The 115,343-nt window shown below is 40.8% G+C and carries 101 protein-coding genes (2 of these 101 only partly in view); 12 read left to right on the forward strand and 89 right to left on the reverse strand.

Annotated elements, in window-relative coordinates; genetic code table 11:
• The 32 genes from E7274_RS02855 to E7274_RS03010 form a co-directional block, all read right to left on the reverse strand.
• Window positions 1–559, reverse strand: the 5' portion of a protein-coding gene (locus tag E7274_RS02855) for an acylneuraminate cytidylyltransferase family protein (RefSeq protein ID WP_304173568.1). Its footprint begins 203 nt before the window's first position; 559 of the gene's 762 nt are visible here — the first part of the coding sequence; it begins with the start codon at window positions 557–559; the stop codon falls past the left edge of the window.
• Window positions 560–658: 99 nt separating this feature from the next.
• A complete protein-coding gene (locus E7274_RS02860) occupies window positions 659–1,708 on the reverse strand; it encodes an N-acetylneuraminate synthase family protein (protein WP_049960424.1) in 1,050 nt (349 codons plus the stop codon).
• Window positions 1,698–2,561: a hypothetical protein gene (locus tag E7274_RS02865; RefSeq protein WP_304173570.1), complete on the reverse strand. Its 864-nt coding sequence runs from the start codon at window positions 2,559–2,561 to the stop codon at window positions 1,698–1,700. Before E7274_RS02865 ends, E7274_RS02860 begins: the two co-directional genes overlap by 11 nt.
• A 1,330-nt stretch (window positions 2,562–3,891) precedes the next feature.
• A complete protein-coding gene (locus E7274_RS02870) occupies window positions 3,892–5,088 on the reverse strand; it encodes a glycosyltransferase family 4 protein (RefSeq protein ID WP_304173572.1) in 1,197 nt (398 codons plus the stop codon).
• Between the two features lie 213 nt (window positions 5,089–5,301).
• Window positions 5,302–5,925, reverse strand: a complete 624-nt coding sequence (locus E7274_RS02875; protein ID WP_304173574.1) for a NeuD/PglB/VioB family sugar acetyltransferase — start codon at window positions 5,923–5,925, stop codon at window positions 5,302–5,304.
• 33 nt (window positions 5,926–5,958) lie between these two features.
• The gene (locus E7274_RS02880) at window positions 5,959–6,693 is read right to left on the reverse strand and encodes an SDR family NAD(P)-dependent oxidoreductase (protein WP_044938812.1); all 735 of its coding nucleotides are present in this window, start codon (window positions 6,691–6,693) and stop codon (window positions 5,959–5,961) included.
• 11 nt (window positions 6,694–6,704) lie between these two features.
• Entirely contained in the window at window positions 6,705–7,118 is a 414-nt protein-coding gene (locus E7274_RS02885) for a MaoC family dehydratase (RefSeq protein ID WP_304173577.1), read from the reverse strand.
• Entirely contained in the window at window positions 7,118–7,357 is a 240-nt protein-coding gene (locus E7274_RS02890; RefSeq protein WP_044938818.1) for an acyl carrier protein, read from the reverse strand. Before E7274_RS02890 ends, E7274_RS02885 begins: the two co-directional genes overlap by 1 nt.
• Before the next feature lie 25 nt (window positions 7,358–7,382).
• The gene (locus E7274_RS02895) at window positions 7,383–9,068 is read right to left on the reverse strand and encodes a DUF2142 domain-containing protein (protein ID WP_304173578.1); all 1,686 of its coding nucleotides are present in this window, start codon (window positions 9,066–9,068) and stop codon (window positions 7,383–7,385) included.
• A 19-nt stretch (window positions 9,069–9,087) separates the two neighbouring features.
• Window positions 9,088–10,134: a sugar phosphate nucleotidyltransferase gene (locus tag E7274_RS02900; protein ID WP_304173580.1), complete on the reverse strand. Its 1,047-nt coding sequence runs from the start codon at window positions 10,132–10,134 to the stop codon at window positions 9,088–9,090.
• Window positions 10,135–10,139: 5 nt separating this feature from the next.
• Entirely contained in the window at window positions 10,140–11,306 is a 1,167-nt protein-coding gene (locus tag E7274_RS02905) for a LegC family aminotransferase (protein WP_304173582.1), read from the reverse strand.
• Window positions 11,307–11,317: 11 nt separating this feature from the next.
• Window positions 11,318–12,298 carry an NAD-dependent 4,6-dehydratase LegB gene (locus tag E7274_RS02910; RefSeq protein ID WP_044938831.1) on the reverse strand — a complete coding sequence of 327 codons (981 nt, stop codon included), beginning with the start codon at window positions 12,296–12,298 and terminating at the stop codon, window positions 11,318–11,320.
• Window positions 12,291–13,718, reverse strand: coding sequence for a capsular polysaccharide export protein, LipB/KpsS family (locus tag E7274_RS02915; RefSeq protein WP_304173584.1), 1,428 nt, complete (start codon window positions 13,716–13,718; stop codon window positions 12,291–12,293). Before E7274_RS02915 ends, E7274_RS02910 begins: the two co-directional genes overlap by 8 nt.
• A gap of 2 nt (window positions 13,719–13,720) precedes the next feature.
• Complete coding sequence (locus E7274_RS02920) at window positions 13,721–15,163, reverse strand: oligosaccharide flippase family protein (protein WP_304173586.1); 1,443 nt, start codon at window positions 15,161–15,163, stop codon at window positions 13,721–13,723.
• Window positions 15,135–16,229, reverse strand: a complete 1,095-nt coding sequence (locus E7274_RS02925; RefSeq protein ID WP_304173588.1) for a glycosyltransferase family 4 protein — start codon at window positions 16,227–16,229, stop codon at window positions 15,135–15,137. The genes E7274_RS02920 and E7274_RS02925 overlap by 29 nt, the downstream gene beginning before the upstream one ends.
• A gap of 29 nt (window positions 16,230–16,258) precedes the next feature.
• Window positions 16,259–17,434, reverse strand: a complete 1,176-nt coding sequence (locus E7274_RS02930) for a glycosyltransferase family 4 protein (protein WP_304173590.1) — start codon at window positions 17,432–17,434, stop codon at window positions 16,259–16,261.
• Window positions 17,421–18,803: an exopolysaccharide biosynthesis polyprenyl glycosylphosphotransferase gene (locus tag E7274_RS02935; protein WP_044938841.1), complete on the reverse strand. Its 1,383-nt coding sequence runs from the start codon at window positions 18,801–18,803 to the stop codon at window positions 17,421–17,423. The genes E7274_RS02930 and E7274_RS02935 overlap by 14 nt, the downstream gene beginning before the upstream one ends.
• Window positions 18,804–18,813: 10 nt before the next feature.
• Window positions 18,814–21,687, reverse strand: a complete 2,874-nt coding sequence (locus E7274_RS02940; protein ID WP_304173592.1) for a GH25 family lysozyme — start codon at window positions 21,685–21,687, stop codon at window positions 18,814–18,816.
• 24 nt (window positions 21,688–21,711) lie between these two features.
• The gene (gene rfbC / locus E7274_RS02945) at window positions 21,712–22,293 is read right to left on the reverse strand and encodes a dTDP-4-dehydrorhamnose 3,5-epimerase (RefSeq protein WP_304173594.1); all 582 of its coding nucleotides are present in this window, start codon (window positions 22,291–22,293) and stop codon (window positions 21,712–21,714) included.
• A gap of 29 nt (window positions 22,294–22,322) precedes the next feature.
• Window positions 22,323–23,201 (reverse strand): glucose-1-phosphate thymidylyltransferase RfbA, encoded by an 879-nt coding sequence (rfbA, locus tag E7274_RS02950; protein WP_044938848.1) that lies wholly within the window; start codon window positions 23,199–23,201, stop codon window positions 22,323–22,325.
• A complete protein-coding gene (gene glf / locus E7274_RS02955; protein ID WP_304173596.1) occupies window positions 23,202–24,347 on the reverse strand; it encodes a UDP-galactopyranose mutase in 1,146 nt (381 codons plus the stop codon).
• A 94-nt stretch (window positions 24,348–24,441) separates the two neighbouring features.
• On the reverse strand, window positions 24,442–25,521 hold the full coding sequence (rfbB, locus tag E7274_RS02960) for a dTDP-glucose 4,6-dehydratase (protein WP_304173598.1): 1,080 nt from the start codon (window positions 25,519–25,521) through the stop codon (window positions 24,442–24,444).
• Between the two features lie 152 nt (window positions 25,522–25,673).
• Window positions 25,674–26,534 carry a dTDP-4-dehydrorhamnose reductase gene (rfbD, locus tag E7274_RS02965; RefSeq protein WP_044938858.1) on the reverse strand — a complete coding sequence of 287 codons (861 nt, stop codon included), beginning with the start codon at window positions 26,532–26,534 and terminating at the stop codon, window positions 25,674–25,676.
• Between the two features lie 39 nt (window positions 26,535–26,573).
• Window positions 26,574–28,259, reverse strand: a complete 1,686-nt coding sequence (gene leuA / locus E7274_RS02970) for a 2-isopropylmalate synthase (RefSeq protein ID WP_304173600.1) — start codon at window positions 28,257–28,259, stop codon at window positions 26,574–26,576.
• A 237-nt stretch (window positions 28,260–28,496) separates the two neighbouring features.
• The gene (locus E7274_RS02975) at window positions 28,497–28,763 is read right to left on the reverse strand and encodes an HPr family phosphocarrier protein (RefSeq protein ID WP_044938863.1); all 267 of its coding nucleotides are present in this window, start codon (window positions 28,761–28,763) and stop codon (window positions 28,497–28,499) included.
• 20 nt (window positions 28,764–28,783) lie between these two features.
• A complete protein-coding gene (glmM, locus tag E7274_RS02980; RefSeq protein ID WP_044938866.1) occupies window positions 28,784–30,133 on the reverse strand; it encodes a phosphoglucosamine mutase in 1,350 nt (449 codons plus the stop codon).
• 1 nt (window position 30,134) lies between these two features.
• Window positions 30,135–31,403: a CdaR family protein gene (locus E7274_RS02985; protein ID WP_304173602.1), complete on the reverse strand. Its 1,269-nt coding sequence runs from the start codon at window positions 31,401–31,403 to the stop codon at window positions 30,135–30,137.
• On the reverse strand, window positions 31,400–32,269 hold the full coding sequence (gene cdaA / locus E7274_RS02990) for a diadenylate cyclase CdaA (RefSeq protein ID WP_143063545.1): 870 nt from the start codon (window positions 32,267–32,269) through the stop codon (window positions 31,400–31,402). The genes E7274_RS02985 and cdaA overlap by 4 nt, the downstream gene beginning before the upstream one ends.
• Window positions 32,270–32,299: 30 nt before the next feature.
• Entirely contained in the window at window positions 32,300–33,211 is a 912-nt protein-coding gene (locus E7274_RS02995; RefSeq protein WP_090395170.1) for a hypothetical protein, read from the reverse strand.
• A 14-nt stretch (window positions 33,212–33,225) separates the two neighbouring features.
• On the reverse strand, window positions 33,226–33,663 hold the full coding sequence (locus E7274_RS03000; protein WP_304173604.1) for a hypothetical protein: 438 nt from the start codon (window positions 33,661–33,663) through the stop codon (window positions 33,226–33,228).
• 108 nt (window positions 33,664–33,771) lie between these two features.
• A complete protein-coding gene (locus tag E7274_RS03005) occupies window positions 33,772–34,182 on the reverse strand; it encodes a FeoC-like transcriptional regulator (RefSeq protein WP_044938876.1) in 411 nt (136 codons plus the stop codon).
• 17 nt (window positions 34,183–34,199) lie between these two features.
• Window positions 34,200–34,937, reverse strand: a complete 738-nt coding sequence (locus tag E7274_RS03010) for a ComF family protein (RefSeq protein WP_304173606.1) — start codon at window positions 34,935–34,937, stop codon at window positions 34,200–34,202.
• A gap of 69 nt (window positions 34,938–35,006) precedes the next feature.
• Here E7274_RS03010 and E7274_RS03015 point away from each other — a divergent pair, with 69 nt between their 5' ends.
• From E7274_RS03015 to E7274_RS03025, 3 genes are read left to right on the forward strand one after another with little or no spacing between them, the layout of a single operon-like run.
• Entirely contained in the window at window positions 35,007–36,404 is a 1,398-nt protein-coding gene (locus tag E7274_RS03015) for an ABC transporter substrate-binding protein (protein WP_304173607.1), read from the forward strand.
• Between the two features lie 4 nt (window positions 36,405–36,408).
• Window positions 36,409–37,482, forward strand: coding sequence for a glycosyltransferase (locus E7274_RS03020; RefSeq protein ID WP_304173609.1), 1,074 nt, complete (start codon window positions 36,409–36,411; stop codon window positions 37,480–37,482).
• 53 nt (window positions 37,483–37,535) lie between these two features.
• Complete coding sequence (locus tag E7274_RS03025) at window positions 37,536–38,063, forward strand: serine O-acetyltransferase (protein ID WP_304173611.1); 528 nt, start codon at window positions 37,536–37,538, stop codon at window positions 38,061–38,063.
• A gap of 415 nt (window positions 38,064–38,478) precedes the next feature.
• Here E7274_RS03025 and E7274_RS03030 read toward each other — a convergent pair whose 3' ends face one another.
• Entirely contained in the window at window positions 38,479–40,494 is a 2,016-nt protein-coding gene (locus E7274_RS03030) for a right-handed parallel beta-helix repeat-containing protein (protein ID WP_304173614.1), read from the reverse strand.
• 481 nt (window positions 40,495–40,975) lie between these two features.
• On the opposite strand from E7274_RS03030, the gene E7274_RS03035 reads away from it, so the two are divergent.
• Window positions 40,976–42,253, forward strand: a complete 1,278-nt coding sequence (locus E7274_RS03035) for a hypothetical protein (RefSeq protein WP_090481920.1) — start codon at window positions 40,976–40,978, stop codon at window positions 42,251–42,253.
• Window positions 42,254–42,394: 141 nt separating this feature from the next.
• Here E7274_RS03035 and E7274_RS03040 read toward each other — a convergent pair whose 3' ends face one another.
• From E7274_RS03040 to E7274_RS03190, 31 genes are all read right to left on the reverse strand, one after another.
• A complete protein-coding gene (locus tag E7274_RS03040) occupies window positions 42,395–44,446 on the reverse strand; it encodes a methyl-accepting chemotaxis protein (protein ID WP_304173615.1) in 2,052 nt (683 codons plus the stop codon).
• 160 nt (window positions 44,447–44,606) lie between these two features.
• Complete coding sequence (locus tag E7274_RS03045) at window positions 44,607–45,761, reverse strand: CgeB family protein (protein ID WP_304173617.1); 1,155 nt, start codon at window positions 45,759–45,761, stop codon at window positions 44,607–44,609.
• Between the two features lie 90 nt (window positions 45,762–45,851).
• Window positions 45,852–47,717 carry a glycosyltransferase gene (locus E7274_RS03050; RefSeq protein ID WP_304173619.1) on the reverse strand — a complete coding sequence of 622 codons (1,866 nt, stop codon included), beginning with the start codon at window positions 47,715–47,717 and terminating at the stop codon, window positions 45,852–45,854.
• Window positions 47,718–47,778: 61 nt separating this feature from the next.
• Window positions 47,779–48,276 carry a hypothetical protein gene (locus E7274_RS03055; RefSeq protein WP_044938905.1) on the reverse strand — a complete coding sequence of 166 codons (498 nt, stop codon included), beginning with the start codon at window positions 48,274–48,276 and terminating at the stop codon, window positions 47,779–47,781.
• Window positions 48,277–48,418: 142 nt separating this feature from the next.
• Window positions 48,419–49,900, reverse strand: coding sequence for a flagellin N-terminal helical domain-containing protein (locus tag E7274_RS03060; RefSeq protein WP_304173620.1), 1,482 nt, complete (start codon window positions 49,898–49,900; stop codon window positions 48,419–48,421).
• A gap of 419 nt (window positions 49,901–50,319) precedes the next feature.
• Entirely contained in the window at window positions 50,320–50,802 is a 483-nt protein-coding gene (locus tag E7274_RS03065) for a hypothetical protein (RefSeq protein ID WP_304173622.1), read from the reverse strand.
• 84 nt (window positions 50,803–50,886) lie between these two features.
• On the reverse strand, window positions 50,887–51,300 hold the full coding sequence (gene fliS, locus E7274_RS03070) for a flagellar export chaperone FliS (RefSeq protein ID WP_044938909.1): 414 nt from the start codon (window positions 51,298–51,300) through the stop codon (window positions 50,887–50,889).
• Window positions 51,301–51,339: 39 nt separating this feature from the next.
• Window positions 51,340–53,811, reverse strand: coding sequence for a flagellar filament capping protein FliD (gene fliD, locus E7274_RS03075; RefSeq protein WP_304173624.1), 2,472 nt, complete (start codon window positions 53,809–53,811; stop codon window positions 51,340–51,342).
• Between the two features lie 11 nt (window positions 53,812–53,822).
• Window positions 53,823–54,248, reverse strand: a complete 426-nt coding sequence (locus tag E7274_RS03080) for a flagellar protein FlaG (protein WP_304173626.1) — start codon at window positions 54,246–54,248, stop codon at window positions 53,823–53,825.
• Window positions 54,249–55,067: 819 nt separating this feature from the next.
• Entirely contained in the window at window positions 55,068–55,289 is a 222-nt protein-coding gene (csrA, locus tag E7274_RS03085) for a carbon storage regulator CsrA (protein WP_033152215.1), read from the reverse strand.
• A 2-nt stretch (window positions 55,290–55,291) separates the two neighbouring features.
• Window positions 55,292–55,744: a flagellar assembly protein FliW gene (locus tag E7274_RS03090; RefSeq protein ID WP_044938915.1), complete on the reverse strand. Its 453-nt coding sequence runs from the start codon at window positions 55,742–55,744 to the stop codon at window positions 55,292–55,294.
• A gap of 15 nt (window positions 55,745–55,759) precedes the next feature.
• Window positions 55,760–57,373: a flagellin N-terminal helical domain-containing protein gene (locus tag E7274_RS03095; protein WP_304173628.1), complete on the reverse strand. Its 1,614-nt coding sequence runs from the start codon at window positions 57,371–57,373 to the stop codon at window positions 55,760–55,762.
• Window positions 57,374–57,511: 138 nt separating this feature from the next.
• A complete protein-coding gene (flgK, locus tag E7274_RS03100; RefSeq protein WP_304173630.1) occupies window positions 57,512–59,398 on the reverse strand; it encodes a flagellar hook-associated protein FlgK in 1,887 nt (628 codons plus the stop codon).
• A gap of 20 nt (window positions 59,399–59,418) precedes the next feature.
• Window positions 59,419–61,236 carry a flagellar hook-associated protein FlgK gene (locus E7274_RS03105; RefSeq protein ID WP_304173632.1) on the reverse strand — a complete coding sequence of 606 codons (1,818 nt, stop codon included), beginning with the start codon at window positions 61,234–61,236 and terminating at the stop codon, window positions 59,419–59,421.
• Between the two features lie 46 nt (window positions 61,237–61,282).
• Window positions 61,283–61,795 (reverse strand): flagellar protein FlgN, encoded by a 513-nt coding sequence (locus E7274_RS03110; protein ID WP_304173634.1) that lies wholly within the window; start codon window positions 61,793–61,795, stop codon window positions 61,283–61,285.
• Window positions 61,796–61,812: 17 nt separating this feature from the next.
• Complete coding sequence (flgM, locus tag E7274_RS03115) at window positions 61,813–62,094, reverse strand: flagellar biosynthesis anti-sigma factor FlgM (RefSeq protein ID WP_033152224.1); 282 nt, start codon at window positions 62,092–62,094, stop codon at window positions 61,813–61,815.
• Window positions 62,095–62,313: 219 nt separating this feature from the next.
• Complete coding sequence (locus E7274_RS03120; protein ID WP_304173636.1) at window positions 62,314–64,281, reverse strand: hypothetical protein; 1,968 nt, start codon at window positions 64,279–64,281, stop codon at window positions 62,314–62,316.
• Window positions 64,256–65,155, reverse strand: a complete 900-nt coding sequence (locus E7274_RS03125; protein WP_304173638.1) for an ABC transporter ATP-binding protein — start codon at window positions 65,153–65,155, stop codon at window positions 64,256–64,258. Before E7274_RS03125 ends, E7274_RS03120 begins: the two co-directional genes overlap by 26 nt.
• Window positions 65,139–65,525, reverse strand: a complete 387-nt coding sequence (locus E7274_RS03130; RefSeq protein ID WP_033152230.1) for a GntR family transcriptional regulator — start codon at window positions 65,523–65,525, stop codon at window positions 65,139–65,141. Before E7274_RS03130 ends, E7274_RS03125 begins: the two co-directional genes overlap by 17 nt.
• A gap of 148 nt (window positions 65,526–65,673) precedes the next feature.
• Window positions 65,674–66,351 carry a hypothetical protein gene (locus tag E7274_RS03135; protein WP_304173640.1) on the reverse strand — a complete coding sequence of 226 codons (678 nt, stop codon included), beginning with the start codon at window positions 66,349–66,351 and terminating at the stop codon, window positions 65,674–65,676.
• A 10-nt stretch (window positions 66,352–66,361) separates the two neighbouring features.
• On the reverse strand, window positions 66,362–66,811 hold the full coding sequence (locus tag E7274_RS03140) for a hypothetical protein (RefSeq protein WP_304173642.1): 450 nt from the start codon (window positions 66,809–66,811) through the stop codon (window positions 66,362–66,364).
• Between the two features lie 49 nt (window positions 66,812–66,860).
• The gene (locus E7274_RS03145) at window positions 66,861–67,784 is read right to left on the reverse strand and encodes a hypothetical protein (protein WP_304173644.1); all 924 of its coding nucleotides are present in this window, start codon (window positions 67,782–67,784) and stop codon (window positions 66,861–66,863) included.
• A 90-nt stretch (window positions 67,785–67,874) separates the two neighbouring features.
• A complete protein-coding gene (locus tag E7274_RS03150) occupies window positions 67,875–69,923 on the reverse strand; it encodes a sigma-70 family RNA polymerase sigma factor (RefSeq protein WP_304173645.1) in 2,049 nt (682 codons plus the stop codon).
• 28 nt (window positions 69,924–69,951) lie between these two features.
• Complete coding sequence (locus E7274_RS03155) at window positions 69,952–70,296, reverse strand: hypothetical protein (protein ID WP_304173647.1); 345 nt, start codon at window positions 70,294–70,296, stop codon at window positions 69,952–69,954.
• Between the two features lie 400 nt (window positions 70,297–70,696).
• A complete protein-coding gene (locus E7274_RS03160; protein ID WP_304173649.1) occupies window positions 70,697–72,061 on the reverse strand; it encodes an AAA family ATPase in 1,365 nt (454 codons plus the stop codon).
• Window positions 72,062–72,290: 229 nt separating this feature from the next.
• Window positions 72,291–73,220 carry a hypothetical protein gene (locus E7274_RS03165; RefSeq protein WP_304173652.1) on the reverse strand — a complete coding sequence of 310 codons (930 nt, stop codon included), beginning with the start codon at window positions 73,218–73,220 and terminating at the stop codon, window positions 72,291–72,293.
• Window positions 73,221–73,340: 120 nt separating this feature from the next.
• On the reverse strand, window positions 73,341–75,203 hold the full coding sequence (locus E7274_RS03170) for a hypothetical protein (protein WP_304173653.1): 1,863 nt from the start codon (window positions 75,201–75,203) through the stop codon (window positions 73,341–73,343).
• Window positions 75,204–75,287: 84 nt separating this feature from the next.
• Window positions 75,288–76,307 (reverse strand): SPFH domain-containing protein, encoded by a 1,020-nt coding sequence (locus E7274_RS03175; RefSeq protein WP_033152236.1) that lies wholly within the window; start codon window positions 76,305–76,307, stop codon window positions 75,288–75,290.
• 151 nt (window positions 76,308–76,458) lie between these two features.
• A complete protein-coding gene (gene coaBC / locus E7274_RS03180; protein WP_304173655.1) occupies window positions 76,459–77,649 on the reverse strand; it encodes a bifunctional phosphopantothenoylcysteine decarboxylase/phosphopantothenate--cysteine ligase CoaBC in 1,191 nt (396 codons plus the stop codon).
• A 72-nt stretch (window positions 77,650–77,721) separates the two neighbouring features.
• Entirely contained in the window at window positions 77,722–78,639 is a 918-nt protein-coding gene (locus E7274_RS03185) for an ECF transporter S component (RefSeq protein WP_304173657.1), read from the reverse strand.
• A gap of 179 nt (window positions 78,640–78,818) precedes the next feature.
• On the reverse strand, window positions 78,819–80,309 hold the full coding sequence (locus E7274_RS03190) for a methyl-accepting chemotaxis protein (RefSeq protein WP_304173659.1): 1,491 nt from the start codon (window positions 80,307–80,309) through the stop codon (window positions 78,819–78,821).
• A 166-nt stretch (window positions 80,310–80,475) separates the two neighbouring features.
• Here E7274_RS03190 and ybaK point away from each other — a divergent pair, with 166 nt between their 5' ends.
• Window positions 80,476–80,955 (forward strand): Cys-tRNA(Pro) deacylase, encoded by a 480-nt coding sequence (gene ybaK, locus E7274_RS03195; protein WP_304173662.1) that lies wholly within the window; start codon window positions 80,476–80,478, stop codon window positions 80,953–80,955.
• A gap of 56 nt (window positions 80,956–81,011) precedes the next feature.
• Here ybaK and E7274_RS03200 read toward each other — a convergent pair whose 3' ends face one another.
• Together E7274_RS03200 and E7274_RS03205 are read right to left on the reverse strand one after the other, a co-directional pair.
• Window positions 81,012–83,063, reverse strand: a complete 2,052-nt coding sequence (locus E7274_RS03200) for a methyl-accepting chemotaxis protein (RefSeq protein ID WP_304173664.1) — start codon at window positions 83,061–83,063, stop codon at window positions 81,012–81,014.
• Window positions 83,064–83,171: 108 nt separating this feature from the next.
• Entirely contained in the window at window positions 83,172–83,411 is a 240-nt protein-coding gene (locus tag E7274_RS03205) for a cysteine-rich small domain-containing protein (RefSeq protein ID WP_304173666.1), read from the reverse strand.
• A 165-nt stretch (window positions 83,412–83,576) separates the two neighbouring features.
• On the opposite strand from E7274_RS03205, the gene E7274_RS03210 reads away from it, so the two are divergent.
• Both E7274_RS03210 and E7274_RS03215 read left to right on the forward strand, forming a co-directional pair.
• Window positions 83,577–83,738, forward strand: a complete 162-nt coding sequence (locus E7274_RS03210; RefSeq protein WP_177175671.1) for a hypothetical protein — start codon at window positions 83,577–83,579, stop codon at window positions 83,736–83,738.
• Between the two features lie 8 nt (window positions 83,739–83,746).
• Window positions 83,747–84,475 (forward strand): ion transporter, encoded by a 729-nt coding sequence (locus tag E7274_RS03215; RefSeq protein WP_304173668.1) that lies wholly within the window; start codon window positions 83,747–83,749, stop codon window positions 84,473–84,475.
• A gap of 47 nt (window positions 84,476–84,522) precedes the next feature.
• Here E7274_RS03215 and E7274_RS03220 read toward each other — a convergent pair whose 3' ends face one another.
• From E7274_RS03220 to E7274_RS03235, 4 genes are read right to left on the reverse strand one after another with little or no spacing between them, the layout of a single operon-like run.
• Window positions 84,523–85,818, reverse strand: coding sequence for a UDP-N-acetylglucosamine 1-carboxyvinyltransferase (locus tag E7274_RS03220; RefSeq protein WP_044938972.1), 1,296 nt, complete (start codon window positions 85,816–85,818; stop codon window positions 84,523–84,525).
• Window positions 85,819–85,826: 8 nt separating this feature from the next.
• Entirely contained in the window at window positions 85,827–87,569 is a 1,743-nt protein-coding gene (locus E7274_RS03225) for an ABC transporter ATP-binding protein (RefSeq protein WP_304173670.1), read from the reverse strand.
• The gene (locus tag E7274_RS03230) at window positions 87,562–89,301 is read right to left on the reverse strand and encodes an ABC transporter ATP-binding protein (protein WP_304173672.1); all 1,740 of its coding nucleotides are present in this window, start codon (window positions 89,299–89,301) and stop codon (window positions 87,562–87,564) included. Before E7274_RS03230 ends, E7274_RS03225 begins: the two co-directional genes overlap by 8 nt.
• 1 nt (window position 89,302) lies before the next feature.
• Window positions 89,303–90,493 (reverse strand): peptidylprolyl isomerase, encoded by a 1,191-nt coding sequence (locus E7274_RS03235; protein ID WP_304173673.1) that lies wholly within the window; start codon window positions 90,491–90,493, stop codon window positions 89,303–89,305.
• 706 nt (window positions 90,494–91,199) lie between these two features.
• Here E7274_RS03235 and E7274_RS03240 point away from each other — a divergent pair.
• A complete protein-coding gene (locus tag E7274_RS03240; RefSeq protein ID WP_304173675.1) occupies window positions 91,200–91,787 on the forward strand; it encodes an ECF transporter S component in 588 nt (195 codons plus the stop codon).
• 7 nt (window positions 91,788–91,794) lie between these two features.
• Here the strand turns inward: E7274_RS03240 and E7274_RS03245 are convergent, their stop codons facing one another.
• The 16 genes from E7274_RS03245 to E7274_RS03320 form a co-directional block, all read right to left on the reverse strand.
• Window positions 91,795–92,214, reverse strand: coding sequence for an acyl-CoA thioesterase (locus tag E7274_RS03245; RefSeq protein WP_304173677.1), 420 nt, complete (start codon window positions 92,212–92,214; stop codon window positions 91,795–91,797).
• 624 nt (window positions 92,215–92,838) lie between these two features.
• Complete coding sequence (gene mfd, locus E7274_RS03250; protein ID WP_304173679.1) at window positions 92,839–96,366, reverse strand: transcription-repair coupling factor; 3,528 nt, start codon at window positions 96,364–96,366, stop codon at window positions 92,839–92,841.
• Between the two features lie 2 nt (window positions 96,367–96,368).
• Complete coding sequence (locus E7274_RS03255; RefSeq protein WP_044938993.1) at window positions 96,369–98,015, reverse strand: SulP family inorganic anion transporter; 1,647 nt, start codon at window positions 98,013–98,015, stop codon at window positions 96,369–96,371.
• Window positions 98,016–98,021: 6 nt separating this feature from the next.
• Window positions 98,022–99,128, reverse strand: coding sequence for a type IV pilus twitching motility protein PilT (locus tag E7274_RS03260; RefSeq protein ID WP_304173681.1), 1,107 nt, complete (start codon window positions 99,126–99,128; stop codon window positions 98,022–98,024).
• A 10-nt stretch (window positions 99,129–99,138) separates the two neighbouring features.
• A complete protein-coding gene (locus E7274_RS03265) occupies window positions 99,139–99,501 on the reverse strand; it encodes a hypothetical protein (RefSeq protein ID WP_044939000.1) in 363 nt (120 codons plus the stop codon).
• Between the two features lie 8 nt (window positions 99,502–99,509).
• Window positions 99,510–99,893 (reverse strand): hypothetical protein, encoded by a 384-nt coding sequence (locus E7274_RS03270; protein ID WP_304173683.1) that lies wholly within the window; start codon window positions 99,891–99,893, stop codon window positions 99,510–99,512.
• On the reverse strand, window positions 99,883–100,377 hold the full coding sequence (locus E7274_RS03275; RefSeq protein ID WP_304173685.1) for a DUF4860 domain-containing protein: 495 nt from the start codon (window positions 100,375–100,377) through the stop codon (window positions 99,883–99,885). The genes E7274_RS03270 and E7274_RS03275 overlap by 11 nt, the downstream gene beginning before the upstream one ends.
• A gap of 2 nt (window positions 100,378–100,379) precedes the next feature.
• Entirely contained in the window at window positions 100,380–100,733 is a 354-nt protein-coding gene (locus E7274_RS03280; RefSeq protein ID WP_081822054.1) for a hypothetical protein, read from the reverse strand.
• Between the two features lies 1 nt (window position 100,734).
• Window positions 100,735–101,787 carry a type II secretion system F family protein gene (locus E7274_RS03285; protein WP_304173687.1) on the reverse strand — a complete coding sequence of 351 codons (1,053 nt, stop codon included), beginning with the start codon at window positions 101,785–101,787 and terminating at the stop codon, window positions 100,735–100,737.
• A 10-nt stretch (window positions 101,788–101,797) separates the two neighbouring features.
• Window positions 101,798–102,757, reverse strand: a complete 960-nt coding sequence (locus E7274_RS03290; protein WP_304173689.1) for a transglutaminase-like domain-containing protein — start codon at window positions 102,755–102,757, stop codon at window positions 101,798–101,800.
• Window positions 102,758–102,776: 19 nt separating this feature from the next.
• On the reverse strand, window positions 102,777–103,199 hold the full coding sequence (locus tag E7274_RS03295) for a hypothetical protein (protein ID WP_304173691.1): 423 nt from the start codon (window positions 103,197–103,199) through the stop codon (window positions 102,777–102,779).
• A gap of 2 nt (window positions 103,200–103,201) precedes the next feature.
• Window positions 103,202–104,446, reverse strand: coding sequence for a BTAD domain-containing putative transcriptional regulator (locus tag E7274_RS03300; RefSeq protein WP_304173694.1), 1,245 nt, complete (start codon window positions 104,444–104,446; stop codon window positions 103,202–103,204).
• A 107-nt stretch (window positions 104,447–104,553) separates the two neighbouring features.
• A complete protein-coding gene (gene pth, locus E7274_RS03305; RefSeq protein WP_033152292.1) occupies window positions 104,554–105,129 on the reverse strand; it encodes an aminoacyl-tRNA hydrolase in 576 nt (191 codons plus the stop codon).
• A gap of 5 nt (window positions 105,130–105,134) precedes the next feature.
• Window positions 105,135–105,395 (reverse strand): septation regulator SpoVG, encoded by a 261-nt coding sequence (spoVG, locus tag E7274_RS03310; RefSeq protein WP_028235339.1) that lies wholly within the window; start codon window positions 105,393–105,395, stop codon window positions 105,135–105,137.
• A 2-nt stretch (window positions 105,396–105,397) separates the two neighbouring features.
• The gene (gene glgD, locus E7274_RS03315) at window positions 105,398–106,531 is read right to left on the reverse strand and encodes a glucose-1-phosphate adenylyltransferase subunit GlgD (protein ID WP_044939015.1); all 1,134 of its coding nucleotides are present in this window, start codon (window positions 106,529–106,531) and stop codon (window positions 105,398–105,400) included.
• Window positions 106,528–107,802 (reverse strand): glucose-1-phosphate adenylyltransferase, encoded by a 1,275-nt coding sequence (locus tag E7274_RS03320; protein WP_044939391.1) that lies wholly within the window; start codon window positions 107,800–107,802, stop codon window positions 106,528–106,530. The genes glgD and E7274_RS03320 overlap by 4 nt, the downstream gene beginning before the upstream one ends.
• A 269-nt stretch (window positions 107,803–108,071) precedes the next feature.
• Here E7274_RS03320 and murC point away from each other — a divergent pair, with 269 nt between their 5' ends.
• From murC to E7274_RS03340, 4 genes are all read left to right on the forward strand, one after another.
• Window positions 108,072–109,451 (forward strand): UDP-N-acetylmuramate--L-alanine ligase, encoded by a 1,380-nt coding sequence (gene murC, locus E7274_RS03325; RefSeq protein WP_304173696.1) that lies wholly within the window; start codon window positions 108,072–108,074, stop codon window positions 109,449–109,451.
• 211 nt (window positions 109,452–109,662) lie between these two features.
• On the forward strand, window positions 109,663–110,790 hold the full coding sequence (locus tag E7274_RS03330) for a DnaD domain protein (RefSeq protein WP_304173698.1): 1,128 nt from the start codon (window positions 109,663–109,665) through the stop codon (window positions 110,788–110,790).
• A 14-nt stretch (window positions 110,791–110,804) separates the two neighbouring features.
• The gene (locus tag E7274_RS03335) at window positions 110,805–111,794 is read left to right on the forward strand and encodes an ATP-binding protein (protein ID WP_304173701.1); all 990 of its coding nucleotides are present in this window, start codon (window positions 110,805–110,807) and stop codon (window positions 111,792–111,794) included.
• A gap of 28 nt (window positions 111,795–111,822) precedes the next feature.
• Window positions 111,823–113,001, forward strand: coding sequence for a ribose-phosphate pyrophosphokinase (locus tag E7274_RS03340; protein WP_304173703.1), 1,179 nt, complete (start codon window positions 111,823–111,825; stop codon window positions 112,999–113,001).
• Between the two features lie 57 nt (window positions 113,002–113,058).
• Here E7274_RS03340 and E7274_RS03345 read toward each other — a convergent pair whose 3' ends face one another.
• The 3 genes in view from E7274_RS03345 to E7274_RS03355 are tightly spaced (at most 1 nt apart) and all read right to left on the reverse strand, a layout consistent with a single transcriptional unit that may run on beyond the window.
• Entirely contained in the window at window positions 113,059–114,264 is a 1,206-nt protein-coding gene (locus E7274_RS03345) for an MFS transporter (protein WP_304173705.1), read from the reverse strand.
• On the reverse strand, window positions 114,261–114,842 hold the full coding sequence (locus E7274_RS03350; RefSeq protein WP_304173706.1) for an HD domain-containing protein: 582 nt from the start codon (window positions 114,840–114,842) through the stop codon (window positions 114,261–114,263). Before E7274_RS03350 ends, E7274_RS03345 begins: the two co-directional genes overlap by 4 nt.
• Window position 114,843: 1 nt before the next feature.
• A protein-coding gene (locus E7274_RS03355) for a hypothetical protein (protein ID WP_304173708.1) crosses the window boundary here: on the reverse strand, window positions 114,844–115,343 show its 3' portion. It continues 721 nt past the right edge of the window; the window shows 500 of its 1,221 coding nt (coding positions 722–1,221); its start codon lies beyond the right edge, outside the window — the gene reads right to left on this strand; its stop codon occupies window positions 114,844–114,846.

The following is a 115,343-nucleotide window of genomic DNA, read 5'->3' on the forward strand; positions in this document are numbered from 1 at the left end:
GGTTTGTCATAGTGATGCCCTGGCCAAAACCTGCGTTTTCAACACGGCCCTGCTCGTTGAGCTTGTGATACCAGCTTGCTGGAACCTCTGCCTCTGCAAAGGAAATAAGTGTAGTGGCACCATCATTTTTGAACTGCTCCAATGCTTCATCGATGTGCTGCTCTGTACGAAGAGGCACTGTTGGAAGAAGCACCATGAACTTTTCAATCTGCTCGCCTGTTTCATTCATGACAAACTCTGTTGCATGAAGATAAACATCGATGGCAGATGCTGTATCGCTTGAGAGCTCTGCTGGACGCATGAATGGAACCTCGGCTCCGTACTCACGTGCAACTGCAGCGATTGCTTCATCATCTGTGGTAACGATGACGCGATCTACGCCTTTAGCTTTCTTGGCTGCTTCTATCGTATATGCGATAAGAGGCTTGCCACAAATCTCTTTAATGTTTTTTCCTGGGACTCCCTTAGAACCCCCACGTGCTGGAATAAATGCAATCATCACTTCACTCTTTCTATAACCTACGCTAGTTACACTCTCAAGCCTGAGATATTGCTTCATTCGACAACACGTCTCATTCAGCAACACTCAGAGCTTGATAGTTACTAGCTTACTCTTTCAAAAAACCTAATAAGAGATTCTACGAAGTAGAATCCACCATTAGAAGTCACCCCACTGGAATAATTCGTCGGCTTCGATGTCGCGCTTGAGTTCTTTGCCGATGAGCATCTCGTAGAACTTAGGTGAGATGGCTGTACCTGGGCGCTTGTAATCGAGGTCTTCCTCTGTGAGGATGTGGCCCTTCTTGAGGTCGCAAGCTGCTACGATTGAGCGCTTGTACTCCTCACGCTGGTGCTTGCTTTCGTTTACAACCTTGCGGAAGCTTCCCATCATCTTGTAGCCCTGCTCTGCAGCGTCGCAGATGATCTTCATTTCCTCTGGGTTTGCTGATATTTTGTGATCCCATCCCTTCATGTTCTTGTCCATTGTGAAGTGCTTCTCGATGATGCAAACATTCTTTGCAATAGACATGATAGGTGCAACCACACCAAATGTATGATCAGAGTATCCTGTTGGATATCCAAATGCCATGCGGTACATATCGATGTTGTTGAGGTTAACCTGCTCATCTGCTGGTGGGTAGATTGATACGCAGTGAAGTACGCAGATTTCGTGGCATCCGCCTGCTTCGATAGCTGCGATAGCGTTAACAACATCATCCATGCCTGTAAGTCCTGTAGAGATAACTACTGGCACGCCCTTGCTTCCGATGTACTTAAGAAATGGTACGTTTTCAACGTCCATAGAAGCAACCTTGATGAATGGAACGTGAAGCTCATCAACAAGAAGATCAACGCCTGCCTTGTCGAAAGGTGTTGATGTGAAGTCGATGTCGAGCTCGTCGCAGTATGCCTTAAGCTCGTGATGCTGCTCCTTTGAAAGAGCGTAAGCTTCTACGATTGACTCAAGTGTATAGTCTGTTCTGTTGCGATAGTCATCGCCTAAGAAATAGTTGTCGTCGTAATTCTTCTTTGAGAATACATTGCTCTTTGTGAAAGACTGAAGCTTGATGCAGTCAGCACCGCACTCCTTTGCTGTCTTAATCATTGTCTTTGCAAGCTCCATATCACCGTTGTGATTTGCTCCAAGCTCTGCAATTACGTATGGCTTTTTGCCACCTGTTACCATATCCTGATAATTAAATCTCATAGGAATCCTCCATTAAAATATTGCTCCACCAATAACCGTTGCGGTCATGGCTTGTATCTATTGAATCAATATCCAGCTTCTGCAAATCCTGATACAGGTGCTCGAAGTATGGATATCTCTTTGCCAAGTTTTTATAGTGTGTCAGCTTTACCTGGTACTCCTGCTCCACATTGTGAGTGGTGCCAACCTGGTTGCTATCGTGAATACGATAGATGGTGTCGGCATTGTCAACAAGCTTGCCTGGGCCAATGTCCATGAGAAGCCTTGTGAAGAAATACCAGTCAAACACTGGGCAATCTCCCTCTGAAAGTGTGGCGATGAAATCGTCGGTCAGCATGTGGAGATTGATTGCTGTGGTGCCCATTCCGATGAAGTTGGACTGGGAAATAAGCCTTGCACTATCAACTGTTTTAGGCATGTTTTCAAGGACGGTTTTGCCATCCTCTGTAACTAATCCATTATAGTAGAAAGCATATGATTTGTCTAATTGGTAGGCCTCCTTGAAAGCCCCGATTCTGGTTGGCACGAATGTGTCATCTGCATCGCAAACTACCAGCAAATCATAGCCTAAGGCCTTGGCTTTCTTTATCATCTCAATGCGAGTCTGGGCTATAGTGCAGCCCAGCGGACGCAGGTTGAGAAAATTAACTTTGCCATTAATCTGGACAAGATTTTGATTTGCATCCTGCTGGTCATTAATCACATTAATCCTAATCAAATCCTCATCTGTGTAATTGTCATTAGTTATCAACAAGTCGAAGTCTTTATCCTGCTGGTTATCCACGGATGTGAGTAAATCCTTGAGGAAAACTTCCGCCTGCTTGTATATAACTGTCCCTAAAACAGTTTTCATACTGCTTACCTCTTTTAAATGCAATAATCAGGGTGACAGAGTAACTATTTTACAATCTATCTATGCCTAATTTTTTTATAAAAGTATTAGATTTCTAATACTTATTTTTAATACTTGAAAGTCTCTATTTTTTCTTTTGGGAGGCTTTCTAAAGTATTAAATGTTTTCATTTTTGTTTTTTTAATACTCTGAAATCTAGAGTTTCACTTTTTGAAAGCTCTCAAAAGTATTAAATACTTTTATTTTCATTTTTTAATACTCTGAAATCTAGATTTTCACTTTTAGACAGCTCTCAAAAGTATTAAATCTTTTGTTTTTTATTTTTTAATACCTGAGTTTCAGAGTAAATAAACACAACTCTATCTATGCCTATTATTTTCTTAGAATAAAAGTATTAATTATGTTTAAATTCATTTATTAATACTTGTTGACTGGATATTAAATTTAAAATTCCTGTTTCCAAGTATTAAATTATTGTTTTCTTTAAAATCAATACTTTCACTTTTATGTATCACCACATCTACATGTGATTGAGGTGATATTGATTAAACATTTTTAAATATGCGACTTTCAGATTAATAAAATATGACTTCTTGCTGACCCAATAAGGAAATTGTCAGCAAGAATCCTGCTTTGCAGGACATGAAAATAGACAAATCTATTTTCATGGTATTTACGGTTCCTGTTTTTCTGAGGAAAATCAAAAACCTATACATTCTTATAGATTTTACTATCTATACAATCATTCGTTTATTAGATAGTAGTAATTTCCTTTAAATTTACTACCTAAATTTGTTTTCCAATCATAGATAGTAATAATTTTCCGATTTACTACTATCCAATACCATATATTTCACTCAGATAGTATTTTTTTCCTATATCTCTACTATCTCTAATAAATTTCTTTCTCTAGATAGTAGTATTTGTCAGATTCTCTACTATCTAGATTGAAAACTAATCCACAGATAGTAGCACCTATCCAAATCTCTACTGCCTAAATCTAAAATCTCTTTCCAGATAGTATTATCTCCCAAAATCCCTACTACCTAAATCTAAACACACTCTCTAGGCAGTAGTTTTTCTCCAAATCCTTACTACCCAAATCAAAAATCTCACTCCAGGCAGTAGTAAGCACTGGTGGCTGTGCCACAGTCCCAGTTTCAGACCTGCTTGACTACTCCATATCTGCCGAAGGGCTAGGGTCAAGAGGCGTAGCGCCGCAGGCCTTGCTCTTGACACTTGTCCGCAGGCTGATATGCTGTAGCCAGCAGGTTGAAACCAACTCTTTAGGCTAGCCGTAAAACTATATACTGTTTACTCTTAATCTAAATCACCCTACAAATTGGTCCATTTGATCCATGAGGGTCTTCTTGTCGAAGTGGGCTTTGTTGTAGTTGCGAGAGTTCTCGCCAAGCTGCGCAAGGCGCTCTGGTGAAAGCTTGCTCATGGCGATAATACTTACCGCAAGCTCCTCGGCGTCACCGATGTCTGAACACATACCGCAATCAGCCTCGTTGATGATGCGGGCTGTTTCGCCTCGGGCTGAAGCAATGATTGGCATTGCGCAGGCCATGTATGACTGAAGCTTTGCTGGGATTGTCTTTGCGAAAAGCTCATCATCTGCAAATGAGATGAAGGCTGCATCCCCTGTTGCAAGAAGTGCTGGCACTTCCTCTGGCTTTACTCTGCCTGCAAATTCAAACATATCCCACACACCATGCTGAGTGATGGAATGCTCAAATGACTTTCTGGCTCTACCATCGCCAACGATAGTGAATCTGATATTTTTGATTCCTTCGTCGCGGATTTTTTTTGCTGCAAATGGAAGGATTTCCAAGCCCTGAGCCTGGCCAATGTTTCCTGTGAAGATTACATTGAAGCCTTTGTGCTCCTTCTTTGGCTGAGGCTGATAAAATTTCTCGGCGTACTGTGGCCAGAAGGAAACCTTATCCTGCTCATCCTCATCTACAAGCTTGCGAATCTCTGTTACGAAGCTTGGGCTGGTACCCCAGATGTGAGTGCAGCCTTTATAGATTTTTCTAACCATTCGCTCAATTGGCTTAAGCACAAGTGGGGAATGGATTCCTGTAATCATTTCCACATTGTCAGGCCACAAATCCTGAACATACAAATAACATGGGATGTGATGCATTCTTGCATATCTCACTCCCACCTTACATTGATTCATAGGAGATGTTTCAAACATGAACACCTCGTCAGCCTTTATCTTTGTGAACAAGCTCCACCAAAAGCCAAAGAATGGAAAACTAAAGTAATTCATTACCAATCCAAACTTGCCTTTTCCTCTTGCGATGAGAGGAATGCGGTGGACTTCCACGCCATTAATTGTTTCTTTTGTATTTTTGAACCAGCCATAGCCTGGGTAGAATTTACCCTCTGGGTAATTTGGAATGCCTGTAACTACAGTTACTTTGTAGCCGCGCTTCACCCACTCGAAGGCCATGTCGTTTATCCTAAATTGCTCAGGATAAAAATACTGGCAAATTATCAAAATATGTTTACTCACATTTATCTCCCGGCTTCCCTATACTCTGTGTATGCTTCTGCTCATATGTTACGATTACAAGCCTTAGTGTTTCTCCACTCGACTACATGTCTCGCTTGAGAAACCTAAGAGCTTGTCATCTACATATTTCACATAAGCATTCTATAATATATAGAAAACCTACTTATAATCTAATAATATTTTTATAATTTGCTGCCACCATAGGTGCAGCAATTAGTCAAACTTTCTTACCGTTTTGGCTGGGACGCCGACGACTTCGCATCTTCCCTTCGTGTTTTTGATGACGCAAGAGCCGGCCCAGATGTGGGTCTCGTCTCCGATTGTCTTGCCCTGTACGATTTGGGCGCCGGTGCCAACTTCGATGAGGTTGCCAAGTGTGCAAGCTCCGGAAATGTTGGCGTTAGGGTTGAGGGTGTTGAAATCACCAAGTTTGCTGTCGTGAGCCACGGTACAGTTGAAGTTGATAAGGTTCTGGTTACCGATTTTTACATCAACTGTGAGAATGGCGCCTGCACAGATAACATTCCCCTCTCCCATTTCAACACTATCTGACAAAGTGGCAGATGGGTCGATAAGATTAGGGAAGTGCACATGAGGATTTTTCTTGTAAAGCTCGTACAAAAACTTTCTGCGCTCCATTGAACCCATGGCGATGACTACGTCTAAATCCTCGGTAGCTTCAGTAACGAAGCTATCATCGCCAACTACGCCTTCGCCTGGTTCAATATCTATGTAACCTAATATGTTCCATGTTGGATTTACTGCATTAATGCGCTCTGCCAGCCACTTTGTCTCTTTGCCGGCACCGCCTGTTCCTGCAATAACTAAGTTTCTCATATTTTCTCCAATTCAATTCTCTACTAAAGTTAATTAGTGCTTGCTGTCTGTGATAGCAATGTTCTGGCCGCTGATCATATCTGCGCCGTCAGAAAGAAGGAATGCAAGTGTTGGCACAACCTGGTCTACTGTGAGGTTCTTGCCCATTGGCATATCTGCTGCATTCATTTCCTTGATAAGGTCTGGAAGATTGTCAAGGAAGCGTGTCTCTATCATCTCTGGGCTAACACCGTTGACTGTGATTCCCTTGTCTGCGTACTCAACAGCAAGTGACTTCATAAGGCCAAGAAGGGCGTATTTTGTAGTAGTGTAGACGCTCTTGTACTTTGGTGGCATGCCAACTGTGCATGATGTGAGCATGAAGATAACCTTGCCATATTTTTGCTTTGTCATAAAGGGCAAAAAATCGCCCAGTATATCAACTATTGGACGAAGGTCAGTCTCGGTTGCTGCTGCAAAATCACACCAGCCGAGCTTTTTGAATTTTTCATTTTCCATTGGTGCTGCTGCAAGATGTACCACGTGATCAGGCTTGAGTTCTCTTTCAGCCATAAAATCAAGCATCTTTCTCACCGACATAGCATCAGCAAAATCAGCCTGTACCATAACAAGCTTTTCCCCAAGCTTCTCCTCCAATGGAAGAAGACGTGAGGCGCTGCTGCGATAGTGAGCCACGATGGTATCGTAATTGTCAGCCACCAATTCAATAAGTGCAGTTCCTAGTTCAGAGGACGCACCGGTCACGAATAATGTCTTGTTTTCTCTCATCTAATCTCCCTCTATACCACGAGGATACCCATGGTTCCTCGGAGTACCTTTTTTCCATCCTGATTTGTGATGGTTACTTTTAATTCAAGACGCTGGACGCTTTCCACAAGCTCTGTGATTTCGCCTGTGACTGTGAGCTCGTCGCCGATGTAGACTGGCTTTGCGAACTTTGTCTCTACCTGCTGGATGAGGCTGCGCTCACCAGGGATGTAGACACCAGCTAATGTAGAGAGGAAGCTTGCTGTGAGCATGCCATAAGCCACGCGGCCTGGATGGCCCTTTGCCTTTGCAAACTCCTCGTCATTATGTAGTGGGTTGACGTCTCCTGTAATGCCTTTGAAGGCTTCAAGCATCTCCTCAGTTATCAAAACCTTGAAGCTTTCTGTCATCCCCACATTTAATTCATCAAAAGTATAGTTATTCATTAAAGCTTACCTACAATAGTATCAACCATTTCGCCTACGTTCTTGAGGGCCTGGATTTCCTTCATATCGAACTTTACGTTGAACTTCTTTTCGCAAGCTACAACGAGGTTAATCTGCTCAAGTGAGTCCCAATCCTCGATGTCATCAGCTGTTGTTGCATCTGTGAGTTCGATATCATCATCGTCAAATACATCTCTAAAAATATCTGTTAATGTTGCGAATACTTCTTCTCTTGTCATTATTAATTCCTCCAAAATCAGTTAATTAGTATATTCCAATTGCGTTCAAAATCTCTGGTGCAGCCATGCCATCTCTCAAGTGAAGTAAGAAGTAGATGGTGCCGCACAAGCCAACCATAAGGGCTACGTTTTGAATCAAAATCAAAGCTAGTGCTTTTTTGTCTTCCTTTGCATCTGTTCCAAGGGCAATGCACATGCACATGTAAACTGGAATCAGATAGCGGTAAGAAATCTGGATACGCTCACTGCCCTCTGCAGGTGTGAAACGTACAAGGCAGCCTGCGAAGATTGCAACTACGCAAATCAAAAGGCCTATGCCGATGATTACGTACTGCCATTTCTTGAGGCGTTTTCCTTTGTTTATTATCAATCCCAAAATGAGAACGATAAGCATTGTAACTACGCAAGCCATTGGTACTGTTGCGTTGAGCTTGATGTGGCCAAGCTCGGAGCCGATTACGTGATGAATGTTGTACCAGAAATCGACCTTGATTCCTTCCCATGCAAACTGAAGTGTGCCAAGTGGATCATCCAAAACATCGTACATGCTGTATGCTGCACGGCTGGCGTCCTGCTCGATGGTTGCGTGATTGTGAGCAAGCACGAACATATCGTAAAGGATGTACATGTATTTGCCGGCGAATTTCTTTACCACAAGAAGTGCTCCTGCGATGAATGCGCCTGCCAATGTGTACTCGTACCATTTCTTGCTCTTGCCAACATCGGTCCACCATTTCTTAAGTGGGATGGCGAAGAACCATACTGCAAACAGGGTGTAAACCATTTTGTTTGGTATGAGAATCACCACGATGATGGCGATTAAATATATGTGCCAAGCATGAAGCTTCACATTTTCCTGACTGAGATATAGGCAAGTAGTCAGCAAAATGAATGAAAACAGGATGCTCATGTTGTCGTATGAATATGATGAGCAAAGCTGCAAGGTGGTTGGGAAGAGTGAGAACATCAGCAGCTGCAGCTTACCAACAGGAAGCAGCTTGATGCAAATCCAACCAGCCAGCACGAGGGTCAAGCTGTTCATGATTCGACCCATGAAAACTACACCGGAGAAACCGAATCCAAGGAGACGGGCGATTGCAATTCCAAGGCCGGAAAGCAAATAGCGCCTTGCCTGGGTAGGCTTAGTGTAGCACTGAACCAATTCCTTCATATCGTCATCTGTGTGGAACCAGTTGCCATCGGCCAAAATCTGGTACTGATATGGGAATGTGACATCGATGTAAGGCAGCTTGTAGTAGTCTTCTGCACGCATGTAGAAGTAAGATGTGCCTTCAATCCAGTTGCCGTAGCTACCTGGAGTAGTGTCGAAGTCGTGGTCTTTTATTCCTAGATAAATGTTGGAGCAATGATATGCACTGTAGAAGTGCTGCACCTCATCGGCTCCGGAAATAGGAGGCATAACGAACTGCATGCAGATGCTCCAGCCGATTGCCAAAACCAAATAGATTTTTGAGTAACTCCACTCTTTATCTAGAAGCAAAAATCTTGCAAGGTAGATAGTGAGAGCTATCATCACAATCAATATAAGGGCGAAATAACCGTTGTAAAATTTTGTCTTTGTAGTGTCGAATGCGTTGAGGCAGAAGAACACAATTGAAAAGATGATTCCAAATGCGCTGACTAAAACTGTCCCCAGTTTGAACGCCTTATCCATTGTCATTGGATAAAAGAAACTCTTTATTTTTTCCAAGGATAATCCTCTCTATCTATTATTTGTTAATTCCACGTAAGCGATTTTCCATCTTGCCAAGCTCATCAAGCTGGCCCATGTCCATCCAAGTGTTTTCGTTGATTGGGTAGACACCAACCTTCTTACCATCGTCCTTTAAGCGGTTGATGATATCAGGGAAGCCGATGAATTCGTCATCGTTGATGTAGTCCAAAACCTCTGGCTCTACGATGTAGATGCCTGTGTTTGTGAAAAAGCTGAACTCTGGCTTTTCCTTCATATCAATGATGTTGCCGTGCTCGCCAAATTCAACAACGCCGTAGGCAACCTGGAAGTTGCGAAGTGAGCAAACCATAGTAATCATGTTGCCCTCAGCCTTGTGGTGAGCGTAAATCTTGGAATAATCCTCCTCGATAAGAATGTCGCAGTTTGTAAGGATGAAAGTCTCATTAACCTTGCCACGGAGAAGTGAAAGGCCACCGCCTGTACCAAGTGGCTTGTCCTCATCCACGTACTCGATTGTGTATGGCTTTTCAACCTCACCGAAGTATGACTTAATCATATTTTTCTTGTGGTTAACTACAAGAATCATTCTGTCGATGCCATATTCTGCGAAGCTATCCATGATGAGCTCTGCAATTGGCTTCTCCCCAACTGGGATAAGTGGCTTTGGCAAAATGCGTGTGTATGGGTAAAGACGAGTGCCCTTGCCGCCTGCCATCATGACAACTGGGCAAGATAACTCGCTCTGCTTTTTATAATGATTTTCACTCCAGAAGACTGTGTCGATAACAACACCATTTTCGTCTACGATTGGCAAGCCTTCGATGTTGTGGCGGCGCAAGAAATCTCTTGCCTCCTCCTTTTCATCGGCCTTAAGACTACGAGGCTTGTAGTTTGCGATTGTGCGCACTTCATCATTTAAATCTCCGCCAGAGAGAATGAATCTTCTTACATCTCCTTCGGATAGTGCGGCTATCAGCTTATTGTTTTCATCGACAATGAAGGCAGTGCGGCGGCCACTAGCGTCAAAAGTACGCATAGCCTGAAGCACTGAATCTTCCTCATGTATAAATACATTTTCCATAGAATTTACTCCGCAAAAGTCTTTACCACGTCGAGGACACGATTAACGCCGGCCTCGTCGAGGTTTGTTGAACATGGTACGTTTACAACGCGTTTCCAGTACCATGGTGCTTTTTCAAGTTCGAATGTGCGAGCTCCCTGATATGGAAGCTGATCTGAGATAAGTCCCCAGATTGGACGAGACTGGATGTGGGCTTCCTTTAACGCTTCGATGAGCTGGTCGCGACCCTTCTCGTCATTTTCAAATACTACTGAGTAGAACCAGTAGTTGCTGCGGATGCCTTCTCTGAAGTCCTGAACGTGAAGTCCTGGCATCTTGTCGACTGCATCCTTGTATAAATGATAGTTTGTTGTCTTTGTCTTGATGAAATCTTCAAGCTGCTCTAACTGGGCTATTCCGAGGGCTGCCTGAAGGTTTGTCATTCTGTAGTTGAAGCCGATTTCATCGTGGATGAAGTTGGCCTGGTCTGCTTTGGCCTGAGTTGTCAAATGCTTTGCATGAGCAAGAAGCTTTTCATCATTTGAAACAATCATTCCGCCACCACCTGTGGTGATGATTTTGTTTCCGTTGAATGAATAGCAACCCATATCACCGATTGTTCCGGCAAACTTTCCAGCGTATTTGCCCTCAGTGTAGTATGTTCCAAGTGCCTCTGTTGCATCCTCTACAACCTTGATGTTGTACTTTTCAGCGATTGGCATGATGGCTTCCATGTCGGCCATGTTTCCGAAGACATGTACTACTACCATTGCCTTGATATGGCGGCCTGTCTGCTTGTCGATAAGCTTGCCATCTGTGAAGTCGCACTCTGTCTCGCAGAACTTCTGAAGCTTCACTGGGTCCATGCAAAGGCTATCGTCGCAATCCATGAATACTGGCTCGGCGCCGATGTACTTTGTAGGGTTTACTGCTGCAATGAATGTAAGAGTTGGAACGATGACTGCATCTTCACGTGTAACCCCACTGAGGAGTAAGCTGATGTGAAGGGCTGATGTACCATTCTGGGTGCTGACTGCACCTGGAGCCTTTACATACTCTGCAATCTTCTTCTCAAAATCTGAAACATATGGGCCCGCTGTAGATACCCACTCAGTCTCTACAGCGTCCGTAACATATTTAAGTTCGTTACCCTTCAAATTTGGAACAGATAACGCAATAAATTCATCTGACATTTCTAATACCTCTAAATGTTATATATATCGACTTTATATTTATCCATATTCTCACGTAAGAACGCGATGGTCTCCGCGAGACCCTGCTCGAATGTGTACTGTGGCTTCCAGTCTGTGAGCTCAAGGATCTTCTTGTTGCTTCCAAGGAGACGGTTTACCTCAGACTTCTCTGGGCGAAGGCGATCTTCGTCGCAAATGATTTTTGCATTAGGGTTGATCTGGCGGATGAGCTCCTCAGCGAGCTGTCCGATAGAGATTTCCTTCTGTGTTGCGATGTTGATTTCCTGGCCGATTGTCTTGTCGCTTTCATACATAGCGATGAAGCCGTGGGCTGTATCCTTTACGTAGTTGAAATCACGTGTAGGAGTGAGTGAACCAAGCTTGATCTCCTCCTTGCCAGCAAGTAGCTGTGTGATGATTGTAGGGATAACGGCACGTGCTGACTGACGTGGTCCGAATGTGTTGAATGGACGCACGATTGTAACAGGCAAATCGAATGAACGATAGAATGACTCTGCAAGTCTATCTGCACCGATTTTTGTAGCTGAGTATGGAGACTGGCCCTGGTATGGGTGCTTCTCGTCGATTGGAACGTACTGTGCTGTTCCGTAAACTTCTGATGTAGAAGTTACCAAAACTCTGGCTGTGCCTAGATCTCTGGCTGCCTGTAAAATATTAAGAGTTCCCTTGATGTTTGTGTCAACGTAAGCATCAGGGCTGTGATAACTAAATGGAATTGCAATAAGGGCTGCAAGGTGGAATACTGCATCGCATCCCTTCATAGCCTCGCGAACACCGTTAGGGTCGCGAACATCACCAGCGAATACCTCAACGTGATCCATAATATCCTTTGGAAGTGTGTCGAGCCATCCCCAGTTATTGAATGAATTGTAGTAAACGAATGCACGAACTTCGTAGCCCTTCTTTACTAGCTCTTCTACTAAGTGTGAACCGATGAATCCATCTGAACCTGTAACTAAAACTTTACTCATTTTCTTTTACCTCTAAAAAATAATCATACATAGACTTTGCTATAAGTGAAATGTTGTCTGGCTTTAAGCGGTCGGCGCTGAGCACATATGTGTTGCCGACGCGGGCGCAGCTCATATAGGCTGCCAAATATTTGATAACATCCTCACGAGATGGCTGCTTCCAGTTTGCCATGGCATCAAGATAGTTGTCATAAATATCTTCAATGCGCATGATGCCTGGTGCATTCTTGTAGAGAATGTCGCCACCCATGATAACTGGTCTGCGAAGAAGCATGGCTTCCTGACCAGCGGTACCAGTAAGTGTTGCAACGCACTGGCAGTTTTTGATGAGGGCGAATGAATCCTCCCATGGGTCGATAAGGACGATGTTTGGATATTTCTTCAGCTCCTCGTAGAAGCTGTTGTCCCTGCTACCAAGAAATGAATAGTGCTCCTTTGCATAAATCAATGTGTCAGCTGGAACTGACTTTGCCAAATTATCCAGGAAGAAAAGCTGCTTTTCATATTTCTGAGCGCAGACAATTGTGGATGCCTCTGGCTGAAGATGCAAAGGATAGTAAACAAACTTCTTTGATAAATCTGCCTTGTTGTAATACTTCTTGCTCTTTTTATATCTTCTATAAAATTTCCATGGATCAAAGGCTGTCTCGTAGTCCTTGTAGTACATGTAGTTGCCCTTGTCCAATGTGTGCGGATTGAAAAATCTCTGACGAATCCAAAACAGTGGCAAAATCAAAAAGCTTGGCTTGAACTTTGGCACCTTGCCGGAGAAGTTCATGAATGCTGGCTTTGAATGCTTTTCCTCGAAGGAGTTGAGATAATCCTCAGCCTGCTTTAGCTGCTCGTCAGTGTAGCTTCTGTCCAGATAATCATCTGGCATGTTGTAAATCATCTCGAATGGGTCGTTCAAGATGTAATGATGAGTCAGATCCATTCCAACGGAGCGCATCAAAAGCAGTGAATAGAACTTTGCTCCTGTCTTCTTTCCAACTAAGTATGCTGCATAGGTGAAAAGTGTGGCGATAACCTCATCAAAGTAAAAATCTATTTTGTATGTGGTGAACACATACTCCCAAAATGCAAACAAGCCTGCGGCTGTGTGCACGCAATAATCGTAATCGCGATTGATTAAAAATCTATCTGTGTAGATGTATTTCCACATTGGGGCTGCATCGTACTTTTTCTCGTACTCGCAAAGCTTTTCCAAAGTGAATTCGTCCCAATGGGCGTTCATGAATTCTGAAAGAACAACAACGGTAACGTCATCGCCATATTTGCTTTCAACGTACTGCTTCTCCTTGGAATCCAGCACAACAATTACGCCATTGGCCTCGCTATCGTGTTTTTCTTTTATATCCTTAAATATCAATGGAGTGTAGTCGAGGAAGGCCTCGCGCCCCATAAAACATAAGTTAAGCATTTTTATCTCCTAAAGAAAATTAACTTAGTAAGTATACCACAGACAATAAGTATGGTAAACAAAGCCAAAGCTGCGGCAACATAGATGTTTTCTATGAGCATGTAATAAAGTATGCCAGGGATGACGATGGCTAAAAGTGGTAGCCAGCTGTTGGCGAATAATTTCAAGAATGAGTAGTTGAACTTTCTTGAAAGCTTAATCATCAAAAGCAATGAGTAAAGGGCGTAGCTCATACCGGTGCCGATGGCAACCATGTTGATGCTTCGCTCTACAAAAACAACCAAGCCGGTTGAGAAAATCACATTGAAAATGCAAAGGGCAACTGAGTTTGCAATCAGTGATTTGTTTAGCTTAAGCACGCTGAAAATGTTTCCGAAAAGCATGGTTGTGGAATAGATTGCAACGCCGATGATAAGAATCTGAGTTGCAGGAGTTCCATCTGTGTACATTGGCATAAACATCTGCACGAAGATTGGCATGATGAAGAATACGCAAACACATGCTGCTCCGGAAATAACTGATGTGATGTTGGTGAAATAGCTGGCCTTTTCAAGGAGCTGCTTTTCATCTTTATTGGCCCCATACAAATGAGAAACCTTTATGTAAAACACCTGGGAAATCGTCTGTGGGACAAGCACCATAGTGGTGAATCCCATCAAAGGAACTGAGTAAACTCCCAAGTCGTCAGTAGTCAAAAATCCAAGGATAACGAATTTATCCACGCTTTGAACCAAAGTCCAAATCAAGCTGTTGATTAAAAGTGGAAGGCCGCCGATAATCATGACTTTCATATATGAAAAGTCGAAGCTGAGGCGCACTCCCTTAAGTGCATTCTTGCGGAACATGATAATTCCGAGTAACGCTGATGACATTGTCATGGCGTAAAGGCCGTAGTAGCCAACCAGGTTAAGTGCAGCGACGCCGATTCCAAAGGCAATGATTGTACGAAGCAATCCGATAGCTGCGGAATAATTGTATTTACCATTCATTCTGACTGTGGCGTTTGACATATCGTCAAAGCTTTTCAGCAGAATCATGATTGGGCACATGGCATATCCAAAGGCATAATATGCCTGGTACTGGTCCATGCCGATGCGGCCACGATAATAAAAGAAAACCCAGGCTTCAAATACCACAAAGATGATAAGGTAAACCATCAGCATGAATGTTGCTGCTGTGTTTTTCAGTTTATTTGCTGTTTCATAATCCTTTCGGCCGAGGGCCTGAGGATAATCCCTGTTGTAGGCGTTGAGCACACCGAACTGGGCATAGTTCATATAGGTCTGGGCCAACAGGCAAGTGCTGTAGATACCCAGTGGTGTTACAGGAACAAGAGACTTTGAGTATACGCTGAAAATAAATGATATTCCCGAGCAGATGACTGTGGACATAGTCACTAATATGAAATCTGCGCTTTTAATTTTTTCTAGCAGTTTGGTAAGCATCCTCATAAATCTTCTTTACTTCTTCCATGTATGTTTCATAATTATTTAAGTCCTTGGCGTGTCTTCTGGCGCCATCAGACTTCATTCTGTAAATCTCCTGGTTATCCAGAAGCTCATTGATGTTGGAAACAAATGCGTCTCTATCCACAGGCTTCTTGTCTGTGCCGCATACTTTTCCACAATCATCATTGACGGTGGTGATAAGTCCACCAACCTTGCTGACAAGCACAGGCTTGCCAAAGGCCATAGCTTCCACAGCTGCCATACCGAAGCCTTCGAACTTGGAAGGGGCCACAAGAATCTTCGTCTGATTCATGTAGATATATGGATTGTGCTGAAGGCCGACCATCGTTATATTGTCGGAAAGATTGTATTTTCCAATTAATTCAAGGCACTCGCTTCCTAAATCTCCACCACCAACAATGATGGCCTTGATATCAGGATGAGTTTCCTTGACCTCTTTAACAATTCTTACGAACTCGTAAGGGTTCTTGTCATCTGTAAGATATCCTACGAAAAGCAGGTCAGATTTGTACTTTTCCAGCTTTTCTTTTGACATCTCTGTGCCTGGTAAATATCCCTTTTCAAAAATCTTTACAGCATTGAAAGGTGTGCCAAGGACCACAGTTTTACCTGCCATCTTATCCTTGAACCATGCCTTCTCTTCCACGATTTTGTTTGGAATAATTATCTTTGTAAAGTTCTTACATGCTCCGCCGTAAATTACGGATTTAGGGCCAATTTTCTGAACCCATTTTGGCACAGAATAGATGTGGCTGATGATTGGAATAGTGTCCGTCACCTTTGTGCACATGAGGCTGCAGTCATATTCATAGGCATGAATGATATCTGGCTTTACCTCATCAATTGCCTCTTTAATAGCGTTTTCATCAACCTTTTCAACACCGATGTATTCGATGTCATGCTCCAATAGCTTTGTTTCTACGGAACCTGTGGCTGTGAGATACACGCTGTGAATATCTTCTGGCATGGCGTTGATAATATTAATCGCAACATTTTCCATGCCACTGTAAGTTGATGACTTTGAAACATGTAAAACTTTCATAGTACTTCTACCCCCGCAAATAGTTACGTTTATAGGTTACTATATATTTCTTTCATTCTTGTGTTCACGTGAACTTTGTCGAAATTTTCCATCACGGCAACGTTATGTGAGCCCATTGCTCGGCGGTCGATTTCAGCTTTGGCCATCATGCGATCAAGGGCTGTCACAAGTGTGGAAGCATCCTTGGAATCGAAAAGATATCCACCAACACCTTCTTCAATCAAATCCACATTGCCGCGGATACGGCTGCAAACAACTGGCATGCCAACTGACATAGCCTCCATCAGTGCAACTGGAAGGCCCTCCTGATGAGATGGGAACACGTAAATATCGCTGGCTGCAAATACATCAGCTACGTCGCTTCTAAAGCCAAGCATCTGAACCTGCTCCTGAAGACCAAGTTCGTTAATCTTGTTCTGAAGCTCCTCAGCGATTTTGCCTCTTCCGGCGATAAGATATTTAATCTTGTAATCTTTGCCGGCATCCTTCATCTGTTTCAAGGCTTCAAAAACTTCCATGTGGTTCTTACGAGGAATCAACTCGCCTACTGACAATAAAACGGTTGTTTCATCATCGATACCAAGCTCTTTTCTGATTCTTTCGCGACCGTCTGCGCTAGCTACAAATTTGTTTGTATCAACGCCGGCGCCTGGTACGTAAACCACTTCCTTGGCCTTGAACTTCTGAGCGTTTTTGTAATCTTCCTGATTGATGGTTATCAACAGGTCGGTAAATTTACTACAGTACTTTTCCACATTGTAGAACACCAACCAGTTCTTAAGTGGTGCTCCCTTGAAGAAGTGGAAACCGTGTGCTGCGTAAATAACCTTTGTGCCGTAAAGCTTTCTAGCCTTTCTGCAGGCCAGGCGGCAGATAACTCCGCCGATTGGCGACTGGGTGTGGACAATTTCATACCTGTTTGTCTCCACCTCGTGCTTTAGTTGCTTATATGCCTTGGAAAGCTCTGAAATGTTGAAAATCTTTCTAAGACTGGCTGTCTCAATCACGCGACAGCCAAGGTCATCAAGCATCTTTCTGCGAGCCTTCATAGCCTCGGGAGAAAGAGCGCTATCATCATCTGCCCAGCAACAAGCCACATCTACTGTGTAGCCAAGGTCCTGCAAAATCTTAATATTATCTATATTAAACTGTGTCACCATGTACGCTGTATGCGCATGCATTAAAGCTTTTTTACTTGCGGACATTTGCATTAACCTCGCCTTCAGCAACACCTTCTGTGGCATCCTTTGTAAAGATAACACGAAGGGTCATAAGGATTAGCTGGATGTCCAAGAATACTGAACATTTCTCAACGTAAATCATATCCAGCTTGAGCTTGTCATAGGATGTGGTGTTGTATTTGCCGTAAACCTGAGCATAGCCTGTAAGGCCAGCTTTTACGTGAGTACGGAATGCAAACTCTGGCACATCCTTTATGTATTCTGCAATGATTTCTGGACGCTCAGGACGAGGGCCAACAACTGACATCTCACCCTTAAGGATGTTGAAGAACTGTGGAAGCTCATCAATACGAGTCGCTCTGATAAAATGTCCAATTGGAGTGATTCTATCGTCGTTCTCGCTGGCAAGACGTGCCTTTCCATCCTTCTCCGCATCTGTAATCATTGAACGGAACTTCATGATTTTGTATTCTTTTCCACCGATAGTGCAGCGAGTCTGTTTATAAAAGACTGGGCCGCCGTCGTAATTGTGGATAAGTATAGCTGTCACAAGCATAACTGGTGAAGAAATGATGATTCCGATAAGTGAAATCACGATATCACCAAGACGCTTGAGTGTAGCTGAAATGCCATCCATTCCAACATTCTTGCAAAGGTAAAGAGGTGTATCGAAAAGGTTAACCTCCTCTGCACCCTTGATAAGGATGTCTGAAATCTTTGGTGTAAAATATACACGCTTATCTGTTGCGAAGCAGGCCTTTACAATGTCGTTTCGGATTTCCGATGGAACGTCATTTACTAGAACTGCGTCGTAGTTTTCAAGCTCACGGATAATCTTATCAAGTGGCTCCATGCAGCTCATTTCGCCAGTGATTCGATACTTGTCTGCACGACGATTCATCTTGCGAACAAGGTCGTTTTCGTATTCTCCGTAGATATTTAAAATTGTGAAAGGTGGGAACACTGCGCGATAAAGCTTTGTGCTGACATATGTGATTACAAGCACTGCAATAGCATCTGCAATAGTAAGCACAATGATGTAAGCCAATGTCATCCACATCAACTGCTTGATACGTGTCATCAAAATTACGATTACAAATTCAAGCATATTTACAAGTCCCATGGCGATAGCCTGAGACATTGTGAGGATTGATATTCTTCCACTTCCGATGTTGAAGCCTTTGAATGTGTTGATCATGAGAACTGTCAAAACCACATAAAGGCCGATCATTAAATAGTTACCGATACTCAAGAATCGCTGTGACATAAGCATCTGTAAACGCATATACCACATAACGCCAAAGAGCGTGGCTAGTACTGCGACTAAAACCACGCTACTTACGAAGCGAAACATTCTTTTGCCAGTTTCTATATTTCTTACGTTTTGATTCATAATACTCCTACTAGAAACTCTTATTCATGTCTACATATCCCTTGATTCCTGGAACTGAACCCTTGCTAGAGTACTGCCACATGTTCTTTCTTCCTGAATATGTACATGATGTATTGTATTGTGCAATCCATACGCTACATGAGCTTGGTACTGAATTTGCATCCATCAAGCTTGTCATCCAGTTCTTGCTACAGTAAACACCTGCCTTATAGCCAGATGATTGAACTGTTGAAACGAATGCGTTAAGGATTGCCATTCGCTGAGCTGTTGAAAGTGAGCCCTGTCCACGAACCTTATCTTCCATATCAATGAAGATTGGATATGAACATCCGCCTGCTTTCTGAGCCATAGCTACTGCCATTGATGCTTCCTGAACAGCCTCTGCCTCGTTGAGGGCAGTTGAGTAAATGTAAACACCTACGCTTACTCCGTTGGCCTTGGCTCCGGACATATTCTTGTAGAAATATGGATCCTCGTGGAGCTGTCCATCATACATACCTCTGTAACCGCAACGAATGATTGCAAATGAAACTGCTGACTTAGCCTGTGACCAGTCGATGTTTGCCTGATACTTAGAAACATCGATACCTGTTCCCTTGTTTGCCAAAACGCCATCTGTTCCAAAATCGTAGCTAACACCCTGGATTACCTGAGTGCCTGTTACCTTGTTGCCGTTCTTGTCGAAGTAGTATGTATTGCCATCAATTGACTGCCAACCATAGTATGTATAGCTAGCTTCTTTGTAATAATACTTTTTGCCTTTTTCATAATCAGCAGCAGTTGCTTCCTTTGTGCACTGCTCATCAAGATAAAGCTGGTTGCCAGCTGCGTCCTTAAGCTTTTCTGTAGAATCGCCTGAGCCGTATCCTGATACCGTATATGTAACAGCAAGTGTGTTATCTGTTGCCTTGTCTGAGAATGTTGCTACACCCTTAAGTGTGTAATCGCCATCCTTTGTAACTTTGAAAGTACCGCTACCGTTTGACATTGTAACAGCTGTACCATTTACTGTGACGCTACCAACATTTGCTGAAGCCTTGATTGTGAATGTGCCAGCTGAGTAGCTCATGTCGAGGGTAGCTTCTTCTGTTGTTTTGGTAGTTGTTATCTTTTTGTATGTGAATGTAACTGTTACATCACTAGTTCCAACTGTACCTGTTACTGGTGTAGTTGATGTCAATGTATAGCCATTGATTGTTGCTGCATCATATTTGTATGTTGCACCTTCTTCTTTTGTCTCAGTGAATGCTTTGTAACCAGAAATTTCATTTCCTGATTCGTCTACATACTTAACAGTGATTGTATGCTTTGCTTTTTCAGCTGGAGCTGGAGTCTGACTTCCAGAGCCTGAATTTGATCCTGAGTTATCTGTGCTTCCACTTGTTGAACCTGAATTAGATCCTGAGTTATCTGTACTTCCACCTGTAGAGCCTGAATTTGATCCTGAATTATCTGTACTTCCACCTGTTGAACCTGACTCCGAACTTGAGCCTGAACCTGATTCGCTACTAGATGAACCTGAAGATGAACTATCTGTACTTCCAGAACCTGCATTACTGTTGCTAGAAGTATCTTCTCCAGTCTTAGTAGTATCCTCTGATGAACCATCATTTGTGGTAGCCACCTTTGTAGCCTTCATCATAAGGGCATCGATATAATCAAGCTTGCTAGCTGCAGCTACATAGCCCTTTGTTCTTAAGTAACGTGAAGCTGTCTTAACAACATCGTGTGTTACCTTTGTGATACCACCACTCTTTACTGTTGCCTTGCTCTTGCTTGCTGTAGCTGTGCTCTTTGGAGCAACTGCCTCGGCCTGCTTAACCTCACCTGAGCCGTTTTCAACCTTCTTAGATTCAACGAACTCAACTGTATCTGTAAGCTTGTTCTCTACAGGAACCTCTGCAGCGGCAGCCTTCTGTCCATCCTCGGAAGCCACATCCTTCTTAATCTGCTTTGTGATTTCCTTCTGAACCTTGTACTCTACCTTGTCCTTTACATTGGCTGCAGTAGTGTATGTTACAGGCTCGTAGCTAACTTCTGTGTCCAAGTCGTTTACTAAGCAAAGTACATAGTCGCCGGCTTCCATGTCTGTCTGAGTGATTACACCGTCCATATCATCATCTGTATAAACGGTACCTTCTGCCTCATTAACAGCTACTGTATAAGCCTGAACTGCTGTCTCTTTATCAAGATATAAAAGATACAATGGATCTGAGCTGATATCTCCAGTCTGAGTCTCAACTACATCACCGTTTTCATCTGTAACAGTGACTGCTGCGTTTCTATCCTGGAGGATCTGCATAATCTGGAATGAGTTAGTTGGTATTGTAACTGTTGCCTCATTGCTTGCAGTCTCTGTTGTGTCCTCTGAAGTATCTTCTGATTCTTCTGAATCATCCTTAGAGAAATCAATCTCTTCTCCATCGACTGGGAGGGCATCGCTTTCTTCCTCAGAACCTGTTTCCTCTGTGTCTGTTGAGAAGTCGTAATCCTTTGTGTACTCAGCAATCTGAGCATCGATATCCTTGATTGCATCAACATATGACTGAAGGCTTTCCGCATTATCCTCAGTCAAAAGCTTTACTTCAAAAGGAATTCCTGTGATAGGATTGTCGTTCTCGTCTGAGATGTAGATTGTCAAATCCTTCTCTAATGATTCACTTGTTATTTTTACATTAACAAATTCTGGGATATAGACATCATTATTAGCAGCCTGCTCTGTGACCTCTACAACCTCAACTGGCTCTTCTTTGTCAGTTACAAGATTGTAAACACCATAGCCGCCTGCACCTGCCGCTGTAACACCAACAGCACTGGCAACGGCGATACTGGCCGCCTTATGCGATGCTATAAAGAATTTCAAACTCTCCCATAATTCTTCCATTTTATAATTCTCCCAAATTAAATCTTAAGCGTTGATATTTCTCTCTGCGCAGTAATCCTTGAAAGATGCGTTTACCTTATCTTTGTCTGAAAGGATTAAATCTGCCTCAGTCATACCCTCTGGGATTGGCCACTGAACAGCGATATCTGGATCGTTGTACATAAGACCGCCCTCATCGTTTGGATGATAGAAATCAGTAACCTTGTAGCAGAACTCTGCATAATCGCTGACTACTAAGAATCCATGAGCGAATCCCTTTGGAATCATGAACTGCTTTTTATTCTCCTCTGAAAGAAGAATTCCATAGTGCTGTCCAAATGTAGCTGATCCCTGGCGGAGGTCAACTGCTACATCATAAACTTCACCTTTGATTACACGAACAAGCTTGTCCTGTGGGAAGTTCTTCTGGAAGTGAAGGCCACGAAGTACACCCTTCTTGCTTGCAGACTGATTGTCCTGTACAAAGACATAATCAAGTCCTTCTGCCTTCATATCATTTTCGTTGTATGTCTCCATGAAGTAACCACGCTCATCACCAAATACCTTAGGAGTGATAACACAGAGGCCTTCAATACCATTTACATTTTTCTCAACTGTAATTGCCATTTTCTTTATCTATACTCTTTCTAATTTTTTTATAAACCGTTTGAAACGTCTACTAAATATTTACCGTATTCTGTCTTCATGAGTGGCTCGGCGAGCTTGAGGAGCTGCTCCTTGTTGATGAAGCCACGCTTGAATGCGATTTCCTCGATGCATGATACATACATACCCTGGCGCTTCTGGAATGTGCTGACGAACTCAGCAGCTGCAAGAAGCATGTCGTGGTTTCCTGTATCAAGCCATGCAAATCCACGGCCAAGTGTCTCAACGTGAAGGTTTCCACGGTTTAAGTATTCGTTGTTAACAGCTGTAATTTCAAGCTCACCACGTGCTGATGGCTTGATTGTCTTTGCGATTTCTACAACTGAGTTGTCGTAGAAGTAAAGACCTGGAACTGCGTAGTTGCTCTTTGGCTGAGCTGGCTTTTCCTCGATAGAAATAGCTACGCCGTTCTCATCGAACTCAACAACACCGTACTCTCTTGGGTCACGAACATAGTAACCAAAGATTGTAGCGCCTGGCTCTGTCTCTGTACGATGTGCTGCTGTCTGAAGCACCTTTGAGAATGACTGGCCATAGAAGATGTTATCGCCAAGTACAAGTGCTACAGCGTCTTTGCCGATGAAATCTGCGCCGATGATAAATGCCTCAGCGAGTCCATTTGGCTGCTCCTGAACGGCATACTGAATATCCATGCCAAGCTGGCTACCATCACCGAGAAGCTCCTTGAATACAGGAAGATCTCTTGGTGTAGAGATGATAAGAACCTCGCGGATGCCTGCAAGCATAAGTGTAGACAATGGATAGTAAATCATTGGCTTATCATAAATTGGCATAATCTGCTTAGAGATAGCTTTAGTTAATGGGTATAATCTTGTGCCGGAACCTCCAGCCAATATAATTCCTTTCACTTAAAATTCCTCCTTTACGCAATCCAATGCAGCCATTACCACCTTGTCCATGTCATAGTATTTGTACTGACCAAGACGGCCTCCGAAGATAACTCCTGACTCGCTTGATGCAAGCTTTGCGTAATCTTCGTAAACTGCATTATTTTTATCGTTGTTTACTGGGTAGTAAGGCTCAACGCCTGGCTGCCACTCGCTTGAGTATTCCTTTGAAATGATTGTGGTTGGCTGCGTGCCGAACTCAAAGTGCTTGTGCTCGATGATACGAGTGTAAGGCACATCGGCTGCAGTGTAGTTTACAACTGCGTTGCCCTGGTAGTTGTCACAATCGATTTTCTCTGTCTCAAATCGAACTGAGCGATATTCCAAATCGCCATAGCAGCTATTGTAATACTCATCAATCTGGCCTGTGAAAACAAGCTTATTCCATGAAACCTGAGTGCCGTCGTTGAGAGTTCCCTCTGTAGACTTTGGTGCGTTTTCTACGCCGCCAACCATATCGAAGAAATCCTGCTCAAGAACAACGTCTGCGCCCTGAAGCATCTTTTCAACGATCTGAGTGTAACCGCCCATTGGGATTCCCTGGAATCTATCGTTAAAGTAGTTGTTGTCGTATGTAAATCTAAGTGGCAATCTCTTGATGATGAAAGCTGGAAGCTCGTCGCATGGACGTCCCCACTGCTTCTGTGTGTAGCCCTTAATGAGCTTTTCGTATACATCTGTTCCAACAAGAGAAAGTGCCTGCTCTTCCAAATTCTTTGGCTCTGTGATGTTTAGCTCCTTGATCTGATCTGCAATCTTGGCCTTAGCCTCTGCAGGAGTCTTGATGCCCCACATCTTTGAGAATGTGTTCATGTTGAATGGAAGATTGTAAAGCTCGTCGCCATAAACGGCAACTGGGGAATTGATGTAGTTGTTGAACTCAGCGAACTGGTTCATGTATTCCCAAATCTTTTTGTCGCTAGTGTGGAAGATGTGTGCGCCATAAACATGCACATTGATTCCATCTTCTTCTTTTGTATAAATATTTCCGGCTATGTGAGGTCTCTTATCAATTACAAGAACTGATTTACCTCTCTTCATAGCTTCGTAGGCGAAGGTTGCACCAAACAACCCTGCGCCTACTACTAAATAATCATAATTATTCATCTGTATCTCCCGCCAGTTACACACACAATCCTGAGTAATACTCCGCTCAACTACATGTTTCGCTTGAGTATTCTCAGAGATTGTTTGCTACTGGCTATTTGTACATTTCGTTATAGTATTTCTGATAGTCGCCGCTCGTTACGTTCTTCATCCACTCTTCGTGCTCGAAGAACCACTTGATTGTCTTCTTGATGCCCTCTTCGAAGCATGTCTCTGGATACCAGCCTACTGCAGCCTTAATCTTGTCTGGAGCGATAGCGTAACGACGATCATGTCCCTTACGGTCTGTAACGTACTTGATAAGTTTCTCAGATACGAGCTCCTTACGTGGATCTCCCTCTGGAAGCATCTCCTGAAGTGTATCAAGGATGATGTGGATGATCTCGATGTTCTGCTTCTCGTTGTGTCCACCGATGTTGTATGTCTCAAAAAGCTTACCCTGCTCCTGAACCATATCGATTCCCTTAGCGTGATCCTCTACGTATAACCAGTCACGAACATTCTTTCCATCACCGTATACTGGAAGGTCCTTGCCCTGAAGCGCATTGTTGATGATAAGTGGAATGAGCTTCTCTGGGAACTGGTAAGGGCCATAGTTGTTAGAGCAGTTTGTAATGTTTGCAGGGAACTTGTATGTATCCATGTAAGCCTTTACAAGCATGTCTGATGAAGCCTTTGAAGCTGAGTATGGTGAATGTGGATCGTATGGGCTTGTCTCATAGAAGAAAGCGTTGTCATCATCTGGAAGTGATCCATAAACTTCGTCTGTTGAAACGTGAAGGAACTTCTTACCTTCCTTGAATGTGCCATCAGGAAGCTCCCAAGCTTCCTTTGCACAGTTAAGCATTACAGCTGTACCAAGTACGTTTGTCTGTACGAAAACTTCTGGATTCTTGATTGAACGGTCAACGTGTGACTCAGCTGCAAAATGAACAACTCTATCGATGTCATTCTCAGCAAAGATCTTGCGGATAGCTTCCTTATCGCAGATATCAGCCTTTACGAATGTATAGTTATCGCGGTTTTCAACGTCCTTGAGGTTCTCAAGGTTACCTGCGTATGTAAGCTTATCTACGTTGATGATACGGATTTCATTATCATATTTCTTAAACATGTAATGAATGTAATTTGAGCCGATGAAACCAGCTCCACCTGTCACTAAATATGTTCTCATTTTAAATTCCTTTCTCGGATTTTTTTAATCTACATAGAAAATCCTACTTAAAAATCTAATTAAATTCTATTTAATAATTGTTCATTCGAACAACGATTAACGTAATATATTTATTAAACGCGTGAAAAAGGTTTCATGCGTCCATTAACGGTTTATGCGAGGTACTCGCGGAGGGCGTCCTTCCAGTCGGCCATCTTGTAGCCGCTTGTAAGACGAAGCATGTAGTTGTCGAGGATGCTGTAGTGAGGTCTGTCGGCACTAGCTGGGTTCATCTTTTTGTACTCTTCGCTAGTAACGTGGTTGACCTTTACATTGATACCCTTGAGCTTGAAGATTTCTTCTGTGAAATCTGCCCAGTTTGTGTCACCTTCGCATGTGCCATGGAAAATACCATAGTTTTCTGTAGGCTCAAGGTGATGAATCATGCGGGCAAGCTCAACTGCAGATGTTGGCGAACCAAGCTGGTCGCAAACAACTGAAAGCTCATCATGTGTCTCTGCAAGAGAAAGCATAGTTTTAACGAAGTTCTTGCCATCGCCGTAAAGCCATGCTGTACGTACGATAAACCACTTGTCTGCAAACTGCTGAACAAACTTTTCACCTTCGTATTTTGTCTTGCCGTATGCACTGATTGGTGCTGGCTGATCAAACTCTGTGATAGGCTTTGTTGCATTGCCAGGGAAAACATAGTCTGTGCTGACATGCACAAGCTTTGCTCCTACCTTTGAAGCTGCAATTGCCAAGTTTCTAGGACCAAGTGCATTAAGCTTGTAAGCAAAATCCCAATCCTTTTCACAGCCGTCTACATTTGTAGCTGCTGCGCAGTTGATGATGACATCTGGCTTCTTATCTTCTACGAAGCTAAGAACTTCTTCCAGATCCATGATGTTGAGTGGAGAGATTTTTTCTCCTTCAACTACGTCTGTAAGTATGAATTCAACTTCATTTCCATACTCTTTCTGAATGGCACGACCAAGCTGGCCGTTGCATCCTGTTACTAAAATCTTTCTCATTTTATTTCCTCTTTAACTTTATGCAAATTATTTGCTATTTTAAATGTCTTTAGCTTTCGCTATAAGACGATTATAAGCACTAAACATACTGCGAATTGAGGCACGAGTAATATTTGAGCTTACGCCAACGCCAAATGTGGTGTTGCCATGACGCTCGTCGCGCATCTCGATGTATGCTGCAGCCTTTGCTCCAGAACCCTGTGCTTGAGCAAGTGTATGCTCGGTGTAGTCAATAAGTGAGAAGTCAAGCTCTGGTACGCACTGCTTAATTGCAAGCTTAACAGCATCGATAGGACCGTTTCCTTCAGCCTCTGAGTGGAATTTCTCTCCGTGGTAGCTGAAGTCAAGAATAGCAACTGTATCGTCGGTATCCTTGTCGTCCTTGATAACAACATATTCCAGTGTAAGTGGCTCCTTGTTTTCCAAGTACTGAGACTTGAATGCCTCCATAATGCGCTGAGGTGTAACCTCGCCGCCCTGCTTTTCTGAAATGTACTGAACAACATCAGCAAATTCACGCTGCATCTTCTTTGGAAGCTTGAAGCCGTAAACTGTATCCATAACGAAAGCAACGCCGCCCTTTCCAGACTGGCTGTTGATACGAACCACTGGCTCGTACTTTCTTCCGATATCGGCTGGGTCGATTGGAAGATATGGCACCTCCCAATACATATTCTGGCGACTGCGCATTGCAGAAACGCCCTTGTTGATTGCATCCTGATGTGAACCAGAGAAAGCTGTAAATACAAGCTCGCCTGCATAAGGATGTCTTGCATCGGTAGGCATCTTTGTGACTCTCTCACATACCTCCACGATTTCTTTTATATCATCAAGCTCAAGCTCAGGATCAACACCCTGAGAGAACATGTTGTAAGCAATTGTAAGAATATCTACATTACCTGTACGCTCACCATTTCCGAGAAGTGTACCTTCCACGCGGTCCGCACCTGCAAGAAGTCCAAGCTCTGTGATAGCAACGCCTGTACCTCTATCGTTGTGAGGATGAATTGAAAGGATGATGTTTTCTCTGTCTTTAAAGTGAGTGCTCATCCATTCAATCTGATCAGCATAAACGTTTGGTGTGTTCATCTCTACTGTGGCTGGCAGGTTGAAGATGATAGGTGCATCTGTTGCATGATTCCATGTATCCTGAACAGCTGTACAAATATCAAGGGCGAACTCAACCTCTGTGCCTGTGAATGATTCTGGTGAATACTCAAGCTGAAGGTTGCCGTTGTAACGGTCAAGTCTGTCCTTTACCATCTGTGTGCCTGCTTTGGCAATTTCGATAATCTCGTCTTTGTCTGCATTGAAAACCACATCTCTTTGAAGAGTTGATGTGGAATTGTAAATGTGGAAAATAACATTTGGTATTCCCTGAATAGCCTCAAATGTGCGGTCGATCAGTTCCTCGCGGCACTGAGAAAGTACCTGAACCTTAACGTCTGAAGGGATTTTATTTTCCTTAACAAGTTGTCTTAAAAAGTCAAATTCTATTTGGCTTGCTGCAGGGAAGCCAATCTCGATTTCTTTGAAGCCAAGTTTTAGTAGGAGGTCGAATAGTTCCATTTTTTCGTCGACGTTCATTGGTTCGACGAGGGCTTGGTTGCCGTCACGTAGGTCTACTGAGCACCAAATTGGAGCTTTGGTAATCTGCTTGTTAGGCCATGTACGCTGTGGAAACTCTAACACTGGGTTTGCTTTGTAACGCTTGTAGTTCAACATTATTCTTCCTCCTAGTCTTATGCTCGCATGCCCTAAGTCTATTTCTCGCTTGTTACGCTCTCAAGCCTGAGTATTGCTTTCGTCGACTAACACGTCTCCTGCAGCAACACTCAGAGCTTTATAGCTACAAGCTATTTATACTCTTTGTGCATGCTACCTTTTGTCTATGTATGAATTTGTTGAACAAGACCATTTGATGGGCTTGCAACAAAAACATTAACTTGATTAAATAAGTAACTATTCTCCGAGTCCTCCCTCGATAGAATTGACGATATCCTCCAAGGCTGCGGCTTCGTCCTCGCCATCGCAGATGATAGTGATTTCTTCGCCGGCTTTGACGCATGCCCCCAGCACTCCTAGTACTGATTTTGCATTCGCCTCGTAATGATTATCAGTTGTGAATGTAACCTTAGAAGTATATTTCATGGCAGTCTCGCATAAGACCCCTGCCGGTCTTAGGTGCAAGCCTGTTGCATTAACAATCTTTACTTTTCTTGAAACCATCTCAATATTCCTAGTTTAGTCTACAACATTGTGTTAGTAATCAATTCAGCCAATGCGTGTGCATCTGCGTCGATTTCTTCCTGATTCTTGCCTTCAATCATAACACGAACGAGTGGCTCTGTGCCTGATGGGCGGATGAGTACACGTCCTTCGCCAGCGAACTTAGCCTCAAGCTCGCCGATTGCCTTTGCAATTTCAGGATACTCCATGTAGCTTTCTTTCTTGTGGTTTGGTACCTTGGCATTGACAAGTGCCTGAGGTAATACTTCCATAATAGAAGCAAGCTCAGAAAGTGACTTGCCTGTCTCCACAAGAACTCTGAGTAAGTGAAGGGCTGAAAGGAGTCCATCACCTGTAGTGTTGTCATCTAAGAAGATAACGTGACCACTCTGCTCGCCGCCGATATTATAACCGTTTGCAAGCATGTTTTCCAAAACATATCTATCGCCAACCTTTGTTGACTCAACATTGATGCCCTGTTCCTTCGCCATCAAAGTGAATCCAAGGTTTGTCATTACTGTAACTACACATGTGTTTTTCTTAAGTGTGCCCTTATCCTTCATGTGCTTTGCGCAGATAGCCATTACCTGGTCGCCATCAACAAGACGTCCCTTTTCATCTACAGCAAGCATTCTGTCGGCATCGCCATCAAATGCAAGACCGATGTTAGCATTCTCTGCAACAACACGTGCTTTAAGCTCATCCATGTGTGTACTTCCGCAGTTTGAGTTGATGTTTGTGCCGTCTGGATTGTTGTGGATTGTGATAAGCTCTGCGCCCATCTCTGAAAGGCAAGCAACGCTAGTTCTGTAAGAAGCGCCCTCTGCACAGTCGATAACAATCTTTAATCCTGACAAGTCCATAGGTACTGTCTGCTTTAAGAAATCAACATACTCACGGCCGAGGTCAAATCTGAAATCTACCTTTCCGATTTCTGCGCCAGTTGGAAGGCTGATGCCCTTCATATCGCTCTCGATGAGCTCCTGAATTTCATCCTCAAGTGCATCTGAAAGCTTGAAGCCTTCGCCATTGAAGAACTTGATTCCGTTGAATTCCATTGGATTGTGGCTGGCAGAAATAACAACTCCAGCGTCTACCTTGTGCTTACGTGTCAAGTAAGCGATTGCTGGTGTAGGAAGAACTCCTACATAAACTGCATTAGCACCAACTGAGCAGATACCACTCATAAGTGCTGAAGCAAGCATTGTTCCTGAGATTCGTGTATCGCATCCTACGATGATTGTAGGCTGATGTGATGCTTCTTTTGTAAGTACATAAGCGCCTGCCTGGCCTAAAGCCTTTGCAAGCTCAATAGTAAGTTCTGAGCCAGCAACTCCTCTGACTCCATCTGTTCCAAATAATCTTCCCATATTACTCCTCTGAATCTTCTGTTGCCGCTGATGTATCTTCAATAACGGTAACTGTCACCGATGTATTTTGAATGGTGACCCCTTCAATATTTTCAAACTGAACCACAACTGTCTGTGATTCCCCAACTGTAAGGTTGGTGCAGTCAATTGTGCCTTTGATGCTGCTTGCATCCAAAGCTGAAAGTGCATCGGATGTGCCGAATACATTGACTGTCACTGAAGAAACATCCAGCGAAACTGCAAGCCCTTCAGGAATGTTTGTAAGTGAAATGTTGTCTGCACTGACTTCTGCTGTGGAAGCTGTTTCGCCAGACATCAACACATATATTGTAACCTTTGATGACGAGCCATCTGCCAAAGTGATGCCTTCAGGCAGGTAAGATGAAATATCTACCGTGGTGGTAAATGAACCAGTCAAATCTGAAAGGTTGATAACTGTATCAGGTATTGTGATTGAAGTGACATCATTAAGGGCTGTCGCCTCTCCCTTTATACCGACTGATGAAGGATCAGTTTTAATGGAATCAAGAGTCAGGCTGCTATCCAGCGTGCCGCTTGTCTTGACTACTAAATCCACAGTTTTGATATTAGAGAAGGTAACACTAACACTAACTGTAGACACCGAAAGCGTAAGTTCCTTTGAATCCACTTCTTCGCCTTCTGAATCGTAGAACTTCGGAATAACACTTTCTGTAAAGTTGCTTGTAACACCTGTGATGTTGGCTGAAGCAACTACTTTATCAATTGTAGAAACCACATCCTCAGGACCAGTAACTGTGATAACAGTAGGGCTGCTTGTGACAGAATCCACCGTCAGGCCAGTTTCAATTGTACCTGTAGTCTGTGCCTCGATAACGAATCGTTCTGTCTGCTCATCCTCAAGAACTACATATAGGTAGTTTTGCTTGCTTGAGATGGTGATGTAGTTTGCGTAGGATTTGGCCGCAATTGTGACAGGGATACGCTCCTCATTTTCCAGACTGTTCATATCTGCTGTAGCAGAGAAATCTGAAGGAGAAAGCTTTTCAATGATGGAACGCTTTGCAGTAACTCGGAAGCTGACTGTGTTGACGCCATCCTTTATTTCATAAAGCTTTCCTGCCTCCTTTAGGACATCTGCATTGGTGACTGTAACAACAGCCGTGAATGTCCTGGTCTGGGTTGGGTCGTCGATATTTACAACAACCAACCAAAGCAGGAAGGAAAATACAACTGCTAAAATCTTAAGTCCTACGTCCTTTGTAAGGGCATTAATAATCTTTTGCTTCATGCCATACCTCCTTCCGAAGTATGGGCTGTGCCGTCCTCTTCTACGTCTGGATTCTGAATGCGCTTAAGCTCTGCAATAAGCTCATCCTCCTTGACGTCACGGACGATGCGTCCCTCTCTTGCGTATGATACTGTTCCAGTTTCTTCTGAAACAACAATTGTAAGGGAATCGGAAACCTCACTGATACCAACAGCTGCTCTGTGGCGAGTTCCCAAATCCTTTGACAAAGCCATGTTGTCTGAAAGAGGAAGATAACATGTTGCAGAAACAACTCTGTCTCCTCTGACGATAACAGCACCATCATGAAGTGGTGTGTTTTTCTCGAATATATTGATAAGAAGCTGTCTGGTTACAAGAGCGTCCAGACTGATTCCTGTTCTTTCGAATTCTGTAAGCTGCATATCGTTTTCAACAACAATAAGAGCTCCAGTTTTAACTGCGCCCATTTCGTAGCATGCAGAAACCATACCGGTGATGGTTGAGTCGTCGAATTTCTTAGCGCCTGGCTTAAGCAAGTTCCAAGTGAAAAGTGATGTGATTTTGCGTCGACCAATTTGCTCCAATGCTCGACGAAGCTCTGGCTGGAAAACTACAATCAGCACTGTAACAGCGACTGATACAAATCGTTCGCCCAACCAAAGGATAGTGTTCATCTGAAAGATTGCTGCAAGCACAAAAAACAGCATGATAAAAATGACGCCTCTGATAAGCATCCAAACCCTGCTGTTTTTCACCCATACCAATAAGTGATATACGAAGTATGCAATTATGAAAATTTCAATTACATCTGTAATGGAAACATCTGGAATATTTACATTGAAATAATCATCGATGAAGGCATCTACAGCATTGACAAAATCAACCAATGATCCACTTCCTTACTACCCTGTCGGGGATTATATTTTCTTTACTTCTTTTTCTTCTTCTACAATTCTGATCTTTGGTACTGCAGTTACATAGTAATAATAATCATCATCCTCAAACTGAACCTTTTCAATTCGTGAGTAGTCCAAATCAAGAATGAAGTAATTCAAAATGAAACCTACAACTAAGACGATAATGTTGCCAAGGATGAGCCCTGGAATTTCGCCCTTTTGGCTAGTGAGCAAAAATCCTGCAATCATGATAATGAACTCTACGGCAACGCCTGCAAAGTTTGCAACTATCCATGACATATTGATGCTAGCCTGACGAAGTAAATAAACAACTAAAAACATTGCAACCATGGCAGCCAAGAAGAAGTAGAACATCTTGCTCTTAAGAAGCTGCTCATTTAATAAAGAAAAGACTGAAACATCGCTAGTCTCATCAAGGATTGCAGCTGCATTGTTTTTGATTACGTGTAAGTAGTATGCGGTAACTGTTCCGCAGATAACTGAGCAAAGCTCGTTGATATTTGACATAAGGCCAGTGCCAAGTGCCATAACATATGGTGAATGGAATGAATAGCACACTGGAACCATGACCATATTGTAAGTATTTTTGCTTCTAAAATATGCACAAACGAGATAGCCAATGACCACCAATGCTAGTGCAACAAGAGCAACCTGAGCACCAAGCTCCGCTAAATCAATCAATAAAACTAACAATAAAATTAGGGAAACACCCTGAATAGGGAAAAATGCGCTTATTATGGTAATGATAATAGAAACCCAAAGCTGGCTAACTGTATCATTGTAGCCAAAGTTGGATTTGATGCACATAAGACCTACGAAGGCAATAAGTGCGCTCCATATTTTCAAAAAAATCATTTCTCTGGAGAGAATGAATCTTCTAATGTCATCTCGTAATCTGATAAATGCGTTCATTTTATATTGATCCTTTAGTATATTTCTTCTTTGTTTCTAGCAAGTAATGGTTTGGTCTGTTGAGCTTCATCCTCGTACATGAGGTTGAGCTTTGAGTATTTAGCTGCCAATTCTTTGATGAGACGTTTGCCCATTCTGTACTGCTTTGCAGCCCTGCGACGGGTATTGTGAACATGTACGATGATGTACAAAGCGTACACAAGTAGCCCAATTAAAATCATAAGTAAAATATACATTGTGGTGATATTCTCAAGGATATTGCCTGTAATATACAAAACAATTCCTACATAAATAACCGCAAAAAATACTGTGCCGGCGAGGAAGCCTCCCCAGCCATGTAGAGCTATGTATTCTTTTTTGGAGTAGCGAAGCATAGGCTGATATTCAGGGCCTAATTCTTTTTCAAAAATGGCCATGGATGTCATGTGCTTTACGCGCTCTTCATTTATCATAACAATCCTCTCATCTTTTTACCTAGTAATACAGAATGAGTATAGCATAAAATTGGCTGAAAAAGAAATACCCACTAGCTTTTGCTAGCAGGTATTTGAATTAATGCACTATTTTTCAAGGAAACGCATCTTATTTTTATTATCTGGTTTTTTCTTTGGCTCCTCAATTGGCTTTGGTTTTTCAATAGATTGAGCCAGAGAATTTGCCATAGTATTTTTACAATTTTCGCAGAATCTACCGGTTTTGATACTAGCGCCACAGTTTTCGCACTCGATACCGATTGGTGAATCGTCAGTAAACTGTAATCTTTCCTCACGAATCCACTGACGAAGCTGATTTGTGCTAACTTCATTGTCTTCTGAAATCTGCTGAATGCTAGCACGTGGATTATCCTGGATATAACTCTTTACCTCCTGGAACTTCTTCTCCAAATCGTCGCGACATGCAGGGCACATGTTAGGATTGCCTCCTATATAATTGAACAATCTGCCACAAGTTCTACAATTACGTACCTCCATAGATGATTCCTCCTACTTTAGTCGCTGCACTCGCCAATGCAGACGCACATACCAAATACCTCTTTTACTCCCCCGCTCTTCAACACCCTGGCCACTTCGTCCATCGTTGTGCCAGTTGTGTAAATATCATCAACTATAAGTACTTTTCTAAATTGTACAACATTTTCCGTTAGTATAAAAGCTTTTAACAGATTTTTCTTTCTTTTTGTACTATTTAGTTCTTTCATTGCAACAGTATCTCTTTCTCGTCTGACAATTTTATTAGCGATGGGTATGCCTGTTGCCTTACTTAGCGCCTTTGCAAACACCTCTGCCTGGTTGTATCCGCGCTTCTTTTCTTTGGGGCCGTACATAGGCACCGGCACAATTGCATCTACATTAATGGCCTTTAGCCAACTGCCATAGTTTCTCAATGCGTGAGTTGCAAAAACTTTGCCGTAACATCTCCTATTAGAATACTTGAAGCGGTACATGGCTTCCTTCATGCCACCTGTGTATCTGAACACTGCTTTTGCCTGATCAAAATGATGCTTGTTTTCCTTGCAATTATTACAGAATTCTTCAGACGGATTATTGATAGGGCCGCCGCATTTTATGCAATAGGTACCTCCCACCAGTTTCACTTTTGGGGCGCATTCCTTGCAGATTCCCATATCTTTTTCTATTTTTAATAAAACTTTATCGCAAGCCACACATCGTTTTGGATATAATAACTCTAGGCAAAAGTCTATAATACCTTTGTCGAATTGTTTCATAAGACTCCTATTTGACTAATTTGGGATTTCTAATTATTATTTAGTAACTGAATCTTTGAAAGGAACAATATGAAAAAAAGATTTTTAAGCATAGCATTAGCTGCTACTCTCGGTCTTTCAACAGTTGCCTGTGGAAGCAACAACGAATCCGAGTCTGAAAAAGAAGTTAATGAAGAATCCACTGAGGATTCATATCAATATAATATATCAGCACTCTTATCCGAAGACAATACCTACAATGAAAATCTACTAAAGGGCTTTTCTGATGCCCTTTCGGATTATCTAGGTGAGGAACATTTTGTAATCACTACATCTTCTGTATCAGAGGATGCAGACAGTGATACCATTGCAAAAGATGCAGTAAAAAACGGTTCGGATATGATTTTCACTGCTGGAAAGCAGACACTTTCATCAGCAACATCTGCTACAGATACCATTCCAATCATCGCCACTGGCATTATCGATTTCAAGGGCACACTTAGAATCGCCAGCCTTGATGGAAAATCCTGGGACAAGACTACAGGCAAAAATGTTACTGGTATCAGCAGCAAGCCAAGCATCGTTGATCAGGTATCTCTTATGATAGAAGCAACTGACGATTTACAGACTGTCGGCATTTTCTTCTCACCAGAGGACACCGATGCCATCTATCAGAACGAAATTTTCGAAGCATATCTAGATCAGGCAGGAATCCCTTGGAAGGAATATTTGATTCCAGCTTCTGATACAGCAACAGATTATTCAGCGGAGGAAGAAGCACAAAATTCCACAGCTTTGACTCCTAGTAAATTCGTTGCATTCTCTGCAAAAGAGGGAATGGACAATAACGTAGTTGCTCTTAACGAGGACTCTGTTTTAGGTTTGAATTCACCATCATCTACACGAGTTGCTCTTCAGTCAGATTTCTGGACTGGCGGCAAGGTTGTAAGGGCATCTAGCAAGGTAGATGATGAAACTTCAGAGGACGAGGAAGAATCTGCTGAGTCGACTGAATCTGCTAGCGTAAAGTCTTCGAACGGTGATTCATCTGAGGAATCGGAAGAAGAAATCACTCTTGAGTCTCGCATCCAGGAAGCATGCGATGAGTGTTCAGCAATCTACATTCCATTTGGCAGCATGCTTACAGACCAAATGGATGTTATCGGAGAAATCGCTACCGAATCAAAAGTTACTGTTGTTGCCGGAGACACAACAATCGGTGAAAATGCACTTGTAACACTTTTCTCTGACCCATATTCACTTGGATATGCAGCCGGCAAAAAGGCAGTGCGCGTATTCAACGGCGACGATATTACAACAATCAAAATCGGCTACGGAAGCGCAGATGATTCAGTTAAGCTTTACAACGGAAAAATTGCTGAGGAATTTGGAATGGAATTCCCTAAGTCATTCAGCGAAATTGACGAATTTTTAAGCACATATGTGTACGGCAGCAATACCGCCCGCTATTCTATTGCAGGAGAATAAATTCATGATTTTACATGTAATCAAATCCAAAATATATTCAGGGGCAGAGAACGTTGTCTGTCAAATTATTAAAGGTCTTTCTGATCGTGAGGAGTTCATTTATATGGCTCCTCATGGTCCTATAGAGGACAAGCTCAAATCTATCGGTCTTTACGACAATTACTACGGCATCGACAAGCTCGATGTTGCTTCAATAAAGGCAGCTGTTGAAAAGTTTCATCCAACAGTGGTTCATGCCCACGATTTCACAGCTAGCGTTCTTTGCGCTTTTGCGCTTAAGGGCAGCGTGCCAATCATTTCCCATCTACACAACAATCCACCATGGATTCAAAAATTTCATTACAAGACCATTTCTTATTTGATGGCTTGCAAGTATATCGACCATATTTTGATGGTTTCTGATGCTGTTAGAGATGAGTATCGCTACACCAGCAAGATTAAGTGCCCTATCACTATCGTGGGAAATCCTTTTTCTGTGGATGGAGTTAAGGCTCAGGTGAAGCAGGAGCTTTTTGGGGCTGATGGCGCTGGAGTTTCGGAGTTTCAGAGCTACGACAGTGATTTACTTTTTGTGGGGCGTCTTACAGAGCAAAAGAATCCTATGCTTGTGCTTGAGGTTGCTAAAGAGTTAGCTGAGGCCGGACTAGTGAAGCGAGTTCGAATTGTAGGTGATGGTGAGTTAATGCCAGAGCTTCAGCAATTTGTCGTTGATAATGGACTTTCTGATGTGGTTGTATTGGAAGGATTCAAGAAAAATTCTTATGACTATATGGCATGCACAGAAGTTTTGATGATGCCTTCTAAGTGGGAAGGATTTGGGTTAGTTGCACTTGAGGCAATGTCTCTTGGAGTTCCAGTTGTCAGCACAAACAGCGGCGGACTAGTGAAAATCATGGATGACAGCTGTGGCTTCGTCTGTGAAGGCAAAGATGAATTTGTGGCTGCTATCACATCTCTTCTGACTGATGCCGATTTATATGCCAGCAAATCTTCTGGTGCAACCAAGCGTGCCATGGAATATAATAATATCAATGAGTATTGCGGAAAGCTGCTAGACATTTACAGATCATTTCAATAGAAGGTATGATGGCAGTCGCAATGCTGTTTAACAATCATTATTGGAGATAATTTATGACAAAAAAAGAATACAAGGAATTACTCAGAAGTGATTTTTTAAGGTATTCAAATGATGATACTTTTATAGGTCGTTTCAAAGCCTATAAAATGAAGCCTGGCTATGCTTGGAGCTACTGGTACAGAAAGCTCTGCTACCAGAATTCACATAGCTGGATGAAGCCTATGGCCTTCATCACCAGGCTTCGCTTTCATAGTGTTGCTGTTAAATATGGTATCGATATTCCAAGCCACATCAAGCCAATCGGGGCTGGGTTCATGATTGATCATTTTTCATGCATCGTAATTCACGTGGATGCTGTCATCGGAAGTGGCGTTACAATCCGCCAGGGCTGTGTTGTTGGCACAAACGGCCGCGGCGTGCCAGTAATTGAGGATGGCGTAGACATCGGCGCCGGGGCTGCAATCATCGGGCCTATCACTGTTGGCAAGGGTGCCCGCATCGGCGCCAACGCGGTAGTTGTTCACGATGTTCCTGCCGGAGCCACAGTTGTAGGCAATCCTGGGCATGTAGTGAGCAAATAGTGGCGCCTCGGACGATTGTTATTCGTCGTGCTTCGATAGGATGACTATATATTTTCATATCTTTTGGATTTTATAGTCTCCTTTTTTGTTCTGACTATATATTATTCATGTTATTGAATTTTATAGTGCATTTAGTAGTGATATGACTATGACTTCTTGTTTTTCTGATGAAAAACAAGAACCTATATATTTCTGTGATGAGCAGGAATATATAGTCATATTTGTTGTAATCTGACTGTTTCTGACTATATCTTTTCATCTTCTTTTGATTTATATAGTCATGAAGGCTGATTTTGACTATATATCTTCAGCTGTTCTTGTTTTATATAGTCATAAGCTGCTGTGTGATATAACAAAAGGCCAGTCCGTAAGCTGGCCGAAGCACAAGAGAATTCAAATGTGCTTATAGGGTATGTTAGTCTGCGTACTCAGATACTGTAATTGTGTATGAGCTTGTGCCCTCTACGTATACAGTTCCGTCTGTACCAACGATTGAAACTGTGTTGCCGTCTTCATCAACGATTGTTCCGTTGTTTGTGAGTGATGTGAGAACTGAGTCGCCTGTAACAATCCACTTAGATGAAGAATCGATTGTGAGGTTTGCGTAGCCGTCGCCACCGTTGCCTGCTGCTGACTCATCATCGATGAATGCACCTGTAAGAACTGAACCATCTGTCATTTCCATATCAAGTGTTGAGATTGTATCCCAGATGATGTCACCTTCCATTTCCTGGTTGATTGCTGTGAATGAGCACTGTGCTCCGTTCTCTCCGCTTGTTCCCCAACCTCTCTGGTTAGCGTTTCCTGTAACCTTAAGGAAGAAATCATTTTCATCAGCGTATGTGATGTCAACGTTTTCAAGAACGAATGTTGACTCTGTATTTGTTGTGTAGAACATACCGCCATTCTTTGCAGTGATGCTACCACCTGTCATAGAGAATGTAGAGTTACCTACTTCTGAGTCACCTGACATTGACTGGTAAAGGATGATGTTCCAATCGCAGTCATTCTGCTCGCTTGTTGGAATGTTACCTGTTAAGTCGCAATCTGTAAGTGTAAGTGAGTTGAGACCTTCAATACATACGGCCTCAGCGCCTGTTGCTGTAAGTGTGGCGTTTGAGATTGTGATATCTGCTGTACAGTAAACTGCTGGTGAGCCTGTACCGTTTGATGTGTATGTACCACCATCAACTACCATTGTTCCGCCGCCTCTGTCTGAACGGATAGCAGCTGAAGATTCGCCGTTTGTTTCAACTGTGTTGTCGTTAGCGTAAAGTGTACCGCCACCTGCTACGTGGATACCACCTGAAGTGTTCTGCTGTGTTGTGATTGTTGAATTAGATACATAAGCCACACCATCGCCATATGCGAATACGCCAGCACCACCTGCTGCATCTGAGTCAATAGTCACATTGTCAACTGTAAGTGTTCCACCTGTAGTTAAAAGAGTAGCGCCAACTCCGTAAAAACTAGAATTGTCGCCACCTGTGCTGTCATCTGAAGTTCTTGTAATTGTTGAATCCTTAACTGTAACTTCACCATCTGTTACAAGGATTGCATTTTCATCAGTGCCTGTAGAGGCGATTGACTCGCCCTCTACAGTCTCATCTGCATTGTACTCATATAACGCTGAGTATGTAATATCTGCAGCTGATGTCATATTTCCACCTGGCTGACCCATGGCTGACTGAGTGCCACCAAGAATTTCTACTGATTCTACATTTCCGTCTGCGTCGAATGTAACTGCAACCTGTGTACCTACTTCAATATCAGAAAGTGTAAGTTCTGTCTGAGCATCGCCCATATCTGCTGGTGCTTCCCCGTCACCTGATGGAGCTTCGCCTTCTGCTGCTTCGCCATCGCCTGATGGAGCTTCGCCCTCTGCTGCTTCACCATCACCTGATGGTGCTTCGCCCTCTGGCTTGTCACCTGAAGGAGCTTCACCGTCTGGTTTGTCTCCTGAAGGAGCCTCGCCATCTGCTGGTGCCTCAGCGCCTGCTTCTACAGTAGCTTCTGTCATTGCTGTATCATCTGAAGAATCTTCTGTATCTTCTGTTGTCTCTTCATCTGTAGTTTCTTCTGTTGTTTCCTCTGTTGTCTCATCTGTAGACTCTTCTGTAGACTCTTCTGTTGCCGCATCATCTGGCTTTGTAGGAGCTTCGCCATCACCTGATGGAGCTTCACCGCCGCCCATTGCCATAGAGTAAGTTGTGTCATCATTTACTGTGATGTCTGCTGTTTCCTCACCCAATGTAAGTTCGTTGTTTTCATAAGTTCCTACGGTGATTGTAAATCCCGTATCACTGACTGCTGTTACCTCGCCGTAGATAGTTTCACTGGCATAAGCTGTTGTGGAATCTGATCCGCAAGCTATCAATGAGCCACAAGCAAGTGCCGCAGTCATCATTAATGCAGTAAGTCTTTTCCTCATTTTATGTCCTCCGTTATCTGCATCGGGTTTCCCCAATGGTCAATATTTATCTGCGCTCCAACCTCAGCGCGTTACGAGTTATAGTTAACCACCGGATTGTGAAAATTAACGGTACTGAAAAGTGTTGATTATGTGATTGGTTTCTAAATGTTTAAATTATCCTATGAGTCTGTAGGCATCAAGCTCTGAGGTTACTTATAAGATTATTCTATAAGCCTGTAGTTCACAAACTCTGATAATTCTTAAGCGAGACATGTCGTCGAGCGAAGAATTCATCAGGTTTGTGAACGTAACAGGCGTACTTGGCTAGCCAACATCTACATATTGTGAATAATCTGAAAATATTTCTAAATCTATGGGGTTTTCAAATAGTTTGACTTGTGGTATTATGATAGTAACTATAAATATCGAAATCTTTGCCCTGGCGTAGACAAAGGATTGTCGATGACTCAATTTTCAAGGAAGAAAGGAGGGGCGTCTTATGGCACGCATTGATGCTGCGTATAATTATTTCATGACGACCTATGGTAATAACATAGGATCTCGTTACGAATCTCATAAGAAAAGCGAACTACGCGACACATACAACAAAATAGTTAAGGCGAACAAAGAAGCTCCTCTGTACAAGATAAATGATTCTGAGGACATCGGTCAGTTTGCAATTGATATTAAAGAGCACGCCAATGCTATGACTCTTTCAGTATCCAATTTGACTTCTACCGGCGAGGATATTTCTTCTGTTTTAGAGAAACGAATTGCATCTTCATCAGATCCAAATTCTGTTGATGTGCTTTACGTTGGCGATAGTGCGGATGGCGCTGAGGATTTCACAATCCAGGTTGATGCACTGGCAAAGCCTCAGGTGAACACCGGTAATTTCCTTCTTTCAGATGGACATGATTTTGAAGAGGGCCAGTACTCATTTGATTTGGATATTCGAAATCACTCATATGAGTTCCAGTTCAATGTAAATAAGAACGAAACTAATCTTACAGTTCAGAATAAGATTGTTCGTTTGCTTAATACTTCAGATGTAGGCTTAAGCGCAAAGTTACTTTCAAATGACAGAGCCGGAAGCAAGGCTATACAGATTGTTTCCAAGTCTACTGGTGTTGCGGATGATGAAAACACATTGTTTAATATTTCATCATCAATCTCATGGAGAGAGCTGAACATCCTTGGAATTGACAATGTGACACAGCAGCCTTCCAATTCAGATTTCAAACTGAATGGAGTTTCGCATCAGTCATTGTCCAATACATTTACTGTAAACAAGACCTATGAGCTTATTTTAAAGAGACCATCCAATGGCGAAGTTAGTATCGGTCTTATGAACGATACCGAAGCTCTTTCAAATGGTATCTCCCAGCTGTTGGATAGCTACAATGGAATGCTTGATATCGGATTGAAGTACAACGAAGCTCATCAGAATCGTACACTTTTCAATGAGATATCTTCCATTGCAAAGAATGATGCAAGCGAGCTTGCTGCAGTAGGAATTCAGAGCGATTCTATGAATCACCTGTACTTAGACAAAGATGTTTTATCCGATGTGATAAACAGTGAAAACAAAGAAAGCGCTTTTGAAACTCTTAACAATTTAAAGAACTCTATTTCAAAAGCTGCATCAAAGGCCTCTATCAATCCGATGAATTACGTAGATAAATCGATTGTAGAGTACAAGAATCCTGGAAAGACACTTAGCGCACCATATGCGTCAAGCGCTTACTCAGGTATGATGATGAATTACGGATTATAAAAAGCACTGGTTTCCCAGTGCTTTTTGTGTTATCCCCTGTAATTCACAAGCTCTTAGGTTTCTCAAATGAGACGTGTTGTCGAATTGAGAAACACTAAGGCTTGTGAATGTAACAGGGGATTTTCCATTATTGATTATCCATTATTCTGCATCGTCCTTAAAGAATTCCATCTCCTGGTTCAGCTTGATTGCGATGTCTTTCAAATCGTCAGCTGAATTAGCAAGGCTTGCAACTGTAGCGGAAAGCTCCTGTACAGATGCGCCTGTAGTTTCAGATGAAGCTGCATTCTCTTCTGAGATTGCTGAAAGTGATGACATAGCATCTGATACAACGTCGTTGGAGGTTACGCATGTAGATGCACCGCCTGCGATATCTCTAATACCATCAACTGTTCCATCAATATCTTCAAGCATTCCATTTACAGATTCAAGTGTGCCGCCGATAGCCTCCTGCTGCTCGAGGTTGCCTTGCTTAACAAGATTTGCTGCCTCTACGGCTGCTTCTGCCTGCTTCAAAAGCTCATCCATCTCTGTACGAATATCCTGAGCCATACTATCTGAATCGTCAGCAAGCTTTCTGATTTCCTCTGCAACGACTGCGAATCCCTTACCTGCTTCACCAGCACGGGCTGCCTCGATTGAAGCGTTTAGTGAAAGGAGGTTTGTTTGGGCTGCAATGCCGGAAATGCCTTCAACGCGCTCATTGATATTTGCAACAGCATTCTGTGTAGCAGAAATTGTTCTGGCAATCTCCTCGATTTTAGCTGTCATATCGCTACTAGAATCCTGAAGACTGACAAGTGATTTGCTGGATGTCTGTGATGCCTCCTTCATTCTGCCTGCCAAGCTTTCAACATTATCTGTGGATGACTGAACACCGCCAACTGCATCTGTAATCTTGCCAACATTTTCTGCTGCTTCCTGAATCTCCTCAGCCTGCTGTACAGCACCTGTAGCAATTTCCTGGACTGCATTTGCAACTGTATCTGTTGTGGCTGCAATCTGGTTTGCCATGTCTGCCAAATCCTCAGAAGAAACTGTAACTGTAGAAGCCGATTGCTTAATAGCGGCAACTATGCTTCCCAACTTTTCGATAACGGAATTGGTGCTTCGAACAATTTCACCGAATTCGTCTTTACGTTTTGCATATCCATCAATCTTCTTGAATCGACCATCGGCAAGCTTTGTGATGGTATCTGTAACTGCCATAATTGGTTTTGTGAAGCTTGTTGCAACTACAAGGGAAATAACTATACCAAGAATCAGCATAATAGTTCCAATCAATACATTAATAAGTGCCGATCTTATTGCTGACGCCATAATTTCATTTCTGGTTTTTGAAACTACAACGTAGTATCCGCTGATAGGTTCTTGTTCCCAGGACATATATGTGATTTTACCATCAAATGTTGATGTAATCAGGCCACTAGTATCTGTTGATTCTACGAAACCGAAAGAGCTTAAATCATATTCATCCTCTGGGCTGATTTCGAACTGAGCATGAGCAACCATCATACCTTTTGTATCAGCGATGTAACCGTCGCTAACATTTTCAGCAAGGAATTCATGAAGCACATTTAAGTCAAAGCTTCGCTGAACTGTACCGATTACCTGAGTGTGGTCTTCATTGTAAATTGGTACGCAAATGATTGTTATTCTATTTCCAACACTCTTGCTGACAACAACATCCGATATAGCTGGTTCTCCGGTGGTAACGGCCTGAACAAAGTAATCTCTGTCTGATATATTTGTAAGTTCTGCTCTATCTGTTCGTACAAGCTGATCACCCGAGACTTTACTGATGATGATACTGTCGTTACCATCGTTCATGTAAGCATTCAACTCGTCAAGCTGGGCCAACATCGCAGAATCCGGAACTGCCTGTCCTTCTGTGCCATAGGATTCAACAAAAACTATCGCACTAGGAGAAGTTGCAATTGCCTCCAACATGGATGTATTTTTCTCAACAATTTCAGCAAATTTTGCCTCAACAACTCGTGCATTAGAATTTAAAAGTTCCAACGCATCTGCCTCTGCTTTTGAGGTAGAGCTGTTGTAGCTGATAATGATAGAAATTAATAATGGCACAGCCACCAAAGCAGCCATCAAAAGAATTAGTTTCGTTTTAATGCTGTCCTTTGGGCTAATGCCACCAGCTAGATTTTTATTAGACTTTTTTTGCACCTTACTCATAGAAACCTCCTTAGTCAGTCATTAAAATAAAGAAAAATTTCTATATTGATTTTATTATGTGCATAATTAAATTGTGTGTAATAATTATAAATTTTTTGTGAAAATACGTTTTTATAAAAATTGAGTGTAAAAAAGCACATCTTATCGATGTGCTCTTAGTCTATATTTGTTCTAGCATTTCCTTGATTCTGGCTTCGTAGGTGCAGGCTTCCCTGACGTACTCCTGTCCAGCAGCTGCAATGCGCTCTCGCTCGCTATCATGCTTTAGATAGAAATCCACTTTGTCGTATAAATCCTCATTATTGTAATACCAAACCAGATGCTTTTCATTTTCAAAAAACATTGGCAACTCAGCCTGGAAGTTTGTCAGGCAAAATCCACCTGCTCCTAAAATATCGTATACACGAAGTGGAACTCCACTTTTTATATTTGGAATGGTCATGTTCAGGTTGATTTTGGACTTGTTAAATACCTTTGGCATCTCGCTCCAATAATCAACGCTTCCCTTGTAGTTTACCCGGAGCAAATCCCTAGTGAAGGAATTGGTGTAGATGCTGACGTCATGGTGTTTTGACAGGTCGATAAGGATTCGTCTGCGCTGCTTTTGAGCTATTTTGAAGCCCAAAGTTGTAACTGAAAAGATTAGGTTTAGATCCGAAAGTGAGTCTTCCGATTTCTCCAGTTCAAAGTAGTTTTCAAGCTCCATGAGGATTTCCGGAGTAAGCATCCTGTCAATAATGTTGACACCCATCAAATCACGCTGGGCTTCCATGGTTGCCTCGAAATATCCACGGAGATACTCTGGCAAAGTGTATTCCATTTTGTCGTAGGAATTCTTTTCATAAAGAGAGCCAACGAAGCTGATTTCGTTTTTGTAGGCCCCCAAATCTGTTGAGTTGCCGAACAGGTAATCAAGTCTGTTGCAATCCACCGCCAGGGGAAGATGGTAGACATGCTCCACTCCCATGCCACGGAATTCCTCTACATTTGTCAGATCAAACAGGAAAATGCGATTCACATCGTTGAAAACTGACTTGTGATACATAGAAATCAGCGGGTTATCGCAGCTCCAGCATACGTAGCGGAGGCCCTGCTCCTGGCACACATTTGAAATCAGAGGGAAATAATTCACTGTGAAGAAAAAGTCATAATTTCCAGCCTTAATCATGCCTCGAAGCTTTTCTGCGAACTCTTCATCCACATCATAATTGAGGAGGTCCTGATAAACCTCCTCAACTTCATATCCTAGTGTCTCGAATGTGTGCTTTATATCTTTGTAATTGTACGCCTTCCAGCGATACATCAAAATCTTCATGTTGTTCTCAAACCTTTAATCCGCTAGTCACGCCTACTAGCCTACTAGCTCATCTAAATATGTAAACTCTCAATACCCTACGAGCCCGTCCTATATATGTAGCGTATCCACCCCATATGAGCCCTGCAGGATACCTACCAGCTGTTTATAGGTAGCCACGGCTTCGTCGCTACGGCCGGCTGCGTCAAGCTCGGCGATTTGAGCCAGGATGGTCTCCTCTAGCTTATACATTTCGTTGAATTTATCTGGGTCGTTGCGCTTTGCATCGCGAATCTTTATACGCATAGTGTACAGGCGGGACAATTCTCCAAGGGCACCAGTCATGGCTGGCCTAAAGCCAAAGAGATTTTTGAGAATCTTTAGGCTGGCAGTCACATCCACATCAGCCTCACCAATGAACTGCTGCAAGCCCTGGCCAAGCTTTGTTGAATGATTCAATGGCTTGTCATCATCCTCATCAAGAAGCCAGCTGTCATGCATCTGCTGCCATGTCAAAGTCATGTTGCCGTAGTTTGCAAGGGCTTCAATGAGCTCATCATAGCTATCCCAATATTCGATGCCTGCAAACTGCTTTTCCAGCAAACGAATGTCAATATATAAGCGAATTTCCTTTTCGCCGTCAGTGGTCTTAAATGCGGCTGCTACATTTTCAAGCTCCTGCTCGCTAAGATCTGGCGCCACCTTATCAATGTGGAACTCAATCATGTCGCGGAAGCCTGAGGATGTAAAGAACTTGTTCAATACATCGCGAAGTTCCTTCTTATAACCAAGTTCCGAACACTTCTTAAGAAGCATGACGATGAAGCCACGGTTCAAACGAACGATTGGGGAATCCCAGGCGATGCGTCTGTAATAATGAACCAGCGGGCCAAAGTCATCGTTTTCCATTCCGATGGTCATGATGAAGCAGTATACCATATTGACCTTTGTGGTATCGAAAGTGTCAGCTGAAAACAGGCCGCCCTGGATGAACATCTCGGCCTTGTTGTTGGCAAGCTTATCGCATATCTTTAAATAATAATTGCAGGCTGACAGGCACTCATCATTTTTCTGTTCATTAAAATATGCAGTGGAAACATAAAATGCCAGGCAGGCAAGTGGGAGCTCCATGATTGTTGGATTCTTTGCTTGTGTTTCGTAAAGCTCCTCCAGCTCCTTATTCTTATCAGTCTGATGAAGGGCGATTGCCATACCGCAGATAAAGCTTCCGCGATAGCGCATATCGTCACTATCATTTTTAATCAGGGATTTTTCAGCTGCAGCCTTGCAAACATCGTACATTTCATCAAACTGCTTGATGGCTTTCAGCTCCTGCGCCAGCTGATATGGCCAGCGAAGATTGTCCGGGTCCTCCTCCATCATCTCCCGCAGGAGAGGCACATTTCGCATGGAATGCTTGATATTTTCCTCTTCTGTGGCGTACACATATCCGAAGTGGGCAGCCTTGGCATCCATAAACATTGCCCTGCCGTAGGATGGCTCGATGTACTCATGAATCTTGCCCACAAAATGGGTCTCTGGAGTAACAGAGCACATACGGCAAACCTCAATATCCTGGTATTCCTTGCCGTCAAAATCAAGATAATTGTGCTGAAAATAGCCGCCGATATTGTAGGTTGTGCAGTCTGGCTGCTGGAAAAATTCGATGATATATTTGCAGTCAAGGAACCACTCATCATCGTCTATATACAAGAACATCTTGCCGTTGGCCTGATCCAACTGGAAGTTTCTTGCCTTGGCAAAATCGTTGCACCATTCAAATTCAAAAACTTCATCTGCATATTTTTCAATAACCGCTCTGGTCTCTGGGCTGCAGCCTGTATCTACAACCTGAATTTCAGAATCGATTGCCTCTCTGATTGGCATCAAGGACTGGAGGCAACGCTCGGTTGTCTCTGGTCTGCCGCAGCAAAGAAGTGAAATTGTAAGCAATTTAGTTTTAGGTTTGTTGTTCATATTGTTCCCACCCTTTAATCACTAAAAGGCTCGTCATCTGACGAGCCTTACTTTATTTATATTAATATGTTCCAATTACAAGTGGTCTGTACATTTCCTCTCCTTCCACGAGGCCCTCCACCTTGCCGAGGCAGCTATCAATCAAGCGATTAATTTCCTTGCTAACGATTAGCTTTTCGCCAGGTGCTTCAACCAAGCCTCTGAAGTCATATACATCGATACTTCTAATTTCGATTATTCTGTTTTCGATTTCACTTAAGATATCGCTGAGAACCATGTCGATTCTGGCTTTGTGATCCATAATCAATGCTGTGTCTCTTAAGTTCTCACTTATATCGTATATCATATTGCAGTACTTTTCAAACTTTTCAACGATGTCCGAGTAATCCATTCCCATGGATTCCAGGTACTCTCCCAATACTAAGGCTTTTTGCTGACATCCGATGAGCACCTGTAAATCTGCTGCGTCATCGCCTGTACTTCCCTGTGCAAATCTATGGTTTGCTGTGTAAAGCTCTAATACCATTGTTAACATCTTGTTTCTTGTGAAATATGCCATACGCCTTACCTCTATTCTATAAATCCCTCTTTCGAAGGAGTTGCAGTCGATTTTAAAGTTACTATTCAATTTTCTTTTTAAAATCATCCCCACCCCTGTGAAAGAGGTGGGGACATTTTATTTATGGTTTTCAAACCTTAGGTTACTGAAGAAGATTCATAACACCCTGTGTAGCCTGGTTAGCCTGAGCAAGCATTGACTGTCCTGCCTGCTGGAGGATGTTGTTCTTGCTGTACTCAACCATTGTGTCAGCCATATCTGTATCACGAATACGAGATTCTGCTGCTTCTGTGTTCTCAACTACGTTGTCGAGGTTCTTGATTGAGTGCTCTAATCTGTTCTGGATAGCACCAAGTTCTGCACGCTGTGCTGAAACTCTCTGGATTGCATCTGCGATAGCGTCGATTGCGTATGTAGCTGCCTTACCAGTTGCATCGGAAACGTTAAGTCCGTTGATACCGATTGACTTAGAGTTCATAGCTTCGATGTTAACGTTAATCTTGTTTGACATTGCAGCGTCAGCACCAACATGAAGGTTAAGTGTAAGTGAGTTCTGTACGTTTACGAAGCCCTTTGTAATTGAGAAGCTAATTGTCGTAGTTGTATTTGTATCAACACCATTTGTCTGCTCTACTTCTCTTCTCTTCCATGTATAAGCATCGCCAGCTTTATCAACGTCAGCTGCGCCATCTGTTGCACCTACTGAAGAAGCTGCCTTAAGCTCGATAGCTACCATGTTATAAGCTGCTGATGCTGTGATAAGTGTTGCATTAGCCTTATCAATACCTGAGCCATCTGTTGCAAGCTGTGCAAACATTGTTACTTCGTTACCATTATATTTAAGAGTAGAACCTGCAACGATAAGGTTGTTAAGGTATCCGTTTGTTACTTTTGAGTTAGCTACATCTGATGTTTTTCCATCAACGATTGTATATGTCTTTCCGTCGATTGAAATTGTATCACCAGCTGTTAAACTCCACTCATCTTCTGTATTTTCTTTGGTTTCATCATGCTTATCTTCGAGGTGAAGCGCCTTTGCTGCCTCTTCCTTTGTCTTAGCACCGATTGTGTACTGTACGCCACCAATTGTATATTTCTCACCAGCTTCAAGAGATTCCATTGTAAATGTAGCTCTTGTTGTATTCTGTACTAATGTACCTTCAAGACCTGCATCATGAGCTGAAATGTACATCTTCTTAAGTCCGATATCACCCTTTAATAAGAATGTCTCATTGAACTTTGTTGTAGATGCAATTCTATCGATTTCCTGTGTAAGCTGTGAAATTTCGTTTTGGATATCATCACGATCTGACTCTGAGTTTGTTCCGTTAGCTGCCTGTACTGCTAACTCGTTCATTCTCTGGAGCATGTCGTGAACTTCTGTGAGGGCACCTTCAGCTGTCTGTACTGATGAAACACCGTCAGATGCGTTTGTAGAAGCCTGGGTCAAACCACGAATCTGTTTTCTCATTTTCTCAGAAATTGAAAGTCCAGCTGCATCATCTGCTGCTCTGTTGATTTTATATCCAGATGAAAGCTTCTCTGTACTCTTTGACTGAGAATCAGTTGTAATGTTCAATGTTCTTGAAGCATTAGCTGCCTGCATGTTGTGTTGTACTACCATAATAAATTCCTCCATGAGATTCTGCTAAATCCTTTTAGCATTTAAATCCGTTTTTTGTGATAGCCCAACATCCGTGTCTGGCCTGGTTATTAAATTTGATTTTTAAAAAGATTCGAATTCGATTTGTAAGGTAAAGTTTTTGTGTTCAATTGTTCCTTACACCTTATTTATCGTTCTGGGGCAAAAAAACTTTACCCCTTTAAGCAAAAAATTTTAATTTTGTTCCAATTTTCTTATTTTTTGTGCAATAGAAAAAAGTCCCTGAGCCCTTGATTTTACTGGGTTCTTGAGACTTTTATTTTTGTTAAAATTTATAACAAAATTTTTGTAAAATTTGCTATAAATTCTATTATATTCTCATAATTTGTAGGTAAATTGGCGGGATTTGGAAGGGGAATTTGAGGGTGTTTCACCCTTATTTATTTTTTCTTATCCAAAAAAGCTGGGTCGGCGGTGGTTCGTGGGCTCATCATGTGCTTGTAGTATGATGAAACAACATCGCCGGATCTTTTGATTTCGCGGGCTTCTTTTTTTACATTGGCGAAGCGAGTTTTGGCGTACTCTTTGTTGCGATATTCTGTAGCCTCCACATCTGCTGTAAGGTCTGTGACCTTTTTGATGAGCTCCTGCATAAGCTTGATTTCATCTGCATATGAAGCGCGGTCCTCGTCCAGGATTGCCTTCACTCTGTTGAACAGCTGCTGGAAGCCATCGTCAAGCATCACGATTCTATCGATGAGCTCAGCCTTCATGTTCATGTTTTTCTCTAAATCGTCTGGAGTGGAATTAGGATCCTTAAGAATGGCTTCCTGTTCCTTGTTTCTAATAAGAAGAACTCTAAGAATATCTGCCTTCTTTTCCAGCGACTCTCTAAGCATTATTACGTAATCTCTGTTATCCATGGTTCCCTCCTAGACTTTATCTTGAGCGCAAGTGTATAGCTTACCCTCCACATAAAGACAGCCCCTCGTGTGAGGGGCCATCCTTTAACCTGCTATATTTGTTGAAGTACCGTCTAGCTTCTTGCCGTTGGCGGTGAGCTTCATTACATCCTTCCAAGTATCTCGCATTGTTCGAAGGTGCTTAAGCACTTCCTCGAGCTGTGCTGGGTCCTTGGTGATCATGGCATGTCTCAAGCAGCTCCTAAGATAAGTATACACTGCATGGAAATCCTTTGCCACAGGATATTTCTCATCGAGAGTCAATTCAAACTCTTCGATAATTCTATCTGTCTTTCTGATATTGATGTGTGCTTTCTCAATATCGTGATTCTCGCAAGCTACGATTGCTATGTTACAAAACTTGATTGCTCCTTCATATAGCATCAATGTTAACTCAGCAGGGCTAGCTGTAAGTATTCTGTTTTTTGCGTATGCATCATAACCATTTGTTGGTGTCATAGTACCGCCTCCAAAAATCTAATATTGTATTACTTACTATCAACCACCTAATAGTGATGATATTGAAGAAGAATTGCTTTGTAATGTAGCCAACGCAGACTCCATTGCGGCAAATTTCTTATAATAAGCGTCTTCCATGTCCTGAACACGATCAGTCCATGTCTTAATCAATGAGCTGTAGTTCGAGTACTCAGATGCCATTTCCTTGTCATTGTAAACAGTGTAAACAGATTTAACTGCTGTAGATTTCATCTTTTCATCCAGCGACTTGTAAAGGCCAGATGTTACCTGCTTAAGGAATTCTATAACTCTATCTGGGTCTGATGCTAAGGCTGCGCGGAGCTTTTCTTCATTACCAGATGTCTTGCTATCCTCTGAGTCACCATCGATATGGTATGCATAGCCTTCGTTCTTTTCTGCATTTAATGTACCAAGTGTATGGATGCCGAATGTAGACCATGATAATTTCTCACCATTTACCTCATACACTGACATCATCGACATTGTCATTGCAGAAATGATACCGCTCAAACTTGTATCTCTACGAAGAAGCGAATCCTTAATCTTCTGCTCCCACTTCTCGATTTCTGTCTCAGACATCTCTGCCTTTTCATCATCTGTAAGTGGTTCGTAGTCCTTTGCAGAATCTGCATTGTAAAGCTTCTGCATCTCGTTCATCAAGTTGTTATATGATGTAAGGAAATCCTTTACCTTGTCATAGAGAGCATCTGTATCATTTGCAACTGTAACAGATATTGCATCTGGAGTCGTCGCCATCGCCTCAATTGTAAGACCATTTACAGTGATTGAATTTGTATTGGATGTATAAGTAACGCCGTTTAATTCGATACTTGCATCCTGCCCTTTAACTTTTGTTGCAGTATTTGAGTTATCAAGCTCCATATTTCCTGCTGTAACATTAGCAGCCAAATCTACTCTGTAGAATACACTCTGGACTAACTCAAGGTTATCGCTCTGAATCCAGAAGTCGCTGTAGCTACTATCATAAGCTGAATTCTTTACACCAAAATTAGTTTCTACATATTCCTTCCACTTTTGGTTTGTTGGGTCAGCTAATGCAGCATCAAGTTGCTCCTGAGCAGCCTGCATTTTAGCAGATCTGATTGCGATTTCTTCTGATGTAGTAGCCGGAAGAGCTTTTGCCTCAGCTACTGCCACATACCCATCTCTGATTTCATTGATAGACTTTGAAATCTCCTGATATGTTGCATCATTAGAAATATCATATGTTGATTTAGAATAAATCTGCTTTGCCAATGCTTCTAATTTATCAGAGTCACCAGCAATCTCAGACCAATCTATTTCGCCATCAGTACCAAACTTCAATACTTGAATTCCAGCATCTGTGGTCTCTGTCTTGTACACTTCCCCTGCAAATGTCTTGTTCAGATAATCTCTGAGGGCAACAACATCTTCATCTGTACTGTCACCTATTTCTGCAAGCAACTCTTTCCAGCCCTCAAGATTCTTCTGGAATGAGTACTCTTTTTTATCGTCCCCTTCGCCAACCGAGAACTTAAGAGTTCTTGTAATAGCCGTACTCTTTGTTCCTGTTGTGTCGTATGTTGCAGAGTTATAAAGCTTTGTAGCTAATGTAGATAAATCGTCCTCTGAAATAGTCGACCAATCTACTGCGCCAAATTTATCAGTATCGCTTGCGATATATGAAACAATTTCATCATACTCAGTGTTTGCTGTAGCTGATGAATCATTTTTATATTCCTTGATTTTTGCTAACAGACTCTTTGTATCTGACAGGTCATAGTAATTTTTTGCAGTTGTAAAATCAAAGAGCTTCTTAGCCAAAGTGCTGCTGGTGCTTTTAGTGATATCCTCAATTTCAGTGTTAGACATCAATCCCAGCTTATTTAACACGCTAAGTCCCTGTGAACTATTTGCAGAAATAGAGAAATCACCTTCCTTACCAGACGTTTTGGAACTGATAAAGAAACGCTGATTCTTCTCATCGAAATTGGCAATAACTCCAGCTTCATTAAGCTTATTTACAAACTGATTGATAGTCATAGAGCTATCGATCTCGATGTTTGTAGTCTTAGTACCTGTTCTTACAGCGATACTTGCTTTATCTAATGCATTGCTGTTCTTTATTCCAAGTGAAACCATAGTTGATGAGCCAGTAACTGATCCATCAAGCTCTCCACCTGTGATAAAAGCAGTCTTTGCAAGCTCTGTAATTTTAAGTGTCTGCGTACCATTAATAGCGCTACCACTGGCTGTTGCTGTAGCCTTAGAAGTATCGCTAACTGTAGTCTTTTTTGCTGTATAGTTTGAAGAATAGCGCATAGTACCAACGCTAGTGTACAAACTATATACTTTACTATTAAGGGTGCTCCAAGCTTCCTGTTTCCATGAGAGCTTTGTCTGTGCCTTTACATATTTGTCCTTCTTGTAACTGTATGCAGATACGAGGGCACCTACAATCGCCTCGGTGTCTAAGCCCGAAGCCAAACCAGATAATCTAATAGGCATAACCCTACCTCCTATCTCTTTTCATCGACCATGATTCCTGCAAGCTCCCATGCCTTTGCAATAAGGTCAAGTGTCTGCTCTGCTGGGAATTCCTTAATGACTTCCTTTGTCCTTTTGTCGACCATCTTAATCATTACGCGATTTGTTCCCTCATGGATACCAAATACAGCCTCTGCATTTCCTTGTGCAGAATTAATTTTTTCTACAGCTTCTTTCAAAGAAGAAGATGCCTGCTTAGAAGAATTTTCCTCATCTTCGATTTCAGGGTTTATAGAATAGTTTCTATTCTCAAATTCAGCAGCTTTGCTTTCTTTTACAGCAGCTGAAAAATCAACTATAGCATTATCTTTTTGCACTGCTTGTGCTGGCGCCGCTTTTGCTGAACTTCCCTGTCCCTGGTAGTTGCTAACTGCACTACTTACTTCGCCTATTTTCATTGTTTTCCTCCTTACGCCCAAGGGAATTTAGTCCCATTCTAAACTCCGTTTGGACAATATACATCCTTGTACTATGGGAAATTATTAGTTTTCTAATTGCTATATCGACCGGTGGGATATTAAAGTTTATAGAGATTTTAAAAAATTTTCTTTTTTCTTAGAAAAGAATGATGATGTTCTGATGTGTGCTTTCAATTGATGGGCTTTTTGATAGCCTTTGGGGTAGCTCTTTGATGAGGTTTTTAATGATTTGCTGGCGACATAGGGCGTGAGTTAAGTGAATTTCATCATTTTCAAATTTCACTTATATAATTCTCGGGTGAAAGTTAAGTGGTTTTTCTATTTGGATTATTTCCACTTAAAAGTCCAACTTGCCGTTAAGTGTATTTATAATTATTTTTAAATTTACTTAACTTTTCAGTCCCAATTCTTAGGCTACTTAAGTTTATTCTGAAGAATGTCAGATTCACTTAACTCAATCCCATGATTATTTAAGTGAAAATATACTTGCCAAAAATAAACTTAACTTTAATTCAAATTATTTAACCTATTTTAAGTTTATTTATATTTTTCTAGAATAAACTTAACCGCACTACGACTTTTTAAGTGAAAAACATCCATAATAATTTTTCACTTAACAATTCCAAGCACTATTCAAAAATCTATGCCCTTATAATGCACCAAGTTTTCATTTTTGTCACTCTACTTTTGGTAGAATGCTATATTTAGGCCTTTTTAAATAAAGACTTCTCCGCAGGAGAAATTTCCTACTAAAATAAAAAAATCCAGCAACCGCAGTTGCTGGATTTATCCTTATTACTAAAGTAAATTCTTGAGTGCTTCCAGGTCGTCCATGCTGATTGCCTGTGCTTCCTCGTTTTCTTTTTGAATTTCTAAGTATACTTCTTTTCTGTAGATAGATACTTCCTTTGGAGCTGAAATACCGATCTTTACCTGATCACCGCGAACCTCAAGGACTGTAATCTCGATGTTGTTGTTGATCATGATAGCGTCGCCTGTTTTTCTTGTTAATGCCAACATCGTTACTCACCATCCTTTCCATGTATTGCGTCATGAATAAGGTAGCGTACTGGCTCATTGCCCTCGATGATAATCTGGTCACCGATGTTTGTGTCTGTATTGATGATGATAGGTGCCTTAAGATTAATCGATGCTTCCTTAGGGTTCTTTGGTACTCTGACTGTGACAAGCATGTAAGTATTGTCTGCTGTGAGCTCGCCAAGCTGCTCAAGTGCATCAACGTTGAGCTCAGGTGCATAGTCTGGCTTAACCACGTGAGGCAGCATTACTGGCATAGCAAAGTCTGTCTCATCAAGTGACTGAAGCCACATGATATTACCTTTGTCTTTCTTCTCTTCGTCGAAAATGAGTGTGTATCTCTTCATGTCTGGGAAACCAATAAGACCATGGATGAGATTGATGATTTTTTCTTCTGCAATTTCAATTTCGCCGAACAGTCTAGTTTTTACCTGCATTATCCCTTCTCCTTTTTAGATGTAATTTAGTAATGTCGAATCACCCAGCTTTCCTGCTGCGGTGAGCGAAGCCTGATATGCGGTGTAAGCTGCTGTGTAGTCGATGATGATTTGGGATAGATCTACATCATCATTCTCTGTCTGTAACTGCTGAACAGTCTCTCTTTGATCACCTACTCGAACCTTTGTGAGGTCTAAAGACTGCTCCTTACAACCCAAATCAGTTAAAGCTAATGTTATTTTATCACAATATGACTGAATATTGCCTATTTCTGAGTCAAAAAGTTTTCTCATATTGTTATTATAGTAATCATATTCCTTCTGAGCTGCATCCTGCCACTTGTCGAGCCATTCCTGATCCTCGTCAGAAGCATACTGAGTTTCACTCTTCATTCCCTTGATTGTATCAAGTTTGTCGTATGCAGCGATAACTCTTTGTACCGCATTCATCATTTCATCAATGTCGCGCTGAAGCGAGCTGTCGAAAACATCTGAAGCCTCGGTGTTGATTGCGATAGTCTGATTTGCAGCTATTGTATATTCGATATCAAAGTGGATAACGTTTCCATTTGCATCGAATTTTGTGTATTCATTGTTGGATGTAAGTGTTGCACCTGTGCTATCAATCATCTTGGTGCAGTTGTAGTAATACTCTGGACGAAGCTGACCCTCGTTGAATCCAGTCTTGTCGTACTGCACTGAAACCTCTGCCTTGTTTGTTTTGATTGTAGAAGCAACTTTATCGCCGAAAATGATTTCACCAGTTTCCTTGATTACAACAATGCTTGTGTCGTCAACACGCTTTATATTTTCAGCATCTGCTTCAGCCCAGTCTGTCTCGTTGTCATACACTGTAAGTGTAAATCCGCTAGCGGCATCTGTCTGAGCAGTAGTGTTATCAAACACACCATTTGTCTCTGTAAATGTGAAAGGTATTTCGGTTCCATCTTCATACTTGATGTTGATGCTGCCGATTGAATCTAAATCCTTGTAGTTTATACGAAGTCTGTAATAGTCTGTCTCTGTGATGTCAGAAATCAATGCAGCATTATTCTGTGGTGCAATAACCTCTGCCTCTGTTGTAGGAACAACTACATTTCCAGAATAATATCTGTGCTCTTCCATTAAATCCTCTACGCTGAGAGTTTGGTTGATTCGATATTTTGTCTGTGTCTCATCTTCTGTAAATGTAAGATTTGAGTTTGTTCTGTATCCTGTGAAAACAGTACGGTTTGCATAGTCGGCGTTGCCCTCTGCAAAAAGCGCCTTCTGAAGGGACTCAAGCTGAGTAAGCATTGTCTTTCTATCGCTCTGGCTGTTGTAAGAGTCAGTAGAACCGCCTACGCAGATTGTCTTGCAGTCTGTAGCAACATCGTTGATATTAATGAGAGCAGTCTCAGTAATATCAAGCCACTGATTTGCATCAGGGATGTTCTTTGAATAATACTGTGATACCTGTGATAATGTTGTTGCAAGTCTCAGCGAACGAACGGCAATTACAGGATCATCCGATGGTTTGTCAATTCTCTTCTGAGATGTCATCTGCTTGTTTCTAGTATTAACAACCTCTTTAGCACTGTTAATATTCGAAGCTGAATTGTTCATTATCATCTTATTAGTTACTCTCATAATTAATACCTCTAACCCGTTAGTTACGTTCTCAAGCATCATATTACTCAGTTCAACACATGTTTCACTTGAGTAACATGATAGCTTGATAACTACTAACTCATTGAAAAACTTAAATTGTTCTATTTATTCGGATTGCTAAACACCCGTGTTAAGTATCAACCTATCATATATTTCGGAAAATACGGAAATACATTTAGATGCTAGGTTGTATGCGTTTTGGAACTTGATTAAGTCCAAAGCCTCTTCATCTTCATCAACACCAGCTACTGACATTCTCTGCTGAGAAATTGAAGACTGGATGTTGGTAAAGTTTGTTGTGAAAATCTGGCATTCCTGTGTGTCGATGGTTACATCTGCGTAGATACACTGAAGAAATGCATCACCACCGCCGCCTCTGAACATTGTTGTTTTACTCTGAAGCTTCTGAAGCTCAACTACCAGATCTGCTGCATCAACACCTGATGTGAAGTTTTCCTGTGTTGTTGTGGCAAACTTTCTTGCATCCTTATCAGTTTCCTTGATGATAGATACGTTGCCGGCGGTCATTAAATAATATGTTTCAGCAGAATTTGAAAATGTTTTTCCTGTGACAGATACTACATTTCCATCTGTATCTTTTACTGTATCTACAAGCTCGGCTCTCATCTGGTGCTCGATGATGGAATCCAAATCATCCTTTGCGATAAAGAATGCTGTCATTGCTTCTCCATCTAAATCAACACCACTCTGCTCAATTTGATTAAACTTCTGGCAGAAGTTTCTCAGGAACATGTTCATCTGGTTCTGATAATATGGGATACCCATGTAGTCCACATCATCACCAACCTGAAGTGAACGGCCTACAAGTTTGCTAGCCACATCGCTTGTGATGGCATCTGCATCATCCAAATTGAATGTGACAGATACTACATTGCCTTTTGAATCAGTTGTGAAGTCAAAGCTCTGATAGCTAAACAACATGTTGTTTGTGCTAATCTGTCCACACTTTGGCATGTTGAGCTCGTTTAAATCTGTAATGCTAAGGTTTGTAACTGTGATGGAAGTTGCTGTTGCAGATGAAACTGTTGCATGTAAGTTTTCGTTGTTGTTTCCATCACGAACCTCAAACATGGCCTTCAGCTCACCACCGCTTGAGCTTGGAGTAGCATTAAATGCATTTCCATCCTCTTCCCAAACAATGTCGTAAAGACCATCGATATCTGACTGATTGTACATCTGGTCAGTTTCTCTTGATACAACCTTGAGTCTGTTGTACTCGTATGTGTCTACAAGCTGCTGGCCGTTGATGTATACCTGGAAGTAGGTTGCGCCTGTGTACATATCAGGGTTGTTTGAATTTGTAACTGGTGTCTCAACTGCCTTAACATCAACAATCTTTGAAAGCTTATCAATCAAAAGTGAACGCTGATCTCGAAGCTCGTTTGCTCGGCCACCGCCCTGCTCGATAACGTTAATCTGCTTTGTAAGGATGGCTACCTTTTCTGAAACAGCGTTGATATCATCAACAGCAGTCTTGATTTCATCGTTGATAGAGTTCTGTAAATCCTGCAGCTTTGTGGATAACTGATTGAAGTATTCTGTAAGCTGCTTTGCAGTAGAAATAAACTGCTTTCTAACTGTATCGTCACCAGGGCTTCCCTGAAGGGTGCTCATGGCGTTAAACATTTTTGTGTAGATAGTGGTGAATCCAGATTCCTTGTTAGTCTCATTGAAATAATCCTGAATCTGATTCATGTAGTACTGCTTTTTCTCGTAGAAGCCCAAAGCTGTGCTGTTGTTCCAGTATTTCTCATCGTAATATAAATCACGGCTCTGAGTTACAGACTCAACCTCAACACCTGTACCGGTTGTACCATATGCCTGGTAAACTCGTAGTGCAGATGATGCAACTGTGTTTACAACCTGCTTGCTATATCCAGTAGTATTTACATTGGAGATATTGTTTGCAGTTGTATTGATCTGAGCCTGCGCTGTGTTCAGTCCAGAAGATGCAATTGTCAATCCAAAGAATGTTGATGACATAAGCTATTTCCTTTCCTGCTTTACAAAGATGTAAGCAGATGTTCTATCATTTCATTTACTACGTTTATATATCGGCTAGCTGCATTGTAAGCTGACTGATATTTAATCATTATTGTAAGCTCTTCGTCTGAAGATACTCCGATAACACCCTGACGGCTGAATTCGATTTCTTCCTTTGTGCCTTCAAGAGATTGCTCTGTGCTAGAGTAAACGCTACCTGTGTTTGCAATTTCGCCAATCCACTTTACGTAGAATCCGTTGTATCCACATGGTGTTGTATCGCTTGGGTTCAAGTTGAAATCTGTCTTGTTCCAAATAGCACTAAGATTCTGACCAAGTGCCATATCCACCTGTGTCTGGTCCTTGTAAACATTGTGTGGAATGTAGGATTCCTGCTTAATCAAATCTTCGTTAACTGTCAAAGATTTGAGAGTGTAGCACTTTGATGTGTCTGTAATATCCTCTTCGTTGTAAAGATATATCGTCTTTGTTTGAGTTTCATTATTTGCGTCTGTGTAAGTGATTGTCGCTGTTGTATAGCGACTGCAACCATTTCTTACAAACAACTCACGTGGTGGAAGCTCTCCATCAGATCCAACTGAACAGTTTGCCTCATCCATAACCTGGATGTTCTTCATCTGGGCATCTGTAGGGTTGACTGTAACCTGATATCCATCTTCGTTGATATATGTGTAGGAAACGTTTGAAACATCTCCTAATGCAGATGACATTGATGTAAGTGGGCTGTAGATATTGTTGATATCAACTACCAATTTATGAATCAATGTATCAAGCTCTGCCTCTGAATTCATCATGATTGAGTTTGCAATTCCATCCTCGTAAACATCTGCAGAAATAGCATTGCCATTCTCATCACAGTAGCCAAGGTAATTGCTCCAGCTATCTCCTCTTGCAAGAAGGAGCGCTTTGATTTCACCTTTATCTGTATCTCTTTCAGCACTTACATTTCCTAAGTTGAAAATAGGGTAATATGTGTTAAGAGACTCATCATCCTCGCTTACAATGTCTGAAAGCTGAGGCCAGTAAGGTGTGATGAAGCCTGTCTTCTTATCTTTTAAAATACCAACTTCGTAGTAGTTATTTTCATCGATAAACTCAACACCTTCGATTTCAACATGAACGATACCGTTGTAATCCTCACGGTAGCTCATCTTTGTAAGGCCTGAAAGTTGATCCAAAAGCAAATCTCTGGTATCGCGAAGGTCCATGGCCTTTTCAACACCAGCTGCTTCAATCGCCTGTATTCTTTTATTTAAATCGACTATCTTCTTTCCGATATCGTTGATTGTTTCCAAATCTTCCTGAATCTTTGAGTTGATGATAGTCTGATAATCTTCAAATCCATCCTCTACAGCCTGAGCTCTAGACAAAAAAAGACTAGCCTTCTGCAATACAAGATTCTGATTAACTGTATCAGAAGGATCCTTGGCGAACTCCTCAAATGCCTCTTCAAAATCGGCAATTGCCTGCTTGAAAGCCTCGCCCTGGGTCTCCTGAAGCTGTGTCTGAACCTCCTGCACTGCTTCTGAACTAGCGCTATAAAAAGAATATCGTCCATTCTCTGAGCGATAAGCTTTATCTAAAAAGATATCGCGAGCGTGGACGATTGTTCCTACCTGCACACCAAGGCCAGCGTACTGTGTGCTGACCGATGCGTTTCCTATTTTTCTATAATCTCTGTCTTCGTAAACAACCTGCTCACGTACATACCCTTCAGTATTTACGTTAGAAAGGTTGTTTGCAGTTGTATTTAATCCATGTGATGCTGACTGTAGGCCTGATGCCCCAACATATAAGCTTCCAAAACTATTAGCCATAGTCTATCCTCCAAAGTCTTACTAAAACTTTAAGGACATCCTTTTCCTACTGTTTAGCATCAAATCGTATATTACCTAATATTTCGCCTGTAGTTGTAGCATCTTTTCCATAATTTGCTGTCTGTGGTGCCTGCTTTACACTCTTAATGAGAGTAATGTCAAACTCCACCATTTCAATTGCCTGCTTCAGCAAGTTCTGAGTCTGAAAATTCAGCACCTGAACTTCATCTGCAACCTTTACCAATTGATCTCGTGCTACAGTAAGCTTTTCCTGCTCTACAGGTTGGTTAGCCAGATTATTTATCATCCATGAAACAGTAACCTGCTCACCATCATGTCCCATTACCGAAGCAATACTCCTCAATAAATGGGCGCGTTTATCCTCCAGCTTAAGCAGGGAGTCTGCAATGGCCTGCTCCTGAATGGTAATAGCTTCAAGTACGTCAAGCTTCTTATGGATAATAGAATCCTTCTTTTCTCCATTAAGATTAATTAACTTTTCATATTTCGACCTTTCACCATCCATAGTTAGGATCAATTCATCCAGTAAACTAGCCACGCTTTTCCCTCACAAAACTAAAGAATAGAACCAAACTGAGACATAAGCTTATCAGCAAAGTCCTCTGTGCTAACTTCATAAGTGCCAGCCTTAATTCTAGCCTTAATATCAGCTACAAGATCCTCTCTGATATCTGAAGCCTCAGATACTGCTGCCTTTGCAACATTAAAATCACGACCAGTAGATGAAATCTGAACCTCATCGCGACCCATGCTGTTTGTTTTTGCAGCCTGTGATGTGTTTTTAGTGTTTGATGTCTGATAGAGCTGAGCTACCTGGTTGTAAGCCTCTATACGCATATCGCCACACTCCTTTCCTCCCTGTGTTTACGTCGTTTTATGTCACATTAATTCTAGATACACTTTTCTTTACAACTCATTTATCGGTACTCCCAACCAAAACTTTAGAGCATTTTTAAATTTTTTTCAAATTTTCTGAAAAAAAAAGTGCCCCAGGGGTGAGAGGTCCCTGGGGCTGTTAGAGAATTGTATCGGATAGAGAATTAAGATGTAAGCAATTTAATAGTAGTCATAACCCATACGCTGGTTATACTCGCCGTATGTGAGGATTTCCTCATCATCGGTGTAGAAGCCTTCTTCTTTGAGGGCCTGCAATGTGTTTGTGCAGTCTCGTGTGAGCTGTACGTAGATGCTTTGCTCATATCTGACATACGAGCTTGAGTATTCGTAGCCCCAGAAGAAATCTGTGTCTGAGAAGTATGGAGTCTTCTTGTTCTGGATTGTGAAGCTGAAGTCGTTGTATAGTTTGTCTTCGGTATCGTAGTAGTCAGTGCCAAAGCTTGTAGTGAGTACTTTGCCGGCATCTACGTCCTTCAATACTGCTTCGTAAACTCTTGCGAATTTTTCATGCTTCTCACGGTCTGTAAGATAATCAAAATCTACGTATGTAGAGTAATAATCGTCAATGCCTTCATCATAGAGGTAGCCGCTAAAGCTCATCTCTGTGATTGTGCAATCATCGTAAGTGTTGCCTATAACGTGCTCTTTGATTATGGTTGGTGAATTTACAAAATCAAGGATTGGCTCTGTAGCTGCAACATACTGTGCGCTAACCTTTTCTGATTCTGTGTCTACAACTGAGTAGTCACGGACAATAGTCTTACCATTCTTAAGCTTGTATTTGATTGTAAATGAGTTGCCTGGTACATCTGAGTAAAGCACGTTTACATCACGAAGCTCCTTTTTATCATCAAGGAATCCCTTGTGAAGCTCAATCATTGTTCCGATTTCGTCTTCATCAGTAAATACCATAGCATAATCACAGTTGAAACCTACCCACTCAACGTCGTTTGCATTTGGCACTTTGTTCTCAACCTTGAATACATCAAGTCTGAGACAAAGAAGAACTACCAAAGCTGCTGCAGAATAACCTGCGCAGTATATAAACTTCTTTGCTGAGAATACTCGTACAGTCTTCTCTATCATCATCTGTGTTGCGTAGAAAAGTATGCATCCGATGATAATGGCCGATACGATAGCGATAGCAAACTTTGTGCTGTATGTAAGTGTTTTTGCCGCATTAATCATTTCTGCAACAAATCCACCTGCAACCATTGAAATGAAGAATGACATTCCAACAGTAAATACTGGCTTAAGGAATGGTACGGCAATGAAATCGTGTACTGTTTCAAGCTTCTTATATTTGTAAAGCATGTAAGCGATGAATGTAATCACTACTGCTGCTACTGCGTAAATAGCAAGATATTTGGCTCCAGTCAATTCATATGAGAAGCCTATAAGTTTGCCATAATCATCTGTATCGACTACTGCGTTTACTCCACAGTTTGCGCTGATGAAGAAAGCTGGAGTAAGCATTGTTGTGTCTAAATCTGACAATGCTGATGACATACCAAACATCAGGAATGATGCTGTGATTCTAAATGCAACCTCCATCAGTGTATATAAATAACAGAAGATGAAGTAGAATACTACGCTTGTAATAATCTGGCCTGATGTCATCATTGAGAAAACTGCTATTGAAATAAACAGTTCTGTTGCAACTGCAACTATCAATGTCCAATACCAAATAGCATCTATAGCTGGTGCCTTTTCAACAAAGGCAACGATTGTCATGATGATGCTGTTTACTACAAGTGGCACAAGGCTCACAATGGATGCTGTTGTAAATCCTGTAAAGAACAAGCTCTTTCTGCTAACAGGAAATGCGTGCATCATGTAGTTGTCGCGCTTGTTAAATAAGAACCAGAATGTGATACCCGTGACTACAATGGCTACTGTAAGCGCAAGTCCTGCCTTTGGCACATACTGCATATGCTGATATAGCATGATTTCACGTGTGTATCCTGATTCTACATACCATGAATTATCAAAATCAGCCATGGTAAGCACGAATGATATAGGAATCATGAGTAATAAGGCGATGAAGTATAACAGTCCTACTATCCAAGTCCTACTAAGATTTTTCTTAAACAAAGCCATGTTAAAAAATGATGTCTTTGACTGCATAGTTCTCACCTCCCAACTCATAAATAAAGATTTCTTCCAATGTAAGTGGAAGTACATCCATCAAAAGTGGATTGAGTGCACCGATTGCTTGCTCTGCTGCTCTAGGCTCGCCCTTAACAATAAGTGTGTGTACTCGTCCATTTGTAATCTTCTTAAGCACTTCTATTTCTGGTGGGAGGGCAGGCATATCACCATCAAAAGCAATTTGAATCTTTGTGATGGATGTCTGCAACTCATCAAGTGAACGCTCGATGAGAATCTTTCCATTATTCATGATTCCCACATGGTCACATACATCCTCCAACTCTCGAAGGTTGTGTGAGCTGACCAAAACTGTAAGTCCATTCTCGGAAACATCAGACATGATAAGGCTCCAAATCTGACGTCTCATTACAGGATCAAGACCGTCAACAGGCTCATCCAATATCATAAGCTCTGGACGAGCTGCAATTGAAAGCATGAATGCAACCTGCTTTTGCATACCCTTTGAAAGTGTACGAACCATTTTCTTTGGGTTGATAGCTGGGAAGCAATCCATGATTTTCTTGAATAGTACTTCGTCAAACTTTGGATACATGTCCTTGTAAAATTTCATCATATCCATGGTGTTAGCCTGAGTGAAATAGAAAATGTCATCTGGAATTACAGTGAACATCTTTTTCAACTCAGTGTTTTCATATACTGGCTTGCCATCGATTGTGATTTCACCAGCATCCTGTTTATATACACCGCAAAGATGGCGAATGATTGTTGATTTACCAGCGCCGTTTGGACCTACAAGACCGTAGATGGCGCCGCGCTCAACATGCATGTTTAACCCATCAAGGGCTGCAAAATCGCCAAACTTTTTAGTAACGTTATTTACCTGTATCATGCTCAGTCCCTCCCTTCGCAAGCTCTTCAATACGTTTGATAAGGATGTCCTTATCTTCGCACAGATACAGAAGTTCTTTTACAATCTCATCGAATTCTTTCATCAATTCTTCATTCCTCCCTGATGCAACGTCAGCTCGCTGTGCAGCGAAGCTTCCCTTGCCCGCAATCGTGTAGATGTAACCTTCTTGCTCTAGCTCTCGATACGCCTTCTGAATAGTATTTGGATTTATTGACAGGTTGGTGGCTAGCTCCCTTACACTAGGCAACTTTTCATCCTGCTTTACCGCACCAGATACTACAAGGCGCCGAAGCCCGTCTTTTATCTGCTCATATATAGGCTTCGAATCTCGGTAGTTTAACTGAATCATCTAATACCTCCCCTACTAGGTATGTGTGTATGACACTGTATTACGTGTTCTAATACACTTATAGCACGATTGAATTTTTTCGTCAAGAGTTAAGTAAAAAATTGTAACAAAAAAAGAAGTCATATTGACTTCTTTTTTCCTAATATTATTAAAGTGACACCGGACCATAAAAATAATCATAAAGACCATTTTTTCCTATTGTAAGCATATAACATATTCCAAACAAAGCTACAATTCCTACAATCATGATGACTACATGAATGATACTTTTTGAAATATATCTATTTCTATCTGCTTCATAAGCTGCCACCGCATTTGCATTTATTTTAGCAAATATATCATTAAAGAACTTTTCAATCTCATTCCAATCAATTAGATATGAATATTCTGTAAATTTTTCTTTTTCAATTTCTGTTCCTGCCATATTCATAAAAACTGAATATACATATTCTCCTACTAGCATTGGAATAGCTAAATATGCACAAGCATAAAAAATCAGAACTGCAATATAATTAATAATAAAAACTAATGGAGTTGCATCAACTGCTATTTCAAGCATCTCACAGGCTAATGCTCTATTTGGTGTTGCCATGAAAAACTCTAGTGGTGCTGGAGCAATTGTAATTATCCCAGCCATAAACCTATATCCTATTACCACTGCAATTATCTTTATTATTATTTTAGCCTTTGTAACAGTTTTGAAGATATACTTAAAAACTTCCATTATTATAAATATCACATATAGAGGCAAAAGTGTCAGTATGTTGAACATCGTAACTATAGGATATTTTTTCTGATCTATAATTCCAGATTCTATTGTTTCCATCTTTCCTCCTCTATGAACTGTAGATATTTTCTATTCTATTTTTAATCACATCAAACATTTTTAAATAAATACTTTCCTGCCAAATAGCAAATATAAGTATTGCGCTCATTAAGAAGGAAAATAATCCTACCATTATTCCGGCAAACAATCCTCCAGCCATTACAACAATCCAACCACCAAACACATAAGCAAGAGCAATCAGTGCAATCAAAAGGGCAAGTGCGAAGCAAAATCCGAAGATATTCTCTATTAATTGTTTCCCGCCTACATTTGCAGCTTCATCAGCAATATATAAAACGACCAATGACACAAATCCTATTATCAAACAAATAATTTCGGTACTCACTGTTGCTTCAATAAACCCTAATAGTAATGAAATGATAAATTTAGCAACTATACTAAGTAAAAATGCAATTCCTGCAAGTATAGAAGCAAAGAATATAATTAATACAGCAATCATTCAGACCTCCAATTAAATCTATCTTAGTTCTACCACTAATACTGTTGTATTAATTCTTGATGTAACTATGAAGTAATTCATATGCTGCATTAATCTTCTGCGAATAAGCCTCATTTGAAGTATTGTTATCTGGATGAAATGCCTTAATCATTGTATTACGCTGTTGTTTTAGTGCTTCTTCTGTTACCTCATTGATGTCATCAAACATAAATAATGCAAGAGCTTTTTGTAACTCACCAATATTCTGCATATTGCTTTCGCTAGTTTGATCATTATTATTCTTGTTCTCTGCCAAGTATGCACAAATTGAGAAAACTCTAATTATGTTGTAGAACTCATCAGAAAACTCATATCCATATTTTGGATTTAAAATTCCCTGAACTTTAGCTTTGTACTTTACATCTGAATGCAATGTATTTGTCAATAATAACGATGGTACCTTTGTTGTGATTTTTATATATTCATCGCCAATAATTTTGTCATTCAAAAAGCCCTCTTTAAGTTCCTTAGGCTCATAATTAACATCATATTCAATCAAATCTTCGAATCTTAATACAAGACCACCGCTCTTTCCAGAGCCAATACTGAAAAGACCTCTCTCTTGATCTATTTTAAGTTCACTTCTAAACTCACCATACTCAATATCTGGCTTGAATGCAGAACGCTCTTCCTTAGTTTGCTCCTCCCACTCAAGATAGTTTGTATAATCCGAATATTTCCAAGATGATTGTGCAAACATTACCAACTGGGGATGTATTTTATTAAAACAGTCTTGGCATAATACAAAGCTTTCTGGCATAGCTGTTTCAGTTTCTCCATATAAAGCTCCCATCAATGATACACCTGTAAAACGTTTCTGCTCTGTTCCTTTAAGCTCCTTGCCACAGTGCTTACATGGTTGAGGCTTTGAAAAAACTCCTTTTGATGCACATACTATTAATACTATAATTGCAATAACAATAACTAAAAACATATATTTACTCCTTTAAGTATATTCAACCCAATAGTCATTTCTTTGAAATGACCATAACTAACTAATCCAATCATATCTAGCCTAATGCTGTTATTTTTCTCTTACTAGAGTATAAAAATGGAAAGATTTTACATCTGTACTTTCAATCCCATAGCGTTGTAAATCAGTATAATGATATGTTATGACTACATCGTCTGTTGGTGATATATTTGCATCAAAACTTTCACCGTTATCAAATGTAAAAGAATATAATTCATCATCTTCCGATTTTAGTGTAAAGTTTCCATGATTTCCATTTTCGTATATCTCGCCAGATGTTTCTGTGCTAAATATTATTTTTATATCATCCTTTTCTGTATTATATACTGAGCCTGTAGAATACGTACCAACCGTCGGTGTAATCGTGTAATCATAATCATCCCACGAAAAAGTATTTACATTCTTAAGGATAAACGTATCTAAGTCTGTTTTAGCTTCTAATGTTCCGTCAGTATTTTCAGAAATATAAATTATACCTTCGTCTATGTTCGTGGTAGTACCATCTGAATAACCTTTAAGCGTTGCCCTATATTGATTATCTCCAATGTATGAAATAACTCCATAAGCATCTCCAGATGTATATTCATTATTATCAAAATCTAAATCAAAAACATAACCTGCATTAGCACCAGGATAATCTGTAGTCCAACTACCACTGAATGGAGAATCTGTACTGTCAACTTCTTCCGTATCTGGTAATACATCACTGTCTGTTGTTACTTCATCATCCTCGGTATCATATTCAGAAATACTTTCATTTGTACCAGCAATCAGTTCAAGCCACTCATCTTGATGTTTCACAGAATATTTATATGCTTTATGAGATGACATATCCTTTGTTCCAAGTTCAGTTATATCTACCCATGATGTATAATCAAAATCTTTTTCATATAAATCTCTAGCAATAATTGTGCAAAACTCATTTTCTTCTAATAAACTACCGCAAATCTCACCAGTGCTAGAACTGTACATCGAATTGTATTCCATATCAGGCTCATATGAGCTAAGCCATACACAATAATTGCCATTAACATCTACGTCTGTTGCGAAACAAATATTGTTGTCATACATTTTTGCATAAATTTTGTTGTTAGGTGTTTCGTATGATAAAAATACACGTGTTGTTTCATCTTTATCAGTGAATGCTAGGCAATAATTTGCATACATTTCATAATCAAATATATACTCCGTATAATTATCATCACCATCAAAGTCTATATAAATTCTTTGATAGTCATAATCATTATCATTATTTATAGCTATTCCAACTCCAACTACTCCAACGCCAACAGCTGCAGTTGTAGCTATTGCAGCTACTTTCATTGAAACAGTTTTGCCCATTACTTTTAATCCGCCCTTTGCAGCTGATTCTGTAGTAATTTTGCCACCTGTGATTCCTGTTGAAGATGCATTCGCTCCTGTAGCAGAAAGAATGCTTTCCACAGAAGGTACTGTAACTTCGCAAGCTTGTGCCTCTGTTTTGAATAGAGCAATAAAGAATGCAAGTGGAAGTAAGCCGTAGAGCTTTGTACCTTTTTTCTCAAGCTCAATAACTTTATCCTTAATCTTTGTACGTCCATAATTAAGACGACTCTTTACGGTGTTTTCAGAAACACCTAAAACCTGAGCAATTTCTTTAACAGACATGTCTTCCATATAAAACATAGTGATACAAAATCTCTGCTCATCTGTTAAATCAGAAATCATTTCATTAATGAGGCGAGATGTCTCTTTCTGATCAATAGCCAACTCTGGGCTAATATCAACTCGATCACTTTCAAAAGTGTCGCTAATATCTGTTCCACTTTCCTCATCTTCAGTTTCAGAGAAAAATGTTGGAACTTTTTTCTTTTTTGCATCTAAAGCCTTATGGGCTACGATCGTGCTAAGCCATGATGTAAATTTGTCTGCACTGCTTAGTTGACCTAGTTCTTTAAATGCCTTGATATATGAATCCTGAACAACATCATATGCATCATGTTCATTTTGCATATATTTTAAAGCAACATAAAACGCATTCTTATATGTAGTTTCATATAAATACGCAATCGCCTCACTATTATTTTCTTTTGCTAGTTCTACGGCTTTTTCCAAATCCATATTGCACTCTCCTTAATTCAAACAGCTTTTACTCATCAATTTTGTTTAAAACTTTGTTTAGTAATACTGGAACAATTGGGAACATTAAAGAGAAACCAAGTACTACTACAGCAGCAATACAACCAAGTATCCAATTAATAGGAAAAACAGGAATCATCAATCCAAATAAAAAGCTTTTTTGTGCAACAGTTAATAAGAGTCTTAAACCTCCAGCGATGACCAATGCCACAATAGAAATAACGAAACATACTACAATAATTGTATCTATCTTGTCCTGAATAATACCAATACCATCTGTAATAACGAGAATCATTAAATTCACAAACATCGCAACAGCTGCAACCAATAAACTCAACTTAAAATCCTTAATCATTTTTATCTTCCTCCATGAATCAATAAAACTTTTTCTAATATTTTTTCTACAATATTTTTAGGAGCCTTGTAATAGCTCTTTTCTTTTTTTACCAATGAATAAAATATTCTCATTGGCTCAGGGGTCTTTTTTCTTCAACCTAATTCACTTCCTTTCGTCCTTTATATCTATATGACGATTGAAATATGCATTAGGTTTTAAAAATTTTAAAAAATTTTTTTGATTTTTTTAAACGGCACAAAACCATTACATACTAATATATAAACTTATATATTGCAAGTAATTTATAACGTTTCTGGTCCGATTCAGTGTTTTGCACAAAAAAAGAGCCTATCCAACTAAATAGATAGACTCTTTCGTTAATTAACTTTCTAATATGCTTTCTACCAAAAGCTTAGACTTAAGTAAATAACAACATCTCACCATCGATTAGACTGTATTTATTACTTTCAAATTCGAAGCCGTTTAGATTGACAAACCCCAATTCTATAACACCTAGATTTCCAATGTTTCTTACTTGCTTCTCCTCATCTTCGCACTCCTCTAACGTCATCTTACGGTTAAAAAACTTACATTCATAAATGAGATACTCGTCTTCTTTCTGTAGAACCACATCAAATTGTCCGTTCTTTTTTTCTTTAGGGTCGTCATACCAGTACGAACCAATATTTAGAACTCCTTTTATTGAACGAGATCTAACTTTTCTTTTGAAATATTGAACAACAATCCCTTCAAAACGCCTCTGTATAAATTCATCTATACTTTTTTCTATATATGTTTCATAAAATACTTCTTCACCAAGCATCTTAATAACCATATCATTTCCAAAAATATATGTGAAAAAGAATCTCATAAGATTATCAGAAATAACATAGAACTGCTTTTTCTTATCATCTAGTTTATTTATTGGGGCAATTTTTTCTATGGCTTCCATATTAATTAAATTCTTTAATTGCTTATCTAGAAGCCCATTGCCGCCCCCACCTAATCCTGATGTTAAATCTGAATACTTCTTGCTACCATTACCAATAATCTGGAATATCCTAATATCATACACCTTTTGAATTTCCTTCAAGATTACATTTTCGATGTATGTTCTTAAAATACTCGTTTCTGGAAGCAGCAGCTTTATTATATTCTCTTTTATCGATTTTTTAGAATCTATTGTAGATAGCACATATGGACTTCCACCAAATATGGCATAATTTTCGAATTTACGTTTTGATTCAGCCTCAGGATATAATAGAGAAGCATCGTAATAGTCGAACTCTTCTATGTGCATTATCTCTGTAAATCTTCCAAATAATGGATTGTCTTCTTCCATTAATTCTTTCATTATTGTGATATATGAACCACACATAATGAGTTTCACATTACTAGGAAGCGTATCTATTATTATCTGCATGTAAGAATCAATTTCATTTTTCTTTCCAGCCTGCTTTAAATATTGATATTCATCAATTACAAATAGAAATGACCCATCCTGACTTCCCAAATAATCGAATATATCCTTCAATGTTTGAAATTTGATTTCAGGAATTCCAAGAGCAATAGAAATACTCCTAGACATTAATGTCAAATTGCCATCTAGTGTGGATTGAACACACATATAATTTATGACTTTGCCATTAAATGTTTTTGATGCTTCTGCGATAAGCGTAGATTTTCCAACTCGACGTTTACCATATATCAGTATGGCAGCCTTATCTCTACTATTTAATTGTTCTTTTAGTTTAGATAATTCTTCAACTCTACCTACAAACATCTTTCTTACCTCTATTGCATTATGCTGAATTGCTTTTCAGTGAAAATGTTTTCACTGAAAATATTTTCACTAACCTGTAATTTATTATAAAATATTTAATTCTTATTCGCAAGCTCGCATTTCCGTTTCCAAAACAGTGCAAATGTTTGAACCCAAATAATAAAAACAACCCCTTTTTTCTTTTGAAAATAAGGGGTTGTCTCCTTTTTAAGATGAATAGATCTTGTTTTTATCCAATCTGATAAGAAGTGAATGCCTGCTTTCTAGCTTTGATAACATTCAAGATTGTTGGAACTGCGCCACCTGCTGTGAAGAGGTATACAAGAGCAAGATCACCGATGAATGATGATGTTGCATCTGCGTATTCCAAAATATCCCAGAAATAGAAGGAAGCTTCTGATAATGAGAAGTCTGCCTCTGTCATCATGGTGATCATCCAATCAAGCTTCTCTCCGAAGTATGTCATGATAATCATAACGATTGAACAAATGATGATGCCCTTTGTGCTCATCTTTTTACCTAACATTTCGTATCCCTTTACAGTACATACACCCATAACGAGACCAGAAATAACTGCTACATAACCCAGCTGACCAAGAATAATGATTGTTATCACGCCGATAACTGAACCAAGGAAAGCTCCTACAACTCCCGCAACAACGCTTTCTTTTGTGTTGCTCATTTCTACTTCACTCTGCTGCAATGACTGTGTCACCTGTGTGTAACACTCATCGCAGAGGAATGCTACGCTACCTGAAACGCAATAGCTGCCTAAGTTTGTGTGAGGCTTGCCGCAAGATTCGCAAACATCCTCAAAACCGTACATGTTGAATGCTTCTGTCAAAGCCTTTATTGCATTGATGAGGTTCTCGATGACCTTTTTAGTTGTCATGCCTCTGACAGTTGCAATTACATAATTACCTTGAACACCAAGAGACATCATGCCCTTATTTGCTTTGCAAATGCTCTTTAGCAATTCCTTGTCTGGAAGCTGACCGTTCTTGCGAACTGAAGCATATACCATGTAATTGTTGTTTGTCATATCAACTTTTAGATGGAATCCATTTGCTTCTCCCATTAATACTTCTGTTTGCTCATTTATGCGTAAACCTGTTGCCTGACCTACTTCGTCGTAAATCTTTCTAAGTCCTTTGTTCATTTTTTTCTCTCCTTATCTAAGAACTGTATTCATCATAATAATTATTTATTTGATTGTCAATAGGTAGCAATATAATACTTTAATTGTTTTTGAATAAGTACAATTTTGCTACTTAATTGATTATCTAACCATTGTTGCTGTTCCAAATAGCTCCTGGTATGAGAACTCATAGAACTTGAAGCCATCTGCGTATGAACCTAAATCATAAGGATAAAAATATACTAGAACCTTATCATCCTGGAATGCAACATTCCCTGAATTAATAGATGCATATTCGTACGCAGTGTCATAGGCATCCTGGTCTGTGGCTGCAAAATATCCGCCATTATCGCCGTCTGTGCTGTTTTCCAGGTAATCCTGGCGAACCTTCTCAGCGACCAAGGTCTTGAACTCTTCCTCAGTGCCTTTATAGAAATCTGCAAATGTCAGCTCCTCGCCTGTCTGCAAATCAAAGATGTACTCGTACATGCTAGGCATGCCGTGGGCGCCGCCACCATACCAATATCCATTAAAGTCCACAATGAGATACCTGTCATTTATGATATTCACACCTGAAACATCATATGTATCTGTCTCATGGTATATGTCTGGATATTCCTTGTGGTCCTCGCAGTCAGTTTCTGCTGCTTCCGCAACTGACTCCGGCTCATAAGAAACCTGGCCATCCATATACTCTTTCAGCTTTGCATTAATCTGATCTGCCACTGGTGAGTACTTGCCATCAAGCACAAATGCTTCTGCATAGCATGAATACAAAGGTGTGCCGCAATATGGGCAGACAAAATTGCTTGTTCCGTAGATTATGGTGCCGTATTCGTATGCTTGGATTGTATCACTTAATATGTCGATATCTGTAAGCTTGTCAGCTCCATCTACTCTGTACCATTTTACATCGGCCCCTTCCAACTTTATTACATATGGTGCTCCTGCTCTAAAAATTACATTATCAGCATATGAAGCTCCTGGCGCAAACTCACTTTCGTACATCTCACTATAGGTATCTGCTACCGCATCGTATTCTGTAATCTTTTTTGTAGTTACATTGTACTGGTCAGTTTCGATTGTGGTAGTGTAATATACCTTGTCATCTGTCACGCCAATTACTATTACAGACTCAGCATCGCCAAACTGCTTTGCTTCGCCAATTTCAATATTGTAGACATATGACGTGCTTTTGTAATCGTCACCATCGTCGATGTCATAAATAATAACTTTGTCATTGTAGGCCATCACATATGAGGCATTGCCACTAAGGGCATTCAGCTCAGTGATGTTTCCTTCGGCATCCATTGTGGCAAACCGCTTATTCTCATAATCATATGAGGACAACTCAACATAGCCGAACATATCTATTTCTCTGGCAATGCAGTCTCCTCTACCGCTATCATTTGTGTCCACTGAATATCCGTCAATCTCTGTCTCAGAATCCTTATCCTCTGTCATCTTGCCATCGTCAGATGGAACAAAGCAGAACTCCTTAAACTTTTCAGCATCATTGTTTATGCCAGCAATGTACAATTTTCCATCATAAAAATCTGAGTAATTAGCCCAATAGCTTGATTCCATTCCAAAGAACACATCAGCCTTTTCTGTGCTTAAATCTAGCGCGATGAATTCGTATGTGCTGTTTCCATTATCATCAGTGGCATACTGTCTTAAGTACATCTTTCCATCATGGATTGCTTCAATCGTTGCATCTTCATCACAGCCATTGTCTTTTAAAATCTTCTTAATAACGCTTCTGTCATAGGTGTTCATCTTATTTCCATCGACGTCGACAGTATAGAAAATATCAGTGTCATAATCTGATTCAAAATAATACTCATCATTAAGCTGTTTGTCTTCTTCAGTTGTGGTTTCAGTCTTTTCCTCTGTCTGTTTCTCCTGAGTGGAAACCTCTGATTTAGCCTCATCCTTCTTACAGCCCGTGATAGCAAATGCCATTGATGTAGCAATCATTAGGCATATAAAACTCTTTTTCATATATTTCTCCATTTAAACATTTGTAAAGCCGCACAACATAGCGGTGCTGTGCGGCTTTTTGCATTCTATTTATGATTTATAGGATTAATTCTGTCCTTCAAAATCTGTATGTGTTGTTGCAAAGTGCTGTGTTGTGGCACTCTTCTCTCCATCGTTGCAGCAAGGGTCAGCCTTCTTTTCAACTGGCTTTGATGCTGGAGCCTTGTCTACTGGAGTGTTGTTGCCAAAACCGAGCATCTCTGTCTTGAATGTAAGATCTGATGCAGCGCCTGCAAGATCTGTAGGAACTACAATCTTTGTAGCACGGCCATCGCCAAGCTTTGAAAGAGCCTCAAGCTTCTTGATAAGAAGAACTCTCTCGTCCATGTTTGCTTCCTTGAGCATTTCAATACCGCGAGCCTCTGCCTCGTATACAAGACGGATTGACTCAGCCTGACCTGTTGCTCTTGCGATAGCAGCATCTCTCTCAGCCTCAGCCTTAAGAACGAGGGCCTGCTTATCACCTTCTGCACGAGTGATTGATGCCTGCTTGTGACCTTCTGCCTCAAGAAGAGTCTCTCGACGATCACGCTCAGCCTTCATCTGCTTTTCCATTGAACGCTGAATCTCTTCTGGTGGGATGATGTTCTTGAGCTCAACACGGCCTACCTTGATACCCCAAGGATCAGTAGCCTCATCAAGGATAACACGCATCTTTGAGTTGATGTTGTCACGAGATGTAAGTGTCTGGTCAAGCTCCAACTCACCAACTAAGTTACGAAGTGTAGTAGCTGTAAGATTTTCAAGAGCAAGGATTGGGCGCTCAGCACCATAAGCATAAAGCTTTGGATCCTGTACCTTGAAGTAAACTACAGTATCGATTTTCATGATAACGTTATCCTTTGTGATAACATCCTGTGGTGGAAAATCTGCAACCTGTTCCTTTAATGAAACACGCTTTGCAACACGATCAATGAATGGAATGATTACATGGAAACCTGGCACCAATGTGTTGTGATACTTACCAAGTCTTTCAATGACAAATACGTATCCCTGTGGTACAATGCGGATTCCAAATCCAACTGCAATCAAAACTAAGACTAATACAACAATTAAAAATCCCATAAAATGTCCTCCCTTTTGTAAAACATCTATTGTCATTATTGTAGTCCATTAGAATTAGAAATGCATCAAGTTTTTTAACTTAGCTTTCACTTAACCCACAAAAGTAAACTACCTAAAAAATGAGCAACCCACTTAAGGGTTGCCCATTTTATTATCTCCCTACTATTTCATCGAAAATGGCGTGTGCCACTTCTTCTTTTGTCATGATTGGAAGCTCTTTGGCACCATCAGCCGTGATAAGAGTTACCACATTGGTGTCTGTGCCGAAGCCTGCCCCCCGTGTACGTAGATTGTTGGCGACAATCATGTCCACGTTCTTTTTCTTCAGCTTAGCGCTGGAATTCTCAAGCATGTTTTCCGTCTCCATTGAGAATCCGCAAATAAACTGTCCTTCTTTTCTGTGGGCACCAAGGTATGCCAAAATATCTTCCGTTCTCTCAAGCTCTATACAGCTAGCTTCACCATCTTTTTTCTTTATCTTCTCCGTTGCAACATTGATAGGTCTGTAATCTGCAACTGCTGCACTCTTTATAATAATGTCGCACTCCCCGGCCGCGTTTTTAACTACCTCAGCCATTTCAGCAGCGCTTCGTACATTAACAACGTTTACAAACATAGGTGGCTCAATTGCAACTGGGCCAGACACAAGTGTGACATCGGCGCCGCGCTCCATGGCAGCCTTGGCGATGGCGTATCCCATCTTGCCAGTGCTGTGATTTGTGATGTAGCGAACTGGGTCGATTGCCTCCTCTGTAGGGCCTGCCGTAACAAGCACCTTTTTGCCAACCAAATCATGTTCGTGGGCAAGCTCTCGAATGATGTATTGAAGGAGTACTTCTGGTTCAGGCATCTTGCCTGCCCCTGTATCTCCACATGCTAAATATCCATTAGCTGGATCGATTATTTCGAATCCGTATTTACGAAGTGTTTCAAGGTTGTCCTGAACGATTTGATTCTCAAACATGTTTGTGTTCATAGCTGGACTGACAAGCTTTTTGCATTTTGCTGCGAGAATTGTTGTAGTAAGCATGTCGTCTGCTATGCCATGGGCCATCTTGCCAATTACATTGGCGCTAGCGGGTGCCACCATAAATATATCGGCTCTCTTGGCAAGTGCCACATGTTCAACGTTGAACTGAAAATTCCTATCGAATGTGTCTACTAAACATTTATTTGAAGTAAGAGTCTCGAAGGTAATTGGATTGATGAAATTGGTGGCGTTCTTTGTCATGATGACATTTACATCCGCTCCCAATTTTACAAGTGCCGAAGCAAGACTTGCAATTTTGTATGCTGCGATGGAGCCTGTTACTCCAAGGACTACACATTTACCTTTTAACATAATCCTTTTGATACCTCCGAAAACTACTAACTAGATTGCTACTTTACGCTTATTTCTCCCTAGTTGTTTACATTAAAGTGCTGCCTGCTTTACTGAATCATCAGAAGCTACAGCTTTGATTTTCATTGCCTTATCTGAATATACACCTGCTGGCTGAATCTTATCAAGTACGATGCCTACTAAATAAACAATTACGGCACCAACGATAGCTTCGATAACACCATTGAAGCTGATAACACCAGCGATTACTGCCATAAGAGCATCTGGGTCAATCTGTAAAAGCTCAGCGTATGGAACTTTATAGAAAAGATAGATGCTTCCCATAACAAGAAGTGTATTTGTCATTGCACCTGCAATACCAGCTGTGATAAAGCCAAGAGCCTTTGCATCCTTGTTCATGAAAAGGTATTCAATACCAGCGAATGCTGCGATACCAACAACGATACCGATTACTCTTGCAACTGAAACTGACATTCCAAGTACGCCTTCTGAAATCATTTTATTAAAGAATGCGAACACGCCAAATCCAAGAATGAATGACACAACTGCATTGATAATTGAACCAACTACAGCCTTCTTATCAGAGCTGATTGCCTTCTTGATACCAACGTATACGAAGTAAGGTACCACACCGATAAGAATTCTTGGTACGATAGCGATGAATGTACTCTTGAATACGATTAAGAGTGCTGCTCCAACTGAATCATGTGGAAGCATTGTCAACGCAGCTACAGGCGAAAAGATGAATGCTGATGCTGCTGGTGCGATTGAACTCTTAATGAAACTGCTGAGTCCGAATACGCCTCCAAGAAATGCGCCCTTCTTTGGTCCTAAGAATAAAGAACCAATGATAACTGGAATATGAAGTGTTGTTGCATTAATAACTACAAGTGGAATAAATCCGAGTGGTGTTGAAGCCATTACTACAATAATGGCTGTGAATAACGCTGTGAGCACAAGCTCATAGGTCTTAGAATTTCTGCTTTGCATTTGTTCCTCCTTTTGGTAGAAGCCTCGACGGGTCTCCTCCTAGTAAAACCTTGCGTAAAGCGTAGCAACCATATATTACCATCTTTTTTTCAGAAGAACAATAAATTTTTAACAATGTCTGTTTTCTGGCAAAAAAAGACCAGCCCCTAATGATAAGAGCTGGTCTGTAATATATTTTCTTATTTGAGTGCCATCTCTTCCATCTCACGAGCGATGCGGTTGATTACCTCAAGAGTATCGTTCATATCGTGGAGGGCATCCATTGCGTTTTCGCTGACAGAACCAACTGTATCTGTAGCTGCTGCAACCTCTTCTGATGTTGCAGAAAGATTTGTGATATTATCCATAATCTGTGAGTTTGCTGAAATAACTTCATCCACAGAAGACTTAACCTGAACAACTCCATTACGAAGCTCATCAGTACCTTCCTTGATAGTATCAAGCTTTGTACCTGTTTCAGAAATAAGTTCGTTCTGCTTGTTAGCATACTCTGCTGACTTTGACATTGCAGATGCAGCTGAACGAGCATCAGATGTAAGGCGCTCGATAATCTTTGCGATTTCCTCTGTAGCCTCGCGAGTGCTCTCTGAAAGTGCACGAATCTCATCAGCAACTACTGCGAATCCCTTACCAGCTTCGCCTGCACGAGCTGCCTCGATTGAAGCATTAAGAGCAAGCAAGTTTGTCTGGCTTGAAATACCAAGGATTGTCTCTGTGATACCCTGGATATCCTGAATACTATCGTTAAGAGCCTGTGTAGTTGTGCTTGTTTCGACATTGATATTTGCAACCTTTTCAGCCTGGCTCTTAAGCTGGTTAATAAGGTCAACACCTTCATTTACAGAATCTTCTACTCGGCTTGAAACCTCATCGATTGTTGTAGCTTCTTCGCCAACAGACTGAATGCTTTCCTGAATGATTGCAGTCTTGTTTGTTTGATTCTCAATAGCTTCTGCAATATTCTTTGTACCTTCAACAATTTCTGCAACCGAATCATCAACTGTATTCATAGAATCGTTGAGGTTTGTAGAAACTTCATTAGCTTCCTCAAATTTCTTATTGAGCTGCTCTGCCAAATCAACAATTGTTTCTGATGTCTCTTTTATATCCTCTGCATGCTCTTTAATAGTATCAAGAGTCTCTGTTGTCTGACGACGTTGCTGCTTACAAACGATAACTGCGATTGTACAACCAATCAAACTGAAAACCATCTGTGTAATAAGCTCGCTTACTTCAAGATTACCTCTTAAAATCTCATTTATTCCCGAGAGCAGTAAGCTAAAGTTTGCAATAATAACACCTATTCTAACTGTTCCAGCCTCACCGTATATCATTACAATCAAAATGATGGCATACATGAAAACATACATGTGCTCATCGTTAGGACGGATAATCGTCATTAAGAAAAGCGCTACCATTGATAATGTTACACAATATTTATAACGATACTTCTCCCCAAATGCACTAAAGCAAACCTGGAACAAAATGATATCAACTACTGCCACTATCAATCTGACAATATCCAGCACATTGATGCCTGTCACAACCAGTGCTCTAACATTGAAAAATATCAATGCCATGGCTGTGATTGTTCCACAATATCTAGCTAGTCTGTTTTTTTCGAACATCTGTCTTGTTTGGATGCTCATGTTTTCATTTGCCTCACCCATTATTGTGTCCTCCATACTAATATGTGATATATTATTAACTGTACCACATGAAATAACTGTCATACTAGAGTATAATTCATAAATTTTTTCATTTTGTGAATTTTATTCCTATGATTTAAAATATTTTTTGTATTTTTTTGCTTTTACAAAAGGAGTTTACATATATATGGCTAAAAAAGAAGACAAAACAAACGTAATGAGATTACTTGATCAGAAGAAAATTCCTTATGAACATTTTTCACTTGAGAATGCCGATGGACTTTCTGGAGAAGAGATAGCTGATAAGCTTTCCGAAAACCCAACCCAGGCATTCAAGACACTTGTTACAACAGGCAAAACTGGCAATCACTATGTGTTCGTAGTTCCTGTAGCAGCTGAACTTGATTTAAAAAAAGCAGCCAGCGCTGTCTCTGAAAAATCTATCGAAATGCTCAAACAGAAGGATTTACTCCCACTTACGGGATATGTACACGGAGGCTGCTCTCCTATCGGCATGAAGAAATTCTTTACCACAGTCATCGATGCCTCTGCAAAAAACTTCACCGAAATATATTTTTCCGCAGGTAAGGTGGGCCACCAGGTTAAAATTGCAGTAGAAGATATTTCTAAAATTATCAGAGTGGAGTATGAGGATATTATAAAATAAAAAAAGGATTCAGAAATCCATGATTTCTGAATCCTTTTACATTTATACTATTCGCTTTATTCCTGTGGCATGTCACTTTCAATCTTGAACTTAGAAAGCTCATCATTGATAGCAAGTGCAGAATCTGATACTGAGTTGGCTACGTTTTCTACGCCCTGGCTTTCTGTGGCAATCTGGTTTGCACTTTCTGTCAATGTGTAGATTGTAGCGGTGATTTCTTCTGAGCTTGCTGACTGCTCTTCTGAAATAGCTGCAACAGATGATGCGATGTCGTTAACTTCGCCCATCATTCCTATCATATTCTGCATTACTGCTGCTGCAGAATTAAGATCTTCGTAAATCTTAGAGAAGCTTGTGCCAGCTTTTTCTACAACCTCACCACTTGCATTGATAGAATCCATGTTTCTCTGTGACTTTTCAGCCAAATCAGAAATAAGTCCTGTAATCTGTCTAATGATATCTCCGATTTCTTTAGCTGCATCCTGTGAGTTCTGAGCAAGCTTTCCAATCTCATCAGCAACAACTGCAAATCCCTTACCAGCTTCACCAGCGCGGGCTGCTTCAATTGAAGCATTAAGTGAAAGCAAGTTGGTCTGTTCTGCGATAGAATCAATCATCTGAACGATATCTGTAATCTGCTTAGCAGAATCTCCAACAGTTACAACCACATCATTCATCTCGCTCATGGATTCGTTGATGTTGTCCATGCTGCGCTGAACCTCTGTCATATCTTCCTGACCAATCTTTGCCTGGTCTACAAGAGCCATCATGGTTTCGTTTGTGCTATTTCCATTATCAGTCAAATCAGATACTGCATGAGCAAGATTTGTTGCATTTTCAGCAAGCTCGCCAACAGCATTTGAAATATCGTCCATGGTCTCCTGAATCTGGCCCATTGATACTGACTGGTCTCCAGCCTCTGTACTCATCTTACTAGACGCATTCTTTGAGCTTTCAGAATCCTCTTGCAGTTGTTCCGCACGGCCCTGAATAGAACCAATCGCTCCGTTCATAATCTCTACAAATCGGGTCATTTCTCGGCTAATAAGACCAATTTCATCTCCGTTGTCCTTTGGCATTTTTGTTGTAAAGTCACCATCAGAAATCTTAAGGATGCTATTTGAAAGGCCATTAACTGGAGCTGTAATAACCTTTTTAATTGTAATAAGAATAACAGCGATAATTACAATAATAAGAGCAATCATAGCTCCAAGTGATATAAGCATAAAGCTATTTGCTTCTGCCATAACATCATCCACTGCTACTGATGAAATAAGTGTCCATGTAGTTCCAGGAATAGTTGCTGCTGCTACATAGTAATCTGTATTTGTAGAATCTTGATTAATAACTACAGGTTCGTCACTTCCACTTTCTACATAAGCCTTTACGTTTTCAAGATATTTACTTCCTGACTCTGAAACCAAGGTACCGTTTAAATCAGTGTCAAAGTAAGAAATAATATAGTCCCCATCTAATACCATTGAACCACCAGTCTTCATTGGTGTAAGTGCATTAACGTCCTCTTGTAATGCTGTCAAGAACACATCAATGGCTGCAACACCAAACTCGCCATTTGCGCAGTTGACATTTCTTACAAATGTTACGCAAAGCTCGCCATTATTGGCATCGATATATGGTTCTGTACATACAAATGTCTCCTGGTCTTTGCCTTCTGCATACCAACCACGTTCTGTTGGTCTCCAGTCAGATGGCTGAACCTGATGATTTGCAAAGAAATATGAATCATCTGAGAAACCAATATAAATACCAGTATTATCTACTGCATCATAATCTGCAGATGGCTCCACATAACGAAGCATTGCTGCATGGTCCTCAAAGTAAACATTTTCCAATGTATCACAGTACTGTCCATCCTTCGCTGTCAGCATCTGGATGTTTGAACCTAATCTCAATGAATTGTACTGGCCCTCAGCCTGTAAATCCATAAGAGATACTTCTGTGATAATCTTTCTTGCATTATAGGAAATAAATACAATGATTCCTGCAATACCAATTGCAATAATTGGAAGCAGAATCAGCAACAGCGTTGTACCTATACTGCGTTTTACTTTTGGCGCGCTCGCCTTCTGTTGTTCCTTATTAGCCATTATACACTCCTCCTATTGTCACAGATTCACAATCTGCATATGTTCACTTTCACTATTTTTGCGCACATTTGTTACTTTTCTGTTAACTATAGGAGAGTTTTTTTTATTTCACTGATTCTTCACAAGTGTCTCCTTGATGAGGTCATAATTTTCCTTGAGATGTGGCCTCATGCAATTGATGCAGGATTTTACCCCTTTGCTTGTGTATGTGAAATTGCCGCCGCACTTGTCCCCAAGATGATAAAGTGGGCAGTAGCAAAACAGACAATTGAAATTGTCTGGGTCGTCTGTCTTGTGGCAAGGGAAATACTCGCACTCTCTATTTTGAAAATATTTGTAATGTTCCATATATATACCTCTATCTATAAGCTTTGCTCGGAAAACCCTACTAGAGCAGGCTATTTTCATCGCTCTGCTCGAAAAAGCCTACTCCTATTATACATCAATCTGTCATTATTTTTTCACACCTATTTGTTAGGATTGCCCTATAAACACCTATGTGAGGTAAAAAGTATGTTTAAACACGAAAAGAAATCTCATACTCTGGTGGATGACACTGGTATTCATGAAGATACAAAAGTAAAAAAGATAACCTTCTTTGTCGGCCTGTGTCGTCTCGTTACAGTCATTCTTATTGTTCTTGGTGTACTGAATCTGATATACGGAAATATTTGAGGGGAAATATGGAAGATTTTAAGCGAAGAGTCTATGAAGTTGTAGAAGTTTCCAGCATGGGAGACAAATCCAGCCGAGCTTACGATATTATGATGAATACTGCCATCATCGTAAGTTTAATTCCTATGACTTTTAAAAAAGATATGGCAATGACCTTCTGGCTGGAATTATTTGTCACATTCATATTCTTAATAGATTATGCTGCTCGTGTTTATACCGCAGACTATAAGATGGGCTACAAAAGCTATAAGGCCTATATCGCCTATATTCTTTCGCCACTAGCATTGTTTGATTTCATATCAATTCTTCCAATTATTTATTGGTTTACTCCAGTCAAATCCTGGATTGGACTACTACGTCTATTCAGAGCCTTTAGAGCAATCAAGTTGGTTAGATATTCCAAGACAATGATTGTCATTTCAAATGTAATCAGAAAAGTTAAAAAGCAACTGATGGCGGTTCTGCTTCTTATTACTGTTTATATTTTTATGTCAGCCATGTTGATTTTCCAACTGGAGCCTGAGCTTTTCAATAACTTTTTCGATGCGCTTTATTGGGCAACCATTTCCATTACAACTATCGGCTATGGAGACATATCTCCTGTGACCCCGATTGGCCGTATGATTACTATGGTATCTGCTTTGGTGGGTGTGGCTGTGATTGCATTGCCGTCCGGTATTATCACGGCAGCCTACATGAATGAAATTAACAAAAAGAAATCGAAATATGAATTATAAAATCTAGATTATAAAAGGCACTGCATAAAGCAGTGCCTTAATTGTTTTTATGAAACTTTTAATTTGAACTTCTGAAGATCATGCTCAGAATCAACTTCTGCTAAAGTTGCACCAAGCTTTGAGAACTTGCCAACGATATCCTCGTATCCACGCTGGATGTACTTGATATCATCGATAACTGTAATACCATCAGCTGCAAGACCAGCAATGATAAGTGCTGCACCTGCACGAAGATCTGAAGCCTGTACCTGAGCACCTGTGTAACGCTCAACACCAGTAACGATAGCAACTGTGCCTTCGACCTTGATGCTTGCGCCCATGCGAGCAAGCTCATCAACATATTTGAAACGGTTTTCAAAGATTGACTCTGAAACTGTGCTAGTACCCTCTGCAATAGCAAGAACAGCAGTGATTTCTGGCTGCATATCTGTAGGGAAGCCTGGGTATGGCAATGTGGTAACGTGAGTATGTGTAAGCTTACGTCCCTTTGCAATAACTCTAACAGCATCATCGTATTCTTCGATTACACAGCCGGCCTCGATAAGCTTTGCTGATGTAGCCTCCAAATGCTTAGGGATGACATTCTTGATAAGAACATCACCGTGTGTAGCTGCTGCCGCACACATATATGTACCTGCCTCTATTTGATCAGGAATAACTGCATAAGTAGTGCCGTGAAGCTCTGGAACACCAACGATACGGATAACATCTGTACCAGCGCCACGGATGTTTGCACCCATACTGTTAAGGAATGATGCCACGTCTACAACGTGTGGCTCCTTAGCTGCGTTTTCGATAGTAGTCTTGCCCTCTGCGAGAACAGCTGCAAGCATGATATTGATAGTAGCACCAACAGATACCTTATCAAGGTAGATGTGGTTACCAACAAGCTTGTCAGCACGTGCAGACCAAAGACCATAAGACACGTCTACATTGGCACCAAGAGCCTTGAGTCCCTTAACGTGTAAGTCGATTGGACGCGAACCAATAAGGCAGCCACCTGGAAGTGCTACCTCTGCATTTTTATATTTGCCAAGAAGTGCTCCCATTAAATAATAAGAAGCACGAATCTTTTTGATGTACTCATAATCTACTGAAAGACGAGAGATGCTAGAGCCATTAATCTTTACAGTGTGCTCATCCACACGTGTAACTGATGCTCCAATATCCTCGATTGCTCCAATAAGAACATTTATATCTTTAACATTTGGCAGATTTTCAATTGTAACAGTCTCGTCTGTCATGATGGCACCCGCCAAAATACCGAGAGCTGCGTTTTTGGCACCGCTGATTTCAACCTCTCCTGAAAGGGCTGTGCCACCTTTTATAACATACTGCTCCATATTAACTCCTAACAATTCTCAATTTGACTCCGATATAATTTAGCATAAAAGCCGTTTTTCTGCAATAGCTCCACATGGCTTCCCTGCTCTACGATGCTTCCATCTTTCACAAACAGAATAACGTCAGCCTCTCTAATTGTTGAAAGTCTGTGGGCTACAATGAATGTAGTACGGCCTTTCATCATCTTATTAAATGCTGATTGTATTTTCTGTTCTGTGCGAGTATCGATTGAGCTGGTCGCTTCATCCAGAATCAACATTGGTGGAATATTTAGCATTACTCTTGTGATACACAAAAGCTGCATCTGGCCTTGGGATAATGAGCCGCCCACCGATGAAAGTATTGTATCATATCCATAAGGCATTCTTTTAATGAAGCTGTGGGCATGAGTTGCCTTTGCAGCCTCAATAATTTCCTGATCTGTGGCATCTGGTTTTGCCATTCTAAGATTTTCTCTTACTGATGCATTCTTTAACCAGGTTTCCTGAAGTACCATTCCAAATTTGCTTCGTAAATCTTCAAGCGACAAATCTCTGATATCAACGCCATCTACAAGAATTTCTCCGGCATCTACATCATAGAAACGCATCAAAAGATTTATGATTGTACTTTTTCCAGCACCAGTTGGTCCAACGATGGCAACTCGCTGTCCACTTTTAACATTTAAGTTAAGGTGCTCGATTAATTTTTTGCTCTTGTCATATGAAAAGAATACATCGTTGAACTGAATCTCGCCCTTTACATCAGGGATGGATGTTTCTCCTTCATCAACTTCAACTTCTGCATCTATCATTTCAAACAATCTGGCAGCGCAGGCCAATGCATTCTGGAACTCAGTGATTACACCTGAGATTTCATTAAATGGCTTTGCGTATGTGCTGGCATATGATAGGAAGCTGGTGAGGCCACCAACAGTTATGCCTCCGCCGATTGCCAGGATGGCACCAAACACGCCGACAGCTGCGTAGATAATATTATTTATGAGGCGTGTGCTTGGGTTTACCGTTGATGAATAGAAAGTGGCTTTCATAGATGCATCTGCCAATCTATCATTCATCATCTCAAATCGTTCTAAGGCATCATCCTCGTAATCCATATTGCGGATGATATTCTTGCCTGAGATTATTTCTTCTATATAAGAAGTTTCTGTTCCACGTAACTTTGCCTGCTCCCCGAAAAACTTGTAGGTTCTCTCGGAAATGAATTTGGCCAAGAGCAAAGATGCTGGTGTTGCGATAATTACTATCAGCGCAATCTTTACTGAAATCATCAGCATGAAATAGATAGTGCCAAGGATTGTAAGTACTCCTGTGAAGAACTGTGTGAAGCCCATCAAAAGTCCATCTGCAAAAGTATCTGCATCGGAAACTATTCGGCTGACGAAATCACCATGTGGATGTGAGTCCACGGTGGAAAGCTTCATGTGCTGTAACTTAACAAATGCTCTGTCTCGCAGACTCTTTGTAACGCTGTAGGTAATATCGTTGTTTACACGATTCATAATCCACTGGGTAAAGAATGTGGCGGCAATTGTCACTGTCATAATCTTTAGCACATGAATTAATTTGTCGTAATCGATCTGGCCTGGAGCTACTATGCAATCCACTGCCTGACCTGTGAGAATTGGAATTCTAAGGGTCAGGTAAACTGTTGCCAGGGCGCAGATAATTGAAATAAATATTTTAAAACGGTATGTTTTTAACTCTATTAAAACGCGATTTAATATACGAGATTGAGACTTTTTATTCATTGCAAGCCTCCTCTCTAGGAAATTGACAGTAGTAAATCTCCTGATATGTGTCGCAGTTTTCAAGAAGCTGGCTGTGTGTGCCAAGGCCTACTGCCTTACCATCTTCTAATACGAGGATTTGATCTGCATCCATTACAGATGATGCTCGCTGAGAAACCAAAATGATGGTTGGCTTCCATGGCAGACTGTGAAGTGCCTTACGAAGCTTTGCCTCGGTTGCAAGATCAAGTGCGCTGGCAGAATCATCCAGGACAAGGATTCTTGGCTGACCTACTAAAGCTCTTGCAATTGTAAGTCGCTGGCGCTGGCCGCCTGAGAAGTTTGTGCCCTTGCCGGAAACCTCTGCATTAATGCCGCCTTCCTTTGCTTCCACAAAATCCAAAGCCTGCGCTATATTAAGTGCCGATTTAATTTCAGCCTCATCAGCATCCTGCTTTTTCATAGTCATGTTGGACTTTATTGTGCCGCTAAAAAGGGATGCCTTCTGTGGAACGATACCAAACAGATTGGACAACTCGCCATCTGTCATGGACTTAACATCTGTTCCATCGATTAAGATCTGGCCCTTTGAAACATCATAAGTGTGATTCATGAGCTTGAGCAATGTGCTCTTGCCTGAACCGGTGCCTCCGATTACACCAAGGACACTGCCCGCAGGGATGTCCAACGTAATATCCTCTACATCGTAATCGTTTGTGCCGTTGTAGCTAAATGACACATTGGAAAGCTGGATAGAACCGGCATTTTCATTCTGCATATTGCCAGTGCTGTTCAAATGCATTCTTTCATCGGACTTCATTTCCATCAGCTCCTGCACACGGTCAGCTGAAGGGAATGCCTTCATAAGAAGGACGATGAGGTTAGCAAGCTTGATTAGCTCTACCAAAATCTGGCTCATGTAGTTTACTAATGCTACTACATCACCCTGGAGAATAAAGCCTCCATCTACACGTCTCATTGAAACATAAATCAAAAGAACTATTCCGATGTTTACTGTCACGTATGTTACTGGATTCAGGAGGGCTGAAATCTTTCCTGTGGAAATCTGCATAGCGGCAAGATCTCCTGTCTTGGCTTCAAATCCCTTCTTTTCCTTATCCACCTGGTTGAATGCACGAAGTACGCGGGCACCTTCCAGATTTTCAGATGTGGCATGGAGCACTTTTTCAAGCCTTGCTGCGATTGTTTTGTATCTAGGTAATGTGTACTTCATAATGATAAACACTATAAGTGAAAGCACACCTACTACTAGCAAGAAAATAAGTGCTGATTTAACATCTACAATAAATGCCATTATAGTTGCACCAAACACAATAAATGGTGAACGCAAGAAAAGGCGAAGGACCATATTGATGGCATTTTGAATCTGATTGATATCGTTTGTGATTCTGGTAGTGAGTACCTCATCACCAATCTTTTCCTTTGTGCCCTGGGACAGTGAAAGAATCTTTGCAAATAAATCTCTTCGGATTTCAGCTGCTGCATACACAGCTACATTTGCACTAAAGTACTGGGCTGTAAGTGAAAACACAAGTCCTACAACTGCCAGTAAAAGCAAAACCCCACTCATCCTAATGATGTAGTGGGTATCTGAGCTTGCGATACCTTTGTTGATGATCGATGCCATAACAAGTGGTACCAAAAGCTCAAATATCGCCTCTAGCATTTTGAATAGTGGGGCAAGTATTGCTCGTATTTTATATTTTTTTAGATATGTAAGTATAAAACTCATATTACTCTGCTTCTGTTTCCTCAGTTGATTCATCTGACTCTGCAGATGTTTCCTCAGTCTCTTCTTCTGCTGATGTATCTTCTGTGTCTTCTACTTCTGTTTCTTCTGATGCGTCCTCTGTAGACTCTTCGGTATCTGTTGTCTCCTCTGTAGTTGCATCATCTGTTGTTTCTTCTGTCTCAGTCTCAAGTGTCTTGAACAATGTGTCGAACTCTACCTTTGCCCAAGCCTTCTCATCAACTGTCCATGTGATGGCTGCCTTCCATGTCTCAAGGAGCTTATCAAATTCATCTGACTCAAGTGATTCCTTCTTTGTCTGAGAAGCATCCTCATCGTGATCTGCATCAAGGTGAATTACATAGTAACCAACGCCTTCGATTTCGATAACATCTGATGTGTCGCCCTCATCAAGCGCTTCTGCTGCTTCGATGATAGCCATATCCATTGTGTCATCCTCTTCTTCACCCTTAAGGTAAGAATATGTTGATGCTGTAACCTCAAGCTCCTCTGCCTTTGCTGAGTAATCATCAGCCGCTGCAAGCTCCTCTGCCTGAGCCTTTAAATCTGCGATTTCTTCTTCTGTGTATTCAACTGCGTTGCCTTCCTCATCTGTTGTGCCTGTTGTATCGAAAAGCACATATGAGAATGTACGCATCCAGCAATCTTCATCAGAAATGCTTTCGCCTGCTTCTTCCATAGCTGCGTTAGAAACTAATGAATAGTATGTTCTGTACTCTAAGTACTGCTTAACATATTCCTCAGTAGCACCCATAACCTCAAGTGTTTCCTCTGGGTTGTCTGACATGAACTTTGCAGCTGCCTCTGCAATTGCTGTATTCTGCTCATCTGTGAGAGCAATATCATAATCACTAGCGTGAAGCTTTGCTAAATACTGATTTTCAATATCCTCCAACACGCCTTCCTTTGTGTCATCCTCCATTGTAGAGCCTGTACCAGTCATATCTGTTGACCACATGCCCTCACCATAGTATGAAAGCAAGTACTGGTCGTACATTGACTGCTGATATCTGGCTGCGAAATTTGCATAGCCAAGGGAGATTGTATCCTTTGTGCCATCTCCTGTATTTATTGTTACAAGAGTAGTGTCAGGATTGAACTTACTACATCCTGTAAAAAGAACTGCTGCTGCAAGTGCAGCAATACCTGCTGATTTAACCATATTTTTATTCATTATAAATTCCTCCTGAGTGAACCCACCCATATTTTTTCAAGCTTTTTTATTATAGTTAATCCTGCTGAATTAATCAATTATTGGGGCTAATTATGGTTTATCTTTTGTTTCTATAGTTGACTTGGGGTGAGATTATTGAATGTCTTCTTTTTGTATTGTCATCTCGGGCTGAAAGTGTTGATTGTCTTCTTTTTTTCATTGTCATCCTGGGCTGAAAGTATTGATTGCCCTCTTTTTTCATTGTCAACCTAGGCTGAAAGTATTGAATTTGTTTTATTTTGAGATTAAATACTTGAAAAATTGTGATATTCAACTCGCTTTGCAATGTGAGTACTAACATATCGTTAATAGAGTATTGAATTTAAGTTTATCTTTAGTTTAATACTTAATAACAATAATCTATGCCATTTTCAGGTATTAAAATTTAAAATCGATTCATTTTAATACTTTTCATTTTACTTTATACATTATTTTCTTCTTTGGGCTCGATATTTCTCTCAGTATTTTGAGATTGTTGGAATTCCAGCAAGATTGTTTCGTTTACTCTCATACATCTTTTCATCGGCAAGTTTGATGATTGTTGAATTGTGTGAGCTACAATAAATCTTATCCTGTCCCCCAGAAAATTCACAAAATTATCACTTTTTTTAATGTCATTAATACTCTAGTATTCTTTTCAACAAATCAATTGAACAGGAGGATATTTATGAGAAACGAAAACATAACACGACTAACAATTTCAGGTTTAATAGCTGCACTTTGCTATGTAGGCTACGCTGTATTTCCAGCCATCAATGCTTCTGGCACCAAAGTTCACCTCGGTAATGCTTTTGTTGTTTTGGGAGCACTATTAATTGGAGGCTTATATGGAGGATTAGCCGGAGCTGTAGGACTTTCACTGGCTGATATTTTATCTGGATATGCTGCATCATCACCTAGAACTTTTATTACAAAGCTTGTAATTGGTCTTATTGTGGGATTGATTGCTCACAAGATTGCAAAAATTAATGAATCACACAAAAGCTCATATATCATCAAGTGGTCTGCCATTGCTGCTGTTGCAGGTCTAGGCTTCAATTGTATTTTTGAGCCTGTGCTGAAATATGTTTGGTATACATTATTAACCCCAGACGCAGAAAAAGCGACTGCTGCAATCGCTGCACTAGTAGCTGTAACTACTTATGCAACAATTATCAACGCCGCTATTAATTCTGTAGTAGGTGTAATTTTATACAATGCTTTGCGCCCCGCTCTCTACAAGGCAAATATCTTCCCTGTAAAAGCTAGCGCTTAGTGTAAAATTACTGGCCTTCAACCATGCTCATTAAGCACTGGTAGAAATCTGGATAATCTTGCTTCATCCTGATTGGCCTACCTTGTGTATTCAAAAAAGCGTGACTTGTTGTGCCAGTACAAACCACTTTACCTTCTTCATTTTCCATTATGTATGAAAGAAAGAGTTTTACTCCTTTGAACTCCTTCACACCCACAGTAATTGTGATTCTTTCAGCAAAACCAGTGGAAATCTTATAATCACAAGAAACATTTAAAACTGGGGATACAATTCCAAGAGCTTCCAACTTTTCAAATGGCCAGCCAATTTGATTAAGAAAATCAACTCTTGCCTCTTCCATCCACCTAATGTAGTTAGAGTGATGTGTTATCCCCATTTTATCTGTTTCATAGTACTGCACTATGTGAATGTACTTACTGGTCTCCATATTCCTGCTTCCTTTTACTACCTACTCTATCTTTTTCTGTTCAGATAGTAGCATCTGTCTCAATAATTACTATCTATTCGTATTTTCTAAGTACAGATAGTACTCTTTTTCCTGTTTCCTGCTATCTCATCTTTATATTCTCGCTCAGATAGTAATACTGCGTCCATTTTTTACTATCTATTATTCATTTTTCATTACAGAGAGTAATACTTAACTCATTTCTTACTCTCTCATTTTAGTTTTCTTTTCCAGATAGTAACATGTACCAAAATCACTACTATCTATGTTGCATTTCTTCTCTAAGATAGTAAGTTTGTTTTGTTTTTCTACTGCCTATCCAATTTTTTCCTTCTCAAATAGTAAGCTTTTGCCTCTTCCTTACTATCTACTCTCTATTTTCCTTCTTAGATAGTAATCGACACTGGTGGCATTGCCACAGTCCCAGTTTCAAACCTGCTTGGCTACCCCATATCTGCATGCTGGCGCAGTGTCAAGAGGCGAAGCGCCGCAAGGCCTTGCTCTTGACGCAAGACAGCTGCTGATATGCTGTAGCTAGCAGGTTGAAACAACCTCAAATATTTCCAACAGCTTTTGCACCTAGCACCTATCGCACCTGCGCCAGCTCTATTCTTCCACCTTTATAGACTTCAAATCCAATAAGAAGTCCTGCAGGTAGTCAAACACTTCGTTTGGTTTGATGCGGGTGTTGGCCTTGGTGTTGAAGATGAAGGCCGGGTTCTTTGGGTCCGCTGCGAATGTGATGTGTGGGTTGTTGCGCTCTAAGAGGGCTGGAATCTGAGCTACGTCGATTTTGGCCTTTTCGTACATTACGATGCGGATGAAATCGCCCTTTTGCTCGATAGCTGTGACGTATGCGTCGTGAGCCTTTACGCGGAGCATTGCCACCCAAAGAAGATTCTGTACGCAGCGCTTTGGCTCACCAAAACGGTCCACAAGCTCATCCAGCATTTCGTCGCGAGCTTCCTCAGAATCGATGGCCGCAATACGCTTGTAGATGTCGATTCGCTGCTCCTCGTTTGATACGTAGGTATCTGGCAAGTAAGCCTCGATATTGATGTCCACCGAGGTGTTGAAGCTCTCTTCCTTGGCTTCACCCTTTTCAATCTTTACTGCTTCGTTCAGCATCTTGCAGTATAAGTCGTAACCTACTGCTGTCATGTTACCGTGCTGCTCCACTCCAAGTAAGTTGCCGGCGCCACGGATTTCCAAATCACGCATGGCAATCTTGAAGCCTGAGCCAAGATCTGTAAACTCCTTGATTGCAGCAAGACGCTTTTCGGCAACTTCCTTTAGCATCTTGTCCCTGCGATACATTAAGAAGGCATACGCGGTACGATTGCTTCGACCAACTCGGCCACGAAGCTGATACAACTGAGACAATCCCATGTTGTCTGAGTCGTGTATGATTATCGTATTTACGTTAGAAATATCCAAGCCAATTTCAATGATAGTTGTAGCAACAAGTACGTCGATTTCATGATTGATGAACTGCATCATAACATCCTCAACCTTGGCCTCAGTCATTTGGCCGTGGATGTAGCCCACCGTTGCCTCCGGCACAAGTCGCTCGATTTCTGCCGCCATATCCTGAATTCCACGGACGCGATTGAAGACATAATATACCTGTCCATCGCGTGCCATCTCTCGAACGATTGCCTCACGAACCATTTCTTCGTTGTATTCAAATACGAAGGTCTGGATTGGTGTACGCTCCATTGGGGCCTCATCCAATACACTCATATCACGGATTCCCACCAGGGACATGTGAAGTGTACGTGGAATTGGTGTTGCAGAAAGAGAAAGCACGTCTACAGTCTTTTTCATCTGCTTGATGCGCTCTTTGTGATTTACACCAAATCGCTGCTCCTCATCGATGATGAGCAGACCTAAATCCTTGAACGCCACATCCTTTGAAAGCAAACGATGAGTTCCGATAACAATATCTACTGTACCGGCTTTCAAGCCTTCGATTGTTTTCTTCTGCTCGGCTGCAGTTCTAAATCGACACAAAAGCCCAATGTTTACAGGATAACCACCCATACGCTGGACGAAGTTGTTGTAGTGCTGCTGGGCAAGGATAGTGGTTGGAACCAAGTATGCCACCTGCTTGCCTTCCTGCACTGCCTTGAAGGCTGCACGCATGGCAACTTCTGTTTTGCCGAAACCAACATCACCGCAGATAAGACGGTCCATGATTTTAGTAGATTGCATGTCCGCCTTAACAGCCTCGATTGCAGACAGCTGACCCTCGGTCTCCTCGTATGGGAAGCTTTCCTCGAATTCCTTTTGCCATACAGTATCTGGACCATAAACAAATCCATCTGTGTTTTGGCGGAGAGCGTACAAATCCACAAGCTCCTTTGCCACAACCCCAACTGCAGACTGAACCTTTTGCTTTGTTCTAGTCCACTCCTGAGTACCTGCGCCAAGGCTGTTGAGCTTTGGCTTTTTACCGTCTGGGCCGGAATATTTTTGAATCATATCCAGCTGAGATGTCAGGACATAAAGGTTGCTGCCCTTTGCATACTCAATCTTGATATAGTCGCGGATAACCTTGTCTATTTCCATCTGCTCGGTACCCTTGTAGACACCGAGACCATAGTTTTCATGAACGACATAATCTCCTACATGCAAATCAGAGAAGGATGAAATTGATTCACCCTCATACTTCTTTACACGATGCTTTTTCTTACGGACGTGGCCGAAGATATCCCCATCTGAAAGCATTACAAAGGCGCTATCAGGATAGTCGTAGCCGCGCTTTATATTTCCTACACAAAGCATAGTTTCACCAGGATTTATCTGATGATCCAAATCTGATGTGAAATATGCATTTAATCCTTCCTGAAGCAAGTCCTCTGCAAGGCGCTGTCCCTTGGTGGATGAGCTTGTCACAAGAAGCACTTTGTATTTACGTTTCTTGTACTGTAAGAGTTCCTTGGTGAGAAGCTCAAAGCTGCCGTTGTATGCGTTTACTCCCTGCACCGCGATGCTGAAATGGTCTGCAGATTTAAGGAGTTTATTTTTCGCATCGAGAACTGACATAAGTGTGGTTGGACACTTTTCGATTTTGGCAAAGATTTCCTCCACACCGTAAAGCATATCCATTTGGCCCTTAAGCATGTAGCCAGCCTCTACTCGGCGAGTCATGGCATCGGAAAATTCTGTCTGGGTAACTTCACCCTTTGTAATAACCTTTTGAACCTCATCGATAAAGACATAGGTGCCCTTTGGCATGAAATCGATGAATGAACCAAGCTTGTCGCAGAAGTAAGTGAGATTTGTCTCAAGCTCCTGGCTAAGGCCCCATTCTCTGGTTTCCTCCACTACTCTGTCGGCATAGGTTTTCAGATGATACGCCTCTTCTGTTTTCATTTCCTTGCGATATGCTTCGTAGCGCTCATCTCGCTCGGCCTCGATTTTAGCAAGACCAGCCTCCACCTCATCAGCTGATAGGATAAGCTCCACTGCCGGGAAGATGATTACTGAGCTGATATTCTCGATTGACTTTTGGTTGCTGGCATCGTAGGAACGGATGCTGTCAACCTCGTCGCCCCAAAGCTCGATTCTAACTGGCAAATCTGCGGTAAGAGGGAAAACGTCAATGATTCCACCTCGCACTGCAAATTCTCCAGGATGTTCGCAGGTGCCCACTGCCTCGTAACCCATAGCAACTAGCTTGCGGCGCAAAGCCTCAAGCTCAATAGTATCAGTAGCGGAAATGGCAACAACACCATCCTCAAAATAAGACGCGTCTGGCAGCTTATTCATAAGGGCATCAATAGTGGTGATAACGGTACAGCTATTGTTGTTTATAACTGCCTCAATAGCGCTCATTCGCTCACGTGTAAGGGCATTGCCTCTGATATCTGACTGATAAAAGAGGAAATCCTTGGCAGGAAAATATACCACATCATTATCGTAAAAACGATATTCCTCATATAATTCTCTAGCCTTCAGCTCGTCTGAAGTGATAATCAGCTTGTGACTGACATCATGCCCAATACCAAAAATGAGGTGCGCTTTATCAGCACACCCCGTGATATCGTAAACCTTGCCATAACGAGCTAGAGCCTCGCGAAGAGACTCAACAGCTGTTAAATTTTTAAATGGTTCCAAAAAAGTTTTCATAATTATTTGCCTATAATCTTTTCAGCTCTATCAAGTGCTGCATCAATGTTTGGCTGGAAGTTCTCGGCTCCTACCGTATTTACGAAGTCAGCCTTTTCCATCATGTGACGTGGCTGCTCATTTACGTGTGAGAATACAACTGTAACTCCCTTTTTCTTTGCTCGCTCAACCAAATCGCGAAGTGCTCTAAGAGCAGTAACGTCGATGGCTGGAACAGAACGCATTCTGATGACAAGCACCTTTGTATAATCCTTTACGTTAATGCTTTCTGCAAGCATATCAGAAACACCAAAGAAAAGTGGTCCTGTGATTTCAAATACTCTGATTTCTTTTTCTACTGGACGTAAATCATCAACAAACTCAGCGTCGTCTGACTGATATGTCCATCCACTGACATGAGTCTCCTCGCTCATTCTCTTGATGAAGAGAATACATGCAACAATCATACCCCACTCAATAGCAACTACAAGGTCGAATACTACTGTGAGAACAAATGTAAGTACAAGTACGATGATATCTGACTTTGGAGCAAACTTTACAAGTCTTACGAAAGGTCTCCACTGGCACATGTTGTATGCAACCTGGAAAAGGATTGCTGCGATACATGGCATTGGAATGAACTTTGCGTATGGCATAAGTACAACAAGTACGATAAGAAGTGTAACGGAATGAACCATACCAGCTACTGGTGTACGACCGCCGTTTTTGATGTTGGCTGCTGTACGGGCGATAGCGCCTGTTGCAGGGATACCACCAAAAAGAACTGATCCGATGTTACCGATACCCTGGCCTATAAGCTCCTGGTTACTTCTGTGCTTGCTGTTTACCATTCCGTCTGCAACTACTGCAGAAAGAAGTGACTCGATTGCAGCAAGAATCGCTATCGTAAATGCGTTAGGCATTTCGTTTCTAACTACTGCAAGTGAGAAATGTGGAACTGAGATTGTTGGCAAGCCTGCCTTCAAATCTGGATAAAGAGTTCCTATCGTATTTACGTTAAGGTGAAGTCCCTGTACCATTGCAATGCTGACGAACACAGCAATGATTGATGCAGGAATCTTTGAGAAGAACTTTGGCCAAATGATAAGCACTGCTAGGCAAACAACGCCAACTAAAGTTGCCTGCCAGTTAAGTGAATCAATGTTGCCAAAGAATACTTTTAATTTGTCGATTGTTTCGATTGGCTTTTCACCGTGGAAATCTACACCAAAGAAATCCTTGAACTGACCAATTAAAATTGTAACTGCGATACCGGCTGTGAAACCAGTTGTGATTGTGTATGGGATGAATTTGATAAGTGCGCCGGCTTTTACCACACCTAAGATAATAAGAATGATACCTGCCATGATTGTTGCAATGATGAGTCCATCCATTCCATCAGTTGCAATGATGCCTGCTACGATTGTAGCGAAGGCTGCTGTAGGTCCAGCGATCTGAACTGTACTTCCTCCGAAGAAGGAAATCAAAAATCCAGCAACAATTGCTGTATATAAACCTGGCTCTGGGCCAACACCTGAGGCCAAAGCCAGGGCAATAGAAAGTGGCAATGCGATGATTGCCACAATGATTCCAGATACTAAGTCTTTAAAGAACTGCTCCTTGCTATACTTCTTCATGCAAGTAAACAGCATAGGTTTAAAACTTTCCATTTCTAACTAAACTCCTAATCTTCTTCCTAGCATTTCTGCATTGACAGCATATTCCATAGCTGTCTCCTTTGTGATTTTGCCTTCACGCACCAATTTGAAAAGGCTAGAATCCATTGATACCATTTCGTCTGTGTCACTTGAATAGATGACACCTTCAATCTGTGGTACCTTGTTTTCTCTGATCATATTTCTGATGGCTGGAGTCACTGTCATGACTTCAAATGCAGGCACAAGCGAACCGTCAACAGCTGGAACAAGCTGCTGAGATACAACTGCCTTTATAACCATAGAAAGCTGTAATGCTATTTGGTGCTGCTGCTCAGAAGGGAATACGTCGATAATTCTATCGATTGTGTTTGCTGCTCCAATGGTGTGCAATGTTGACAGAATTAAATGTCCTGTCTCAGCCGCGGTCATTGCAACGGAAATGGTTTCAGCATCACGCATTTCTCCAAGCAAAATAACATCTGGACTCTGTCTAAGTGAGGCACGAAGTGCAGTCACATAGTTCTCTGTATCTAAGTGGATTTCTCTTTGAGACACAATTGATTTGCCGTGTCTGTGAAGGTATTCCACAGGGTCCTCAAGGGTAATAATATGCTTGTTATAGTTTTTATTAATCTTGTCAACAATACAAGACAAAGTGGTAGACTTACCACTTCCTGCAGGACCTGTTACAAGCACCAAGCCCTTTGACTCATTTGAAAGATTGATTACAGATTCTGGAATGAGTAACTCTTTGTAATCTGGCAGTGTGAATGTGATGACACGAACTACTGCTGCAAATGTACCTCTTTGCATGAATGCATTTACTCTGAAACGAGAAACATCCTTGATTGCAAATGAGAAATCGTCATCGCCGCCTTCGATGTATTTTGTAATATCTCTACCTGCAAGCTCATAAATCTGGCGAACCAAATCCTCTGCTTTTGCTGGCATAACTGGACCGTCATCTGGCTCAGCCTTTTCTGTATAGCCCTGCTCCAATTCTGAGCGAGTAAGCACGAGGTCGTTTACTCTGAATGAAACCTCACGGCCTGTAACAATAAATACATCTGAAGCCTTGTATTTTCTAACTGCATCTGTTAAGTAAGTTACAATATTTGTACTCATTTTATCCCCCTCAATCCTCCAATGTTATAACTGGCTGTGTGCTGTCTGCTTCCCACGAAGAGACATTTTGCACCTGCCAACAAGTAATCTCTTTAGATTCAACCTTTACATTTAACACCTGATTTTCATTAATATCAACTGTAAATTCCTGATCTGCCCAATCTGAATCAGCAATTATCTCGTATGCCTGGTTGGATGCACTGTAGTATTCATCAGTATGATTACGAAGCTTCATACTGAGATTGTAGTTGTTGTGACTGGACGAGATGGCAAGGGCAGCAATTACCGCAAATGCCATGCCAATCAGGATAACAACCATCAGCGAGGTACCTATATTTATTATTGTCCTGTTTTCTCTTTTTGTATGCTCCATTGTCACTCCTATTTAAGAGCTTTTTCAACTGCTAAGCTGTATATTTCTTCATCTGAAATTGTGGAAACTACCACGTGCATTGTCTGGCACATGCCCTCTGATTCTGGCTCAATAACGAGGCTTGTGACCTTGTATGTCGCTTCTGAATCGTCCACTAAATTCCAGTTGTCGTCGTAGTAATTAGTAAATCCAGTATAGTTGTCATTGCAGAGATAATCCTCTGCTGCATTACTTGCAAGATTTACTGCCTCAGTGATTTCTTTTGCCTCACCACTTTTTGCAAAGCTTCCAGCAAAGCACTGAATACAAACGGCTGATATAAGAATAAAAAAGAAAATTGCAAACATAAGCTCAGTCATAAAAATTCGGGAGCCGTTGTTTCTATTCTTCATTAGACTGGCCCTCCTTTGACTTGACGCCTATTACAACATCATGCTTTGCCCCAAGGGAATCCTCAAGCTGAACATTGATAGTGTCATTTTCTCCCTGACTAAAGCTGATGCTATTTACTTCCATGATTTTATTTCCAAAATCTGCTGTGGCACCGGCAGTATCCTTAGCCTCCAGCTCCATCAAATATCCATCGTACTCGTAGATGTAAAGATTGAAGCCGCTGCCCTCAGACATTTTGATGCAATCAACACCGTCAAATGTATCAAGGGAAACTGCGCCCTCAGCATCGTGCTGTCTTACCTCTTCGCGAATATATGCAATTGCTGTACGTGCACTTGAGTTGGCTTCATTGGCTAAAACTACTGATCTGTAGGAATTTACAGCCATCAAAAGAACACTCACCGCAGAAAAGGTGAATATCAAAAATAAGACCATTAGAAACATGATGTCTATATTATGTTTTCTAAGTCGTCCCTGTTTCAACGTTAATCCTCCAGATTTATAATCGTAACCTCTGGTCGCATATTTGAACCATAGATAACATAATCAACTCTAAAACGGTCATCATCGTAGATGATTCCGTAGTTTTCCTGTAAGTATTCAAAGCTTTCCGGGTATCTGCCTTCAGTGACATAACACTGGATGATTGCCCTGTCGATAGCATCACTTAAACTCTGGCGCTGTTCGGTAACTGAGCCTGCTGATGCCTTTGATACTGCAAACAAAAACAGGATAAATATGAGAAGAAACAACCCTGCAGAAATCATAGTGCTGCCGGCCACGTTCTTCTGTTTGATTTGATGAATGCCGTCTAGGCTTCCAAATCTTGTCTTTGCCATGTTAAATCATCCCCGACATAATGTTCAAAAGTGGTAGCATAACTGAAAGTAAAATAATTCCTACAATAACTGAAAGAACAATTACAAGTGTTGGCTCCACTACTGCAATTAAATCGTTAATCTCTTCATCTGCTTCTTCCTGATAGGTTGTTGCAACCTTTTCAAGAACGTTTTCCATATTACCAGTTTTAGCACCAAGGATTGCCATACGTCCGTAGAGACCACCGAAAATGCCTGACATTGAAAATGCCTTTCCGATATCCATAGTCTCTGCAAAAGAATCCTTGCACTTTTCAACCTTGTCCTCGAAATCAGGAGCTTCCACAATATTACCGCTGACATCAAGTGCCTGCATAACATCCATACCACTTGAAAGTGTCATCGCCATTGCTGATGCGAAACGGCTTGTTGCAATTTTAGAATGGATTGATTTGAAACGGCGACTCTTGTAAAGGATGTCGTTACGATGATTCTTGCCCCACTCTGTTTTATTGAGAACAATTACATAAATAATGATAGCAAGAAGAATCAATAAAAGAATCACACCATTTGACTTCATAAATGTTCCAACAGCAAGGAAACCAGCTGAAAGGCCGTCCATTGTGCCACCAAGCTGCTTAAATACTCTGTTGAATACTGGCATAATTTCTGTTACAAGGACGATGATGATAACAAGCATCATACAAACCATCATAAGTGGGTATGTAACTGCACTTCTGATTGCATTTGAAATTGCCATCTCTCTTGAATAGTGTGCTGCCAGGTTGACGAGAACAGAATCCATCTTACCTGTAGACTCGCCCATCTTTGCCATTTCTACGAAATAGTCTGGGAAAACCCCAACACTTTCGATTGCCTTTGAAAGTGAACCTGTCTCTCCAACTACCTGCTCCATCTCTGTAAGGAGCTCTTTTTCTTCACCACCCTGGGACTCATCAAGCATCATTGTGATTCCCTGTATTGCTGAAACACCACTGGAAATCATCATTCCCATTTCATCTGAGAATGCATATAGTTCCTCGGGAGTAAGTTGTTTTCTAATCTTTTCGCTCATAGTTACACCTTTAATATTTATACTTTAGTTGATAGTAAGTAGTGTCATCTAAAGTTTTCTTTACTTGACTGTTGCTTGCATATGAACCTAATGTTGGGTCCATAAGTGTCCAATCTGTTCCATCAAACTGAATGATTTTATCAATCCAGCCTGTCTCCTTCGTATATACGGATATCCAGGCGTGATATTCCGTGCCGGCGTATCCGATTTCAAGCCGTGTTGGAATACCCTGGGACCTAAGCATCGCCCCCATAAGGGATGCATAGTCAAAACAGATTCCCGTGTTGGTAGCCAATGTACTGTCTACATTTGGAATGTATCCTGACTGAACTGTCTCGGCCTTGTCATAGTCGTACTTAACATTTTTGGTGATGTAATGGTAAACGTTCTGAACCACCTCAATATCATTATTGGCACTGGCCGCCAGCTCCTGGCCCTTTTTCACCGCCTTGGAATTTGCATTGAAATCCACGTAAGCATTTGGATACAGGAACATACTATATTCATCTTTTAGTGTTACGCTCACTGACTGAGTAAATGCCGCCGCATACTGATCATCATGCAAGTTTTCATAGACACCGATTTTATAGGTGCCACTGCCTTCGGATAAAGGATAGACATCGTAATTGCCATCCAAATCCATCAGATAGTTGTAAGTGTTTCCTGCTGGCGTTTCTATTAGCATTCTAACCTTAGCCGCTGAGCCTGTGTATTTCACCATAACATAGCCTTCGGAGGCGTTGCTCGCATCTATGGATGCATCCGCATTGGAATAAACCTCCACGCCACTGGCTTCTGGTGTAAGCACCCGAATGGTGTTGTCCCTAGAGCCCTTTGATTCCTTTGCCACCGCTCCAGATGAGCTTTCTGTGGTAGATGAATCGGAAGTAAAAGCTGGCTGTTGGTCTCCACAAGCTATAAAGCTAAGAGTAAGAACAATCAGTGAAAGCAAATATTTGTATTTCTTCACTTGCTTCCTCCACTGTTCCTTATTTATTTAAAATTCTAATTAACTCCACTTCACTGTTGAAATCATATTCTTCATCCTGTGTAACGCTGTAGATTTTGCCCTGCCATGAAGCATGGTCTCTGCCTGTCACCATAAGGATGAAGCTGTCTTTTCCTATCAAAGGAAGTAAATCCGTTGTTTCAAAAAGCTTTTCTTTTGGATCTATATCTACAATCTTAAGAGTAGGATATGTCTTTTTGAAAGCTCTATATCTAAATTTTTGTGCTGGGAACTCAACCGTATCCAAAAAGCTATTCATGATATTAAAGAAATCATCAACATCGGTATAGCTGATTGGCGTTTTATCGTAGCAGTTGTATAGCTTGCCACTAAAGCTTTCTTTATTTTCTATAGTGATACCAACACAATTGTGCATTCGTTTCATTCTGTCAGAGATGTTCATAGCTATTCCCCTTTAACCATATCCTGAAGCTCTGCTGTATCTGCATCTGTTCCAGCACTTGCAAGATTAACTGGTGCAAGATGATACTGGATGTAGCGCTTTCTAGATTCCTTGCTAAGGTTTTCGTTGATTCTGGCCTGAACCAAAACGCAGTCCTCCTGAGTGATATCTAAAAGTAAAACTACAAACTGATTGTTACTATATCTGGCGTACATATCGCCACCTCTTGCTGATGTACGGATTGCTTCTGAAAGCTCCTCAGCAAGATTTTCTAATCTGTCGGAATCGTTAAGACCAAAGCCCTTGCCATCTGTGATGGTGCAAAGCATAAGCCATGCTGCCTGACCTGAACGTCTAATGACACGCTTAATATATCTGTATGTCTCAACGAAAGTAGGATATGTGCAGTTGAATGCACCCTGTATTTCTTCCTTTGATGTATCGAGGTTTCTCTTTACCTCGCTAATCATATCTGTATTGTTCTTAATCTGTGCGCCTAGTCTATCAAGCTGGTCGTTCATAGCTGATGCAACAGAAACACCAAGCTCCTCAAACATGAGAGTCTCAGTATCCTCGTATAATTTTAATGCATCCTTTGTGTTACCAACCTCGATGAGGGCACGCATTTCGTATGTCTGCCATCCATCGTATGGATAGATATCGTTAGCCTTGTGGCTAAGCTCATACATTTTCTTGTATTCTTTTTGTAATTCGTATATTTCTAAAAGCTGCTTTAAGCAACGGTCAAAAAGCTTTTTAAGCCTTACCTGAGTAGTTACAACCCACTCGTAGCCACTAAGTGTAGCAAGGAAATCTCCATTATAAAGAGCACAAGCCTCCTCCAGAAGCTTCTGCTGTTCCTTGGCATCCTCTGCACCCAGGGCATTCTTTGCAAGCTCTTCGAATTTGACTGCGTCGCACTCGATAGTCACAAATGGATTGATAGAATATGTTCCACGCTTGATGTAAACATAGTCTTCATCTGGAATATCAAGGGCAGCCAGGGATTTTCTTAATCTAAATACAATAGCTCTAAGGCTATTAGATTCATCAGCAATCTCTTCATTATGGAAAAGATTGTAAATAACCTGATCTCTAGCAATACCGTTTGTGTAATAAACCAGCATCTGGAAAAGCTGATTTACCTTAGTTGTGTTATTACGTTCTAGTACAATAGGTACATCATTACATGTGATGTCTAACTTACCTAAAAAATCTGCTTTAATAAGAATTTTTGAATCGTACATAGTTCTCCCTTTTTAGCTAATCCATTTCATTACAAATAAAAGTATAAAATAACAAAATGTTATTGTAAATAACCAAATAGCCTGCAGCTTTCTGCAGGCTATAACAGCTATTCAACTTTTTCTTTGACATTGAATTGGTTCATGGCTCCATCCAAATTATCTTCTAAAAACAACTCTAACGCTCCAATCACCTTGTCCATAGAGGCGTCAACACGCTCTCTGTCCTCAGCGTCATAGTGACCGAGCACATGGCTAACCATGTCACCATTTTCACACTCTCCAACTCCCACACGAATTCGAGGGAAAACATTCGAACCGGTATGTGCAATTATATTTTTTAGTCCATTGTGACCACCAGCACTTCCCTTTTTTCTAACTCTGATGTTGCCTGTAGAAAGTGATACATCATCAGAGATAACCAAAAGCTCTGTTTCTGGGTCCACTTCATAATAATCACACATCTCGCGAACGCATTCTCCGCTAAGGTTCATATACGTCTGAGGCTTTACCAGCATAACCTTGTGGCCATTTATAACGCCCTTTCCTACAATGCCTTTGTGCTCCTTGTGAGAGACTTCTATCCCAAACTTTTTCGAGATGGCGTCGATGGCTTCAAATCCAACATTATGCCTTGTTCCTTCATATTTCCTTTCAGGATTGCCTAGACCAACAATTAAAAACATAAATCTTACTCTGGGAACTCTTCCTTATACTTATTAAGGATCATTGTCTGCATCTGCTCTCTTGTTGTTGAGCGAATAGGATGAGCAATATCCTTGTAGCCGCCTTCTGAACCACGTCTAGATGGCATAGCGATGAAAAGTCCTTTATCTCCTTCAATAATCTTGATGTCGTGAATAACAAACTCTTCGTCAATTGTTACTGAAACAACTGCCTTCATCTTACCTTCTTTTTCGATTTTACGGATTCTAATGTCTGTGATTTGCATTGTTATACCTCCCCAACTGGCATATCGTATCTGTTTTTGTTTCCGGTAACTATGCGGACTCCGTTTTCCCCAATATATGTGGATCCGCTGAGCAATGTCTCATGGCTTTCAACAATGCAATTCTCTACGTGCACGTTGTCCCCTATGTATGCTCCATTTAAAATGACACAATTCTTAACAACCGAATTGTTGCCAACAAAGGCCTTTTTAAATAGTACAGAATTCTCAACCGTACTGTTAATGATACATCCTCCTGCAACCAATGAATTCGTAACCTTTGAACCTGTGTTGTATTTAGCAGGTGGTAGGTCGTGTGTCTTTGAGAAAACTCCTGGTTCAGTATGGAAGAAGTTATCTCTAACATCCTTTCTAAGGAAATCCATGTTTGCTTTGAAGTAGCTATCTACGTCTGCAAGATTTGCCCAATAACCTTCCATTCTGTAGCCGTAGATTCTCTTCATGTTTTTGTATCTAATGAGAATATCTGTTACAAAATTGTACCTGCCCTCTCTATTGCACTCCTCAAGCAAATCGATGAGAGCTCTTCTTCTGATGACATAGACACCAGCTGAAACAATATCAGAAGTAGCAACCATTGGCTTCTCTTCGAACTCTGTAATTCTGCCGTCTCTATCCATCTCTACAACACCGTAGCGGTTGATGTCGTCACCCTCTGGCAACTTTGCGCACACTACTGTGATGTCTGCCTGTTTCTTAATGTGGTAATCAAGTACCTTATTGAAATCAAGCTTGTAAACACAATCACCACTTGCAATGATAACATATGGCTCATGTCTTTTCTTTAAGAAATCAATATTTTGCCAAATGGCATCGGCTGTACCTCTGTACCACCAACTATTGTTTGTTGTAACTGTTGGTGTAAATAGGAAGAGACCTCCCTGCTTTCTACCAAAGTTCCACCACTTTGCTGAATTAAGATGCTCGTTCAATGAACGTGCGTTGTACTGCGACAGCACAGCAACTGTCTGGATGTGTGAGTTTGTCATGTTTGAAAGGACAAAATCAATACATCTATAGCTTCCACCTACTGGCATCGCTGCGATAGCGCGCTTCTCAGTAAGCTCATGCATTCTACTGCTGTTTCCACCTGCTAGAATAATACCTAATGCTTTCATACTCGATCACCTGCCTTGATAATATAGCCGCCACTAGCCAACTGTCCGTCAGGATAATCTGCTTCGCTAGTCTCGCCCTTGATAGCTGTATTTTTACCTATAGTAACGTTTGCTGGAACAACTGAGTTCTCCCCGATAACTGCCAATCCAAATGAATAGATGCTGGCGTTAAGCTTGCTCTCAGCCTCGGCTCCCTGTCCGATTTTTGTTCCTTCGCCTATGACTGTATTCTCGGCGATAATCGATTTATCTACTACACAGTTCTTTCCAATAACTGCGCCTTCCATAATAATTGAATCGCGAACCACCGCGCCTTCATCAATTACTACACCTGCGCCTAGAACTGAGTTGTACACCTCTCCATAAATCTGAGCACCTGCTCCAATTATTGCTTTTTCAACTACTGCAGTAGATGCAACAAACTGTGGCTCAATGATATTTTGATTAGTGTAAATCTTCCAGAACTCTTCATATAAGTTAAACTCTGGAATTAAATCAATAAGCTCCATATTGGCTTCCCAATATGATCCAAGTGTTCCTACATCCTTCCAATAGCTGTTGAACTCGTAGGCATACATTGGAGCTCCCTTTTCGTGGAGGTATGGTAAAACGTGTTTACCAAAATCGCAATTGCTCTGATTCTTGAGAGCAAGGAGTGATTCCTTTAATGCCTTCCAACTAAATATATAGATACCCATTGAAGCAAGGTTGCTTCTTGGATGCTCTGGCTTTTCTTCGAATTCGCTGATACGTTTTTCATCATCAGCAATAACAACTCCAAATCGAGATGCTTCTTCGATTGGTACTGGAATTACTGCGATTGTAACATCAGCACCTTTTGCCTTATGAAAATCTAACATGGCTTCATAATCCATCTTGTAGATATGATCTCCTGAGAGAATCAATACATACTCTGGATTATAGTTCTCCATGTACTTAAGGTTTTGGAAAATGGCGTTGGCTGTGCCTGAATACCACTCACTTGTGTCGCTCTTCTCATAAGGAGGAAGAACGGTCACACCACCATTATTCCTGTCCAAGTCCCAAGGAATACCAATTCCTATGTGTGAGTTAAGGACTAATGGCTGGTACTGAGTAAGTACGCCAACGGTATCAATTCCCGAATTGATACAATTTGACAGAGGGAAATCGATTATTCGATATTTACCTCCGAAAGAAACTGCTGGCTTTGCTACATCTGAAGTTAGAACCCCCAGTCTGCTTCCCTGCCCGCCAGCGAGAAGCATGGCAATCATTTCTTTTCTAATCATCCTATCATCTGCCTTTCTCATGGTGTCAGTTAAGGATGTGCATAACGCACTCCCCGTTGTGAATTGTAATTAAATTCACAATCTTGTACATTTAGTATAACAAAGTGAATATTTTGGTGCAATAATATTCATAATTTTTTACTATAACATCGTTAATAGTTAGACAATTCCCCGTAAATTTTACTAATTCATATAATGTACCTTGAAACTCAAGGTTTTTAGGTTTAAATTATTGAGGGTATAATAATATATAAAGAAGGAAATTTTTCATGTACAAAATTGATTTTAATAACAAGATACACGTTCACTTTATTGGAATCGGTGGAATAAGCATGAGCGGCCTTGCTGAGATATTGCTTGGCGCTGGCTTTACTATCTCTGGTTCTGATAGAGAAGAAAGTGATCTCACAGCTCATTTAGCATCACTTGGAGCAAAGGTTAGTTATCCACAGGCAGCTGAAAATATCACTTCAGATATCGACCTTATTGTTTATACTGCTGCAATCCGTGAGGATAACCCTGAGTTCGCTGCTGCAAAAGCTTCTGGCAAGCCAATGCTTACAAGAGCTGAGCTCCTCGGTGAGATTATGGAGAACTACACTCGTTCAATTGCCGTTGCAGGAACTCACGGCAAGACAACAACCACATCAATGGTTAGCCAGATTCTCCTTGAGACTGCAGACGACCCTACTATTTCTGTAGGCGGTATCTTGGATGCTATTGGAAGCAATGTTCATGTTGGCGACAGCGATGTATTTATTACAGAAGCTTGTGAGTACACAAACAGCTACCATTCATTCTTCCCTAAATACAACATTATTCTTAATGTAGAAGCAGATCACCTTGATTTCTTCAAGAATCTTGAGAACTATCGGGCTTCATTTAAGAAGTTTGCCGGCAACACATCAGACGACGGTATTCTTATTATTAATAATGAGATTGATGACGTTGAGTATTTCACTGAGGGATTAAAGTGTCAGGTTATCACCTATTCTCTTAAGGAAGGCGCTGATATTTATCCTACAGACATTACATATAATGAAAAGGGCTTTGCTAGCTTTACTCCTATATTCAACGGAAAGGCTATGGAAAGAGTTTCATTAAACGTTCCTGGCGACCACAACATCAGCAATTCACTTGCTGCTATCGCACTTGCTACTGAGATGGGCATTTCATTTGACCATATCAAGGCAGGACTTGCAAAGTTCGGTGGTGCTCACAGACGTTTCGAGCTTAAGGGACATTTCAATGGCGCAACTGTAATCGATGACTACGCTCATCACCCAACAGAAATCGCTGCCAGCCTTGCAGCTGCTGCAAACTACCCACACAACAGAGTGGTTGTTTGCTTCCAGCCACACACATACACTCGTACACTTAGCTTCCTTGACGATTTTGCTAAGGCTCTTTCAGCAGCAGATGTTGTAGTTCTTGCAGACATCTACGCAGCTAGAGAACCAGACATCTACGGTGTAAGCTCAAAGGACATTGCAGATAGAATCGAAAAGCTAGGAACCGAAGTTCATTATTTGGGTTCTTTTGACCAATGTGAAAAATTTTTAGAAAAAAATATTGTAAACAACGACTTGTTGATAACTATGGGCGCAGGAAATGTGTATTTAGTAGGCGAACATCTACTTCAGAAATAGTTATCCACATTATCCACATTTTTGAACGGATTTATCCCCCTCGAAAATGTGGATTTTTTTATGCCCTATTTTCAATGGGTCATAATAGTTATCCACATTATCCACAGAAGCCACAAACCCTTTATTTACAAGGGTTTGCGGGGTCTCGCCTCTTTTCTTTTCAGAATTACTTTGATATAATTCGGTTCATTAAGAGGGAGAGGATTTGAATATGGCTGACATCATGCTACATACCAGCACTAACACTGGTTTTACTTGCATTTCTAATACTTTTATTGACGATTACATGAAAGATGCCAATGGAGAGTACGTAAAGATTTACCTTTATCTGCTTCGTTGTCTTAATCGAGAGGATTTTGATTTTTCCATCTCGCAGTTGGCGGACTGCTTAGACCACACAGAAAAAGATGTAATGCGTGCATTTACTTATTGGGAGAAAGTAGGCTTGCTTCGTCTTGAGTACTCTGCAGATAATGAGCTTTCAGGAATCTGTCTAGTGGATGTGAATGATATGCACTCATTCACATCAGTAAACTACACTGCACCTACCACTGCGGCTCCAGCTTCTGTCGCTGCTGCCACAGGCGCACCTGCAGTTTCAGATAAGGCTATTAACAACACTGTACCATTCAGACCAAGCTACAGCTCAGATCAGCTTGATGCTTTCAAGGAGAACGATGAGGTTAGCGATCTTATTTTCGCTACACAGACTTACTTCAAGAGACCACTTTCTGTAACAGATATGAACACATTATTATTCTGGTACGACAGTCTCCACATGTCTGTTGATTTGATTCAGTATCTTATTGAGACCAGCATCGACGAAGGTCACAGCAGCATCCACTACATGGACACTGTTGCTCGTAACTGGGCCGACGATGGAATCACTACAGTGGCTGAAGCAATTAAATCTAGCAGTGCACATACAAACGCAGCTTACACAATCAAGCGTGCACTTGGCATCGGAAATCGCGATTTAGTTGATTCAGAGTTAAACTACATCGACAAATGGGTTAACGTTTACAACTTCTCACTTGATATCATCACAGAAGCTTGCGAACGCACCATCACCCAGACTAACAAACCAAGCTTTAAATATGCAGATACAATCATTACCAGCTGGCACAATTCAGGAGTAAAGTCTCTTGATGACATTGCCAAGCTTGATTCGGAATTTACAAAGGCATCTGTTGCCAAGCTTTCTTCTGCTAACCGTGCAAAAGCAGCTCAGGCAAACAACGCCACAGCGGCCCGCGCAAAGGCCAACAACAAGTTCCATAATTTCTCACAGAGAGATTATGATTTTGAAGCACTTGAAAAGAAGCTTCTTGGGCACTAAAGGGAGGTTAATTTATGGCATTATCTAATGAGCAGTATGACGCACTTATGCGCGAATACAGTCACAAGCAGTCACGTAACAACCAGATTGTTTCTTACCGCACAAAAGAGTTATACTCTGCTGTTCCAGCCCTTTCAGAGCTAGATGACGAAGTATCAAAGGTTTCAGTATCTTCTATCACTGCTATCTTTGAAGGTAAAAGTATTTCTGAAGCTTCCGCTGACTCAAAGCGCAAGCTTTCTCAGCTAAAGGAACGTCGTATGCAGCTTATTAAATCTGCAGGTTTCCCTGTGGATTATCTTGAGCCACCATACGATTGTCCTGATTGCAAAGACACTGGCTATATCAATGGAAAACGCTGTCATTGCTTCAAGCAGGCAGCTATTAACATTGTCTACAGACAGTCTAATATCAGCAACATTCTTGCCAAGGAAAACTTCAATTCATTTGATTTAAATGTATACGATGAGGATTATTATGAGGATAATTCTGATATAGATGCTCGTTCAAATGCTAAAATAGCGCTAGAAAGAGCGAAAAACTTTGTGCAGAATTTTAGGGAAAAAGGTGGTAATCTCTTGTTGCTTGGACAGACAGGGTGTGGAAAAACCTTTCTTTCCAACTGTATCGCAAAAGCTCTTTTAGACGAAGGCATATCTGTTATTTACTTCACAGCATCAGAGCTTTTCAGAGTTTTCGAAGAACAGACTTTTAAGAAGAACGCAAACGTAGCGGATCTTCATGATCAAATATTCGATTGTGACTTATTAATCATCGATGATTTAGGCACAGAGTTTCAGAATTCTTTCACTACAGCACGCCTATTTCAATGCTTAAATGAAAGATTACTTCGTAGTAAATCAACTATAATTTCAACTAATTTTTCTCTTGAAGATTTAAGAGACACCTACAGCGAACGTATTACTTCGCGAGTATTCTCTAACTATGAGACTATCAAGCTCATTGGAAATGATATTCGCATCAAAAAAGTAATATCAAAATAATTAATTTAATATTAGCAAGGAGCAAAACATGCCAAACAATGAAATCGTGTTGGAAAACACACCACCTATGGCAGAGCTAGGAATTATTCCTCACAAGAGCTGTACAGCCATCGCAGAACGCGTTAACGACTATCTTCTTCAGTGGAGACAGGAGCGCAAGAGTGATCAGTCAATCATTACTCTCGCAGGTTACCGCAGCGATTCTTACATCGTAAAGGCTGATTGCCCACGTTTCGGTTCAGGCGAAGCAAAGGGTATCATCAACCAATCAGTTAGAGGACTTGATTTATACATCCTCGTAGATGTTACAAACTACAGCCTTACATACACCGTTTGTGGTCACGAGAACCACATGAGTCCAGACGACATCTTCTGTGACTTAAAGCGTATCATCGCAGCAGCAATGGGAAAGGCTAAGCGCATCACAGTTATCATCCCATTCCTTTATGAAGGCAGACAGCACCGCAGAAGTGCTCGTGAATCTCTTGACTGTGCTATGGCACTTCAGGAACTTGTAAACATGGGCGTAGACAACATCATCACATTTGATGCTCACGACCCACGTGTACAGAATGCTATTCCACTTCACAGCTTTGAGACAGTTTCTCCTACATACCAGTTCCTTAAGGGCATCCTTAAGAACTGCAAGGACTTAAAGCTCGACAACGATCACCTTATGATCATCTCTCCAGATGAAGGTGGTACAAAGCGTGCCGTATACATGGCTTCAGTTCTTGGTGTTAATGTTGGTATGTTTTACAAGCGTCGTGATTACAGCCGCATCGTAGACGGACGTAATCCTATCGTAGCTCATGAATTCCTTGGAAACGACGTAGCTGGCAAGGACGTTATCATCGTAGATGATATGATTTCTTCTGGCGAGTCAATGATAGACGTAGCTACAGAGCTCAAGAAGCGCAACGCAAGCCGCATCTTCGTAGTAGCTACATTCGGACTCTTCACAAACGGTATGGCGAAGTTCGACAAGGCCGTTGAGGATGGCGTAATCTACAAGGTGGTTACAACAAACCTCACATACCTTCCTGAAGAAATCACAGCACGTGACTACTTCATCAAATGCGACATGTCAAAGTACATCGCATACATCATCGATACTCTCAACCACGAGTGCTCAATCTCAGAGCTCCTCAACCCATACGGACGTATCGAAAAGCTCATCACAAAGTACAAAAACGGCGAATACTAAATAGACCTAAAACGAGCCTGTTAAACTTATCAATTAAAGATAGTTTAACAGGCTTACTTATTCCTTCTTACATATATAATTTTTTAAATATAAAGGCAATGAAATTGCCATAATTCCAATTCCAATTATTCTAAATCCATTATTATTAGTGAAGTTTAATACTTTAGAAAAAAAACAACTTCCCAGAGGAACAAATAAGATTGCCATCGTATATATCAAACTAAACACCCTCCCCTGATAACTATTATCTGTATTTTCTTGCACATATGAAATGAATAATATATTAAAAATCGATGACAACAATGAAAACAAAACAAATGGTACTAATAATATCCACTGTAAACTTTTCGGATAATCGATTGTAAATAATAATATAACGCCCGATAGTGTCAAAATATACTTCATCATTCTACTTTTAAATAATTCTCCAAACTTTAGACATAATATCGAACCCAATAAACCGCCCAATGCCTGAGATACAAGTATTTTACTGTAACAATTATCTATAAATTCGCTATAAATATAATTAGTATATGGTAATAGTAAATTATAACCAGCATGAAAAAAATTTGCTATTGAAGATATTATTACAATTTCCAGCACTTCTCCTTTTGCAGTCAAATAGTGTATTCCGTTTATTATGTCATTTATCCAAGATAGTTTTTTAGTGCTTTTTTTCACATTATATTTTTTTACAGTTTCTATTCTAGCTTCAAATATGGCAGATACTGCAAAAGTAGCAGCATCAAATAATAAAGCCCCTTTTATTCCTACTACATTGACCAATGCAACGCCAATAATCGGTCCTGTCACATTAAATATTGAAGTTCCTATATTCAATAAAGAATTATATTTACTCAGGCGATTTTTAATTGTAATTTCACTTACAATAGCTTTATATACTGGCGAATTGTAACTCTTTAATATAGCTAAAAACACATTGGCCACTATTAATAATAAACCTACCCAACTAGCATTTATAAAAATACTTACAATAATACATACGATAGATGCTAAGGTATCTGTTATTATCAATATTTTTTTCTTATTCCCTATATCAGCAGCTCTTCCCCCCATCAGATTAAATATAATTGCTATTATATTTTCAGAACTCTGATATATCGCAAGTACCATTGGATATAAATAATACACATTTACAATTAGAGTATTATTTGCATAATCGAATACTATATTCCCTATATATGTTGTTAGTTTGCTTATTAATAAATATTTTTCATTCCTACCGGTTATTTTTTCTTTCATAGTATATTAAACAACTTATATATATCATCATTAAGCAAGTCATCAAAATAATTTTTTATTTGTATAAAAGACTTCCATTTTGCAACTGAGTAATTGTTAACTCCATTTCTAATGGCTACATCAATTAATCTTTTTTCTAAATAACATATTCCAGATGGCATCGCAATTGCATCGCATAGTTGTATTAAATAATCATAATTATCATATTCATTATTACTCAAAAACAATTGTATTTTTTCTGTTTCAGATTTAGAGCAATCATTTTTTCCACTATACGCATCTACAATTTTTATTGGAAATGAATGTGTCATACATATTTTGGCATTTTCATCAAAATTCATTTCCATCATATAATTATATCCGTCTATAACATGCTTTAACTGATATATACCTTTTATTCGGCCTATATCATGCAATAAACCTAATGAATATGCTTTCGATTCGTCAATAATAGCTGTTTTACTTGCAATTTTCTTTGCCGCGTACGCAACACTATAACTATGTTCTCTCCATAAACCCGGGTTATGAAGATATGCTTCTTCTAATATTTCTTTTGCAACATCAATATCTGCATACATTTTAAAGCCTTTCCGCAAATAATTCGCTCAAAAATTCTAAAGAATCATCCTTCTCACTTATATCTAATGGGATTGCACATGTTGGATGTTTTCCTTCAAATTGCATCATAGTTATTTCTTTTTCCTTTTCAAAATTTCTTGTATATACTTCTAAAGAATAACGATGATCTATACCATATGTATCTTCTAAAAACTTTAGACTATCATACACGCAGTTTTTGTATTTCCACAGTTTCTTGAAACACTCAACCAATTTTTCATTACCTTGTCTATTAATATTTTCTATTCGTACAAATTCTCTCTTCCAAATGTCAATATATAATTCCTTATTATTTCTTGTTGATATTTCATAATTTTCTAAAGCTTTTATAGCAATATCAATATTATTTATTATCAAATTTATATCTCCATATATTTCGTAATAAACATTTTTTATTAATTTACGAATAGGACTACCTAATTTTGACGCCGAGGGAATTCCTCCATCAATTAATACTGCCA

Origin of the sequence: Pseudobutyrivibrio ruminis, assembly GCF_015057245.1 — a bacterium.
Taxonomy (GTDB): Bacteria; Bacillota; Clostridia; order Lachnospirales; family Lachnospiraceae; genus Pseudobutyrivibrio; species Pseudobutyrivibrio ruminis_E.

Coding starts and splice junctions, on each gene's coding strand:
- E7274_RS02860 (WP_049960424.1), bottom strand. CDS start 1,708: ATGAGATTTAATTATCAGGATATGGTAACAGGTGGCAAAAAGCCATAC.
- E7274_RS02865 (WP_304173570.1), bottom strand. CDS start 2,561: ATGAAAACTGTTTTAGGGACAGTTATATACAAGCAGGCGGAAGTTTTC.
- E7274_RS02875 (WP_304173574.1), bottom strand. CDS start 5,925: ATGAGAAACTTAGTTATTGCAGGAACAGGCGGTGCCGGCAAAGAGACA.
- E7274_RS02880 (WP_044938812.1), bottom strand. CDS start 6,693: ATGAGAGAAAACAAGACATTATTCGTGACCGGTGCGTCCTCTGAACTA.
- E7274_RS02885 (WP_304173577.1), bottom strand. CDS start 7,118: ATGAATAACTATACTTTTGATGAATTAAATGTGGGGATGACAGAAAGC.
- E7274_RS02890 (WP_044938818.1), bottom strand. CDS start 7,357: ATGACAAGAGAAGAAGTATTCGCAACATTAACAGATATTTTTAGAGAT.
- E7274_RS02900 (WP_304173580.1), bottom strand. CDS start 10,134: ATGGAAAATGTATTTATACATGAGGAAGATTCAGTGCTTCAGGCTATG.
- E7274_RS02905 (WP_304173582.1), bottom strand. CDS start 11,306: ATGTCAGATGAATTTATTGCGTTATCTGTTCCAAATTTGAAGGGTAAC.
- E7274_RS02910 (WP_044938831.1), bottom strand. CDS start 12,298: ATGAGTAAAGTTTTAGTTACAGGTTCAGATGGATTCATCGGTTCACAC.
- E7274_RS02915 (WP_304173584.1), bottom strand. CDS start 13,718: ATGCTTAACTTATGTTTTATGGGGCGCGAGGCCTTCCTCGACTACACT.
- E7274_RS02920 (WP_304173586.1), bottom strand. CDS start 15,163: ATGCTTACCAAACTGCTAGAAAAAATTAAAAGCGCAGATTTCATATTA.
- E7274_RS02925 (WP_304173588.1), bottom strand. CDS start 16,229: ATGAAAGTTTTACATGTTTCAAAGTCATCAACTTACAGTGGCATGGAA.
- E7274_RS02930 (WP_304173590.1), bottom strand. CDS start 17,434: ATGTCCGCAAGTAAAAAAGCTTTAATGCATGCGCATACAGCGTACATG.
- E7274_RS02935 (WP_044938841.1), bottom strand. CDS start 18,803: ATGAATCAAAACGTAAGAAATATAGAAACTGGCAAAAGAATGTTTCGC.
- E7274_RS02940 (WP_304173592.1), bottom strand. CDS start 21,687: ATGGAAGAATTATGGGAGAGTTTGAAATTCTTTATAGCATCGCATAAG.
- rfbC (WP_304173594.1), bottom strand. CDS start 22,293: ATGGCAATTACAGTTGAGAAAAATGTAAATGGTATTGAAGGCCTCTGT.
- glf (WP_304173596.1), bottom strand. CDS start 24,347: ATGAATAATTATGATTATTTAGTAGTAGGCGCAGGGTTGTTTGGTGCA.
- rfbB (WP_304173598.1), bottom strand. CDS start 25,521: ATGAGAACATATTTAGTGACAGGTGGAGCTGGTTTCATCGGCTCAAAT.
- rfbD (WP_044938858.1), bottom strand. CDS start 26,534: ATGAGAAAGATTTTAGTAACAGGATGCAACGGCCAGCTTGGTCGTGCC.
- leuA (WP_304173600.1), bottom strand. CDS start 28,259: ATGTTGAACTACAAGCGTTACAAAGCAAACCCAGTGTTAGAGTTTCCA.
- E7274_RS02975 (WP_044938863.1), bottom strand. CDS start 28,763: ATGGTTTCAAGAAAAGTAAAGATTGTTAATGCAACAGGCTTGCACCTA.
- glmM (WP_044938866.1), bottom strand. CDS start 30,133: ATGGGAAGATTATTTGGAACAGATGGAGTCAGAGGAGTTGCTGGCTCA.
- E7274_RS02985 (WP_304173602.1), bottom strand. CDS start 31,403: ATGAAGCAAAAGATTATTAATGCCCTTACAAAGGACGTAGGACTTAAG.
- E7274_RS02995 (WP_090395170.1), bottom strand. CDS start 33,211: ATGAACGCATTTATCAGATTACGAGATGACATTAGAAGATTCATTCTC.
- E7274_RS03000 (WP_304173604.1), bottom strand. CDS start 33,663: ATGATAAATGAAGAGCGCGTAAAGCACATGACATCCATGGCCATTTTT.
- E7274_RS03005 (WP_044938876.1), bottom strand. CDS start 34,182: ATGGAGGTACGTAATTGTAGAACTTGTGGCAGATTGTTCAATTATATA.
- E7274_RS03010 (WP_304173606.1), bottom strand. CDS start 34,937: ATGAAACAATTCGACAAAGGTATTATAGACTTTTGCCTAGAGTTATTA.
- E7274_RS03015 (WP_304173607.1), top strand. CDS start 35,007: ATGAAAAAAAGATTTTTAAGCATAGCATTAGCTGCTACTCTCGGTCTT.
- E7274_RS03020 (WP_304173609.1), top strand. CDS start 36,409: ATGATTTTACATGTAATCAAATCCAAAATATATTCAGGGGCAGAGAAC.
- E7274_RS03025 (WP_304173611.1), top strand. CDS start 37,536: ATGACAAAAAAAGAATACAAGGAATTACTCAGAAGTGATTTTTTAAGG.
- E7274_RS03030 (WP_304173614.1), bottom strand. CDS start 40,494: ATGAGGAAAAGACTTACTGCATTAATGATGACTGCGGCACTTGCTTGT.
- E7274_RS03035 (WP_090481920.1), top strand. CDS start 40,976: ATGGCACGCATTGATGCTGCGTATAATTATTTCATGACGACCTATGGT.
- E7274_RS03040 (WP_304173615.1), bottom strand. CDS start 44,446: ATGAGTAAGGTGCAAAAAAAGTCTAATAAAAATCTAGCTGGTGGCATT.
- E7274_RS03045 (WP_304173617.1), bottom strand. CDS start 45,761: ATGAAGATTTTGATGTATCGCTGGAAGGCGTACAATTACAAAGATATA.
- E7274_RS03050 (WP_304173619.1), bottom strand. CDS start 47,717: ATGAACAACAAACCTAAAACTAAATTGCTTACAATTTCACTTCTTTGC.
- E7274_RS03055 (WP_044938905.1), bottom strand. CDS start 48,276: ATGGCATATTTCACAAGAAACAAGATGTTAACAATGGTATTAGAGCTT.
- E7274_RS03060 (WP_304173620.1), bottom strand. CDS start 49,900: ATGGTAGTACAACACAACATGCAGGCAGCTAATGCTTCAAGAACATTG.
- E7274_RS03065 (WP_304173622.1), bottom strand. CDS start 50,802: ATGGATAACAGAGATTACGTAATAATGCTTAGAGAGTCGCTGGAAAAG.
- fliS (WP_044938909.1), bottom strand. CDS start 51,300: ATGACACCAACAAATGGTTATGATGCATACGCAAAAAACAGAATACTT.
- fliD (WP_304173624.1), bottom strand. CDS start 53,811: ATGCCTATTAGATTATCTGGTTTGGCTTCGGGCTTAGACACCGAGGCG.
- E7274_RS03080 (WP_304173626.1), bottom strand. CDS start 54,248: ATGAAAATAGGCGAAGTAAGTAGTGCAGTTAGCAACTACCAGGGACAG.
- csrA (WP_033152215.1), bottom strand. CDS start 55,289: ATGTTGGCATTAACAAGAAAAACAGGCGACGCTATCATGATCAACAAC.
- E7274_RS03090 (WP_044938915.1), bottom strand. CDS start 55,744: ATGCAGGTAAAAACTAGACTGTTCGGCGAAATTGAAATTGCAGAAGAA.
- E7274_RS03095 (WP_304173628.1), bottom strand. CDS start 57,373: ATGAGAGTAACTAATAAGATGATAATGAACAATTCAGCTTCGAATATT.
- flgK (WP_304173630.1), bottom strand. CDS start 59,398: ATGTCATCAACATTCTTTGGATTGACAATTGCATCTTCTGGACTGAAC.
- E7274_RS03105 (WP_304173632.1), bottom strand. CDS start 61,236: ATGGCTAATAGTTTTGGAAGCTTATATGTTGGGGCATCAGGCCTACAG.
- flgM (WP_033152224.1), bottom strand. CDS start 62,094: ATGCGTATAGAGGCTTACAACCAGGTAGCTCAGCTCTATCAGACATCA.
- E7274_RS03120 (WP_304173636.1), bottom strand. CDS start 64,281: ATGCAGTCAAAGACATCATTTTTTAACATGGCTTTGTTTAAGAAAAAT.
- E7274_RS03125 (WP_304173638.1), bottom strand. CDS start 65,155: ATGATACAGGTAAATAACGTTACTAAAAAGTTTGGCGATTTTGCAGCC.
- E7274_RS03130 (WP_033152230.1), bottom strand. CDS start 65,525: ATGATTCAGTTAAACTACCGAGATTCGAAGCCTATATATGAGCAGATA.
- E7274_RS03135 (WP_304173640.1), bottom strand. CDS start 66,351: ATGGAAACAATAGAATCTGGAATTATAGATCAGAAAAAATATCCTATA.
- E7274_RS03140 (WP_304173642.1), bottom strand. CDS start 66,811: ATGATTGCTGTATTAATTATATTCTTTGCTTCTATACTTGCAGGAATT.
- E7274_RS03145 (WP_304173644.1), bottom strand. CDS start 67,784: ATGTTTTTAGTTATTGTTATTGCAATTATAGTATTAATAGTATGTGCA.
- E7274_RS03150 (WP_304173645.1), bottom strand. CDS start 69,923: ATGGATTTGGAAAAAGCCGTAGAACTAGCAAAAGAAAATAATAGTGAG.
- E7274_RS03155 (WP_304173647.1), bottom strand. CDS start 70,296: ATGATTAAGGATTTTAAGTTGAGTTTATTGGTTGCAGCTGTTGCGATG.
- E7274_RS03160 (WP_304173649.1), bottom strand. CDS start 72,061: ATGTTTGTAGGTAGAGTTGAAGAATTATCTAAACTAAAAGAACAATTA.
- E7274_RS03165 (WP_304173652.1), bottom strand. CDS start 73,220: ATGAACAAAGGACTTAGAAAGATTTACGACGAAGTAGGTCAGGCAACA.
- E7274_RS03170 (WP_304173653.1), bottom strand. CDS start 75,203: ATGAAAAAGAGTTTTATATGCCTAATGATTGCTACATCAATGGCATTT.
- E7274_RS03175 (WP_033152236.1), bottom strand. CDS start 76,307: ATGGGATTTTTAATTGTTGTATTAGTCTTAGTTTTGATTGCAGTTGGA.
- coaBC (WP_304173655.1), bottom strand. CDS start 77,649: ATGTTAAAAGGTAAATGTGTAGTCCTTGGAGTAACAGGCTCCATCGCA.
- E7274_RS03185 (WP_304173657.1), bottom strand. CDS start 78,639: ATGCAAAGCAGAAATTCTAAGACCTATGAGCTTGTGCTCACAGCGTTA.
- E7274_RS03190 (WP_304173659.1), bottom strand. CDS start 80,309: ATGGGTGAGGCAAATGAAAACATGAGCATCCAAACAAGACAGATGTTC.
- ybaK (WP_304173662.1), top strand. CDS start 80,476: ATGGCTAAAAAAGAAGACAAAACAAACGTAATGAGATTACTTGATCAG.
- E7274_RS03200 (WP_304173664.1), bottom strand. CDS start 83,063: ATGGCTAATAAGGAACAACAGAAGGCGAGCGCGCCAAAAGTAAAACGC.
- E7274_RS03205 (WP_304173666.1), bottom strand. CDS start 83,411: ATGGAACATTACAAATATTTTCAAAATAGAGAGTGCGAGTATTTCCCT.
- E7274_RS03210 (WP_177175671.1), top strand. CDS start 83,577: ATGTTTAAACACGAAAAGAAATCTCATACTCTGGTGGATGACACTGGT.
- E7274_RS03215 (WP_304173668.1), top strand. CDS start 83,747: ATGGAAGATTTTAAGCGAAGAGTCTATGAAGTTGTAGAAGTTTCCAGC.
- E7274_RS03220 (WP_044938972.1), bottom strand. CDS start 85,818: ATGGAGCAGTATGTTATAAAAGGTGGCACAGCCCTTTCAGGAGAGGTT.
- E7274_RS03225 (WP_304173670.1), bottom strand. CDS start 87,569: ATGAATAAAAAGTCTCAATCTCGTATATTAAATCGCGTTTTAATAGAG.
- E7274_RS03230 (WP_304173672.1), bottom strand. CDS start 89,301: ATGAGTTTTATACTTACATATCTAAAAAAATATAAAATACGAGCAATA.
- E7274_RS03235 (WP_304173673.1), bottom strand. CDS start 90,493: ATGAATAAAAATATGGTTAAATCAGCAGGTATTGCTGCACTTGCAGCA.
- E7274_RS03240 (WP_304173675.1), top strand. CDS start 91,200: ATGAGAAACGAAAACATAACACGACTAACAATTTCAGGTTTAATAGCT.
- E7274_RS03245 (WP_304173677.1), bottom strand. CDS start 92,214: ATGGAGACCAGTAAGTACATTCACATAGTGCAGTACTATGAAACAGAT.
- mfd (WP_304173679.1), bottom strand. CDS start 96,366: ATGAAAACTTTTTTGGAACCATTTAAAAATTTAACAGCTGTTGAGTCT.
- E7274_RS03255 (WP_044938993.1), bottom strand. CDS start 98,015: ATGGAAAGTTTTAAACCTATGCTGTTTACTTGCATGAAGAAGTATAGC.
- E7274_RS03260 (WP_304173681.1), bottom strand. CDS start 99,128: ATGAGTACAAATATTGTAACTTACTTAACAGATGCAGTTAGAAAATAC.
- E7274_RS03265 (WP_044939000.1), bottom strand. CDS start 99,501: ATGGAGCATACAAAAAGAGAAAACAGGACAATAATAAATATAGGTACC.
- E7274_RS03270 (WP_304173683.1), bottom strand. CDS start 99,893: ATGAAGAATAGAAACAACGGCTCCCGAATTTTTATGACTGAGCTTATG.
- E7274_RS03280 (WP_081822054.1), bottom strand. CDS start 100,733: ATGGCAAAGACAAGATTTGGAAGCCTAGACGGCATTCATCAAATCAAA.
- E7274_RS03285 (WP_304173687.1), bottom strand. CDS start 101,787: ATGAGCGAAAAGATTAGAAAACAACTTACTCCCGAGGAACTATATGCA.
- E7274_RS03295 (WP_304173691.1), bottom strand. CDS start 103,199: ATGAACATCTCTGACAGAATGAAACGAATGCACAATTGTGTTGGTATC.
- E7274_RS03300 (WP_304173694.1), bottom strand. CDS start 104,446: ATGTACGATTCAAAAATTCTTATTAAAGCAGATTTTTTAGGTAAGTTA.
- pth (WP_033152292.1), bottom strand. CDS start 105,129: ATGTTTTTAATTGTTGGTCTAGGCAATCCTGAAAGGAAATATGAAGGA.
- spoVG (WP_028235339.1), bottom strand. CDS start 105,395: ATGCAAATCACAGACATTAGAATCCGTAAAATCGAAAAAGAAGGTAAG.
- glgD (WP_044939015.1), bottom strand. CDS start 106,531: ATGAAAGCATTAGGTATTATTCTAGCAGGTGGAAACAGCAGTAGAATG.
- E7274_RS03320 (WP_044939391.1), bottom strand. CDS start 107,802: ATGATTAGAAAAGAAATGATTGCCATGCTTCTCGCTGGCGGGCAGGGA.
- murC (WP_304173696.1), top strand. CDS start 108,072: ATGTACAAAATTGATTTTAATAACAAGATACACGTTCACTTTATTGGA.
- E7274_RS03330 (WP_304173698.1), top strand. CDS start 109,663: ATGGCTGACATCATGCTACATACCAGCACTAACACTGGTTTTACTTGC.
- E7274_RS03335 (WP_304173701.1), top strand. CDS start 110,805: ATGGCATTATCTAATGAGCAGTATGACGCACTTATGCGCGAATACAGT.
- E7274_RS03340 (WP_304173703.1), top strand. CDS start 111,823: ATGCCAAACAATGAAATCGTGTTGGAAAACACACCACCTATGGCAGAG.
- E7274_RS03345 (WP_304173705.1), bottom strand. CDS start 114,264: ATGAAAGAAAAAATAACCGGTAGGAATGAAAAATATTTATTAATAAGC.
- E7274_RS03350 (WP_304173706.1), bottom strand. CDS start 114,842: ATGTATGCAGATATTGATGTTGCAAAAGAAATATTAGAAGAAGCATAT.